This is a genomic window from Bacillus sp. FSL K6-6540 (assembly GCF_038007545.1).
In genome coordinates this window covers 1,150,344-1,265,686 of record NZ_JBBOXH010000002.1, presented here as the reverse complement: position 1 = coordinate 1,265,686, position 115,343 = coordinate 1,150,344, and the positions used below count along the sequence as shown (strand labels likewise).

At 46.3% G+C, this 115,343-nt stretch carries 89 protein-coding genes and 2 pseudogenes (1 of these 91 only partly in view); 32 read left to right on the top strand and 59 right to left on the bottom strand.

What is annotated here, in order from left to right; all coding sequences use genetic code 11:
• The 3 genes from tcyC to MHH82_RS38805 all read left to right on the top strand — a co-directional run bounded on the left by tcyC (window position 1) and on the right by MHH82_RS38805 (window position 2,491).
• Window positions 1-744 carry a cystine ABC transporter ATP-binding protein TcyC gene (gene tcyC / locus MHH82_RS38815; protein ID WP_003234543.1) on the top strand — a complete coding sequence of 248 codons (744 nt, stop codon included), beginning with the start codon at window positions 1-3 and terminating at the stop codon, window positions 742-744.
• A 320-nt stretch (window positions 745-1,064) separates the two neighbouring features.
• Window positions 1,065-1,712, top strand: coding sequence for a YczE/YyaS/YitT family protein (locus tag MHH82_RS38810; RefSeq protein WP_014475783.1), 648 nt, complete (start codon window positions 1,065-1,067; stop codon window positions 1,710-1,712).
• A 104-nt stretch (window positions 1,713-1,816) separates the two neighbouring features.
• Window positions 1,817-2,491 (top strand): 4'-phosphopantetheinyl transferase, encoded by a 675-nt coding sequence (locus MHH82_RS38805; RefSeq protein WP_032726545.1) that lies wholly within the window; start codon window positions 1,817-1,819, stop codon window positions 2,489-2,491.
• Here MHH82_RS38805 and MHH82_RS38800 read toward each other — a convergent pair.
• Complete coding sequence (locus MHH82_RS38800; RefSeq protein WP_161621343.1) at window positions 2,486-3,820, bottom strand: aminotransferase-like domain-containing protein; 1,335 nt, start codon at window positions 3,818-3,820, stop codon at window positions 2,486-2,488. The genes MHH82_RS38805 and MHH82_RS38800 overlap by 6 nt on opposite strands.
• Before the next feature lie 123 nt (window positions 3,821-3,943).
• Between MHH82_RS38800 and MHH82_RS38795 the strand changes: the two genes are divergently transcribed.
• On the top strand, window positions 3,944-4,900 hold the full coding sequence (locus MHH82_RS38795; RefSeq protein WP_340796607.1) for a DMT family transporter: 957 nt from the start codon (window positions 3,944-3,946) through the stop codon (window positions 4,898-4,900).
• 35 nt (window positions 4,901-4,935) lie between these two features.
• Window positions 4,936-5,493 carry a YcxB family protein gene (locus MHH82_RS38790; RefSeq protein WP_032726548.1) on the top strand — a complete coding sequence of 186 codons (558 nt, stop codon included), beginning with the start codon at window positions 4,936-4,938 and terminating at the stop codon, window positions 5,491-5,493.
• A gap of 14 nt (window positions 5,494-5,507) precedes the next feature.
• Here MHH82_RS38790 and MHH82_RS38785 read toward each other — a convergent pair whose 3' ends face one another.
• From MHH82_RS38785 to hxlR, 6 genes are all read right to left on the bottom strand, one after another.
• Window positions 5,508-6,734 carry an MFS transporter gene (locus tag MHH82_RS38785; RefSeq protein ID WP_021481772.1) on the bottom strand — a complete coding sequence of 409 codons (1,227 nt, stop codon included), beginning with the start codon at window positions 6,732-6,734 and terminating at the stop codon, window positions 5,508-5,510.
• 101 nt (window positions 6,735-6,835) lie between these two features.
• Window positions 6,836-7,564, bottom strand: a complete 729-nt coding sequence (gene srfAD, locus MHH82_RS38780) for a surfactin biosynthesis thioesterase SrfAD (protein ID WP_003234568.1) — start codon at window positions 7,562-7,564, stop codon at window positions 6,836-6,838.
• 28 nt (window positions 7,565-7,592) lie between these two features.
• Window positions 7,593-11,420, bottom strand: coding sequence for a surfactin non-ribosomal peptide synthetase SrfAC (srfAC, locus tag MHH82_RS38775; RefSeq protein ID WP_340796603.1), 3,828 nt, complete (start codon window positions 11,418-11,420; stop codon window positions 7,593-7,595).
• A gap of 36 nt (window positions 11,421-11,456) precedes the next feature.
• Window positions 11,457-22,208, bottom strand: coding sequence for a surfactin non-ribosomal peptide synthetase SrfAB (gene srfAB / locus MHH82_RS38770; protein WP_445662000.1), 10,752 nt, complete (start codon window positions 22,206-22,208; stop codon window positions 11,457-11,459).
• 12 nt (window positions 22,209-22,220) lie between these two features.
• Window positions 22,221-32,984 (bottom strand): surfactin non-ribosomal peptide synthetase SrfAA, encoded by a 10,764-nt coding sequence (srfAA, locus tag MHH82_RS38755; RefSeq protein WP_340970621.1) that lies wholly within the window; start codon window positions 32,982-32,984, stop codon window positions 22,221-22,223.
• 573 nt (window positions 32,985-33,557) lie between these two features.
• Window positions 33,558-33,920: a transcriptional activator HxlR gene (hxlR, locus tag MHH82_RS38750; protein WP_003246265.1), complete on the bottom strand. Its 363-nt coding sequence runs from the start codon at window positions 33,918-33,920 to the stop codon at window positions 33,558-33,560.
• 231 nt (window positions 33,921-34,151) lie between these two features.
• Between hxlR and hxlA the strand changes: the two genes are divergently transcribed.
• The 5 genes from hxlA to nin all read left to right on the top strand — a co-directional run bounded on the left by hxlA (window position 34,152) and on the right by nin (window position 38,220).
• Window positions 34,152-34,784 (top strand): 3-hexulose-6-phosphate synthase, encoded by a 633-nt coding sequence (gene hxlA / locus MHH82_RS38745; RefSeq protein WP_021481819.1) that lies wholly within the window; start codon window positions 34,152-34,154, stop codon window positions 34,782-34,784.
• Window positions 34,785-34,789: 5 nt separating this feature from the next.
• On the top strand, window positions 34,790-35,347 hold the full coding sequence (gene hxlB, locus MHH82_RS38740; protein WP_021481820.1) for a 6-phospho-3-hexuloisomerase: 558 nt from the start codon (window positions 34,790-34,792) through the stop codon (window positions 35,345-35,347).
• A gap of 109 nt (window positions 35,348-35,456) precedes the next feature.
• Entirely contained in the window at window positions 35,457-37,178 is a 1,722-nt protein-coding gene (gene tlpC / locus MHH82_RS38735) for a methyl-accepting chemotaxis protein TlpC (protein ID WP_021481821.1), read from the top strand.
• 167 nt (window positions 37,179-37,345) lie between these two features.
• Window positions 37,346-37,795 carry a DNA-entry nuclease gene (gene nucA / locus MHH82_RS38730; protein ID WP_014475770.1) on the top strand — a complete coding sequence of 150 codons (450 nt, stop codon included), beginning with the start codon at window positions 37,346-37,348 and terminating at the stop codon, window positions 37,793-37,795.
• 26 nt (window positions 37,796-37,821) lie between these two features.
• Window positions 37,822-38,220 (top strand): DNA-entry nuclease inhibitor, encoded by a 399-nt coding sequence (gene nin / locus MHH82_RS38725; protein ID WP_021481824.1) that lies wholly within the window; start codon window positions 37,822-37,824, stop codon window positions 38,218-38,220.
• A 36-nt stretch (window positions 38,221-38,256) separates the two neighbouring features.
• Here nin and bglC read toward each other — a convergent pair whose 3' ends face one another.
• The 7 genes from bglC to MHH82_RS38690 all read right to left on the bottom strand — a co-directional run bounded on the left by bglC (window position 38,257) and on the right by MHH82_RS38690 (window position 42,474).
• Entirely contained in the window at window positions 38,257-39,690 is a 1,434-nt protein-coding gene (gene bglC, locus MHH82_RS38720) for a 6-phospho-beta-glucosidase (protein WP_072175231.1), read from the bottom strand.
• Window positions 39,691-39,762: 72 nt separating this feature from the next.
• Window positions 39,763-40,491, bottom strand: coding sequence for an AAA family ATPase (locus tag MHH82_RS38715; protein ID WP_021481826.1), 729 nt, complete (start codon window positions 40,489-40,491; stop codon window positions 39,763-39,765).
• 18 nt (window positions 40,492-40,509) lie between these two features.
• On the bottom strand, window positions 40,510-40,851 hold the full coding sequence (locus MHH82_RS38710; RefSeq protein ID WP_032724911.1) for a DUF3147 family protein: 342 nt from the start codon (window positions 40,849-40,851) through the stop codon (window positions 40,510-40,512).
• A complete protein-coding gene (locus tag MHH82_RS38705) occupies window positions 40,839-41,261 on the bottom strand; it encodes a MarR family winged helix-turn-helix transcriptional regulator (protein WP_170939093.1) in 423 nt (140 codons plus the stop codon). Before MHH82_RS38705 ends, MHH82_RS38710 begins: the two co-directional genes overlap by 13 nt.
• A 127-nt stretch (window positions 41,262-41,388) precedes the next feature.
• Window positions 41,389-41,721 (bottom strand): YckD family protein, encoded by a 333-nt coding sequence (locus MHH82_RS38700; RefSeq protein ID WP_032724908.1) that lies wholly within the window; start codon window positions 41,719-41,721, stop codon window positions 41,389-41,391.
• An 80-nt stretch (window positions 41,722-41,801) separates the two neighbouring features.
• Complete coding sequence (locus tag MHH82_RS38695; RefSeq protein WP_049140212.1) at window positions 41,802-42,257, bottom strand: RDD family protein; 456 nt, start codon at window positions 42,255-42,257, stop codon at window positions 41,802-41,804.
• Between the two features lie 19 nt (window positions 42,258-42,276).
• Window positions 42,277-42,474 carry a hypothetical protein gene (locus MHH82_RS38690; RefSeq protein WP_139026565.1) on the bottom strand — a complete coding sequence of 66 codons (198 nt, stop codon included), beginning with the start codon at window positions 42,472-42,474 and terminating at the stop codon, window positions 42,277-42,279.
• 161 nt (window positions 42,475-42,635) lie between these two features.
• On the opposite strand from MHH82_RS38690, the gene MHH82_RS38685 reads away from it, so the two are divergent.
• Both MHH82_RS38685 and MHH82_RS38680 read left to right on the top strand, forming a co-directional pair.
• Window positions 42,636-43,499, top strand: a complete 864-nt coding sequence (locus tag MHH82_RS38685) for a transporter substrate-binding domain-containing protein (RefSeq protein ID WP_072173917.1) — start codon at window positions 42,636-42,638, stop codon at window positions 43,497-43,499.
• Window positions 43,500-43,508: 9 nt separating this feature from the next.
• Window positions 43,509-44,189: an amino acid ABC transporter permease gene (locus tag MHH82_RS38680; protein ID WP_003234624.1), complete on the top strand. Its 681-nt coding sequence runs from the start codon at window positions 43,509-43,511 to the stop codon at window positions 44,187-44,189.
• A gap of 48 nt (window positions 44,190-44,237) precedes the next feature.
• On the opposite strand, the gene zinU is transcribed toward MHH82_RS38680, so the two are convergent.
• The 5 genes and pseudogenes from zinU to MHH82_RS38655 form a co-directional block, all read right to left on the bottom strand.
• On the bottom strand, window positions 44,238-45,431 hold the full coding sequence (gene zinU, locus MHH82_RS38675) for a zinc metallochaperone ZinU (RefSeq protein ID WP_033883103.1): 1,194 nt from the start codon (window positions 45,429-45,431) through the stop codon (window positions 44,238-44,240).
• Between the two features lie 27 nt (window positions 45,432-45,458).
• Window positions 45,459-45,633: pseudogene (locus MHH82_RS38670) on the bottom strand (hypothetical protein).
• A 230-nt stretch (window positions 45,634-45,863) separates the two neighbouring features.
• Window positions 45,864-46,448, bottom strand: coding sequence for a L,D-transpeptidase (locus MHH82_RS38665; RefSeq protein WP_049140217.1), 585 nt, complete (start codon window positions 46,446-46,448; stop codon window positions 45,864-45,866).
• Window positions 46,445-47,359: a GTP cyclohydrolase FolE2 gene (folE2, locus tag MHH82_RS38660; protein WP_072175232.1), complete on the bottom strand. Its 915-nt coding sequence runs from the start codon at window positions 47,357-47,359 to the stop codon at window positions 46,445-46,447. The genes MHH82_RS38665 and folE2 overlap by 4 nt, the downstream gene beginning before the upstream one ends.
• A 116-nt stretch (window positions 47,360-47,475) precedes the next feature.
• Window positions 47,476-48,681: an MFS transporter gene (locus MHH82_RS38655; RefSeq protein ID WP_015252853.1), complete on the bottom strand. Its 1,206-nt coding sequence runs from the start codon at window positions 48,679-48,681 to the stop codon at window positions 47,476-47,478.
• Window positions 48,682-48,860: 179 nt separating this feature from the next.
• Here MHH82_RS38655 and nasB point away from each other — a divergent pair, with 179 nt between their 5' ends.
• From nasB to cobA, 5 genes are all read left to right on the top strand, one after another.
• Window positions 48,861-51,176: an assimilatory nitrate reductase electron transfer subunit NasB gene (gene nasB, locus MHH82_RS38650; RefSeq protein WP_049140220.1), complete on the top strand. Its 2,316-nt coding sequence runs from the start codon at window positions 48,861-48,863 to the stop codon at window positions 51,174-51,176.
• A 6-nt stretch (window positions 51,177-51,182) separates the two neighbouring features.
• The gene (nasC, locus tag MHH82_RS38645) at window positions 51,183-53,315 is read left to right on the top strand and encodes an assimilatory nitrate reductase catalytic subunit NasC (RefSeq protein ID WP_064672022.1); all 2,133 of its coding nucleotides are present in this window, start codon (window positions 51,183-51,185) and stop codon (window positions 53,313-53,315) included.
• 120 nt (window positions 53,316-53,435) lie between these two features.
• The gene (nasD, locus tag MHH82_RS38640) at window positions 53,436-55,853 is read left to right on the top strand and encodes an NADPH-nitrite reductase (RefSeq protein WP_049140227.1); all 2,418 of its coding nucleotides are present in this window, start codon (window positions 53,436-53,438) and stop codon (window positions 55,851-55,853) included.
• Window positions 55,854-55,884: 31 nt separating this feature from the next.
• On the top strand, window positions 55,885-56,205 hold the full coding sequence (nirD, locus tag MHH82_RS38635; protein WP_003246252.1) for a nitrite reductase small subunit NirD: 321 nt from the start codon (window positions 55,885-55,887) through the stop codon (window positions 56,203-56,205).
• A 60-nt stretch (window positions 56,206-56,265) separates the two neighbouring features.
• The gene (gene cobA, locus MHH82_RS38630; protein WP_072175233.1) at window positions 56,266-57,717 is read left to right on the top strand and encodes a uroporphyrinogen-III C-methyltransferase; all 1,452 of its coding nucleotides are present in this window, start codon (window positions 56,266-56,268) and stop codon (window positions 57,715-57,717) included.
• Between the two features lie 31 nt (window positions 57,718-57,748).
• Here cobA and ffoR read toward each other — a convergent pair whose 3' ends face one another.
• Entirely contained in the window at window positions 57,749-58,759 is a 1,011-nt protein-coding gene (ffoR, locus tag MHH82_RS38625; protein WP_015715217.1) for a ferredoxin--NADP(+) reductase, read from the bottom strand.
• A gap of 160 nt (window positions 58,760-58,919) precedes the next feature.
• On the opposite strand from ffoR, the gene MHH82_RS38620 reads away from it, so the two are divergent.
• The 3 genes from MHH82_RS38620 (at window position 58,920) to MHH82_RS38610 (ending at window position 61,620) form a co-directional block, all read left to right on the top strand.
• A complete protein-coding gene (locus MHH82_RS38620; protein ID WP_072175234.1) occupies window positions 58,920-59,774 on the top strand; it encodes an alpha/beta fold hydrolase in 855 nt (284 codons plus the stop codon).
• A 99-nt stretch (window positions 59,775-59,873) separates the two neighbouring features.
• On the top strand, window positions 59,874-60,758 hold the full coding sequence (locus MHH82_RS38615; RefSeq protein WP_072175269.1) for a permease: 885 nt from the start codon (window positions 59,874-59,876) through the stop codon (window positions 60,756-60,758).
• Between the two features lie 4 nt (window positions 60,759-60,762).
• Entirely contained in the window at window positions 60,763-61,620 is an 858-nt protein-coding gene (locus MHH82_RS38610; protein WP_041850672.1) for a TIGR03943 family putative permease subunit, read from the top strand.
• A 36-nt stretch (window positions 61,621-61,656) separates the two neighbouring features.
• Here MHH82_RS38610 and putR read toward each other — a convergent pair whose 3' ends face one another.
• The 7 genes from putR to MHH82_RS38575 all read right to left on the bottom strand — a co-directional run bounded on the left by putR (window position 61,657) and on the right by MHH82_RS38575 (window position 70,125).
• Entirely contained in the window at window positions 61,657-62,892 is a 1,236-nt protein-coding gene (gene putR, locus MHH82_RS38605; protein ID WP_003234651.1) for a proline utilization transcriptional regulator PutR, read from the bottom strand.
• Window positions 62,893-63,044: 152 nt separating this feature from the next.
• Window positions 63,045-64,499, bottom strand: a complete 1,455-nt coding sequence (gene putP, locus MHH82_RS38600) for a sodium/proline symporter PutP (RefSeq protein ID WP_072175235.1) — start codon at window positions 64,497-64,499, stop codon at window positions 63,045-63,047.
• 90 nt (window positions 64,500-64,589) lie between these two features.
• Window positions 64,590-66,137, bottom strand: coding sequence for an L-glutamate gamma-semialdehyde dehydrogenase (pruA, locus tag MHH82_RS38595; RefSeq protein ID WP_003234655.1), 1,548 nt, complete (start codon window positions 66,135-66,137; stop codon window positions 64,590-64,592).
• Window positions 66,138-66,153: 16 nt separating this feature from the next.
• Complete coding sequence (gene putB, locus MHH82_RS38590) at window positions 66,154-67,065, bottom strand: proline dehydrogenase PutB (RefSeq protein WP_003246421.1); 912 nt, start codon at window positions 67,063-67,065, stop codon at window positions 66,154-66,156.
• Between the two features lie 188 nt (window positions 67,066-67,253).
• Window positions 67,254-68,036, bottom strand: a complete 783-nt coding sequence (locus MHH82_RS38585; RefSeq protein ID WP_072175236.1) for a nucleotidyltransferase domain-containing protein — start codon at window positions 68,034-68,036, stop codon at window positions 67,254-67,256.
• A gap of 86 nt (window positions 68,037-68,122) precedes the next feature.
• Window positions 68,123-69,079: a cephalosporin C deacetylase gene (gene cah / locus MHH82_RS38580; protein WP_015715213.1), complete on the bottom strand. Its 957-nt coding sequence runs from the start codon at window positions 69,077-69,079 to the stop codon at window positions 68,123-68,125.
• 71 nt (window positions 69,080-69,150) lie between these two features.
• On the bottom strand, window positions 69,151-70,125 hold the full coding sequence (locus tag MHH82_RS38575) for a LysR family transcriptional regulator (protein WP_072175237.1): 975 nt from the start codon (window positions 70,123-70,125) through the stop codon (window positions 69,151-69,153).
• 117 nt (window positions 70,126-70,242) lie between these two features.
• Between MHH82_RS38575 and MHH82_RS38570 the strand changes: the two genes are divergently transcribed.
• Window positions 70,243-71,004 (top strand): class I SAM-dependent methyltransferase, encoded by a 762-nt coding sequence (locus tag MHH82_RS38570; protein ID WP_021481844.1) that lies wholly within the window; start codon window positions 70,243-70,245, stop codon window positions 71,002-71,004.
• A gap of 27 nt (window positions 71,005-71,031) precedes the next feature.
• Here MHH82_RS38570 and MHH82_RS38565 read toward each other — a convergent pair whose 3' ends face one another.
• Window positions 71,032-71,592: a shikimate kinase gene (locus MHH82_RS38565; protein WP_003246473.1), complete on the bottom strand. Its 561-nt coding sequence runs from the start codon at window positions 71,590-71,592 to the stop codon at window positions 71,032-71,034.
• Window positions 71,593-71,867: 275 nt separating this feature from the next.
• On the opposite strand from MHH82_RS38565, the gene tmrB reads away from it, so the two are divergent.
• Entirely contained in the window at window positions 71,868-72,461 is a 594-nt protein-coding gene (gene tmrB / locus MHH82_RS38560) for a tunicamycin resistance ATP-binding TmrB (protein ID WP_038828516.1), read from the top strand.
• 49 nt (window positions 72,462-72,510) lie between these two features.
• Here tmrB and nadE read toward each other — a convergent pair whose 3' ends face one another.
• Window positions 72,511-73,329: an ammonia-dependent NAD(+) synthetase gene (gene nadE / locus MHH82_RS38555; RefSeq protein ID WP_049140243.1), complete on the bottom strand. Its 819-nt coding sequence runs from the start codon at window positions 73,327-73,329 to the stop codon at window positions 72,511-72,513.
• Between the two features lie 129 nt (window positions 73,330-73,458).
• Window positions 73,459-74,055, bottom strand: a complete 597-nt coding sequence (locus MHH82_RS38550) for a DUF1989 domain-containing protein (protein ID WP_003246345.1) — start codon at window positions 74,053-74,055, stop codon at window positions 73,459-73,461.
• A 129-nt stretch (window positions 74,056-74,184) separates the two neighbouring features.
• Between MHH82_RS38550 and MHH82_RS38545 the strand changes: the two genes are divergently transcribed.
• Window positions 74,185-75,525, top strand: coding sequence for an amino acid permease (locus MHH82_RS38545; RefSeq protein WP_003246486.1), 1,341 nt, complete (start codon window positions 74,185-74,187; stop codon window positions 75,523-75,525).
• A 1-nt stretch (window position 75,526) separates the two neighbouring features.
• On the opposite strand, the gene MHH82_RS38540 is transcribed toward MHH82_RS38545, so the two are convergent.
• From MHH82_RS38540 to MHH82_RS38530, 3 genes are all read right to left on the bottom strand, one after another.
• Complete coding sequence (locus MHH82_RS38540) at window positions 75,527-76,288, bottom strand: YqcI/YcgG family protein (RefSeq protein ID WP_038828520.1); 762 nt, start codon at window positions 76,286-76,288, stop codon at window positions 75,527-75,529.
• A gap of 69 nt (window positions 76,289-76,357) precedes the next feature.
• Entirely contained in the window at window positions 76,358-76,987 is a 630-nt protein-coding gene (locus MHH82_RS38535; RefSeq protein ID WP_003246469.1) for a LysE family translocator, read from the bottom strand.
• A 71-nt stretch (window positions 76,988-77,058) separates the two neighbouring features.
• On the bottom strand, window positions 77,059-77,523 hold the full coding sequence (locus MHH82_RS38530) for a MarR family transcriptional regulator (RefSeq protein WP_003246360.1): 465 nt from the start codon (window positions 77,521-77,523) through the stop codon (window positions 77,059-77,061).
• Between the two features lie 112 nt (window positions 77,524-77,635).
• On the opposite strand from MHH82_RS38530, the gene bmr3 reads away from it, so the two are divergent.
• On the top strand, window positions 77,636-79,174 hold the full coding sequence (gene bmr3 / locus MHH82_RS38525; RefSeq protein ID WP_003234681.1) for a multidrug efflux MFS transporter Bmr3: 1,539 nt from the start codon (window positions 77,636-77,638) through the stop codon (window positions 79,172-79,174).
• Window positions 79,175-79,217: 43 nt separating this feature from the next.
• Here bmr3 and MHH82_RS38520 read toward each other — a convergent pair whose 3' ends face one another.
• From MHH82_RS38520 to MHH82_RS38500, 5 genes and pseudogenes are all read right to left on the bottom strand, one after another.
• Entirely contained in the window at window positions 79,218-80,843 is a 1,626-nt protein-coding gene (locus MHH82_RS38520; RefSeq protein ID WP_072175239.1) for an L-lactate permease, read from the bottom strand.
• 31 nt (window positions 80,844-80,874) lie between these two features.
• On the bottom strand, window positions 80,875-81,840 hold the full coding sequence (locus MHH82_RS38515; RefSeq protein ID WP_003234685.1) for an L-lactate dehydrogenase: 966 nt from the start codon (window positions 81,838-81,840) through the stop codon (window positions 80,875-80,877).
• A 176-nt stretch (window positions 81,841-82,016) separates the two neighbouring features.
• Window positions 82,017-83,996, bottom strand: a complete 1,980-nt coding sequence (gene amyE, locus MHH82_RS38510) for an alpha-amylase (protein ID WP_072175240.1) — start codon at window positions 83,994-83,996, stop codon at window positions 82,017-82,019.
• A 148-nt stretch (window positions 83,997-84,144) separates the two neighbouring features.
• A pseudogene (locus MHH82_RS38505) lies at window positions 84,145-84,745 on the bottom strand (DUF6773 family protein).
• Window positions 84,746-84,860: 115 nt separating this feature from the next.
• Window positions 84,861-86,294: a YfcC family protein gene (locus MHH82_RS38500; protein ID WP_064672031.1), complete on the bottom strand. Its 1,434-nt coding sequence runs from the start codon at window positions 86,292-86,294 to the stop codon at window positions 84,861-84,863.
• Between the two features lie 148 nt (window positions 86,295-86,442).
• Between MHH82_RS38500 and MHH82_RS38495 the strand changes: the two genes are divergently transcribed.
• The gene (locus MHH82_RS38495) at window positions 86,443-87,594 is read left to right on the top strand and encodes a M20 peptidase aminoacylase family protein (protein ID WP_064672032.1); all 1,152 of its coding nucleotides are present in this window, start codon (window positions 86,443-86,445) and stop codon (window positions 87,592-87,594) included.
• Window positions 87,595-87,632: 38 nt separating this feature from the next.
• Here MHH82_RS38495 and opuAC read toward each other — a convergent pair whose 3' ends face one another.
• The 3 genes from opuAC to opuAA are packed head-to-tail and all read right to left on the bottom strand — an operon-like array spanning window position 87,633 to window position 90,620.
• A complete protein-coding gene (gene opuAC, locus MHH82_RS38490) occupies window positions 87,633-88,514 on the bottom strand; it encodes a glycine/proline betaine ABC transporter substrate-binding protein OpuAC (protein ID WP_003246462.1) in 882 nt (293 codons plus the stop codon).
• Window positions 88,514-89,362, bottom strand: a complete 849-nt coding sequence (gene opuAB, locus MHH82_RS38485; RefSeq protein ID WP_003234703.1) for a glycine/proline betaine ABC transporter permease subunit OpuAB — start codon at window positions 89,360-89,362, stop codon at window positions 88,514-88,516. The genes opuAC and opuAB overlap by 1 nt, the downstream gene beginning before the upstream one ends.
• 1 nt (window position 89,363) lies before the next feature.
• Window positions 89,364-90,620, bottom strand: coding sequence for a glycine/proline betaine ABC transporter ATP-binding protein OpuAA (gene opuAA, locus MHH82_RS38480; protein ID WP_003246301.1), 1,257 nt, complete (start codon window positions 90,618-90,620; stop codon window positions 89,364-89,366).
• Between the two features lie 289 nt (window positions 90,621-90,909).
• On the opposite strand from opuAA, the gene MHH82_RS38475 reads away from it, so the two are divergent.
• Window positions 90,910-91,212, top strand: coding sequence for an ArsR/SmtB family transcription factor (locus MHH82_RS38475; protein WP_010886398.1), 303 nt, complete (start codon window positions 90,910-90,912; stop codon window positions 91,210-91,212).
• Window positions 91,213-91,280: 68 nt separating this feature from the next.
• On the top strand, window positions 91,281-92,453 hold the full coding sequence (locus tag MHH82_RS38470) for an MFS transporter (protein WP_072175241.1): 1,173 nt from the start codon (window positions 91,281-91,283) through the stop codon (window positions 92,451-92,453).
• 228 nt (window positions 92,454-92,681) lie between these two features.
• Here MHH82_RS38470 and niaP read toward each other — a convergent pair whose 3' ends face one another.
• The 7 genes from niaP to MHH82_RS38435 all read right to left on the bottom strand — a co-directional run bounded on the left by niaP (window position 92,682) and on the right by MHH82_RS38435 (window position 99,449).
• The gene (gene niaP, locus MHH82_RS38465; RefSeq protein ID WP_015252880.1) at window positions 92,682-93,884 is read right to left on the bottom strand and encodes a niacin permease NiaP; all 1,203 of its coding nucleotides are present in this window, start codon (window positions 93,882-93,884) and stop codon (window positions 92,682-92,684) included.
• 121 nt (window positions 93,885-94,005) lie between these two features.
• Complete coding sequence (locus MHH82_RS38460) at window positions 94,006-95,097, bottom strand: toxic anion resistance protein (RefSeq protein ID WP_003234715.1); 1,092 nt, start codon at window positions 95,095-95,097, stop codon at window positions 94,006-94,008.
• A 15-nt stretch (window positions 95,098-95,112) separates the two neighbouring features.
• On the bottom strand, window positions 95,113-96,726 hold the full coding sequence (locus MHH82_RS38455) for a YceG family protein (protein WP_072175242.1): 1,614 nt from the start codon (window positions 96,724-96,726) through the stop codon (window positions 95,113-95,115).
• Between the two features lie 83 nt (window positions 96,727-96,809).
• On the bottom strand, window positions 96,810-97,583 hold the full coding sequence (locus tag MHH82_RS38450; RefSeq protein WP_003246458.1) for a TerC family protein: 774 nt from the start codon (window positions 97,581-97,583) through the stop codon (window positions 96,810-96,812).
• A gap of 50 nt (window positions 97,584-97,633) precedes the next feature.
• Entirely contained in the window at window positions 97,634-98,212 is a 579-nt protein-coding gene (locus MHH82_RS38445) for a TerD family protein (protein WP_003241242.1), read from the bottom strand.
• A gap of 34 nt (window positions 98,213-98,246) precedes the next feature.
• Entirely contained in the window at window positions 98,247-98,828 is a 582-nt protein-coding gene (locus MHH82_RS38440; RefSeq protein ID WP_003234723.1) for a TerD family protein, read from the bottom strand.
• A gap of 21 nt (window positions 98,829-98,849) precedes the next feature.
• Window positions 98,850-99,449, bottom strand: a complete 600-nt coding sequence (locus MHH82_RS38435; RefSeq protein WP_072175243.1) for a TerD family protein — start codon at window positions 99,447-99,449, stop codon at window positions 98,850-98,852.
• 283 nt (window positions 99,450-99,732) lie between these two features.
• On the opposite strand from MHH82_RS38435, the gene MHH82_RS38430 reads away from it, so the two are divergent.
• Window positions 99,733-100,728 (top strand): LLM class flavin-dependent oxidoreductase, encoded by a 996-nt coding sequence (locus tag MHH82_RS38430; RefSeq protein ID WP_038828536.1) that lies wholly within the window; start codon window positions 99,733-99,735, stop codon window positions 100,726-100,728.
• A gap of 37 nt (window positions 100,729-100,765) precedes the next feature.
• Here the strand turns inward: MHH82_RS38430 and znuB are convergent, their stop codons facing one another.
• The 6 genes from znuB to rapJ form a co-directional block, all read right to left on the bottom strand.
• Entirely contained in the window at window positions 100,766-101,608 is an 843-nt protein-coding gene (znuB, locus tag MHH82_RS38425) for a zinc ABC transporter permease ZnuB (RefSeq protein WP_003246340.1), read from the bottom strand.
• Window positions 101,566-102,261, bottom strand: coding sequence for a zinc ABC transporter ATP-binding protein ZnuC (gene znuC / locus MHH82_RS38420; RefSeq protein WP_014475714.1), 696 nt, complete (start codon window positions 102,259-102,261; stop codon window positions 101,566-101,568). Before znuC ends, znuB begins: the two co-directional genes overlap by 43 nt.
• A gap of 54 nt (window positions 102,262-102,315) precedes the next feature.
• Complete coding sequence (locus MHH82_RS38415; RefSeq protein WP_003234733.1) at window positions 102,316-103,275, bottom strand: metal ABC transporter substrate-binding protein; 960 nt, start codon at window positions 103,273-103,275, stop codon at window positions 102,316-102,318.
• 187 nt (window positions 103,276-103,462) lie between these two features.
• Window positions 103,463-105,148 (bottom strand): glycoside hydrolase family 13 protein, encoded by a 1,686-nt coding sequence (locus MHH82_RS38410; protein ID WP_072175244.1) that lies wholly within the window; start codon window positions 105,146-105,148, stop codon window positions 103,463-103,465.
• Between the two features lie 24 nt (window positions 105,149-105,172).
• Window positions 105,173-105,949 carry an SDR family oxidoreductase gene (locus MHH82_RS38405; RefSeq protein WP_003234739.1) on the bottom strand — a complete coding sequence of 259 codons (777 nt, stop codon included), beginning with the start codon at window positions 105,947-105,949 and terminating at the stop codon, window positions 105,173-105,175.
• A 107-nt stretch (window positions 105,950-106,056) separates the two neighbouring features.
• Window positions 106,057-107,178 carry a response regulator aspartate phosphatase RapJ gene (rapJ, locus tag MHH82_RS38400; RefSeq protein ID WP_064672038.1) on the bottom strand — a complete coding sequence of 374 codons (1,122 nt, stop codon included), beginning with the start codon at window positions 107,176-107,178 and terminating at the stop codon, window positions 106,057-106,059.
• Window positions 107,179-107,300: 122 nt separating this feature from the next.
• On the opposite strand from rapJ, the gene cwlK reads away from it, so the two are divergent.
• Entirely contained in the window at window positions 107,301-107,804 is a 504-nt protein-coding gene (cwlK, locus tag MHH82_RS38395) for a peptidoglycan L-alanyl-D-glutamate endopeptidase CwlK (protein WP_064672039.1), read from the top strand.
• A 7-nt stretch (window positions 107,805-107,811) separates the two neighbouring features.
• On the opposite strand, the gene MHH82_RS38390 is transcribed toward cwlK, so the two are convergent.
• Together MHH82_RS38390 and MHH82_RS38385 are read right to left on the bottom strand one after the other, a co-directional pair.
• Window positions 107,812-109,173 (bottom strand): YcdB/YcdC domain-containing protein, encoded by a 1,362-nt coding sequence (locus tag MHH82_RS38390; protein ID WP_064672084.1) that lies wholly within the window; start codon window positions 109,171-109,173, stop codon window positions 107,812-107,814.
• Window positions 109,174-109,359: 186 nt separating this feature from the next.
• Entirely contained in the window at window positions 109,360-110,781 is a 1,422-nt protein-coding gene (locus tag MHH82_RS38385; protein ID WP_124048553.1) for a YcdB/YcdC domain-containing protein, read from the bottom strand.
• 173 nt (window positions 110,782-110,954) lie between these two features.
• Here MHH82_RS38385 and MHH82_RS38380 point away from each other — a divergent pair, with 173 nt between their 5' ends.
• The gene (locus tag MHH82_RS38380) at window positions 110,955-111,107 is read left to right on the top strand and encodes a hypothetical protein (RefSeq protein ID WP_021481864.1); all 153 of its coding nucleotides are present in this window, start codon (window positions 110,955-110,957) and stop codon (window positions 111,105-111,107) included.
• Window positions 111,108-112,172, top strand: coding sequence for a DUF4352 domain-containing protein (locus MHH82_RS38375; RefSeq protein ID WP_003234750.1), 1,065 nt, complete (start codon window positions 111,108-111,110; stop codon window positions 112,170-112,172).
• A gap of 39 nt (window positions 112,173-112,211) precedes the next feature.
• On the opposite strand, the gene MHH82_RS38370 is transcribed toward MHH82_RS38375, so the two are convergent.
• The 3 genes from MHH82_RS38370 to natA all read right to left on the bottom strand — a co-directional run bounded on the left by MHH82_RS38370 (window position 112,212) and on the right by natA (window position 115,181).
• A complete protein-coding gene (locus tag MHH82_RS38370; protein WP_120027751.1) occupies window positions 112,212-113,144 on the bottom strand; it encodes an aldo/keto reductase in 933 nt (310 codons plus the stop codon).
• A 135-nt stretch (window positions 113,145-113,279) separates the two neighbouring features.
• Complete coding sequence (natB, locus tag MHH82_RS38365; protein WP_072173729.1) at window positions 113,280-114,440, bottom strand: sodium ABC transporter permease NatB; 1,161 nt, start codon at window positions 114,438-114,440, stop codon at window positions 113,280-113,282.
• On the bottom strand, window positions 114,441-115,181 hold the full coding sequence (gene natA / locus MHH82_RS38360) for a sodium ABC transporter ATP-binding protein NatA (RefSeq protein WP_015252894.1): 741 nt from the start codon (window positions 115,179-115,181) through the stop codon (window positions 114,441-114,443).
• Window positions 115,182-115,324: 143 nt separating this feature from the next.
• Here natA and natR point away from each other — a divergent pair, with 143 nt between their 5' ends.
• A protein-coding gene (natR, locus tag MHH82_RS38355; RefSeq protein ID WP_003234759.1) for a two-component system response regulator NatR crosses the window boundary here: on the top strand, window positions 115,325-115,343 show its start. Its footprint extends 683 nt past the window's final position; the window shows 19 of its 702 coding nt (coding positions 1-19); its start codon is at window positions 115,325-115,327; the stop codon falls past the right edge of the window.

Below are 115,343 nucleotides of genomic sequence, written 5' to 3'. Positions count from 1 at the left end.
ATGCTTACCGTTAAAGGATTAAACAAATCATTCGGTGAAAATGAAATTTTAAAAAAGATAGATATGAAGATTGAAAAAGGAAAAGTCATCGCCATACTTGGGCCTTCAGGTTCAGGGAAAACGACGCTGCTTCGCTGCCTGAACGCTCTGGAGATCCCGAATCGCGGAGAGCTTGCATTTGATGATTTCTCCATCGATTTCTCTAAAAAGGTGAAACAGGCGGATATCCTAAAGCTTCGCCGAAAATCCGGAATGGTGTTTCAGGCGTATCACCTGTTCCCGCACCGCACAGCCCTCGAAAACGTGATGGAGGGCCCTATTCAGGTGCAAAAACGGAACAAAGAGGAAGTCAGAAAAGAAGCGATTCAGCTTCTTGATAAAGTCGGATTGAAGGACAAAATGGATTTATATCCGTTCCAGCTTTCCGGCGGCCAGCAGCAGCGCGTCGGCATCGCCCGCGCACTGGCGATTCAGCCTGAGCTCATGCTGTTTGACGAACCGACCTCAGCGCTTGATCCCGAGCTTGTCGGAGAGGTGCTGAAGGTTATCAAGGACTTGGCCAATGAAGGCTGGACCATGGTCGTCGTGACCCACGAAATCAAGTTCGCGCAGGAAGTTGCGGATGAAGTCATCTTCATCGACGGCGGCGTTATCGTGGAGCAAGGACCGCCGGAGCAAATTTTCTCTGCACCAAAAGAAGAACGGACACAGCGGTTCTTGAACCGGATTTTGAACCCGCTGTAATAAGAAAAACAGGGCGCCAGCGCCCTGTTTCAGATTATTGACAAAATCCTAAAACGATTTTCGTTTTAGGATTTTGTGATTTTCAGCGTGATTGAAAACCTTTGAAGTCTAGGAAGGGCGAGCATTGGAGCACAGCGAATGTTAAATTCGTGAGCACCGAAGCACAGGCCTGACAACGAATGCAAGGGTTTGCCAACACGCTGAAACAGGGCGCCTGCGGCGGCCCTGTTTTTTTGTTGAGCCCCTTTCGCCTATTCCGCCCTTCTGTCAGATGTGCTACAATGACAATCGACTGATTTTTACGAAAGAAGGGACCTCACGTGAAGCAAGAACTTGTTCTGCGCTGGACATTTTATTTTGCCGGTTTGATCATTTTGGCTTTTGGTGTATCCCTGACGATAGAAGGAAAAGCACTCGGCATTAGTCCGTGGGATGCATTTCATTACAGCCTGTTTCAGCACTTCGGGCTTACCGTCGGCCAGTGGTCCATCATTATTGGAGCGCTCATCGTCGGATTCACGTCATTGTTTACGAGAGCTTGGCCGAAAATTGGTGCCCTCCTGAATATGGTGCTCATTGGTGTATTTATAGATTTTTTCAATTTCATTCTGCCTGCCCCCTCGACCTACACAGGCTCGATCATCGTCTTCTCTCTAGGCGTGGTGCTGATCGGTTACGGCGTCGGTGTTTATGTATCAGCAGGCCTTGGCGCGGGGCCGCGTGATTCACTGATGATGCTGATTACAGAAAAAACCGGCTGGAATGTGCAATGGGTGCGGAACGGCATGGAAATAACCATTTTGTTTGCGGCATGGGGCATGGGCGGGCCGATCGGTTTTGGCACCATTTTGACCGCCATCCTCACCGGACTTATTTTGCGCTTTTCATTGCCCCAGTCAATCCAGTTGCTGAATTATGCTGTGGCAAGGCGGACCGCCGCTGTGAAAGCATCTCCGCCTGTACACTAAAACAAAGCCGCCTTGGCTTTGTTTTTTTATTTTCTCCTCTATATGAGTCTTGTGGAAGTATGATAGGATGGTTTTGACAATCTTTTGCAGACGGAGGATCTAGAATGAAGATTTACGGAATTTATATGGACCGCCCGCTTTCACAGGAAGAAAATGAACGGTTCATGTCTTTCATATCACCTGAAAAACGGGAGAAATGCCGGAGATTTTATCATAAAGAAGATGCTCACCGCACCCTGCTGGGAGATGTGCTCGTTCGCTCAGTCATAAGCAGGCAGTATCAGTTGGACAAATCCGATATCCGCTTTAGCACACAGGAATACGGGAAGCCGTGCATCCCTGATCTTCCCGACGCTCATTTCAACATTTCTCACTCCGGCCGCTGGGTCATTGGTGCGTTTGATTCACAGCCGATCGGCATAGATATCGAAAAAACGAAACCGATCAGCCTTGAGATCGCCAAGCGCTTCTTTTCAAAAACAGAGTACAGCGACCTTTTAGCAAAAGACAAGGACGAGCAGACAGACTATTTTTATCATCTATGGTCAATGAAAGAAAGCTTTATCAAACAGGAAGGCAAAGGCTTATCGCTTCCGCTTGATTCCTTTTCAGTGCGCCTGCACCAGGACGGACAAGTATCCATTGAGCTTCCGGACAGCCATTCCCCATGCTATATCAAAACGTATGAGGTCGATCCCGGCTACAAAATGGCTGTATGCGCCGCACACCCTGATTTCCCTGAGGATATCACAATGGTCTCGTACGAAGAGCTTTTATAAATGGCTCATCAACAGCTTGACACCGCGCTCAATATCTTCCGTTTTCACATTGGAAATATTGATTTTTAATAGATTTTCTTTCGGATAATCTGATAAATAATGACGGTCTATCGCCTCAAGGAGAACCCCTTGTTTTTTCAGTCTATGAATCACTCTTGAGGCGGGCAGATCCTGAGGAAGCACCAGATGGGTGTGCATACAGGGTGCCTGCCCGCTGGAGAACGTAAAGCGTCCGCTTCCCAGCTGCCTGTGAGTTCGAATGGCTTGATGTAGCCTCAGCGACCGCTCTTTATAAGAATCTCTGATTTTCTCCTTATGCCTGCCGTACATACCGCTTTTCAGGTAAATCTCCAATGCTGCTTGAGAAATCATTGAACAGTCGATGTCGTTCAGTTTTTTGTACGCATAGAACGTGTCAGTCAGCGCTTCGGGCAAAACAGCCGCCCCCACGCGGAGGCCGGGGAACATCATTTTCGAGAAGCTTTTCAAATAGATGACATGTGAGGACAGATCATATGCGTACAGCGGATCTGCCTTTTTATTTTCCTCCAGATCACCGAGGTAATCATCCTCAACGAGATAGACATCATACGCTTCTGCCAGTCTCACAAGCTCCTGTTTATCACGCTCTGACAATGAGCAGCCAAGCGGGTTATGGAAGCGCGGCATCGTATAAAAAAATTTAATCGATTCTGTTTGAAATAACCGCTCAACCTCGGCTATATCAAGCCCTTCTTCCGTTCGTTTCACTCCGATGGCGGGAATCCCGACCGTCTCAAGCTGTTCGACCATCAAATGGTAGCCCGGCTGTTCAATGGCGATCTTCTCTTTCCCATTTGGGAACGGCATGGCACAAAGCAAGGATAACGCCTGCTGGACACCTGATGTAATAAAAATATGCCGTTCATCCGCAAATACCTGTTGAGTGGCCAAGAGCTTTCGGAGTACGCGGATGAGTGATGGAAGCCCCTTTGGCGTCCCATAAATAAACAAATCGTTTTTGTATGTATCAATCGCTTTGTTGATACAGTGCTGAAAATCAAGATACGGAAACACATCTGGATCCGGCGCAGATGTGGCAAAGTCGATGGGGCCAGGTTGCCCGCTTTTTGATTTCCCTGTCTTTTTCACAATATAATAGCCGCTTTTCGGAACAGAATAGATAAGGTGGCGCTTTTCCAGCTCCTGCAGCGCGCGGATCACTGTGCTTTTGCTGACTTGGTAGCGGGCGGACAGCTGACGGATAGATGGAAGCCTGTCTCCTTCTTGATAGGCGGTGCTTTGCATCATCTCCTCTATCCTCGTTACTAGACTCATATATTTCTCCATGCCTTCTCCCCCTGTTTTGTACCGGTACAGTTCATTGTTTTTCTCATTGTACCGTTCTGACCGCGGCCATACAATAAAGGGAGCGACCGGCGCTGCAATTCAGGTAAAGGAGCCCTTCCCATTATGGTTAAACATCAGCAAGCCCCCGCTTATATAGCGGCTATTTTATATTCGTTCATTATCGGTTTATCCTTTCTATTCGTAAAAATCGCACTGCAAACAGCAGAGCCGTTTGATATTTTGGCGCATCGGTTCACCATTGCGTTTGCTGCGGCCACTGTACCGATCTTATTCGGCTGGGTAAAGCTATCAATCCGCGTAAAGGACGTCATTGCCATTTTGCCGCTCGCCCTGCTGTATCCCGCGTTATTTTTCAGCTTTCAGGCATTCGGCCTTGTGTACTCGTCCTCCTCTGAAGCGGGAATTATTCAGGCAGCCATTCCGATTTTCACGATGGTCTTTGCCGCTTATGTTTTAAAGGAACGCCCAACGTGGACGCAAAAGGGGTTCACGGTTTTATCCGTTGCCGGCGTCATGTTTATTTTTGTGATGAAAGGCGTTGACGTGGAATCAGCCAGCTTAAAAGGGTCTTTGCTGATCCTTTTGTCCGCTTTGTCTTCAGCGATGTACAATACTGCTGCCAGAAAAATGACGCAGCGGTTCAAGCTGACAGAGCTCACCTACATCATGTCAGCCATCGGCTTTGTCGTCTTCAACGCCATCGCCCTTGTGCGTCACGGAGCGGCGGGAACAGTCGGCACTTATTTTCTGCCGTTCCGGGAGCCCGGCTTCGTTCTCGCCATTGTGTATTTGGGCGTGCTGTCTTCACTTGTCACTTCGTTTCTGTCTAACTATACGCTGTCGCGAATTGAGGCGTTTAAAATGAGCGCTTTTAATCATGTATCTACCATTGTGACGATGATTGCAGGAGTTGTGATTCTCAACGAAAGCCTGGCCTGGTATCATCTTGCCGGGGCTGTTTGTATTATGATTGGCGTGGTGGGGAGCAATATCAATCTGGAGAAAAAAACAAAGCGCCCTGGTATGCCTGCAAAAAAATGGGAAATTATGTTAGACTGAAAGGAAAAACATGGTTAGAGGTGTAGGTTTACCGTATGATTCAATATGCTAGTGAAAGTATCAATCTTCCAGGAGAAATCGCTTTTAAGGATGTAAGAGAAATCTTTTTTTATCAAATCGCAAAAATATCATGCTTTTACTTTCTGTTGTTTTGCGCCATATTTGCTGCAGTTAACTTCATTAATGGATGGCCCCGTATCGTTTATGGCAGTGACGCGCTTAACTTGTTTATGAACAGTATGTTGATTATCGTGATGTCAGTTCTGTTTACACTGCTGCTCCTCCTTCTTCTATATGTGAAGTTTTCCAGAGCATACAAGAAGAACGAACGGATGAAATCTAAAAGAACATATACTCTGAACCAAGAAGGAATTCGTATATGTTCTAAAAAATATGACCTCATTTTCAATTGGGATGAAATCACAGCTGTTTTCGAATATAAAAATATCTTCAGGGTCAATACATCAAGTGGCCAATATATTGCGATCCCAAAACGTTTTTTTCATTCCAAAGAGGAAATGAACAGATTCAAGGAGATTATCCTTAAAAATACCGGAACAAAAAAACTCAAATTTAAAAAGGATCAGCATTGACAGTGCTGATCCTTTTATATTGAATGGTGGGTTTCTTTTGCCTTCTGTTTATCTAAAAACGGCACCAGCTCTATTACAGCCGATAAACCCACAAACACGATGCACACAGCGACAATCAGCAAATAACCATGAGTCATGTCAAAAAACAAACCGCCCGCATACACGCTGAGAGCTCCGGCAACCTGATGGATAAAGAAATTGATGCCTAACAGCGATCCGATCAATCCTGTTTGATAGCTTTCCGAAATTGACGCCGCGGTCAGCGGGATCACGCCTGTGTAACTGAGCCCGAATAACAGGATAAACCCGAAGTACCAAAGGTCACTGTGATGAATTCCGAGAATGGGAATGAGCAGGCAAATGAGGCTGAGCAGCCGAATGAAAAATAAGATGGATAGCATGACGCTTCTGCTGCCGAGGAGATCTGACAGCCAGCCCGCCAATAATCCGCCAATGATGATAAATGCCCCGAACGCGGCCATCATTCCGTTGACATGAGAGACATGCGCATCCTTCAGTATCGGGACGAGGTGAGCATCAATAATTCCCATTGTAAATCCGCAAGTAAACACGCCGAAGTACAGGATATGAATGAGGCGGGATTGCTTCATCACGTTCCAAAACCCCCGCCAATCATAAGATTTTTTCACAGACTCCGCTTGCGCATGCGGCGGGTGCTTCATCCCAAAGACGAGGAGCGGCAGCAGAACAGCCGCCATGACGATTCCCAAAATGGTATAGGTGCTCTGCCAGCCGGCATGATACGGAGCCGCAGCCCAAATGGGTGAGAGAAGCAGCAGGCCCGCAGAGTTGGCATTGGTCAAAATAGCAAGCGCCAGACCTTTGTGTGTGTCAAACCAACGGCTGATGAAATACTGGGTCGTCACGCCGACCGCGCAGGAATACCCGATTCCGCCAAGCACACCGTAAATGGCGGAAAACACATGAACATTCGGTGAATAAGGAAGCACCAAAAAGCTTGCGCTGATGCAGACAGCTCCAAGCGCCATAATTTTTCTGACACTGAAACGGTCGATAAAAAAACCGACAAAAAACTGGACGATGCCGGTTGTGATCATAAAAATGCTGACAGAAACCGAAATCAGCGACCTGTCGGCATGGAAGGCATCTGCCATTGGCAGCATAAAAAATTGAAAGGAATTTCTGAATGAGTTCATTCCGATGGCGAAAACAAACGTAAACAGCAATACAAACCATTTCATCCTGGGAGACGTGCGCATGTTTCGACCTGCCTTTGTTTGAGTATTTCGACTATTATACCATGCAAAAATTGGCATTCAACACAAAAAAAAGCGGAACAGCCGAAGCTGTCCGCTTTTGATCACGGTTGAATGATCGGATGCTGATTCAAGATCGCAAAAATCCGTTCTGCGACTTCTTCCGTTTGTGACAGCAGGAACATGTGCCCGCCGTCAAATTGATGGAATGTGATGTCTTTTGCCCACTTCTTCCACCCTTCCGCATCTCGTATGCACTTTTTATCATCAAGCCCGTTAAAGACATGAACAGGCGACTGGATCTGGGCCAGATCGTAAAGCTCAAATTGTTCAAGAGCCCGGTAATCTGATCGGAAAGAAGGCAGGAAAAAGGACATGACCTCCTTATTTTCAACAAGCTCTGCGGGCATTCCGCCTAATTGGATAATATGATCGAGAAACTGATCATCAGGCAGGTGGGACACTTTCTTCCGCTGAATATGAGGCGGCTGGATTGCAGAAATGATAACCGCCTGCGGAAAGATGCCTTCACGCTCAAGCTTTTGCGCCAGCCTGAAGGTGATCATTCCGCCCATACTGTGTCCGAACAGCACAAACGGCCGATCAGGGCGAAGGTTCAGTTCTTGCTTGTACAAATCCGTCAGCTCTTCGAGATCCTCAATAGCTGACGTTTGATTCGTGCCGTGTCCCGGCGGCTCGGCAGCGAGCATCTCGCACTCCCCCTGCAAAAAAGCATGGAGAGGGCGAAACGACGCCGAGTAGCCGCCGGCAAACGGAAAACAGATGAGCTGCGTTTTTTCCGACGCATCAAATGATTTGAAGAGTTGGCTCATTGGCTGTCTCCTCCTTTCATCACTTCATTTATGAAACCGTTACGGTTTGTGTATTAAGAAATTCGAGCAAAATCTCCGCATTCCTATCTAGCGTTTCGCCCTGCAGCATTTCTGCGTGTGTTCCGAAGCCTCTTTTCATACGGTAAGCACCTGTTGTAGCTTCTTCCCATGATGCAAGCCATTCCGGCATGTCAAAATCAGCGCCGGAAGTCAACAGATCAATATCTGCTTTCACCTGGCCTGTGCTGATCAGGTTGACGTAGTATGAGTAAAAGGCATGTGTTTTTTGCTTGAGGCCTTGTTTGACGGCTTCGCTGTTGAGCGCTTCATTGTCCCGATTGACATTCATCAACGCTTCGACATCACTTTCAACCGTGCGTCCGTCCAGATCACTGACACCTTGTTTTTTATAGGAATCGACCATGATGATCCGCTGAACAATACGGCCTTGTTCCTCAAGCTTTTTCGCAGCTTCAAACGCCAGGCTGCATCCCGCTGAATATCCAAACAATGTTAAAGGCCCTTCCGGCTGCAGCTTCTGGATCAAATCCGCATAGCGGTCAAGCCGGTCTTCCTCCTCAATAAAATCAAAGGCGCACAGCTTGTATGACGGCAAGCGGCTGGACAGATTTTGGTACATAAGGCCATAGCCCAAGACCGGCGGGAATGCGAAAATGATCTGCTCCTGATCCTGATTCATTATCGTTACATCCTGCAAGCCATCAGGACCCCCGTTTTTCAAATACGCTGAAATGCCGGCGATCGTCGGCGCTTCAAACAAAAGCTTTACTGGAAGATCAATCCCGAGCTCTTTCTTGATGCGGGACGCGGCGGTCATGGCCTTCAAGGAATGCCCTCCGAGCGCAAAGAAATCGTCATGAATGCCAATTTGCTTTCTGCCGAGAACCTCAGACCATATTTGTGCGATTGTTTCTTCCATCTCGTTCCGCGGTCCAATCCATTCTTCCGCCAGCTGATCCTGATCAGGTTTTGGGAGCAGCCGTTTATTGACTTTCCCGTTCGTCGTTAAAGGAAGCTCATCCAAGAAGGTAAAGGTTTGCGGCACCATGTAAGCAGGAAGCTGTTTTTTCAGGTGCGCCTTCACGTCCTCAGCTGAAAGCTGTGTCCGGTTCACGAGGTAGGCATTGATTGATGCATCGCCAGACTCATGGCGGTCCGCCACAACGACCGCATCTTTCACACCTGGGTATTCCTGCAGCTGCTTTTCGATTTCTTCAAGCTCAATCCGGTGTCCGCGTATTTTGACCTGGTCGTCAATACGGCCGGCGTATTCAATCGTTCCATCCGGCAGCCAGCGCGCTAAATCCCCTGTGCGGTAAAGCGTCTCTCCCGGCTTGAACGGGTTCTTGATAAACTTTTCCTTCGTGAGGTCAGCACGATTTACATACCCTTTTGACACGCCCATTCCGCTGATGCACAGTTCACCGATCGCCCCGAATGGCTGGAGCTGGCTTTGCTCATTCAGAATATAAACACTGGCATTGCTGATCGGCTTTCCAATCGGCAATGAGGAGATGGAATCCGGTATATCATGCACGACGTGAGCAGTCGCAAACACTGTTCCCTCAGTCGGCCCGTAGCAGTTAATCAGCTTGCCCGGCCCCATGACCCGCAGCGCTTTTCTGACATGAGGCACTGAGGCGCGCTCTCCGCCGAATAATATACAGCGTAGTCCCTTCATCCAATCCTCTCCCGCATCTGTGAGAAGATTAAATAGTGCGGTTGTCGCAAACATGACATTGACATTCTCTTGCAGGATCAGATCTGTGAGCCGTTCTGTATCAAGCAGCGTATGTTCATCTGCGATAATGAGCCGTGCCGCATTCAGCATAGAAGCATAGAAATCAAAGGTAAATGCGTCAAAGGCGTAATTCGAAACAGACAAGAACGTATCCTGATCAGAAAATGCCATGTAGTCTACATGCTTGACCAATCCTTGAATATTGGCATGAGTGGTGATATTGCCCTTTGGCTTTCCGGTTGTGCCGGAAGTGTACATGATATATGCCGGATCATTAGGATCAATCGCGGTTGCAGGATCGCTTGCCTGTTCTTCAAACCGTGTTTGATCATCAATGAAGAGCGTTGTGCCTGTATACGGCAGCTCAGCCGCTTGTTCTTTCATCTCCTGATGCGTCAGAAGACAGGCTGCCGCACTGTCAGCCAGCATATACGAGATTCGGTCCTCTGGCAGCTTCGGATCAACCGGCAGATAGGCTGCTCCCGCCTTTAATACACCGAGAATGCCGATCACCAATTCAAGTGAGCGCTTCGTGTACAGCGCTACAACAGAGCCTTTGCCCGCACCGTGTTTTTGCAGCCGGCGTGCAAGGCGGTTCGCTTCCTCATCTAATTCGCGATAAGACAGGGTCTGGCCGGAATACGTAAGCGCAGGTGCATCCGGATTGACGTTCACTGCTTCCTTGAACCAATCCGTCAGAGGCTTTGTTTCATGAGCTTGAGCCGGCGGGTTTAAGCCGGTTAGCAAAAATTCTCTCTCCCTGTCGTCAACGAGGTTGATCGTGCTGACAGGCTGATCCGGATTCTGGATGAGCTGCTGAATTGCTGTGAGAAGCTGAGATTTCAAGCGCAAGATAAACGCCTCATCAAACACATTCTCGTTATAAGCAAGCTTAATCAGCATCTCATCTCCAGGGGAAGCCATCAGGTTGAGATCATAATTCGACTTCTCAAAAACATGAACATCCACCATATCAAAGCCGTTTTCACTGCTTTCTTCATTTTTCGCATCCTGAAGCGGATAGTTCTCAAAAACAATGATGTGGTCAATCAGTTTCGGCTGATCGGCCTGGCTTTGGATGTCATAAAGCGGCACATATTGATGCGGCTCAGACTGCAGCGATTGCTCCTGCAGCTGCTTGAGCAAGCCGTTAAATGTGATACCCTCAGACAGCTTCACACGTCTCGGGACAACGTTGATAAACAGCCCGACCATATGTTCAACGCCTTTGATTTCCGCGGGACGCCCTGAAACAACTGTACCGAAGGCCAAATCGCCAGACTGCTGATAGCGGCTGATCAATACGCTCCAGACTGCCTGCAGCGCCGTACTTAAAGTGGTATGCTGCGATTTTGCAAGCTCGGTAAAGGCTTTTGTTTCCGCCTCCGGCAGTGAAAAGAGCAGCTCTTTCGGCTCATAGCCGTCCTTTTGTTTCTTTCTTTGCTCCGCAAACGTCGTTTGTCCTTCAAAGTCCTCTAAATACTCGCGCCAGTAACGCAGTGATGCTTGTTTATCCTGCTTTTCAAGCCACTTGATGTAGTCTTTATACGGTTTGACGGGCGGCAGGCTGTACGGCTTTTGTTCGCGCAGAGCATTGTATACCTTAAATAGATCCTGTACGACGATGCCGAAGCACCATCCGTCCAAAATAATGTGGTGGTAGCTCCACACCCATTCAAAGCTTTCTTCAGCTTTCTTGAAAATGGCTGCCCGCATCGGAATATCCCGCGTCAAATCAAAACCCCTGATCTTATCCTGTTCTTTGTACTCATTGATTTTGGCTGTTTGCTCGCTGCCCGTTAAGTGTGTCAGATCGATTTCTTCTATATGGAACTGCCGTTTTTTCAATACGACTTGGACAGGTCTTTTTACTTTTTCGTGAATGAACACGGTACGAAATACATCGTACCGGTCCATGATCACATTCATGCTTTCTTCAAGACATTTGATATTCAAGCTGCCTTTTACTTTCATCGTGATTTGTTCAAGGTAAAAGCTTTGGCCGGGATTCAGGATGGCATGAAAAAGCATCCCTTCCTGCATCGGCGATAGGTAATACATATCTTGAACCTGATCCTTGCTAAATTGACTCATATGTTTCGCTCCCGCCTTCTGTAATTCCCTTGCGTTTTATTTTAAATTCTCCTCAAGCATGTCAAAGATATCTCCCATCTCGTCCATTTCAAGGTCTTCGGCGCTAAAGTCGCTTGGTGTGAATTCCTTGTCTTCTTTTTCCGTGCAATGGCGGATTAACATCAGGAGGTTTTCTTTAAACCGTTCCATTCGCTCTTCAATCGTGACTCTTTCAAACTCCTTTTCATTGTAGGAGCAGGAAAGCACAAACCGGCCATTTCTGATCATGCCGCTGAAGCTTAAAGCGTACAGCGCCTCTGATTCTCCGCTTACTTGGCGCCCCATATCGAAAGCGGACGGTTCAAAGAAATCGGTTTTGACTTCACTGTCGAATTGGCCCAAATAGTTGAAGCTGATCTCCGGTGTGAAGCCCTTTGTTTCCGCTGTTTCTGTGAAATAACGAAGAATGCCGTAGCCAACACCTTTGTCCGGAATGCGGCGCAGGTTTTCTTTGACTGTTTTGATCACAGCCGAGGCATCTGCGTCAGATATGTCGAGCACAACAGGGTATTGTGCCGTAAACCAGCCGACCGTTCTGGAGATATTCACATTCGGGATAATGTCCTCCCGGCCGTGTCCCTCAAGGTTAATGCCAATTTTGGCCCCCTTTGTCCATTCTTTCATTGTCAAACCGAGCGCGCTGAGAAGAATATCGTTGATTTCAGTTCCATATGGCTGATGAACATCTGTTAAAAGATGTTTCGTGTCTTCTTCCGTTAATTCACATAGGACAGATGATGTATCCTTGACGATCCGCTGCTCTGTTTTACAATCCTTCGGTAAAGGAGAAACCTGTTCAGCGGCAATTTGCGACCAGTATTCAGCCTGCTGTAGAAGATGCGCTGATTGGCTGAATGCCGCCAGTTCTTCCGCCCAGTCCTTGAAGGAGTTTGTTTTTTGCGGGAAGACAAGGCTCTCTTCTTTCTCAGCCTGCATGTAGCCTGAAGCAAAGTCTTCAAGCAAAATCCGCCATGACACACCGTCGACCACGAGATGGTGTACAGCAATGAGCAGGTGATCCCCAGCTTCTGTGCGATATTGCTCCGCCTTTAGAAGCGGCCCGGTTCGCAGATCGAGACTGCTTTGCAGCCTGTCCGCTAGAATCTTGATCTGGCTTCTCAGCATCTCTTCATCAGAGCCGTACAGATCCACGATTTCGAAGCTGACCTTGCTCTCACCGATCGGTTGATACGCCTGAACGATGTCCCCGTTTTCCTCACGATAGACCATGCGGAGCGCGTCATGATGCTCGATCAGCGCCTGCAATGTTTTCTCCACCCGTTCAGGATCAAAGCCCTTCGCGGCGTGAAGCATCACCGATTGGTTCCAGTGGTGCTTGTTCGTGAAGTTCTTTTCAAAGAACCAGCGCTGGATCGGCGTCAGGATGACTTCGCCCTCCACCGGGCCTTGGTCTGCCTGTTTGCCTTCGGCACGCTCTACATATTGGGTAAGCGCCTCGATCGTCGGGTGCTGGAAGAGATCTTTCATTTCCAGCTTCCAGCCGTGCTGGTTCAAGCGGCTCGCCATTTGAATTCCTTTGATGGAATCTCCGCCAAGCGAGAAGAAATTGTCGGTGACACCGACTTCAGACATTCCAAGCACGTCCTGCCAGATGCCGGCAAGCAGCTCTTCCATGTCGGTCGTCGGCGCTTTGTATTCTCCGCTTCCCGCTTCGATGTCCGGCTCAGGCAAGGCTTTGCGGTCCACCTTGCCGTTTGCCGTAACCGGAAGCTCGTTCAGCGTCACCCAGAACGCCGGGATCATGTAATCCGGCAGGGTTTCCTTCAGTGCTGATTTCAGCGCTTCTATATCAGCTGTTTCCGGTGTGACATACGCCGCGATCGCTGTATTGCCGCCTTTATCTTTGACAGCTGTTACCGCCGCATCCTGCACCTCAGAAAGCTGGGCGAGCTGGACTTCAATTTCTGAGAGCTCGATCCGGTAGCCGCGGACCTTGACCTGCTGGTCGATCCGGCCGATGTATTCGATGCCGCCGCCCGTCCATTTCACCAAATCGCCGGTGCGGTACATGCGCTCACCCGGCACAAACGGATCAGCGACAAACCGCTTCGCGGTTTCGTCTTCTCGATTCAGATAGCCTCGTGCCAGTCCGCGCCCCGCCACGCAAAGCTCTCCGGCTACGCCTTCCGGCTGCACCTGATTGCCCTCGCCGAGAATGTATACTCTCGTATTGGCAATGGCCTTTCCGATGGAAAGTGAGCCTTCCTCCGGATGGATTTCTGTACTCGTGGCAACGACCGTATTCTCTGTCGGCCCGTAGTTATTGACGAGTGTGTACGGCTTTTTCACTGCGCGCTTCAGCTTGTCTCCTCCAGTGAGCAATACGCGAAGTGATGTGTTCTCAAGCTCCATGAACTGTTCCGCAAGCTGTGTCGGCAGGAACGTGATCGTTACGCCGTTCGTTTCGAAGTAATTGTTCAGGCGGACGATATCGAGGCGGATCGCTTCATCAATGACGTGAAGCTCAGCGCCGATCGTCCAAGTCGGGAACATCTCCCAAATGGAAGCGTCGAATCCAAAGCCCGCGTACTTCGCACTGCGGTCCTCCGCTGTCATGCTGAACGCGTCGTGGTGCCAGAAGCACAGGTTCACAAGCGCATGGTGCTCGACCATGACACCCTTCGGCTGTCCGGTCGTTCCAGACGTGTAAATCATGTACGCCAAGTTCTCCGCGGTTACAGCGGTTTCTGGATTTCCCTCGTCGTTTTCATCAAGCGGCAGGCTTAGAATCGTGCGGCTTCCATCGAGAAGAATGACATCTCCCGTAAAGCTGTCCGGCACTGAAATCCCTTCCTGTTTCAAGAGAAGCTTCGCGCCGCTGTCCTGTAAAATATACTCAATCCGCTGATCCGGGTAGTCAGGATCGATCGGCACAAACGCCGCTCCGGCTTTCAAGACGCCGAGCACCGCGGCGGACATTTCAAGCGACGGCTTCGTGAGAACGCCGACGCGGTCATCCGGGCTGATGCCGCAGTCCATCAGAATCCGCGCGAGACGGTTTGCCTTCGCATTCAGCTCGCCGTACGTCCAAGACTGGCCGTTGTATGTGACAGCCGGGCGGTCTTTGTGGCGCTGGACAGTCTCTTCGAATAGCTGATGAACCGTTTTGTCTGTCGGCACAGGCAGCGCTTTGCCCTTCCATGCCTCAAGAAGCGCTTGCTTTTCTGTCTCGGTGACGAGTGACAGGCTGGAAAGCGGCTGGTTCGGGTTATCCGCAACAGCCTTTAGTAGCCGCAGAACGTATTCGCTCCATTTTTCAGCTGTTTCTTTCGCGAACAGATCTGTCGCATATTCGAGCTGCAAGCCAATGCCATTTTCATCAGTAAATCCGCCCAGTGTCAGATCAAACTTAGAAGTTCCCTGATGAGCCTCATAAGGTGAAATGCTCAGATTTTGCAATGTAAGCTGTTCTTTATCAGGGTTTTCTGTCGTCACCATCACATTAAACAATGGGTTTCGGCTCATATCCCGAGGGAGATCAAGCTGATTAACCAGATCTTCAAACGGATACTCCTGATGCTCAAGCGCTGACAGGTTCGTCTGCTTTGCTTGCTCCAAAAGCTCCGCAAATGTTTGCTGTTCTTTCGCTTTCATTCTCAGGGCAAGTGTATTGACGAACATTCCCGGCATGTCCTGAACATCAGCATTCGTCCTGCCGGCAGTAACGGAGCCGATGACGATATCCCGCTGTCCGGAAATTTTGCTTAAAAAGACGTGGAAAACAGCATGGAGCACCATGTGCAAGGTCGTTCCGGTTTCCGCAAGCAGTTTTTCTACCGCCTTTGCCGTCTCACTTCCCGTACGGAAACGGATCGTATTTCCTTTAAAGCTTTGCACAGGCGGACGGGCGTAATCGAGCGGGAGATCAAGCTCTGGCAGCTCGCCTGAAAGAACTGACAGCCAGTACGCCTCATGCTCCTTCATCCGTTCTTTTTGCTCAGCTTCATGTTGCCAAACGGCGAAATCTTTATAATGAAGCGCCGGCTGCGGAAGCTGCTCTCCTTTGTAAAGCAGCGCCAATTCTTTTACAAAAATGCCTCTTGAGACGCCGTCTGCGATGATATGATGCATATCTAAAAGCAGCAAATGTTTTTTCGCTTCTATTCGAAGCAAAGCTGCGCGAATGAGCGGTGCGTCGTTTAAGTCGAATGGCCGGATAAATTCCTTAATCTTTTGGTCCGCTTCGTCTTCTTTGGCTTCAAACACATGAAGATCAACCTCCGCCTTCTCAATGATGCGCTGAACAGGCTCACCATTAGCTTCCATAAATGACGTCCGCAATGATTCGTGACGGTTCACAAGCTGATTGAGTGAATCGCGCAGGCACGAAATATCAAGCTCTCCTTCCATTAGAAGAACAGATGGCATGTTGTAGCTTATCGTCTGGCGGTCAAGCTGATTGAGCACGTACATCCGTTTCTGTGCGGATGACAATGGATATATAGCCTGCTTGTCAGCCGGTTTGAGGACTTGATGGCCGCCTGAAACGACAGACGCCTCCATATAAGCCGCCAGTTGGCGAACAGTCGGCTGCTCGAACAGTGCTTTAAGCGGTACGCTTTTCTCCAATTCCGCCTGAATGTTGGCAATCAGCATCATCCCTTTTAATGAATGGCCGCCTAAATCGAAAAAATTGTCGTCAATGCCGATGGCTTCTATGCCAAGCGTTTTCTGCCAAATGCGGCATAAGCTTTCTTCAAGCGCTGTCTCCGGTGCGGCCAAGGCTTTGCCTCCGGATTGTGCCGTGTTCGGCTTTGGCAAAGCGTTTCTGTCGGTTTTTCCGTTTGCCGTCAGCGGAATCGCGTCAACCTGCACAAAGAAAGCAGGAATCATATGAGACGGCAGTGTTAGGGAAAGCTGCTTCCGGAGCTCTGCTTTTTCAATAGCTTGATCCGACGTATAATACGCGCAAAGCTCTTGAAGACCGCCCTCGGAAACCGCTAGTACAACCGCTTCTTGAATTCCGCTGAGGCTGAGCATGACCGTTTCAATTTCTTTCGGCTCAATGCGGTAGCCTCGGATTTTCACCTGATCATCAGCCCGGCCGATAAATGCAAGCGTACCGTCAGAAAGTCTTCGTACGACATCTCCGGTTTTGTACATGAGGCTTCCCGGCGAATATGGATTTTCTACAAATCTCTCGGCTGTCAGCTGAGGCCTGTTGAGATACCCTCTCGCAAGCCCCTGTCCCGTGATATAGAGCTGTCCGCTCGCTCCCGGCGGCACAAGCTTCAATGCTTCATTTAAGACAAGCGCGCCGGCATTCGCAATCGGGCGTCCGATTGTCGGGCGTTTCGCAAATGCATCCGGTTCAGACAGATCAACCCGCCCGGCGATGGCGCCGATTGTTGCTTCTGTCGGGCCGTAGTGATTGATAAATTCGGTATGTCCATACATCTTACGGAAGGCGAGAACATCAGTCGGGATGATTTTTTCTCCTCCCAAGACGATCAAGCGCAAGGATTCAAAGTTCGCATCTTTTGCAAAACTGGCGGTGTTCACTATTGTATGGAAGAGAGACGGTGTCAGTTTGATATAAGTGATCCCATGCTCCTTGATATAGTGCGCTATCTCATCCGGCGCCGTATAGGTTTCCTTCTGGACGATATGGAGCTCGCCCCCGCCCAGAAGTACGGGGAACATGCTCGTATAGCCAAGGTCAAATGCGTAAGATGAAAGCAATACAGTCTTATCATTTTCCGTCAGGCTCGCCTCTTCACTAAACCAAGAGACATAGTTTGTCAGATTGCGATGCTCAATCTGCACGCCCTTCGGCTTTCCGGTCGTACCGGACGTATAAATGACGTATGCAAGATTGCGAGACCCTGAAATGGATGATGGGCGCTCCTTGCTTTCATTTCTCCATTTACCGTCATCAAGGCTGACGATTGTCCCTTCATATTGCCCAATAGCCGTCATGTTTCTTTCATTCACGACCGCAAATTTTGCTCCGCTGTCCTCTAATGAATAACGGATTCGTTCTTCAGGTGTATCAGGATCAATCGGAAGGAAAGCTGCCCCCGCCTTCATGACACCGAGAATGGATACCATGACTTCAGCTGACCGGTCCATAACAATCGCGACGATGTCTTCATTTCCTGCCCCTTGGGCACGAAGATGATGCGCCAGCTGGTTCGCCTGTTCATCAAGCTCGCGATAGGTCAGCAGATTTCCGCCAGCCTTCACCGCAGAATGGTCAGGTGTTTGCTGGGCCTGTTTTTCAAAAAGAGCGGCAAAGGTTGCTTCGGTAATTTGAGTCATATGTCTTTCTTCTAGCAAAGCAGCCGTTTCTGCAGATGAAAGCAGATCTACATCAGACAGCCGAACGTTTGGATTAGCCGCAGCCGCTTTGATGATATTGACAAAGTGGCGGCTCCAGCGGCGGATCGTCTCGTCCTTAAACAAGGCAGTCGCATAGTCAAAGCTTAGGCCGATATCCTCTTCACGCTCGACCGCTTCCAAGGAAAGATCAAATTTCGCAACATGATGAAGCATGGAATACGAGGAAATCTTCAAATCTCCTAATCTTAATGAAGGAATCTCCATATTCTGCATGTTGAACATCACGCTGAACAGTGGACTTCTGCTTGTATCCCTTGTAAGCGGAAGCTTTTCAATCAGCTCCTCAAGCGGATAGCTCTGGTGCTCGAATGCTTGAAGGCTGGCTGTTTTGACCTCTTCAAGGAATTGCGCGAAGGTTTTATCTCCCGCTGGTGCCGTTCTGAGTGCCACCGTGTTGACAAACATACCCGGCACACCTTGCAGATCAGGATGTGTTCTGCCAGCTGTCGGCGAGCCGACAATGATATCATCCTGTGACGCGTACTTGGAAAGGAGTACATTGAACGCCGCCAGCAAAAACATGTACATTGTCGTATCTGTTTCTGCCATGAGTGATTTGATTTGAGCCGTGATTTGCTTATCAAGCCCAAACATCACGCGCTCTCCCGCAAAGCTCCGTTCAGCAGGCCGCTCGAAATCCGCGGGAAGATCCAGTATTGGCAGTTCGCCTTTAAAGACATCGAGCCAGTATTCCTCATCTTTTTGATAATCAGTTTGTTCTTTGTGCCAAACTGCGTAATCTTTATAGTGAATTTGTGGCAGTTCCAGATCTGCGCCTTGATATATTTTGGCAAGATCACCGATTAGAATTCCTGTTGAACTTCCGTCAGTAATAATATGATGCATATCAATGAGCAGCAGGTGGCGTTTTTCTTCCAGCTGGACAAGCTTCGAACGGACGAGCGGCGCGCGGTTTAATTCAAACGGCTGAACAAATGCTTTGATCATCTCTTCCGCGTCTTCTTCCCGTCCCTTGGCAGCCTCCAGCTGGAACGATATGTTTTTATGAACGGTTTGCACAACCTCTCCGTCGATCATGTCAAACGATGTACGGAGGATTTCGTGCCGGTTGATTAATTGCTGAATCGCGTTTTCAAGCCGGTCTTTATCTACTTCTCCCTCCAGCAGAAGTACAGCGGGGACGTTGTAGCTTGTGTTTGCTTGTCCAAGCTGATTGAGAATATACATTCTCCGCTGGGCCGGGGATACAGGATAATGCTGCTGATAAGATGCTTGCCTGATCGATTCAAACGTCTGCTCCTCCTTGCTTTCGTTCTCTTCCAAATACAGTGCCAGTTCTTGAATAGTCGGCTTTTCAAAAAGCACTTTTATCGGAACTTCCTTATGAAAATGCTCTTGAATTTTCGCCGTCATCATCATCGCTTTCAAAGAATGGCCGCCGATCATAAAGAAGTTATCGGTAACGCCTGCTTTGACGCCGAGTATTCCTTCCCAGATCTCCGCTAATTTCTTTTCACTCTCTGTTTTTGGTGCTGCGTATTCCGGCTGCACGGCTTCTGATTGCGGTGCAGGCAGTTCCTTTTTGTTGATTTTCCCGTTTGGCGTAAGCGGCAGACTGTCCATTTGAATCAGGTGGGCAGGGACCATATAGTCAGGCAAAGACTGAGATAGTGTTTTTCTCAGCTCGCTCACAGTCACTTCATGGTCCGCCGTAAAGTACGCGCAAATTTCATTTTCATCCGCTTTGTTTTTGCGGATGATCACCGCAGCCTCTGTCACATGCTCAGCCATGTTCAGTTTTGTTTCAATTTCACCAAGCTCAATTCGGAAGCCGCGCACCTTCACTTGGTTGTCGATTCTGCCTAAAAATTCGATATTGCCGTCCGGCAGCCATCTTGCCAAGTCACCAGTGCGGTAAATTCTCTCACCCGGTCTGAACGGGTCTTCGAGAAATTGCTTCTCTGTCAGCTCAGGGAGATTGACATACCCACGCGCTACACCGATTCCGCCTACGCAAAGCTCACCAGGCGCGCCGATTGGCTGCAGGCATTGCTGCTCATCCATAATATAGGCAGTGGAATTTCCGATCGGCTTCCCGATTGGGATAGAGCCGCCATACTCGCGGTCGATCAGAAAACTGGTTGAAAACGTCGTGTTTTCTGTCGGGCCGTATCCGTTCCACAATGAAAGCGACGGCGATGCCTGTTTTACTTTGCTGACAATATGCGGGACAAGGGCATCTCCGCCGATGATTAAATGGCGCAGTGTGCCGAACATACCCGCATCCTTTGCAGCAAGCTGGTTGAATAAAGGTGATGTCAGCCACATCGTCGAGATTCTTTGCTCACGCAGAAATGCAGCAAATTGTTTCGCATCAAGCAGCGTCTCTTTTTTGACCGGATAAAGCGCTGCGCCATTCAGCAGTGCACCGAATACCTCAAACGTTCCGGCATCAAAGCTGACAGCTCCCGTTTGCGCCATGCGGTCCTCTTCAGTAACAGGAACGTACCCGGCATTTTTGACGAGGCGCAGAATGCTTTTATGTTCGATCATGACGCCTTTCGGTTTGCCCGTTGAACCGGATGTGTACATGATGTACGCCAAATCAGACGGGGCGGATGGCAGGCTGAGATTGTCAGCCGCTTCGCTCTCTTCAAAGCCTATGTCCAGTGTAAGAACCGGCACTTGCAGCTGATGTGCCTGCCCTGTATAAGAATTTCCGGTCAAAACCATTCGAACGGAGCTGTCCTCTGCCATGAAACGAAGACGATCCCCAGGAAGCGCTGGATCAAGCGGCACATATGCGGCGCCTGCTTTTAACACAGCCAGCATGCCGACAACGGTTTCTACTGAGCGGTCGTTCATAATCGCTGCTGTTTCCCCTTTTTGAAGCCCTTGTTCGACAAGCTTTTTCGCCAGGCGGTTAGCCGCTGCATTTAGCTCGCGGTACGTCAGCTCGGTTCCTTCATATACGACGGCAGTGCTCGCCGGCGTCCGTTTCGCTTGCTCTTCAAACACCTGATGAACAGCCATTCCTTCAGGGAGTTCGGCTTTCGTGCTGTTAAACACCTCGACAATTTGACGCTGCTCTTCGTCTCCCACAAGCCCGTACTCACGCACAAAAGCGGCCGGCTGATCGACAGCTGCTTCCATCATGCGGGTAAGGTGCTCCGCTGTCCGTTCGATAAAAGCGGAATCAAAGGCGGCTCCGTTATATTTAATTTTGACGGTCCACGTTTTGCCCGGATACACAATCAGGTTGAAATCGAAGCTCGTTTGTTCAAATGCGCTTTCTACCTTAATCGAAAACCCGAGGCGGTCTTCCATGCTGCCGTTTTCAAGCTCTTGATCAAGCGGATAATTTTCAAACGCGACCAGATGGTTTAAGAGATTGCCATCAAGGGCTGAGCGTTTTTGAATCTCATAGAGCGGCACGTAATCGTAACGCTCTGCCTCTACTGCATGCTGCTGAACAGCTGTGAAAATATCAGCGAATGCAGCATCTCGTTCAACTTTCACCCGCACCGGAATGGTGTTGATAAACAGCCCCGCCATCGTTTCAATTCCGTTGATTTCAGACGGCCTTCCTGAGACGACCGTTCCGAAGACAACATCATCCGTAAAGTTGTATTTGCTGAGAACAATGCCCCAAACGGCCTGAAATAGGTTAGGCCCTGTCACTTGATGGAGATTTGCGGTTTGCTGAATACGGGCAACCAATGTTTCGTCCCATGTAAAGGAATATTCTTTATTGACGTATTCGTCTTTTTTTACAGGCAGGCGGCCCGGGAGCACGCTTGGCTGTTCAAAACCCGCCAAGCGCTCGCTCCAGTAGCTCTCCGCTTCTTCATTGTCCTGTTTTCCAAGCCATTTGATGTAGTCGGAGTAAGGCTTGCCTTGACCGTTTGCAGGTGTCCTTCCTGCTCTGAGCGCTTCATAGTTTTGGAACAGGCTTTTCATGAGGACGCCCATGCTCCAGCCGTCCATCATAATATGATGATTGCTCCAGACAAGATACAGCTGATCTGCATCAAGGCGGAAAACCGCTACCTTGAACAATATGTCTTTTGCCAGGTTAAAGCCTTGGCGCTGAACGTCTTGTTTGTAACGCTCAATGTGCTCTTTCTGGCGGTTCTCGTCTGCATGACTGATATCCTCATAATGCACCTTTGTTTTGCGTTCCGCTAACACGACCTGACGCGGTTTTTGCAGCTGCTGATGCACAAATACCGTACGGAGAATATCGTATGACCGAATCAGTTCATTGACGCTTTTCTCAAAGATTTCAAGATCAAAAGCGCCGTGAATCCCAAGCTCTAATTGTGTGAAGTACGAGGAAGAATGCGGATCAAGCATCGCATGATACAGCATTCCCTCCTGCATTGGTGTCAGTGCGTACACCTTTTGAATCGATTTTTTGCTCATATGCCACCTCTATTAGAAAATTTCCATTAATTTATCCAGCTCATCCAGCGTCAAATCGTCGTCACCAAGATCACTCGGGGTCAGTTCCGTACCGTCTTGAGATAGGCAATGTTCAATGATTCTGAGAAGATGCGCTTTAAAGCTGTCACTGAATGTTTGTACTGTTTTTTCATGAAATTCAAGAGAATGATAGGCCAGTGACATCGTCAGTTTTCCGTTTTCGATATATCCGACAACATCCAGCGCATTCGGTTTTTCTGTTTCAGGGCTTAACGACTGTCCTGATGGCAGCTCTGATCTCGTAAACAAACCTGCATCCGACATTTCGTCAAACTGACCTAAATAGTTGAAGCTGACATCCGGCTGAATCGAGAACGCCACATCTTCTTTATGTTCCGGTGCCGTCAGATAGCGCAGAATGCCGTATCCGACTCCCTTATTCGGCACATGTCTGATATCTTCTTTCATTTGCTTCAGCTGGTAGCCCAGATCATCCGCATGCTTCATATCGAGCACCATTGGGTACATACTTGTAAACCAGCCGACTGTGCGGGAAATGGTCAGATCTTCTATGATTTCTTCACGTCCATGCCCCTCTAAATGAACACTTACTCGATCCTGACCCGTCCACTCCTTCATTGCCAATCCGAATGCCGTCAGCAAAATATCATTCATTTCTGTGTGATATGCCTCATGCACCTTTGTAGTGAGCTGTTCTGTCTCTTCAGCAGTCAGCGAGAATTCAATTGTCTTTGTATGTTTCATTCGCTGATCACCAGATTCGCGGTCTTTCGGAAGCTTTGCCGCGACAGCTTGTTCTTCAAGCTGTCTCCAATACTCTTTTTCTTTCAAAAAGGCTTTGGAGTTCGCGAAGTCTTGCAATCTCTCTGCATACTCTGCAAATGAATGTGTTTTCTGCGGGAGAACCGGTTCATTGCCTTGCTCAAGCTGTGTATATACTGCGGCGAAATCCTCCAGTAAAATCCGCCACGACACGCCGTCAACCACTAAGTGGTGAATGGCAAGAAGCAAGTGGTCTCCGTCTTCCGCTTGGAACAAGCCTGCTTTTAACAAGCCGCCTTCCTGCAAGTCGATGCTGCTTTGCAAACGCTCCGCTTCTCTCTCTATACGGTCTTCGTAATCTGCAGCTTGGCCCTCAATCTGGATGATCTCCAATTGAGCTGAAGCAGCTTCAAGACCTCTGTTGTATTGAATGACGTCTTCCTGTCCCTCACGGTAGACCATACGGAGCGCGTCATGATGCTCGATCAGCGCCTGCAATGTTTTCTCCACCCGTTCAGGATCAAAGCCCTTTTTGGCGTAAAGCATCACCGATTGGTTCCAGTGGTGCTTGTTCGTGAAGTTCTTTTCAAAGAACCAGCGCTGGATCGGCGTCAGGATGACTTCGCCCTCCACCGGGCCTTGGTCTGCCTGTTTGCCTTCGGCACGCTCTACATATTGGGTAAGCGCCTCGATCGTCGGGTGCTGGAAGAGATCTTTCATTTCCAGCTTCCAGCCGTGCTGGTTCAAGCGGCTCGCCATTTGAATTCCTTTGATGGAATCTCCGCCAAGCGAGAAGAAATTGTCGGTGACACCGACTTCAGACATTCCAAGCACGTCCTGCCAGATGCCGGCAAGCAGCTCTTCCATGTCGGTCGTCGGCGCTTTGTATTCTCCGCTTCCCGCTTCGATGTCCGGCTCAGGCAAGGCTTTGCGGTCCACCTTGCCGTTTGCCGTAACCGGAAGCTCGTTCAGCGTCACCCAGAACGCCGGGATCATGTAATCCGGCAGGGTTTCCTTCAGTGCTGATTTCAGCGCTTCTATATCAGCTGTTTCCGGTGTGACATACGCCGCGATCGCTGTATTGCCGCCTTTATCTTTGACAGCTGTTACCGCCGCATCCTGCACCTCAGAAAGCTGGGCGAGCTGGACTTCAATTTCTGAGAGCTCGATCCGGTAGCCGCGGACCTTGACCTGCTGGTCGATCCGGCCGATGTATTCGATGCCGCCGCCCGTCCATTTCACCAAATCGCCGGTGCGGTACATGCGCTCACCCGGCACAAACGGATCAGCGACAAACCGCTTCGCGGTTTCGTCTTCTCGATTCAGATAGCCTCGTGCCAGTCCGCGCCCCGCCACGCAAAGCTCTCCGGCTACGCCTTCCGGCTGCACCTGATTGCCCTCGCCGAGAATGTATACTCTCGTATTGGCAATGGCCTTTCCGATGGAAAGTGAGCCTTCCTCCGGATGGATTTCTGTACTCGTGGCAACGACCGTATTCTCTGTCGGCCCGTAGTTATTGACGAGTGTGTACGGCTTTTTCACTGCGCGCTTCAGCTTGTCTCCTCCAGTGAGCAATACGCGAAGTGATGTGTTCTCAAGCTCCATGAACTGTTCCGCAAGCTGTGTCGGCAGGAACGTGATCGTTACGCCGTTCGTTTCGAAGTAATTGTTCAGGCGGACGATATCGAGGCGGATCGCTTCATCAATGACGTGAAGCTCAGCGCCGATCGTCCAAGTCGGGAACATCTCCCAAATGGAAGCGTCGAATCCAAAGCCCGCGTACTTCGCACTGCGGTCCTCCGCTGTCATGCTGAACGCGTCGTGGTGCCAGAAGCACAGGTTCACAAGCGCATGGTGCTCGACCATGACACCCTTCGGCTGTCCGGTCGTTCCAGACGTGTAAATCATGTACGCCAAGTTCTCCGCGGTTACAGCGGTTTCTGGATTTCCCTCGTCGTTTTCATCAAGCGGCAGGCTTAGAATCGTGCGGCTTCCATCGAGAAGAATGACATCTCCCGTAAAGCTGTCCGGCACTGAAATCCCTTCCTGTTTCAAGAGAAGCTTCGCGCCGCTGTCCTGTAAAATATACTCAATCCGCTGATCCGGGTAGTCAGGATCGATCGGCACAAACGCCGCTCCGGCTTTCAAGACGCCGAGCACCGCGGCGGACATTTCAAGCGACGGCTTCGTGAGAACGCCGACGCGGTCATCCGGGCTGATGCCGCAGTCCATCAGAATCCGCGCGAGACGGTTTGCCTTCGCATTCAGCTCGCCGTACGTCCAAGACTGGCCGTTGTATGTGACAGCCGGGCGGTCTTTGTGGCGCTGGACAGTCTCTTCGAATAGCTGATGAACCGTTTTGTCTGTCGGCACAGGCAGCGCCTTGCCCTTCCATGCCTCAAGAAGCGCTTGCTTTTCTGTCTCGGTGACCAGTGACAGGCTGGAAAGCGGCTGGTTCGGGTTCCCAGTAACTGCATCTAAAAGCTCCATCCAATATTGCTTCCATCGTTCAATCGTTTCCTGCTTAAACAGAGCTGTATTGTATTCGAGTACGAATGTAAGCCCTCCGTCGGTTTCGTCAACCGTCAGCGTGAGGTCAAACTTGGCTGTTTTCCGTTCAAACGGATGCGGCTCAAGCTGAATCCCTTTCATTGTTAAATCCTTTATATTCGCATTTTGCATTGAAAAAACTGCATCGAATAACGGGTTTCTGCTTGTGTCACGCTGAACTTGAACATTTCCGATCAAATCCTCAAGCGGGTAATCCTGCGCATCAAATGCGCTGAGTGCCGTTTCTTTCACTTCGTTAAGATAGTCAGCAAAGGTCTTTTCACCCTTCGGATACGTGCGAAGCGCCAATGTATTGACGAACATTCCGATGACGCGGCTGACGTCCGCTTGAGATCGTCCGGCCACAGGTGAACCGACGATGATATCGTCTTGCCCGCTAAGTTTTGATAAAAATGCACTGTATGAAGCCAGAAGCACCATGTAAAGCGTGGAATCCGTTTCTTTTGCAAGCCTGCGCAGAGCATCAGCTTTGCCTGCTTCTAATGAAAATGCAATGCGGTCTCCCTCAAATGTTTGAACGGCAGGCCGACTGTAATCAGTCGGAAGCGTCAGCACCGGCAGCTCTCCGTCCAGCTCCTTCAGCCAATGCTCTTCTTGCTTCTTGTAAAGCTCAGACTGAATGAACTGCTGCTGCCACACGGCATAATCCTTATATTGAATACGGAGCGGCTCAAGGGTTTCTCCGTCGTACAGCTTTGAAAGCTCCTCAATCAGCACACCGACAGATGCACCATCAGAAATAATATGATGCATATCGAACAGCAGCACATGCTCAGTGTCTGAATGCTTGATAAGCCCTATTCTGAACAGTGGAAGTTGGTCGATTTTGAAAGGCTTAATAAACTCAGAAACGATCCGCTCTGTCTCTTCTTCCGGGGCTTCGAAATAGGCTATCTCGCACTCAGCCTCTTCCCAGATCCGCTGCACCGTTTCTCCATCTTTTATTTCAAACGTGGTTCTCAAGGCTTCATGACGCTGCATTAACTGCTGCATGACGCTGTTAAGCCTTTCAACATCAAGCTCACCTGTCAGGCGCAGAACCGCCGGCATGTTATAGCTCGTTTGCGCATCCTCAAGCTGCTGAAGCACGTACATCCGTTTTTGCGGTGAAGAAACAGGATACGTATCTTGTTTCTCTGCCGGGCTGATACTTGCGGCTGTCCCTTTTTCAGCAGAGGCAATCACCTGTGCCAAGCCCTCAACCGTCGGTGATTGGAAGAGATCCTTGAGTGACAGCTCAACGCCCAGTTCCTGATGAACCAAGGCAAGCATCTTCATGCCTGCTAATGAATGTCCGCCAATGTCAAAGAAGTGGTCATAAACGCCGACTTGTTCTGCCTGAAGTACCTGTGCCCAAATGTCTGCGACTTTTTGTTCCGTTCCATTGCGTGGCGCAACATATGAAACACCTCTTGAAACGTTGGCATCAGGAATCGGCAGCGCTCTCCGGTCAATTTTTCCGTTCCCTGTCAGCGGCAGCTCGTCCATTTGGATAAACACCGCAGGAACCATATATGCCGGCAAGTCCTTCGCAGCATGCTCTCTCATCTCTTGTGATGAGATGTCTCCCTCTCCGACATAGTAAGCACACAACAGTTTATCTCCCGCTCCTTGATCAACGGCAAGCACAACACTTTCCTGAACACGATCATGGGTTTGCAGCTGATGTTCGATTTCTCCAAGCTCGATGCGCTGTCCGCGAATCTTCACCTGATGGTCGATTCGCCCGATAAATTCGATGTCGCCATTCGGCAGCCATCTCGCAAGGTCTCCCGTTTTATACATGCGTTCGCCGGATGTAAACGGATGGGGAACAAATTTCTCCTCAGTCAGTTCTGGACGGTTGTAATAGCCTTTCACGAGTCCTTCGCCGCTGACGCAAAGCTCTCCGGCAATCCCGGCAGGCTGCACGTGTCCCGTACGGTCAAGAATGTATACTTCCGTATTGCTGACCGGTTTTCCAATCGGAACAGACAGCGTGTGCTCCTCCAATTCATCAACCGGATGATACGTCGCGAAAACCGTGCTTTCAGACGGTCCATACATGTGAAGGAGCTTGCCCTTTCCAACCGTTTGCAAAGCTTTTCTGACATGCTCAACCGAAGCCCGTTCCCCGCCAAACATAATCTTGCGAAGCGTTGACAAGCATGCCGGATTCAAGTCCACAAGCAAGTGGAACAAAGCGGTTGTAATCATGAGAATGCTGATGTTCTCCCGTTCAATGACGCGGGACAGGCGAGCCATGTCCAAAACGGTTTCCTTCGGTATCAGCACCAGCTTGGCTCCGTTTAACAAAGAGCCGAACATATCGAACATAAACGCGTCAAACACGTAATTGGAAAGACCGAGAATCGTATCCTGTTCTGTAATGCTGAGATAATTCGTTTCCTTTACCGTGCGGAGGATATTGGCATGTGTCACGATATTCCCCTTAGGTGTTCCAGTCGTTCCGGAAGTATACGTCAGGTTGGCCATTGCTGCAGAATCAAGAGGCAGTGCGAGATTTCGCGCATCGGCATGATAGCTTTCTTCCTCATCGGCTAGCACGATAACGCCCTTAAATTCCGCTTCTTCCGCCAAAGCCTTTAATTTCCTCTGAGTGAGAAGCACCTTTGCTCCGCTGTCACGGAAGAAATGCTGCATCCGCTGAATCGGATGTTCCGGATCGATCGGAACATAAGCCGAACCTGATTTTAATACTGCCAAGATCGACACAATCATATCCATTGACCGCTCGCATAAGACAGCCGCAGTTCTGCCTTCGCCAGCTCCAAGAGAAAGAATGCCGCGGGCTAAACGATTGGCCCGTTCATTCAGTTCACGATAAGTGAGTGATTCGCCTTCATATTGAAGCGCAGTGTGGTCTGGCGTATTCGCCGCTTGCTCCTCGAACAGCTGAACAATTGTTTTATCTTTAGGATAAGGTGTTCTGCCCGGGTTAAACTGCTGAATTTGCGAAGCGGCCTCCTCTTCAGAAAGAAGCTTATACTCAGAAATCGGCTTCTCTGGATCAGCCGCAGCATCTTCAAGCAAACGCGCAAAATGCGTAAGCAGCCTGTTTGCCGTGCTTTGTTTAAACAGCTTCGTGCTATAATCCAAATCAAGCTCAATGCCTTCATCGATTTCTCTCGCCTGCACCGTCAAATCAAATTTGGCAATCTTGAAATTGGTCTCATGAACAGACAAGGACAGATCGCCGACAGCCGGAATGCCCTCTGTCGCGTTTTGAAGGCTGAACATCGTGTCAAACAGCGGATGCCTGCTAACATCACGCGGGATGTTCAAATCTTCAACAAGCCACTCAAACGGATAGTCCTGATGAGAAAAGGCATTCAGCACCCGTTTGCGGACACGCGAGATCAATTGGGTAAACGTCTCATCCTGCTTCACCTCACTGCGAATCGCAAGCGTATTGACGAACATCCCGATAATGCCCTCTGTATCGGAGTGATTTCTGCCCGCTGACGGTGTCCCGACAATGATGTCATCCTGTCCCGTATACTTTGACAAAAGCGTATAGTAAGCGGACAGCATCACCATATATAAAGTGGCGCCGTTTTGTTCAGCCAAACGATTGAGGCGATCCTTTACCCCCGCATCCAGCTTGATTGACACCCGATCCCCTTCAAAGCTTTGAACAGGTGGTCTTGGGTAATCGGACAGAAGCTGAAGCACCGGGAGCTCGCCTGCAAAGACTTCCTTCCAATAAGCCTGGTCCTTCTTGTACCCTTCAGCAGCCTGTCTGCTTTGCCATACAGCGTAGTCCTTATACTGGAGGCGAAGCTCAGGAAGCTGTTCGCCTTTATAAATGCGTGCTAACTCCTCCAGCATAATGCCAATCGATACACCGTCAGAAATCAAGTGGTGCATGTCAAACAGCAGCATATGACGGTTCTCTTCAAGCCCCAGCAAACCGATTCTGAACAGCGGAGCTTTCGCCAAATCAAATGTCCGAACGAATGAAGTCATAATTGCCTCATCTGAGCGGCCGCCTCTTTCAATCATTTCGATGTTGAAATCAACGCTATCGTGAATGTTCTGTCTCGGCGTGCTGTTTTCAAGAACAAATGACGTTCTCAAAGACTCGTGGCGTCGGATTAACCCCTGAAATGCGCGCTCCAGCTTTTGAATATCTAAAGGCCCTTCCAGAATTGCTGCTGCCGGCATGTTGTAGCCGACTCCCGCATCCTCGAACTGGCTGACGATATATGTTCGCTGCTGTGCCAGGGAAAGCGGGTAATGCTCCTGTTTTTCAGCAGGTTCAATCACCGAAAATGCCCGGCTTTCTCTGTGATCAGCCTCCTCTGCAAGAGCCGCAATCGTCGGATGCTCAAACAAATATTGAAGCGGAATCTCGATGCCTGTTTCCTTATGAATCTTTGTTAAAAGGGTCATGGCCTTCAATGAATGCCCGCCAGTTTCAAAGAAATTGTCAAAGATCCCCGCCTTCTCAACGTTCAGCACGTCCTGCCAAATGGCTGCGATTGCTTTTTCAGTCTCATTTCGCGGCGCTGTATAGGCAGTGCCGCTGACAGCCTTCACCTCTAGTGCAAACAGCTTGCGGCGGTCGACTTTGCCGCTTGGCGTAAGCGGAATTTCTGTCACTTCTGTAAAGTAAGCCGGCACCATATAGTCAGGAAGCTGTCTTGCCGCATGCTCCCTCAAGCCGGCTGGCGTAAATTCGCTTCCAGGCTTCTGCACAACATATGCGCAAACCTCAAGATTTCCCTGTTCGTCAGGGCGTGCCAATACAACGGCTTTTGCAACGTCTGGCGCCTGCTGAATCACGGCCTCAATTTCCCCAAGCTCAATCCGGTATCCGCGGACTTTGACCTGGTCATCCTCTCTGCCTAAATATTCGATTGTTCCATCTGGAAGCCAGCGCACCACGTCTCCGGTCCGGTACATGCGATCGCCCGGCACGAATGGCTCTTGTAAAAACTTCTCTTCCGTTAATTCAGGCAAATGTAAATAGCCTCGGCCCACACCGTCTCCCGCGATATAAAGCTCGCCCGCCACGCCTTCAGGCTGCAGCCGGCCTTTTTGATCCAAAATATATAAGCGGTTATTCCCCAGCGCTTTCCCGATCGGCACATACGCTGATTGAACTGCACTCTCCGGGATAACCGGATGAACAGACGCGTCAACGCACGTTTCCGTCGGCCCGTACACATTGGTCAAACGCGGCGATGTGCCGGCTTCTTTAAACAGCTTCAGCAACTTGTCCGCAACAACAGATGACAGGCCTTCTCCTCCGATCAGCATGTGCTTCAGTTTTAGGCCTTCAAAATCGCCCGCTGCTACCAGCATTTGCAAATGAGCCGGTGTTCCATCCGTCGCCTCAATGCTGTTTCTCCGATAATATGCAGCAAGGGCGGCCCCGTTCGTCACTGTTTTCTTCGGTACGATATAAAGGGTTTGTCCCAAAAGAAGCGACGCGAAGATCTGCTTCACTGACGCATCGAAGTGGAACGGCGCAAGCAATGCCATCCGCAGGGTTTGGCTGCCGCTTTGATAAATCGTCTGCTGCAGAGATTCAACCAAATGATGAACCTGGCGATGCTCGATCATAACGCCTTTCGGGCGTCCGGTTGTTCCCGATGTGTAAATAATGTAGGCAAGGTTCCGAGCGTTCACATCTGCATTCAGGCTTTCTTCTGCACCTTCCTCAATCGCCTGATCTAAGTCAATCAGCTCAGCATCGGCTTCAGGCGCCGCAACCTCCGATTCAGTCAGGATGAAGTCCGCCCCGCAGTCCTCCAAAATATATTGAATGCGCTCAGCAGGAAAACCCGGATCAATCGGCACATAGGCTCCGCCGGCTTTTAAAATCCCCATGATAGCTGTAATCATCCGTTCAGAACGTTCAATCAAAACCGCGACAGGACTGTCCGGGCCAACCCCTTTTTGTTTCAGCACATTGGCGATGCGTGCAGATTGCTCATGTAACGTTCGATAGGACAATGTACGACCTTCAAATACAACCGCTGGATGATCTGAAAGCTGCTCAGCCTTTTCTTGGAACAGTTCCGGGATCGTCATGTCCTTACGGTAGCTCACAGATTCACCGCCGGCCCTCGCAAGCAGCTTCTCTTTCTCCGCATCAGAAATCATCGTTAATTCATCAATTGTATGTTCTGGATGCGTTAACGCGTTCTCCAGCATCGTAATCATGCGCTCACAAATCATGTTGATTTCTTCACGTGAAAATAAATCAGTGCGGTAATCAAAATCGATGGTGAGTTTCCCAATATCCCATCGATCCTTCACATGGATCGAGACATCATTTAATCCGCTGCCGCTGAAAATCGGCTCAGTCAAAAAGGCAAGGTCCTCTTCTTTTTGCCACTGCATCACCTGATATTCAAGAGAAACAGTAAACAGCTTGGTCAGAGAGCTCTTTGTTTCACGCAAATCGTTGATCAGGAGATTATACGGGTACTTTTGGTGGCGGAGTGTCTTCATGAGATCCTTCATCCGGTCTTTGACAAATTCTGAAAAAGCCTGCCCGCCGTCAATGTTTGTCCGAAGCGGAACCGTAGAAACAAACATGCCAAGCATCTGCTTCTCTTTCGCATTTGTCCGGTTGCCCATAAAGGTTCCCGTCACAACATCATTCTGGCCGCTGACCCTGTACAAATAGGCGGCGAGCAGCGATTGAAATACCGAAAGAACACTGACTTTATTCGCCTCACAAAACGACAGAATCTGCTGATGAAGCGCTTCAGGCACATCTTTAGAGAACCTCTCAGCATCTAAACTTCCCCCTGCGGATGCATTCCGTTTCAGGGAAACAAGTTCAGGCACCGATTCAAATTGCTTGTTCCAAAACGCCTTGTCCTTTTCAAACCGCTTCGATTGAGCATATTCCTGTTCAGATAAAACATGATCGATAAATGAATGCGAGATTCCTTCTTTTGTCTCTGAGCCGCTGGCTAATTCTAAATAAATGTGCATGATCGCATTCCCGAGAATATTCATGGAGATACCATCAGAAATCACGTGATGAACATTTGCGTAAAACCACACTTCATTTTCCTTTATGGTGAACAAGGAAAAACGGAACAAATCACAATCGTATAGCGGCAAAGGTTTCTTCGTTTCCTCCCGGCTCCATTGTGAAATAAACTCTATCGCATTCGGATCTTCAGTAGTGTCAGTATGTTTTATATCAACAGGCCGATACTCGCTAATATATTGAACAGGCTCCCCGTTTTCATCTAGCCGCAACCGAAGGCGCATGGCGTCATTTCTGCGAATAAACTCTTGAATTGCCTGCTCAACAAGCACATAATCAATCGCATCAGCTGAAACCAGCTTACCAATCCCCGCAAGATTTGAAATGCTCGTGTGAGGATAAAATTTTTCTGTGTACCAAATTCGTTTTTGTGCATCCGTTAAAGGGTAAAAAGTTATTTCCATATTGTCATACCTCCCCTAATCTTTATAAGCAGTGAACATGTGCAACGCATTTTCTCTTTCTTATCCATATCAGCTTTTAATTCTTATGAACTAACAGCCGAAATAGCCCAAAGTACTACACTTAAAAAGCTGAGCTTCCAAACAAAAAACAGATTGCCGCTATAAAAACGGGCAGCCGTCAGTCAGCATTGCGGCGTTTAACATAAGCGGATAAAGACCGCAAGATCCCCTATCCTAATAGGAAACAATTTTGGCTATTTATTCATTGTTTTCAATATTTTTTATCTTACTACCGTTCACTTTAAATGAAAAAAATGTTTTTATCACCGAAAAATGGGTGAAAAGTTTCATGCGGGATGCCGAAAGATTCCAGTTTATTTACAGGGATATTTTTGCGGGATGCCGCAATCATTTCCACTAAACATTATTTACAGAAAAATAAAAATTTTTAAACCGAACTGTTGCGTTCAATCTTTTTTTATTGCTGACTGCAATTTACAATCTTTACATGACTATGTGTACCGCGCAAAAACCGAAAAAAGGCAAAAAAAAGACACCCTTGCGAAGAGCGTCTTACAACGATTCTTTCATGACATTTTTGTCGATATCAATCAATTCCATATAGCCTTTACCCCACTCATACATGGCTTCAAGAATAGGCATGAGGCTTTCTCCGTGCGGGGTCAGAGAATATTCAACCTTCGGCGGGACAACCGGATACACTTCCCTGTGAACAATCATATCCTGCTCAAGCTCTCTCAGCTGATTCACGAGGATCTTCTGCGTAATATCAGGAATCAATGTTTTTAATTCATTGAACCGTTTTGTGCCTTCTTTTCCTAAATGCCACAAAATGAGCATTTTCCATTTACCGCCAATCACTGCAAGCGTTAATTCCTTCTCACAATTAAACCTTTTGTCGTCCATCCGGCTCAATAGAATCCCCCCTTAGTAACCTTTTTGTATGTTAGATACGTATCATCACTTACTTACTTTTTTGCAGACTCTTTTTTCATTATACTCACTCATAAAATCAAGCGAAAGAAATCTGATTGCCTCTCCTCACAGTATCCTCCAAGTAACTTGTTGACTTCAAAGTGCCTACTTCTCAACAAAAGAGGGAACCTATAGAATGAACAATAATTCGAAAAAGGGAGTGGATCAACAATGGAATTACAGCTTGCATTAGACCTCGTCAACATTCCAGAAGCCATTGAGCTTGTCAAAGAGGTAGAACAATACATCGACGTAGTTGAAATCGGAACACCGGTCGTCATTAATGAAGGCCTAAGAGCCGTTAAAGAAATAAAAGAAGCATTTCCTCAATTGAAGGTTCTTGCAGACCTGAAAATCATGGATGCCGGAGGCTACGAAATTATGAAAGCGTCGGAAGCAGGCGCTGACATCATCACCGTTTTAGGGGCTACAGACGACGCAACGATTAAAGGCGCAGTAGAAGAAGCCAAAAAACAAAAGAAGAAAATCTTAGTGGACATGATTAACGTGAAAGATATCGAGTCCCGTGCGCAAGAAATTGACGCACTCGGTGTTGACTACATCTGCGTCCACACTGGCTATGATCTTCAAGCAGAGGGCAAGAACTCTTTCGAAGAATTAACGACAATCAAAAACACCGTAAAAAACGCAAAAACCGCAATCGCGGGCGGCATCAAACTTGATACACTACCAGAAGTGATCCAGCAAAAGCCTGACCTTGTCATTGTCGGGGGCGGAATTACAAGCGCAGCTGATAAGGCGGAAACAGCTTCAAAAATGAAGCAGCTGATTGCCCAAGGATAACTCCGATGAAAACGACTGAATACGTAGCGGAAATTCTCAATGAGTTACACCGTTCAGCAGCTTATATTTCTAATGAAGAGGCTGACCAGCTTGCCGATCACATTCTTTCATCCCACCAAATTTTCACTGCGGGTGCGGGGCGGTCTGGCCTGATGGCAAAATCCTTCGCGATGAGATTGATGCACATGGGCTTCAACGCCCATATAGTAGGTGAGATTCTCACTCCGCCGCTCGCCGAAGGAGATCTAGTTATTATCGGCTCAGGATCAGGCGAGACAAAGAGCTTGATTCATACCGCAGCAAAAGCAAAAAGCTTACACGGAATTGTTGCAGCTTTAACCATCAATCCGGAATCAAGCATCGGAAAACAAGCGGACCTCATCATCAGAATGCCTGGTTCTCCTAAAGACCAGTCAAACGGAAGCTATAAAACCATTCAGCCAATGGGATCATTATTTGAACAAACTTTGCTGCTCTTCTATGATGCAGTGATTTTAAAACTCATGGAGAAAAAAGCACTCGATTCTGAAACTATGTTCACTCACCACGCAAACCTTGAATAGCATCACACAACCGGCCTGAAAATCAGGCCGGTTTTATTTTTTAAAAATAAAACTTTAAACCCAAAAACCCGATAAGTAATATGACCTATAAATCATAAAAGGAGGAATTATGTTGATAAAACGATTTAAGATGAAGCTAGGAACTAAAATTCTTTGCCTCGTTTTCGTGGTGATTCTTTTGTTTTCGGCATCAGTTGGCACTGTGATGCTTAAAGAAATTACAGAAAGCATGAAACAAATGGCAACTGAAAAAGCGAAAGGTGATCTCGCTTTAAGCAGCACATATATTGATGATGTCATGTCAGGCGACTGGCAGGTGAAAAACAATAAGCTCTATAAAGGGCAAACACAAATCAATGGAAATGAAGATATTGTTGATCTGCTTGGTGAAAAAACAGGTGATACCATTACCATTTTCCAAGGCGATACTCGTGTTGCAACCAATGTCATGAAGAATGGCGAAAGAGCTGTCGGCACCCAGGCTTCTTCTGAAGTTATTGCCGCTGTTTTAAAGAAAGGAAAGCGTTTTTACGGACAAGCAGATGTAGCAGGTTCTTCTTATCAGACTGCATACATGCCGTTAAAAGATCAAAATGGGAACATCATCGGCATGCTGTATACCGGAGCTAATCAAAGTATTTTAGCATCACTTACACAATCACTTTTCACTCAATTCGCTATCGTTCTTGTTATCGTCATTATAGTATCAGTCATCCTTGTTTTGGTTTTCACCAGAAAAATCAACAAGCGGCTGAACGCTTTAAAAAGCGCCTTTGAAAGTGCCGGAAACGGAGATATGACAATAGAGGTGTCAGACAAAACCGGTGACGAGCTTTCAGAACTAAGCGTCTATTATAATAAGATGAGAATGAAGCTGAACGATACCATACAAACCGTACAACAATCAGCCCTTCAGCTTGCGTCAGCCTCTCAGCAGCTCTCAGCCGGAGCAGAGGAAACAAATCAAGCTTCAGAAAAAATCACAGAAGCTGTACAGCAGATTGCAAATGGAGCCCAAGATCAGATCACCCGAATTGAAAACAGTGAAAGCTCATTAAAACAAGCTTCAGCAGACATCCGGGATATTTCTGCAAATACTGCCGCTATCGCTGACAAAGGGCAGCTCGCGCAATCAAAAGCAGACATTGGACAAAAGGAAATTGCAAATGTACAGGCGCAAATGGATGCGATTCACCAGTCAATTCAGAAAAGCGGAGAAATCATACACCAGTTAGACGGCCGCTCTAAACAAATTGAGCAAATTTTATCGGTCATCACCCAAATTGCCGATCAGACAAACCTGCTTGCGCTGAATGCAGCGATTGAAGCTGCCAGAGCCGGTGAACAAGGAAAAGGCTTTGCTGTTGTTGCTGATGAAGTACGGAAATTAGCAGAAGAGTCTCAACAATCTGCAGGGCAGATTTCAAAACTGATCATAGAAATACAAAAGGATATGAACCGGTCTGCAAGATCTGTTGAGCATGTGAAAACAGAAGCTGCAGAAGGAGTCACCATGATCCAGCGCACCAGAGATGCATTTAAGGAAATTGCAGCTGCAACAGGTGAAATCAGCGCCGAGATTAGTGATTTATCAGCATCTGTAACAAACATTTCAGCCAGTGCACATCAAATAAATGATTCCTTTGCAGCCAATACGGCCGACATTAAAGAATCTACTAAAAATACCCGGCAAGCGGCTGCATTAACAGAGGAGCAATTTGCTGCAATGGAGGAGATTACCGCAGCTTCTGAAACACTTTCTCAATTAGCTGAGGAGCTTACCGGTATCATAAGCCAATTTAAAATGATTAATCAAGCCGAAAACGGCTGATGACTTACTATCATTATTGTAAATTGGCAATCGTATTTTGCTGAAAACAAATATTTCGATCTGCTAAAATTACGATTTCTGCAATAAACTGAGCGTAAAACATAAAATTTAAACCTTTACACCAAATGCTTTCTGGATTACTCTTGTGTCAGTTTTAAAAGCGGGAGGTGAACATCACGACGGACATCATAAAAACAATACTTCTCGTCATCGTCATCATAGCAGCTGCAGCTGTCGGCCTGATAAAAGGAGACTTTTTCTCAGCTGATCAAAAAACGTCTCAAACGAAAGAATATGATGAAACAATCGCCTTCCCTTCTGACCGTTATCCCGAAACGGCCAAGCATATTAAGGATGCGATAAATGAGGGGCACTCAGAGGTGTGCACTATCGACAGAGACGGAGCTGAGGAACGCCGCGAGCAATCATTAAAGGACGTACCTTCCAAAAAGGGGTATGACAGAGATGAATGGCCAATGGCCATGTGCAAAGAAGGCGGTGAGGGAGCTTCTGTAGAATACATTTCTCCCGCTGACAACCGCGGAGCAGGCTCTTGGGTCGGGCATCAGCTTACCGATTACCCAGATGGCACAAAGGTTTTATTCACAATTCAGTAAACAGTACATAGAGGAGGAACAGCACATTGATCAAATCATGGAAGCCGCAAGAACTTTCGATTTCATATCATCAATTTACTGTATTTCAAAAGGATTCTACACCTCCTGTAATGGATTGGACTGACGAAGCGATTGAAAAAGGATATGCTGCGGCAGACGGAGCCATTTCCTTTGAGGCACAGCGAAATACAAAGGCCTTTATTCTTTTGCGCCTGAACAGTTCAGAAACAGTAAACTCCTACGAAAAAAAAGTGACTGTTCCTTTTCATGTCACAGAAAACGGAATTCATATTGAAAGCATCATGTCTAAAAGACTGTCCTTTGATCTGCCTAAAGGAGACTATCAATTGACATGCTGGACTGTGCCGGCTGAAATGTCAGATTTGCACGCCGACACTTATATTATTGATGCTGTTTCTGTGTAATGAAAAACCCCTGAGAGAATAACTCTCAGGGACTCTTTATAAACTTTCTCCGTTTGTCTTGATGACATCTTGATACCAATAAAAGCTTTTTTTCTTCAAGCGTTTTAAATCGGATGTGCTTTCTTCATCACGATTGACATATACAAATCCGTATCTTTTTTGGTAGCCGTTCAGCCAGCTTAACAGATCAGTAAACGACCAGCTGCAATAGCCGATTAAATCGACACCGTCACTGATGGCTTGTCTGCATTGCTCAAGATGCGAACGCAAATAATCAATTCGATAATCATCCTGTACAGTGCCGTCTTCAACTTTATCAAATTCACCCAAACCGTTCTCTGTTATAAACACTGGAAGCTGATAGCGGCTTGTAATTCGGCGAAGACCGATACGCAGCCCAATTGGGTCAATTGTCCAATCCCAGTTGCTCGTTGTCAGATGCGGATTTTTTTTCGTTTTGAACACTCCGGGTATCCCCGTCTCCTGATTGGTTCCTTTTTGGCCTGTCGTATTCATTTTCCCTTCTGACACACCATCAAGCGGATTTCGTTCATAGGTGATCGTCTGATAATAATTGACACCTACAAAATCAGGCTTCCCTTTGGCGAGCAGGTCCATATCTCCTGCTTCAATTGTCGGCGCCCATCCCTGTTTTTCCAAGTAGCGGAATGGAATTTGCGGGTAGGTTCCCCAGCAATACATGTCAAGCCACCAATTGTTCGTAAATTCTTCGGCGTTTTCAAATGCCAGTATATCCTCTGGATGGCTTGATAAAGGGTAAGCCGGAGAATAAGCAAAGCTAGGACCTATTTTGCCTTCAGGCACATATTCTCTAAATGATTCGATGGCTTTTGCATTAGCCAGAAACGCAATATGGTTTGCTTCGTAAAATCGTTTTCTGTCTTTCACTCCAGGCGGATGCATGGCTGTAATAAATCCGTGATTAAAATTGTAGTTCTGTTCGTTTAACGTAACCCAATATTTCACCCTGTCTCCAAAACGTTTATAAAGAGTAATACAGTAGTGATTAAAATCCTCTATGATGTTTCTGGATTCAAACCCGCCGTATTCGTCCATAAGCGCTTGAGGCAAATCCCAGTGATATAAAGTCAGAACCGGCTCGATGTGATGAGAAAGCAATTCATCAATCAGTCTATCGTAAAACGCTAGACCTGCTTCATTGATCTCTCCTTTTCCTTTTGGAAAAATCCGTGGCCAGCTGACGGAAAATCGATACGCTTTTAACCCCATCTCAGCCATCAGAGCGACATCTTCTTTAAATCGGTGATAATGGTCAACCGCAATGTCGCCATTGGTTCCTTTAAACGTTTTGCCCGGTATTTTCGTAAACACATCCCAAACAGAAGGGCCTTTGCCATCTTCATTCCAAGCGCCTTCAATCTGGTACGCTGCAGAAGCAGAGCCCCACAAAAAATGTTTCGGAAAAGATTCTGGATGCTGGTGGATCATAGTGTTTATCACTCCTGAATTATTTGATAAACCTATCATAGGCTATGAAACGCGTTTCAGATCAACTCGATGTTAGTCGCGGAACAGCTCAGCTAATATTTTTTCTCTTTGTCCAAGAAAATATCGTGTTAATTGAACATGCTCTGTATTCTCATATTCAATATGATGTATTCTTCCACCATCAAAGCTTAAAATATTAGCATTGGGATAGCCCAGTAGGATTGGGGAGTGAGTCGCAATGATCATCTGTACATTTCCGCCCTTCACCAAATCATGTATAACTCTCAAAAAAGCTAATTGTCTAGCTGGAGAAAGTGCTGCTTCTGGCTCATCTAAAAGGTAAATCGCTTTCTCTTTAAAACGATGACGGAATAGAGACATAAAGGACTCTCCATGTGATTGATTGTGTAGCGGCCTCCCTCCATAGGAACGGTATGGCTGAGGAGCATCTAGTTCCATCTCATCCAGATGAAGAGAAAGATGATAAAACGATTCAGCCCTTAAGAAGAAGCCATTTGTTACCTTTGGAAGCCAAGATAAACGTATATAATCTCCTAAATGGGAATCTGACTCCCGTAATTCATAGACATTATTTCGGCTTCCGCCCGCTGTATTGAATTCACACTTATCTGCTATCGCTTCAAGCAAAGTAGATTTTCCAGATCCATTTTCCCCCACAAAAAAAGTCACTTGGCTAGTAAATAAGATGTCATTTAATTGACTTATAGCCGGGATAGTAAAAGGAAATCTGTCAAAGTCCAAAATCTTATCTCGAAGAAGAGTAACCTTTTTTAAAAACATAGCATCTCCTTTCTATACTCAGTTAAATAATATATTGAGAAAGATCTTCTGCATCCATAAAAACATAGCCCATCCTAGTATTCCAACACATAATGCAAACCAAAACGGCACATGAATTTTCAGCAAAAAAGCCAAAATAGCTAGTAAACAAACTGTAGCTGGGATTCCTGTAAGCACACCAGATGCAAATTGACTTAATTGAGCTGTTTTTTCACCTTGTATTTGCATCCAAAAAAGGCTTAATAAACTGACCAAGGGCAAAGCAGCAATGATGCCGCCATAGGTCGGATGTCTTTTTGATATTTCAGTAACAAAACCGATAATCAACGCAGAGATGATTACTTTACTTAAAACTGCCATTGTTTAGCTTCCCTACTTAAAAGTTCAAATGCCTGTTCAAGTAATTTCTTTTCTGATGTGCTCATTCGTTCAATTATTTCTTTTAATTTCTCTTTATCTAGCTGTGTATGCTGTTCAAGAACAGATCTTCCTTCTTGTGTTAAGAAAACTAAAACTTTTCGTTCATCCTGTTGACTTCGCCGTTTAGCTATAAATCCCTTTTGAATCAAACGTTTAGTATGCTCTGACGCTGTATTGTGAGAGACAGACAAGTATTCAGCCAAAGCTCCTATTGTCGCCTCACCTTGCTTTTCAATATGCTGCATAATCCGTATTGCCTGGTGAGAAATATTATCTTTATGTTGATAATGTAATAAATAATAAATATCTGTCCACTGCTGATTAAGTTTAGAGATTAAATCCATTTCCATCATTATACACCCCATTTACATCTTATTATAAGATATAATCAACTAAAGCGATATATTTTTTTGGAAAATTCATTCAGTAACTTTTAACAATAAAAAAGCACCCAATTCCCATTGGATGCTTACCATTTTAATGTCTTTTTTCAAATTTATGCGGATGAGGATGGTGCTTTGGAACAAAGCCGTTTTGTTTCATCATTTCAAAGTGTTTGTCCAAGTGATTTTTGATGTGTTCTCCTCTTTCTTTAGGCAGGACACCATATTGTACATACTTTGAGATCACGTCTTTGCGCTTTTTAAGAATCTCTGCTTCCAGTTGTTCAATCTCTTTCTTTTGCTGATCTGTCAGTGTAACATTTGCGGGAGGCTGCTGCTGTTTTTCAACGGCCTCAGCTGTACCGGTCAGAGAAATGACAGCCGCTGCAATGAACATTGTGATGATGTTGATGGTTATTCGTTTCATCCAGTTTATTCCTCCAATCTATTTTTCATATGTTTTGCTGCCTTGTATTTTTTATGCATAAAACTAAAAAGAGCGAACCATTATTCGCTCTTTCTAATCTCTTCGTCAGCATTAAGTTCTTCTTCACCTGGCGTCGCATAAGTGACATACGTTCCCGCGATTAAATCATGCAGGGTCCGTTTGTCTTCTCGTACGGCAATCAGAATCAGGCTGGCGATCAAGCCGAGTCCGAAGGTTATAACGTAAACCAGGCCGGCTACCATAACCCGTAAAAACATTGTTAACAAGCTGACTTGTGATCCGTCTTTTTTTACGATTCTGATTCCGCAGATTCTTTTTCCGATAAGGTAGCCGCGCCAAAACACCGGCAGCAAAATAGAGTACAGCAGAACAACCAAACTGATGAACATGCTGTCATTCGGGTCTTTTCCTGTAATCAGCCAATAGATCAGCAAAAGAGGCACGGAGACTATAATGTAGTCTAACAATGCAGCTCCAAGTCTGATCCAAAATCCGGCTGGTTTGTAAATGTTCATTTGACTCCCCCATTATGGTTTAAATGTTTCCATTTTCTTTCTCATCGAATATATCATATGCCTTAGGGGCATCAGCAAGACTTAAATTTATTCTGAAGATCGATTTCATGCTTCTTGACCTTTTCTTACGGTATTGGCATAGAGGAATAACTGATCTTCTGCATCCATCACGTCCACATGTGTTTCCTTGGTACGTCTGGCATTCATCCTTGGACAACTCCTTTTTTCATCACCTCTTCCCTTCATAGACGCTTTTAAACACCCACCTATGCTTTTTGTATACACAATTCGAACTTTTTGAAAACGTCATCAACATATTGCAACCCCTTATGTTCAATGCTATCTTTTTAGTTGATTAACAGATTGGGGGAACTATAGTTGAAATCATTCATGCATTCCAAAGCCGTTATATTCAGTTTCACAATGGCTTTCTTTCTTATATTGGCAGCCTGTTCCGGCAAAAATGAAGCCGATTCCAAGGATACAGGCTGGGAGCAAATCAAGGACAAAGGGAAAATCGTAGTCGCTACATCAGGTACGCTTTATCCCACTTCTTATCATGATACCGACTCTGGCTCCGATAAGCTGACGGGCTACGAGGTTGAAGTCGTTCGTGAAGCGGCAAAACGCCTGGGACTGAAGGTTGAGTTCAAGGAGATGGGCATTGACGGGATGCTGACAGCGGTGAACAGCGGACAGGTTGACGCAGCCGCGAATGACATCGATGTGACGAAGGACCGCGAGAAGAAGTTCGCATTTTCTACTCCATATAAATATTCATACGGTACGGCAATTGTCCGAAAAGACGATTTATCAGGGATTAAAACGCTTAAGGATTTAAAAGGGAAGAAAGCGGCTGGCGCGGCTACAACCGTCTACATGGAGGTCGCGAGAAAATACGGCGCCAAAGAAGTGATTTATGATAATGCGACGAATGAGCAATATTTAAAAGATGTTGCCAACGGACGCACTGACGTCATTTTAAACGACTATTACCTGCAGACACTTGCGCTCGCGGCATTCCCGGATCTCAACATTACAATTCATCCTGACATCAAGTACATGCCGAACAAACAGGCCCTTGTCATGAAAAAAAGCAATGCGGCACTTCAGAAAAAGATGAACGAAACATTGAAAGAGATGAGCAAGGATGGCTCTTTGACTAAACTGTCGAAACAATTCTTCAATAAAGCAGATGTATCAAAAAAAATTGATGCCGACGTTCAGGACGTTGATTTGTAATCGGACGCCATGATCAATAGCATTCAATGGGAATATATTTTCAACACGAAGCTGGCTATTGAATCGTTCCCTTATGTCATAAAAGGCATTGGGTATACACTGCTCATCTCTTTTGTAAGCATGTTTGCGGGAACTGTGATCGGCCTGTTCATATCACTCGCCAGAATGTCAAAGCTTGCTTTGTTAAGATGGCCGGCGAAGCTCTATATCTCATTTATGCGGGGCGTTCCGATTTTGGTGATTTTGTTTATCCTTTATTTCGGGTTTCCTTATATCGGCATTGAATTTTCCGCTGTCACGGCTGCTTTAATCGGCTTTAGCCTAAACAGCGCCGCCTACATTGCGGAAATTAACCGTTCAGCCATTTCATCCGTCGAAAAAGGACAGTGGGAAGCCGCATCCTCGCTGGGTCTTTCCTATTGGCAGACGATGAGGGGCATCATTTTGCCGCAATCGATACGTATTGCGCTGCCTCCGCTTGCCAATGTATTGCTCGACTTAATCAAGGCGTCCTCTCTCGCTGCGATGATTACAGTGCCGGAATTGCTCCAGCATGCGAAAATCATCGGGGGCAGAGAGTTTGATTATATGACCATGTATATTCTGACCGCTCTCATTTATTGGGCCATCTGCTCCATTGCCGCGGTCTTTCAGAATATCCTTGAGAAAAAATACGCTCATTATGTTTAAACAAACGTTTCATTAAAAAAAGCCGCTCCCCAGGGGACGGCTTTTTTTCTATTGATTCAGCTTCCATTTAAACGGGTCCTCAAACAGCGACCAGTCGGAATCAAATTCATATTCAGTCAGCAGGCATTGATCAAGCTCTTTCGTAATCGTTTCTTCATCCAGGTCAGTTCCGATAAAAACTAGCTGTGTTAGGCGGTCGCCGAACTCCGGGTCCCACTCCTCCAGGATTTCCGGCTCCTGCTGCTTGACTTGCTCCTGCTCAAGCTTCGGCAACGCCGCCACCCAATAAGATACAGGCTCAATCGTAACCGACGGACCTGCTTGCGACATCAGCAAAGCAAGGTTGTTATGAGATGCGCACCAGACGATTCCTTTGGCACGTACCACGTTCTTTGGCATTTGATCCAGCCAACGGTAAAATCGTGTAGAATGAAACGGCAAACGTCTCTTATATACAAATGAAGAGATACCGTATTCTTCTGTTTCCGGGGTGTGTTCCGCATGGCCTGCCGTCAGCTCTTGAATCCAGCCGGCCGATCCGCTCGCTTCCTCGAAGTTAAATAACCCTGTATGCAAAATCTCTTGCGGTTTTACATTTCCTTTGACGGAACGAATGAACCTGGCTCTTGGCTGCAGTTTACGAAGAACGTTTTCAAGCTGTTCGAGCTCTTGCTCGCTGACCAAATCACATTTATTTAAGATCAGTACATCGCAAAACTCAATTTGATCGATCAAGAGGTCGGCGATTTCTCTTTCATCCTCTTCCCCCAATGCTTCTTTGCGGTCCAGAAGGCTTTCACCTGACTGATAATCATGCCAAAAACGGTTGGCATCAACCACTGTCACCATCGTATCCAGCTGACAAAATTTTGTAAGATCGATTCCCATCTCTTCATCGATATAAGAGAAAGTCTGGGCCACCGGGATCGGTTCGCTGATTCCTGTTGATTCGATGACGATATAATCAAACCGTCCGTCTTTTGCCAGCTTCTCAACTTCAATTAATAAGTCTTCGCGAAGCGTGCAGCAAATGCAGCCGTTTGACATTTCCACAAGCTTTTCATCTGTTCTGGAAAGGCCCCCTTCCTGCTTGACCAAGCCCGCGTCAATGTTCACCTCGCTCATATCGTTTACGATAACCGCTATTTTCAAGCCTTCGCGATTTTGCAGAATGCTGTTCAGCAATGTTGTTTTTCCCGCACCTAGATAACCGCTCAGTACGGTAACCGGAATTTTTTTCATAATAGTGCCTCCATTAAAATAGAATGATTACGATTTAAATTGAATACTTCGCCGTATGTACAATAGTGTAGAGCAGCTTTTCGCGCTCATTTCTCGCTGCCACCCGATTTCTAAATCAGTAAAGGCTCCAACCGCGTTTAATCCTTTTTCCCCACCGCAAATCCTTGCCGACAATCGGAAAACAGCAGCTTGCATAAAGCAATTGCTCTACTTGAAATGCTGAACCGATGGAGAGCGCAAATATCTCATCAGAATGCGGCTTGTGTATCGTCTCCAGTTTTCAAGAGACGCTTCATGGGGATCAATGACAGCAAGATCCTTAGCCTTTCCGCTTTTCACAGATACAGACAATGATAAGCCATTTATCTCAAAACGTAATTGTTACGATTTAAATTGTATGGTCTTTTTTCCTTTTTGTCAACGGTTTTCAATTCAGCTGATCACCACTTTTGTATGTTCAGGGATATTTTCATATATCCATTTCGCATCTGGAATGGTCAGCCTGATACAACCGTGAGATGCTTTTGTTCCTAGTTTTTCTGCTTCCGTTTTGATGACTTTTTGATCCTTTGTCATTGGCACACTATGAAATAGAAATTCACCGTGATTTTTCCATGATACCCAGTATTCTGCGCCTTCCCGGTATCCTTCGGAAAAAAACCATTCTCCCCGTTCAGGCTCTACATAAAAGGTGCCCTTTGGAGTAGCATCATCTTTTGTTTGATCAAGACCAGAAGAGATCATCATTGTATAGATGGTGTTGCTTCCTTCCTTGATGTAAGCCTTCTGCTCCTTCACATTCACATCAATCCAGACATGCTTCTGTTTAATATCCGGATATTCTCCGCCCGAAGGCTTCGTCCAATCAATGCTTGTTTTTGCTGTTTTTCGAACGTCCGTTATGTTTTCGACCGTTTTCTTTAAATTGATACTTGCGTGTTCTTCTGCATGATCGGAGCAGGCTGACAGCAGGCTGACTGGCATAAGAACTGCAACAATGAATAATGAGAGTTTCATATTTTATCCACTTCCTTCGAAAAACACAGCTTCGCATAGGCATCGTGGGGATGGATCGATTCTTCATTGCGGCATTCAATCTCAAAGGCTGACACCCATTCAAGCTCAAACAAATCTGCAGCAATCAGCCGAGCGAGATCCTCAACAAACCTCGGATTTTCATAGGCCGTTTCTGTCACGGCTTTTTCATCAGGCCGCTTCAATACCGGATGCAGTCTCGCAGAAGCATTTGATTCTGCGGCGTGAAGCAAATCAGCTTTAACATCACTTGGCAGCGATGCGGCCGGATGAATATCCGCCCAAACGCTGACCGTTCCCCTCTGATTATGGGCACTATATTCGCTGATTTCCTTGGAGCAAGGGCACAGAGTCGTTACTTTTGCTGAGATGCCGGCACGCTGTTTAAACGGCTGATCTTTGCGATAGGTGACAGACATGAATATATCAGCATGCATCAAACCCGCTTTCTCAAGCTTCGGGCTTTTCCGTTCGAAAAACCACGGAAACCTCACTTCAACTGTGGCAGATGATATGTCCATGTTTTCTGCAAGCTCTTTCGTAAATTGCTGAAGAGAGGAAAATGAGAGAACCCAGCCGTTTTGATGATAGACTTGCAGCAGCTCTGTTAACCGGCTCATATTAATCCCCTTCTGATTTCTCGGCAAATTACAAGTCATTGTAAAGTTCGCAGCCGTTGTTTGCTCGGCAGGCATCATGGCAGAAGTGATTGTCACTGGATGGGACACATTAGCGACACCTACATGCTGAATGTCAAAAAAATAATCCTTCCTGATATTTTGCAGGTCCTTCATTTTCTCTTTTTCCACTGGTTTCTCGCCTTTGATCGGACTGACCGATCCAAAGTATTGAAGACGCTCCGTTTTTTTCGGGAGCAGCGTATGTTGATTCATTCAGAAAACTCCTCTCGCTAACAAATCGTAATAATTACTATTTATTTTGATCGGTTCACTGTTGAAAATCAAGAGAAAATAAAAAAGACACGCACAAACGCGTGTCCGTCAAAATCCTAAACATCCGCCGGACTGCTTTCCGCGCTCCAGCTTTTCCGCCAGTAATAGCCTGCGGCAAGCACAAGTGCAAACGCCAGCAGCGCGATACAGGAAAACGTGATAAAACCGATAGCATATGTGCCTGTCATCTGTTTGAGAGATCCTAAGATGTTCGGCAGGAAAAACCCTCCGATTCCTCCGGCCGCACCGACGATTCCCGTCACCATGCCAATTTCTTTGCGAAAACGCTGCGGCACGAGCTGGAATACTGCGCCGTTACCCATTCCGAGCCCCATCATTCCGACAAACAATAGAACAATAACCATTGAGAGAGATGGCAGGCTGCTGACTCCGGCCATACACAGTGCCACGATGACAAACAGTACAGAAAGAACTTTCGTGCCGCCGACACGATCCGAAATCAAGCCCCCGACAGGCCGGAAAAAGCTCCCCGCCGCTACACATAATGTAACGAAGTCGCCCGCGTGAATTTTTGACAGCTGGTATTGATCAACAAAGAAAATAGATAAAAAGCTTGAGAGCCCGACAAATCCGCCAAATGTGACGCTGTACAGCAGGCAGAAAAACCATGTTTCCTTTTGCCCGAACACATGCAGATAGCTTTTGAGCGGCTGCGGAGCCGGCTGTGCAGGAGAATCCTTTGCCATGGATACAAAAAGAATAAAGACGATCAATAATGGAATTAGCGCAATTCCCATGACAATGTGCCAGCCGAACTGCTCTGCCAGACGAGGGCCAAACAGGGTTGCAAACAACGTGCCGCTGTTCCCCGCTCCGGCAATCCCCATCGCAAGTCCCTGCAAATGAGGCGGATACCAGCGGCTGGCCATAGGCAGCGCTACAGCAAAGCTTGCCCCCGCCACGCCAAGCAGAATCCCGATGGCATACAGCTCAGTCAGGGAACGGCCGCCGAATGTCCCCCAAAGCAGCGGAATCATCGTCACCAGCATCCCGATCACTGCCGTTTTTTTCGGTCCGATTCTGTCCGTTAAAATACCAAGAATGATACGAAACACTGATCCAGATAAAATCGGCACAGCTACGACAAGCCCTTTCTCAAAAGGAGACAGGCCAAAATCCTGAGAAATATAAACACCCAGCGCCCCTAGCATAACCCATATCATAAAACTGACATCAAAGTATAAAAAGGAACAGAGCAAAGTGAGTGGATGACCGCTAGTTTTCAGTTCCGACAGCTTCATAAGATTCCCCTTTCTAGACCCTCATTATTTTACATTTTCTGAATCAAGGATATAGGACCATTATTTTCTGGAAAAGACATGTGTAAGTTTTTGTGACACGTTTAATGCGTTAACAGTGCATTGTGACATAATTTTTAATAGGAGAAAACTTACGAGCTTCGCCAAAGGAGGTCTGATACATGAAGAAACAAAGATTGGTGTTAGCGGGAAACGGCATGGCCGGAATCCGCTGTATTGAAGAAGTATTAAAGCTGAATCATCACATGTTTGAGATTGTCATTTTCGGAACCGAGCCGCATCCCAATTACAATCGCATTCTCTTATCCTCTGTATTGCAGGGTGAAGCGTCACTCGATGATATTACACTGAACAGCAAGGATTGGTACGACAAGCACGGGATCACGCTTTACACAGGCGAAACGGTTATTCAGATTGATACAGATCAGCAGCAGGTCATAACGGATCGCAAGCGCATCCTGTCTTATGACAAATTCATTGTGGCAACAGGCTCCTCCCCTCATATTCTCCCTATCCCCGGGGCAGACAAAAAAGGTGTCTATGGATTTCGGACAATAGAAGACTGCCAAGCGCTGATGAAGATGGCTCAGCACTTTCAAAAGGCTGCGGTAATCGGAGCCGGCTTATTAGGACTGGAAGCTGCAGTCGGTTTACAGCATCTCGGTATGGATGTCAGCGTCATTCACCACTCCGCCGGCATCATGCAAAAACAGCTCGATCAAACAGCGGCGCGGCTGCTGCAAACAGAGCTGGAACAAAAAGGCCTAACCTTTCTTCTGGAGAAAGACACCGTCTCCATTTCCGGCGCCACCAAGGCAGACCGAATCCATTTTAAAGATGGCTCTTCATTAAAAGCAGACTTGATTGTGATGGCGGCCGGCGTCAGACCGAATATTGAATTAGCTGTATCCGCTGGAATCAAAGTGAACCGCGGGATCATCGTGAATGACTTCATGCAGACAAGCGAACCGAATATCTACGCCGTTGGTGAATGCGCCGAACATAACGGGACGGTGTACGGATTGGTGGCACCGCTTTATGAGCAGGGAAAAGCTCTCGCCAGTCATATTTGCGGCGTTCCATGTGAGGAATATCAAGGCTCAGCACCATCTGCGGCTTTAAAAATAGCTGGAATCGATGTGTGGTCAGCAGGAAAGATCCAAGAGGATGAACGCACGACGAGCATCAAAATCTACGACGAACAAGCAGGCGTTTATAAAAAAGCGCTTTTTGTAGATGACAAACTGGCCGGTGTTATTTTATTCGGAGACACTCGTGACAAGCAGCGGCTTCTCGACAGCCTGCTTAAACAACGAGACATCTCCATTGTCAAAAAGCAGATCATCGAACCGGAGACAAGCGGCCCTTTATTAGAATCCATGCCTTCCAGTGAAACGATTTGCCAATGCAACACAGTGACGAAAGGCGCGATTGAAGACGCGGTGCACACGAATAGCTTAACAACTGTTGAGGAAGTCAAGCACTGCACCAAAGCCACTGGGTCCTGCGGAGGATGCAAACCGCTCGTTGAAGACCTTTTGAGATACATGACCAACAGCGAATATACGAAGCCCGCCGGCACACCTTCGTTTTGCAGCTGTACTGATTTTACAGAAGACGACATCATCGCTGAGCTTCAGCGCAGGCCATTCACTAATCCGGCAGAAGTGATGGACCAGCTTGACTGGAGAACAAAAAAAGGATGCAGTACTTGTGTTCCTGCGATTCAATACTATCTGGAAATGCTGTACCCCGGGTTTGTCCAGCCTGAGCCAGCCACTGAAGAGACATGCATCCTGATTCCGCAAATGTACGGCGGGCGGACAAACGCGGAGCAGCTAAGAACCATCGCCAACATCATTGAGGCATACAGCATTCCCGACGTATCCATCACTCACGGCCAAAGGCTGAAGCTTTCCGGGATCAAGCCTGCGGATCTCCCGAACATAAAAAAAGACCTGAAGATGCCCGTTTACACTAATGAACACCGACACGCGCTGCAAAGCATCAAAGCATGTACATGCGGGCAAAATCGATCAATTCAGCAGCTGGCAGCCCAAATCGAAAGACAACTTGAGATGCTTCCCTTACCCGCTCCCATTTCTATCAGCTTATCATGTGAAACAGACTGCACCGATGCCGCCCTGCAAGATGTCGGCGCAATTCGGACACAAGCTGGCTGGGACATTCACATCGGCGGCGTCCGGGGAACTCATGCCCGTTCAGGAGCTTTGTTTTGCGTGACTGAGAACGAAGACAGCACTGCCGGCATGATCAAAGGACTGATCCAGTATTATCGGGAAACGGCTCATTACTTAGAAGGTGTTCATCAGTGGATAGACCGTCTCGGGATCGTTCATATCAGAGAAGTGCTATTCGAAGAAGACCTAAGGGCCCAGCTGCTGGAAAGCCTCCAAACAGATCTGTCACTGATTCAAAACCCGACTGTAGAGACGGGTGCATATAAGAAAGGATGAGGCATTTTGACTGAACGACTGCTTAGATATTTCCGTGATAAACAGCAAGACGTCCAATCAGAAAAAACATATGACACTCAATGCCCGTTTTGCAGCATGCAGTGCAAAATGCAGCTCGTGGAACAAACCATCGTCACGCGCAAAAAGTACACTGCGATCGGGATTGATAATCCTACAACACAGGGTCGGCTATGCATGAAGGGCATGAACGCCCACCAGCATGCCCTGAACTCCTCCCGCATCACCCGGCCGCTGCTGAAGAAAAACGGCGAGTTTATGCCTGTTTCCTGGGAAGAAGCACTGAATTACATTAAAGACCAAGTGACAATGATCCAAGTAGAACACGGCCATGACGCTATGGCGGTATACGGAAGCGCCTCGATTACAAATGAAGAGGCGTATTTGTTAGGGAAATTCGCACGGGTGGGCTTACAGACAAAATACATCGACTACAACGGGAGGCTTTGTATGTCCGCCGCAGCAACCGCAGCCAACCAAACATTCGGCGCGGACAGAGGCTTAACGAATCCCTTATCAGACATTCCCCACACCCGTGTGATCATTCTGGCCGGCACCAATATCGCGGAGTGCCAGCCTACGATTATGCCATATTTTGAAAAAGCGAAAGAAAACGGAGCTTACATCATTGCCATTGATCCGCGTGAAACAGCGACAACAAAAATCGCCGATCTTCATTTGAAAATCAAACCCGGCACAGACGCCGCTCTTGCCAACGGTCTCGTCAAAATCATCATCGACGAACAGCTTATAAACGAGGATTTCATTCAATCACGAACAAATGGATTCGAAGAGCTGAAGCAGTATACTGACTCGTTGGACCTGAATGACATCGCCGAACAGACGAGTGTCCCCCTGGTGGATATAAGAAAAGCGGCTGTAAAGTTTGCCAAGGAAACGTCCGGCATGCTGTTTACAGCCCGCGGGATTGAACAGCAAACCGATGGAACAGCGGCTGTGAAAGGCTTCTTAAACATGGTGCTGATCACAGGAAAAATCGGCAAGCCTTACTCAGGTTACGGGGCGATCACCGGACAAGGCAACGGGCAAGGTGCAAGAGAGCATGGCCAAAAAGCCGATCAGCTTCCGGGCTATCGATCTATTGAAAACGAACAACACCGGGCACATGTTGCGAAAGTGTGGGGAATCCATCAGGATGATCTGCCGCGAAAAGGTGTCTCAGCCTATGAAATGATGGAAAAAATCAACGACGGCGACATCAAAGGATTGTTCCTCATGTGCTCCAATCCTGCTGTCTCCAGCCCAAATGCGAATCTCGTGAAAAAGGCTTTAAGGAAACTGACATTCTTTGTTGCAATCGATTTGTTTATTTCTGAGACTGCGAAATACGCAGATGTGATTTTACCTGCCTCCTCTTACTTAGAAGATGAAGGCACCATGACAAATGTAGAAGGACGCGTGACATTAAGAGAAGCAAGCCGGCCATGCCCCGGCGAAGCAAAGCATGATTGGCAGATCATTTGTGATCTCGCATCCGCTCTCGGCAAGGGCCGCTACTTTTCTTATACGTCAGCGGAGGATATTTTTAATGAATTGAGAGAAGCGAGCCGAGGCGGGATTGCCGATTATTCAGGCATCTCATACGGCAGGCTCAGACGTGAAGGCGGCATTCATTGGCCGTGTCCGGAATCTGATCATCCCGGAACTGGGCGCTTGTTTACAGAATCATTTGCTCATCCGGATCAAAAAGCGGCATTAAGTGTGATTCCAAACGAACCACCTGTTCCAAAAGAGAAGCCGACAGCCGATTATCCGCTTTATTTAACGACAGGCAGAGTCATGTCTCACTACTTAACAGGCGTCCAAACAAGAAAAAGCGCCGCCCTTGCCGCGAGACATTTTGAATCGTTTATGGAAATCCATCCGCAAACAGCAGCGACCTACAATATCGAGGACCGTGTACTGGTAAAAATAGAATCGCCGCGGGGAAGCATCACCGTCCGCAGCAAATTATCAGAACAAATCAGAAAAGATACTGTTTTTGTTCCCATCCATTGGGCAGACGCTCAAAATGTGAATGATTTAATCGGGGAAGCCTTAGATCCAGCCTGTAAAATGCCCGGTTTTAAGGTATGCGCCGTCCGAATCAGACCTATTTAAATTTTTCATAAAATTTTTAGAACTTTTCGTATATTTTGTTACATTTTATAACATGTATCTTAAATATTCCTTTTTGCTGTGCTACGCTGGAAAAAACATTGATAAGGAGCGGATCATCTGATGGGAAAAAAACAGCTAGTTCTTGTTGGTAATGGAATGGCCGGGGTAAGGGCCATTGAAGAGATACTGAGTGTTGCTAAAGACGAGTTTCAGATCACAATTTTCGGTGCCGAACCGCATCCCAATTACAACCGAATCCTTTTGTCAAAAGTGCTTCAAGGCGATACAGATATTAAAGATATTACGTTAAACGATTGGGACTGGTACGAAGAAAACAACATTCAATTGTATACAAATGAAACAGTCATCAAAGTGGACACGGAAAACAAAACAGTCATCACAGATGCAGACAGAATCCAGCCTTACGATGAATTGATCCTGGCGACAGGCTCGGTCCCTTTTATCCTTCCGATTCCGGGCGCAGACAAAAAAGGCGTCACAGCTTTCCGGGACATAAAAGATACAGACACAATGCTCGCCGCGTCAAAACAATATAAAAAAGCTGCCGTCATCGGCGGAGGACTTCTTGGTTTGGAAGCAGCTCGCGGACTGCTGAATCTTGGCATGGATGTGTCCGTCATCCACCTTGCCCCATTCCTGATGGAGCGCCAGCTTGATGCAACGGCAGGACGCCTGCTGCAAAACGAGTTAGAAAAACAAGGTATGACCTTTTTACTTGAAAAGCAAACAGAAGAAATTGTCGGTGATGACCGTGTCGAAGGCCTTCGCTTCAAAGATGGCACAAGCATTGAAGCCGATTTAGTCGTCATGGCTGTCGGCATCCGTCCGAATACAACACTCGGCGCCGAGAGCGGCATTCCGGTTAACCGCGGCATCATCGTCAACGATTATATGCAGACTGAAATCCCGCACATTTACGCGGTCGGCGAATGTGCCGAGCACCGAGGTATCGCCTACGGGCTTGTGGCACCGCTCTATGAACAGGCTAAAGTGCTGGCGAAGCATATTTGCGGCATCGAAACAAAACCGTATGAGGGCTCCGTTCTCTCCACACAGTTAAAGGTATCAGGCGTCGAGGTTTTCTCTGCCGGTGACTTTAACGAATCAGAAGAGAAAAAAGCGATTAAAGTCTTCGATGAGCAGGACGGCATCTATAAAAAAATCGTCCTGAGAGGCAATCAAATAGTCGGTGCTGTTTTATTCGGCGACAGCAGCGAAGGCAACCGCCTGTTTTCTATGATTCAAAAAGAAGCCGATATCTCTGAAACCTCAAAAATATCAATCTTACAGCCTCTCGACCAACAAGCAGGCACAAGCATAACCGCAGCGATGAGCGACGATGAAATCATCTGCGGCTGTAACGGCGTGTCAAAAGGTGCGATTATTCAAGCCATACAGGAAAAGGGCTGCTCGTCAACGGACGAGATCAAAGCATGCACCGGCGCATCCCGCTCATGCGGAGGCTGTAAGCCACTCGTAGAAGAAATCCTCCAGCATACGCTCGGATCAGACTTTGATGCGTCAGCGCAAAAAGAATCCATTTGCGGCTGCACCACATTGTCGAGAGATGAAGTCGTAGAAGAAATCAAAGCCAAAGGGCTGTCACATACAAGAGAAGTCATGAATGTGCTCGGCTGGAAAACGCCAGAAGGCTGTTCCAAATGCCGGCCCGCTCTGAACTACTACTTAGGCATGATCAATCCAACCAAATACGAGGATGACCGGACATCCCGCTTTGTTAATGAACGAATGCACGCCAATATTCAAAAAGACGGAACATACTCAGTCGTTCCTCGGATGTACGGCGGCGTGACCAACTCCACAGATTTGCGCAAGATCGCCGATGTCGTTGACAAATATGAGATCCCGCTCGTGAAAATGACAGGCGGCCAGCGAATTGATCTTATCGGCGTGAAAAAAGAAGACCTTCCGAAGGTATGGGAAGATCTTGATATGCCGTCGGGCTACGCGTACGGAAAAACACTCCGCACAGTGAAAACTTGTGTAGGCGAGCAATTCTGCCGCTTCGGCACACAAGACTCCATGGCACTGGGCATTGCGCTTGAGAAAAAATTCGAAGGGCTGAACACGCCGCACAAAGTCAAAATGGCCGTGTCTGCCTGCCCGCGAAACTGTGCGGAATCCGGCATTAAGGACCTTGGCGTTGTCGGCATCGACGGAGGCTGGGAGCTTTATGTCGGTGGAAACGGCGGAACCCACTTGCGTGCCGGCGATTTGCTGATGAAGGTGAAAACAAATGAAGAAGTCTTAGAATACGCAGGCGCTTACCTGCAATATTACAGGGAAACCGCAAACTATCTGGAGCGTACGTCCGCATGGCTTGAGCGCGTCGGTTTATCCCATGTCCAATCCGTGTTAAACGATCCGGAAAAGCGGCAGGAGCTGAACGACCGAATGAATGAAACACTCTCTGTCCACAAGGATCCGTGGAAAGACTTTTTAGAGGATAAACAAACCTCGAAAGAATTATTTGAAAATGTCGTGACCACATCATAATGACAAAAACAATCATTGAGGAGGAATGGGCATGGTAAACAAAGACGTAACAAAAGTATGTATCGGAAAAATTGAAGAATTGCCTGAACAATTAGGCAAAACAGTGTATATTGAAGATAAGGAGCTCGCGGTTTTCAAGCTTTCAGACGGAAGCATCCGCGCCATCGAAAACCGCTGTCCGCATAAGGGCGGCGTCCTGGCAGAAGGCATCGTCAGCGGTCAATATGTTTTCTGCCCGATGCACGACTGGAAAATTTCCTTAGAAGACGGAATCGTCCAAGAACCTGACCACGGATGCGTCAAAACATATGAAACGCTGATCGAAGGAGAACATGTTTATCTCGTATATTGATCAAAAGACCGGATCACTTTTCTAGTGGTCCTTCATTTTTTACAGTGACGGAAGGATGACATGATCATGAAGAACGGAATCGTATATTTCGTGGGAGCCGGACCCGGCGACCCAGGCCTGCTCACCATCAAAGGAAAACAGGCGCTCGAGGAAGCAGATGTGATTTTATATGACCGGCTCGCCAACCCGAAGCTGCTCGAATTTGCATCACCGGACTGCCAGTTTATTTATTGCGGAAAACTGCCAAACCGCCATTTTATGAAACAAAAAGAAATTAACGCCCTGCTGGTTGAAAAAGCATTAAATGGGTTAACCGTCGTTCGCTTGAAGGGCGGAGATCCGAGCGTATTCGGCAGAGTCGGCGAGGAAGCAGATGCTCTTCATGAGCACGGCATTCGCTATGAAATGGTGCCGGGAATCACCTCTGGAATTGCAGCGCCGCTATATGCGGGCATCCCCGTCACGCATCGGGATTTCGCATCGTCTTTTGCCATGATTACAGCGCATGATAAATCATTAAAAGGCACGCCGAACCTTGACTGGGAAGGGCTGGCCCGAAGCGTTCAAACCCTTGTTTTTTACATGGGTGTCAAGAACTTGTCTTATATTTGCCAGCAGCTTATTTCATACGGGAAATCGCCTTCTGTCCCTGTCATTGTCATCCAATGGGGAACGTGGGGCCGCCAGCGGAGTGTGAAAGGAACACTTGAGAACATTCAGCAAAAAGTGCAGGAACACCAGATTACAAACCCTGCGATTATCGTCATCGGAGACATCGTCAACTTTCAAACACACAGCTGGTTTGAAAGCAAACCGCTCATCGGACGGCATTTGATGGTTGTGACTCATGGCGAAGATGAAGACCCGCTTGCAGACAAGCTGCGCGATTCCGGCGCCGATCTCATCGAGTGGCCGAAATGGCGGACCGAAAACATGCCTGTCAATGAAGACATTCTTCGAAAGATTGGCACCTTTGAAGACGTTTTTTTCACATCGCGCCGGGCAGTTTGTGAATTTTTCAGAGCACTGGCTTCTCAGAAAATCGACATCCGCCAGCTGACAGCCAAACTGAGTACAGCATCTGAACAAGCAAAGACGGAGCTTGAAAAACGGGGGTTTCTTGTCACCGCCATTCAGCCTGATTCAGAGAAATGTCTTGTTGTCGGGAGCCGCCATGCAGTGGAATTCATGCAAAAGCATGAATCCTGTTCGTTTTATATCACTCATGAAAACGTCATAGATGACCGGTTCACCCACATGATTCAGCGTACCATCAGTGAATCCCCTCTGCACATGGTCATTTGCCCGAACAAGCTGTCCGTTCAGCAATTGATCAATGGTGGCGAACAAATTGGCATTTCGCCGGAATTGTCAGCAAGCAGGCCTCCTATCGTCTGTATAGGCGATGACTCAGCTGCCGGGGCTTATGGATTCACAGCCGTACAAGAACAGGATGAATTGCTAGCTTTCATTCAGAATCAACAGACGCAAAAAAAGCTCCTTCACAGCTGATGGCTGGCAGCCCTTTCCCCCAAGGGCTGTTTTATTTATGTACCAATTTTTTGTGATGGGTTGAATACATCGCCATATTCTCGGCCTTAGGATCCAAATAAGCCTTAGCGCTGTTGACTGCTGTCGGGCCTTCGGTAAAACCGCCGGCAATTAATCTCAGCTTGCTTTCATAAAAAGCCGCGTCGCCCGCCACAAACACGCCCGGAAGATTCGTTCGCATATGTCTGTCAGCTTTCACCCTGCCTTCTTCAATCTCCAGTCCCCACTCCTTCATCGGCCCGAGATCAATTTTGAACCCATGATTAATGATCAGCTCATCAATTTCTATGTCTTCCCTCTGGCCAGTCTCCGTATGGCAAATCGTCACTTTTTGGATGCGCTCCTCATTGCCGCTCAGCTGCTCCAGACGATAAGGCGTAAGCACCCGCACCGATGATTGCTTCATTTTCGTCACGCTGCTTTCCATTCCGCCGAATTCCTCACGCCGATGAACGACAGTCACAGACGCCGCAATCGGTTCAAGCTCATTAGCCCAATCGACCGCAGTATCTCCGCCGCCTGATATCACCACGCGCTTATCTTTAAACGCATCGAGCTTCTCCACTCCGTAATGAAGATTTTTGCCCGCATATCGGGCCGCATCCTCGCTGTCAAACTCATTGACCTCAAGTGTACCCATGCCGCAAGCCAAAATCACAGTTCTTGTATAGTGCTTTTCGCCTTCAGAACCCGTCAGAACAATGGTGCCGTCATCCAGGCGTTCAAACCCGGTCACACGCTGATTCAATACGATATCAGGATCAAACGTTGCCGCCTGCTCCTTCAGCTGCTCGATCAGCTGCTTTCCCGCAATCCCCGGTATGCCGCCGATATCGCGAATGATTTTCTCAGGAAAGAATAAAGACACCTTCCCTCCGAGCTTCGGCAAAAATTCGATTACCTTTGTTTTCAGCTCCCGCATCCCGCAGTAAAAAGCAGTAAACAGCCCAATCGGCCCCCCGCCTATAATCGTAACGTCATATACCTCTTGATTCTCAGCCATCCGTCCTGCCTCCCGTTCACATCTATATCAAAGTTTTAATTGAGAATGAATATCAATACAAAGTATATCATATTTCACGAGCCTGTGTTTATTCATTTCTTCACCTTGTGATCAATTGCTGAAAACCCTATAATAGGCAAAAAACAAATGGGAGTAACAGATGAAAAGACGAGTCGAAACGATCACCTTCGAAGGACATACACTAGAATATTCAGTGGCTGGAAAGGGTGCCCCCATCCTTGTCATGCATGGCGGGCATTCAAATTGTTACGAGGAATTCGGATACACAGCGTTGATTGAGCAAGGGTATTCCATCATTACGCCTTCAAGGCCCGGCTATGGACGAACGTCAAAAGAAATTGGAAAAAGTCTTGCCAACGCCTGCCGTTTCTATGTGAAATTATTAGATCATTTACAAATCGACAGTGTCCATGTGATCGCCATCTCAGCAGGAGGGCCGAGCGGCATATGCTTTGCCTCACATTATCCGGAAAGAGTAAATACATTGACCCTGCAATCCGCGGTCACCAAAGAGTGGCTCACCCCAAAAGACACTGAATATAAATTGGGGAGAATTCTCTTCCGCCCGCCGGTGGAAAAGTGGATATGGAAGCTGATTTCTTCCTTGAATAACGCTTTCCCGCGTTTGATGTTTCGAGCTATGAGCCCCCAATTCAGCACGCTTCCGTTTCAGCGAATCAAGTTCTTGATGAATGAAAAAGACATAGAAGCATTTCGGAAAATGAACAGCCGGCAGCGCTCGGGTGAAGGATTTCTGATTGACTTGTCACAAACCGCCGCTGTCTCTTTAAAAGACCTGCAAGCCATCATATGTCCCGTGCTGATTATGCAAAGTGTTTATGATGGATTGGTTGACTTGTCACATGCACATCATGCAAAAGAGCACATTCGTGGCGCTGTTCTCTGTTTGCTTCACTCATGGGGACACCTGATTTGGCTCGGAAAAGAAGCTGCAGAAACAGACAGTATCCTACTCGGTTTTTTGGAATCCTAACCAAAGTGAAACGATCCTTTCCCCTCCTCCGTCAAACAAGCAGTGCCTTTTTTTCTGGTATCATAAGAAAGGCAGCTTAACATGAGCGGAGGTTTTATTGTGACAGCACAATCATCTTTTCTTCAGCTGAATTCTATTTTTATCAGCATTTTAATAGAAGCCATTCCGTTTATTCTGATTGGCGTCATACTTTCCGGAATCATTCAAATGTTTGTTTCTGAAGAAATGATTGCAAGAATCATGCCGAAAAACCGTTTTCTCGCCGTTTTATTCGGTGCGCTGGCCGGCGTTTTATTTCCCGCCTGCGAATGCGGCATCATCCCGATTACGAGGCGGCTTCTGTTAAAGGGAGTTCCTCTGCATGCGGGCGTTGCTTTCATGCTGACCGCGCCTATCATTAATCCTATCGTTTTATTTTCTACTTATATTGCGTTCGGGAATAGATGGAGCGTGGTCTTTTACAGAGGCGGACTGGCTCTCGCCGTTTCGCTGATCATCGGGGTCATTTTATCCTATCAATTTAAAGATAACCAGCTTTTAAAGCCTGATGAACCCGGGCACCACCATCATCATCACGGCACCTTGCTCCAAAAACTGGGCGGGACCTTGCGGCATGCCATTGATGAATTTTTCTCCGTGGGGAAATATTTAATCCTCGGCGCCTTTATCGCAGCCGCTATGCAGACGTATGTCAAAACATCCACTCTGCTTGCGATCGGGCAGAATGATGTATCCTCTTCCCTCGTGATGATGGGTCTGGCGTTTGTCCTGTCGCTTTGTTCAGAAGTTGATGCGTTCATCGCGTCTTCCTTCAGCAGCACATTTTCATTAGGATCGTTAATCGCCTTTCTCGTCTTTGGCGCAATGGTGGATATTAAGAATCTATTGATGATGCTTGCGGCCTTCAAAAAACGATTTGTTTTCCTGCTGATTACATACATTGTCGTGATTGTTTTAGCGGGATCACTACTGGTAAAGGGGTGATTGGATGTTTCGTTTATTGGTGCTGATGGGATTTACGTTTTTCTTTTATCATCTGCATGCCTCAGGAAATCTAACAAAATATATCAATATGAAATATGCCTATCTATCCTTTATTGCGATCTTCCTGCTGGCCATTTTGACAGCCGTTCAAGCGTACCTATTTATCAAGTCGCCTGAAAAAAGAAGGCATCATCATGATCATGATTGCGGGTGCGGCCATGATCACGAGCATGACCATGAACAAAACAAGCCATTTTACCAGCGTTATTTGATATATGTTGTTTTTCTTTTTCCTTTGGTGTCAGGCATCTTCTTCCCAATTGCAACGCTTGACTCATCCATAGTCAAAACAAAAGGGTTCTCGTTTAAGGCGATGGAGAGCGGAGATCACTACTCCCAAACACAGTATTTGCGGCCTGATGCCAGCCTTTATTACGCGCAAGACAGCTATGACAAACAAATGAAACAGCTGTTTAATAAGTATTCCAGCAAAAAAGAGATTTCTCTGACCGATGACGATTTCCTAAAAGGAATGGAAACCATCTATAACTATCCGGGTGAATTTCTCGGACGGACGATAGAATTCCATGGATTTGCTTACAAAGGAAACGCAATTAACAAAAATCAGTTGTTCGTATTAAGGTTTGGCATCATTCACTGTATCGCTGATTCCGGCGTGTACGGGATGCTTGTGGAATTTCCGAAGGACATGGACATTAAGGATGATGAATGGATTCACATTAAGGGCACTCTGGCCTCAGAGTATTACCAGCCATTCAAGTCAACTCTCCCTGTCGTCAAAGTAACTGACTGGAATCCCATTAAAAAACCTGATGATCCGTATGTTTACAGAGGATTTTAAGTGAAGACGAAACCAGTACAAGTACTGGTTTCTTTTTTATTTCTTTTTCATCAGCATCAAATCGAGATAGAGCTGGCACCGCGTTCTGAAATCGCTTAAATCGATCGACGTCATCTCAGTAATCTGTTTGATGCGGTAATTCAATGTATTTTGGTGAATAAAGAGCTGTTCTGCCGCTGGTTTTGTTTTGCAGTTGTTGAGGAGATAGATTTCCAAGGTTTTGAGCAGCTCAGTGCTGCTTTCTTCGTCTTTCGCTTTTAATAAAGCTAAATCTTTATTCTCGTATTCTAAAAATTCATTTTTCTGTTCGATGCTTTCTAAATAGCGGTAAATGCCGAGTTTGGCATATTCATATGGAATGTTTTCCTGATTGCCGGTGATTTCTGCGGCTTTGATGACTTCAAGTGCTTCTGTGTAGCTCTTGCCAAGTTTTAATAGGTGATTATATTCGTTTCCGATACCGATATAAATAGGGGTAGGTATTTTTTGAAAGTGAAAATGTGTTAACAGCTTGTTAATAAACTCAGAAGCTGCTGAGGAGACGGAGCTTTTTTGGGAAAAACTCGCTACGACGATGACAATATTTGATTCGATCGTTAAGACATGACTGACCTTATCCCGTAAATTCAGGTACGACCTGATATTTTCCTTTAAATCCTCTACCGCTTCCCCATCCCCATTTGCGGCGTGCAGGATAACAACTGAAAACATGGAAGGCAGCACGGTGTTGATCCTTTCAGCTTCCCGTCTGAGTTCCTTCTCAGAGGTAAATTGCTGATAGATCGCCCGTTTGATGAGATCCTCTGCTTTTTCTTCCTTTTCCTGTTTCAATTTATTCGTTTTATAAATGATTTTCCCGACATGGAAGGAGGTCTCGTACAAAAAGTCGAGCTCTTCATCCGTCAGATTTTGGTCCAGCTCCTGAATCCAGATGTAGCCCATGACTTCCCCTTTGTGCTTTGCACTCACGACCACCCTCTGGTTTAACCCAATGCTTTCAATTTTATTGACGCGAAAAGGCTCAGGCTCTGTTTTCAATTTTTCAATAATTCCGTCCTTCAGAAACCTCTCAAAAATCTGGACCGGACACTTTTTCGAAAAAATAGTCTGCTGGTTGGCAGAATCAAAATGGTTAATATAGTAAGAATTATAGGCTAACAAAAAGAAATCCGCGCTTTCCAGTATCACTGGCTTTTGCAGCTCATAGCTAATAAAATCAATCAGTTTATCAACATCTGAAAATGAAAAAACTCTCTCTAAAAGCTCTTCCATACCTTTTTCTCCTATACTTTTTTTACTTTAATCATATCCATACGGGGTCTTTTTGTATAGAAAAAAATACGTTTGTTTCCAAAAGAAAAAAATGGCCGCTTAAAAGGAGAAAAGAGGAAAAAGGGACAGCCCCTTCCTCCTCCTTTCGATCTTTATTGTGACATTGTATCTTGGTAGTCGTTGAACTGGTCTGTGACAGCTTGTGACGGAGCCTGCGTCAATATGCTGACAAAAAACACAGATAATAGACTCGCAGCAAAACCAGGTATCATTTCATACAGAAAGTCCGAAAGACCGGCATTCGCCCAAATGATTACAGTCGCTGCTCCCACAATCATGCCGGCGAGTGCCCCCCATTTGGTCATTCGTTTCCAAAACAGACTGAGCAGTACAACCGGCCCGAATGATGCACCGAAGCCCGCCCACGCGTAGCTGACCAATCCAAGGATAGTGTTATTTTTCTCCCAAGCCAGAACCAACGCGACAATTGAAACAGCCAGAACAGCCAGACGGCCTAAAAACACCAGCTCTTTATCTGAAGCTGAGCGTCTGAACATCGACTTATACAAATCTTCTACCAGAGAGCTTGATGTCACAAGCAGCTGAGAAGAAATGGTACTCATAATCGCAGCCAAAATCGCTGAAATCAGAAAACCCGTGATAATCGGATGAAACAAGATATTCCCTAATTGAATAAAAATCGTCTCTGGGTCCTTCAGTGTCATGCCGCGCTGATGGTAATAAGCGATTCCGCCCAAACCGGTCAGCACTGCGCCTACTGCAGACAAAATCATCCAGCCCATCCCGATTCTGCGCGCTCTTTTGATCTCTTTGACAGACGTGATCGCCATAAAACGCACAATAATATGCGGCTGGCCAAAGTATCCCAGCCCCCAGGCAAACAAAGAAATAATGCCAAGGACGCTCGTTCCTTTGAAAATATTAAACATATCAGGATCTACAGAGCGGATTTCAGCAACTGTATCACCTGCTCCTCCCGTGTGGAAAAACGTAACGATCGGCACAAGAATGAGTGCGGCAAACATAATGATCCCCTGAACAAAATCTGTCCAGCTGACTGCCAAAAAGCCGCCAAACAGGGTATATGCCACAACAACACCCGTCACAATCCACAGGCCGGTGTGATAATCCATCCCCAAGATGCTGTTGAATAAGACGCCGCCGGACACCATTCCGGACGATACATAAAACGTGAAAAAGACTAAAATGACAATTCCTGAAAACAGTCTGAGAAGCTTTGTTTGATCTCCGAAGCGATTTTCCAGGAATCCGGGAATTGTAATGGAATTCCCCGCTTTTTCAGTATAGGTTCTCAGCCGCGGTGCGACGTAAAGCCAGTTCGCCCACGCTCCAAGGCAAAGTCCGATGACGATCCAAGCGCCGCTCAGACCAGTAGAAAACATGGCGCCCGGAAGCCCCATTAGCAGCCAGCCGCTCATATCGGCAGCGCCGGCACTGAGAGCGGTTACTGCCGGACCCAAAGAGCGTCCTCCCAGCATATAATCCGTCAGATTCGACGTACGCTTGTAAGCAAAGTAGCCGATTAGCAGCATTCCCGCCATATAAATACAAATCGAAATAATCAGCTGTGTGTTTTCTATGGCACTTCCTCCTCTTTTTTATAGTATATGGATGAAATGGACACCCCCGCAGGGAGGATGCCCATTTAGTCCCGCTTAGAACATTTCACTGATTGTTTTTGCTTGCATATGCAGAGCCAAGTAATCCGGCCCGCCTGCTTTTGAATCCGTTCCCGACATTTTGAAGCCGCCAAACGGATGGTAGCCGACGATAGCACCTGTACAGTTGCGGTTGAAGTATAGGTTTCCGACATGGAATTCCTGTTTCGCACGCTCGATGTGCTTGCGGTTGTTTGTGATAACCGCGCCTGTCAAACCATATTCAGTATTGTTTGCCACTTCTAAAGCTTCATCAAAGTCTGACACTTTACAAAATGCAACGACAGGTCCGAAAATTTCTTCCTGCATGAGTCTTGCTTTCGGATCAAGGTCAGCGAAGATCGTCGGTTTGATGAAGTATCCTTTCGAATCATCACCAGTACCGCCGCTTACTAAACGCCCTTCCTGTTTTCCGATCTCAATATAGCTCATAATTTTATCATAAGAACCTTGGTCAATGACAGGTCCCATATAAACATCTGCACTGTCAGGTTTAGCTGTTACTTTTGATTCCGTAATTTCAATGACACGCTCTAATACTTGATCATACACTTTTTCATGAACTACTGCACGTGAACCTGCAGAGCATTTTTGTCCCGCAAAGCCGAATGCTGAAGTAAAGATCGATTGAGCCGCTAATTCAATGTCCGCATCCTCATCGACAACAACCGTATCTTTACCGCCCATTTCAGCGATGACACGCTTTAAGTGCTGCTGGCCTGGCTGAACCTTCGCCGCGCGTTCGAAAATTCTCGTACCAACTTCTCTTGATCCCGTAAATGTGATAAGGCTTGTTTTCGGATGGTCAACAAGATAGTCGCCTACTTCCGCTCCGCTTCCCGGAACAAAGTTGACTACGCCTTTTGGCAATCCGGACTCTTCAAGCACCTCAACAAATTTTGCTGCAATAACAGGTGTAGCACTCGCAGGTTTCAGAACCACTGTGTTTCCAGTAACGATCGGCGCCACTGTTGTGCCTGCCATGATCGCAAACAAGAAGTTCCAAGGCGGGATAACGACTGTCACTCCAGTCGGCGTATATACATATTGGTTTTTCTCGCCTTCACGGCTGTTGACCGGTTTTCCTTTTGCCAGTTCGATCATTTGTCGTGCATAATACTCCATGAAGTCAATCGCTTCAGCCGTATCGGCATCCGCCTCGTTCCAAGGCTTTCCTGCTTCTTTCACAAGCAAAGCTGAGAATTCATGTTTTCTTCTGCGGACTTTGGCAGCAGCGCGGAACAGGACAGCCGCTCTCTCTTCTGGAGACGTGTATCTCCACTCTTCAAATGCTTTTGCAGCCGCTTGAATCGCTTGCTCAGCGTGCTCTTGAGAAGCTTTTGACACTCGGCCGACGACTTCTTCTTTATCAGCCGGGTTGATTGAAACGATTTTCGCTTCCGTTTCCACTCTCTCGCCGTTAATGACAAGCGGATAGTCTTTTCCTAAATATTCGCTTACTGTCGCAAGCGCTTTTTTAAACGCTTCCACGTTGTTTTGATCTTGGAAATTTGTGAATGGCTCGTGTTTGTAAGGTGTTGTCATGATAATCTCTCCTTTTTTACTTCTTTGTCATTCCTTTGAAAGCAAATGCAATGTTTGACGGACGTTCTGCAAGGCGTCTCATAAAGTAGCCGTACCAATCCTCGCCGTATGGCAGGTAGACTCTCATGTTATAACCTTCTTTTACGAGGCTGAGCTGGGTTTGCGACCGCATGCCGTACAGCATCTGAAATTCAAACTTGTCATTGGCAATGCCATGTTCCTTGGCAAGCTGCTTTGTAAAGTCGATCATTTTGTCGTCATGTGTGGCAATCGCTGTATAGTGACCGTTTAAGAGCTGCTTTCGGATGATTTTTTTGTAATTTTCATCGACATCGCTTTTCTCCGGGAAAGCTACTTTTTCTGATTCTTTATAAGCTCCTTTTACAAGGCGAAGGAACGGGTTTAAAGAATCCAAATCGTCAATGTCTTTTTCCGTCCGGTACAGATAGGCTTGCAGCACTGTGCTCACATGCTCGTATTTCTTTCTGAAATCTTTGAAAATATCAAGCGTTTTCTGGCATCTGACTTCGTCCTCCATGTCAATGGTGACCATGATTTTATGTTTCTCGGCCGTCTGAAGGATTTTTGTCATATTTTCATACACCAAATCCATATCTATATCCAAACCTAAAGACGTCATTTTTAAAGAAACGTGTGAGTTCAGCTCCTGATCCGCGATGGTCGCAATGGTTTGAATGCACTCTTCCGTACGCTCCCGTGCGACCTCGGCGCTGTTCACAAACTCGCCTAAATGATCGACAGTAACTGACAGGCCTTGGCTGTTAAGCTGTCGAATGGTCGGGATTGAACTGTTAAAGTCATTCCCGCCGATAATTTTACCCGCTGCTACCCGGCTTCCCCAGTTCCTCGCCATTTTATTGAGAAAGCCGCTTTTGGATAAAAATAAGAAAAAATCTCTTGTGATCACTTCCAACCTCAACACCCCGCAATCTAAGAAGTATTTGTATGAGTTTATTGTAAATGGACAAAACCGACGTTCACAATATTCTCAAAATACAAAGATTCTGATTATTTTTGTGGGTTTGCCACAATCAGATAGTTAGAAAGTCGGGGGGATTCTGTCGAATAAAGGAGAAAAGGAAGCGACAAAAAACATCAGCTTCCTCCATCCTTCCACACTTCTTCAACCGTATTCAAAAGCAAACGGTTCAACTCAGGTGTTATATCTTTTTTCTCTGCCTTCAGTTCTTTTGCCGCTTCCATGATTCTTTCGATTTCCGTTTCAATGAATTGGTGAATAACATCGATTCTTGCTTCGAGGTCAAGCTCTTCCCCTCTTCTTTTCCGTTCAAGCAAGGTTTCCATTTCAGCCTTCAGCTCGGGTTCAGCAACAAGTTCATTCATCAAAACAGTAAAGTCCATTGGCGGAATGGTTCCGTGCTTTTCAATCCATTGACAAGCCAAAATAGGCCGAAGAACGTAGAAGTACTTTTTAATTTTGACCTCTTGTCCTTGTAGATAATCCTTGACGTTCCTTCTCGCCATATTGATATAGTGATACACGCTTGCTTCAGGCTTAAATGCCTCCGTGCGCAGTTTTCTTAACTGCTCTGCGGTCGTAAATGCTTCATAATACACAATGTCTGAGGACAGCCATTCAAGGAGCGGAGGGTTTGACTTTTTGAAAAGCCGAAGCGTTTTTCTCAGCTCCCAGCCGCTGATATCCAGCAAATCGTGAATCGGTTCCTCAATGACATCACGCTCCTGCTCAATTGAAAAATACCACTCCTTTTTCGGCACATAAATAAAGCGGACGTCGTAATCACTATCCTGCGAGGGAAATCCCCATGCGCGGCTTCCTGACTCGACGGCATACACGATTTTAACTCCGTATGACTGCTCGATCCGTTTTAATTCATCAATGATTCTTTGTTTCATATCTATTCGTCTCCAGTCTGTTCTCATTCCGGCAGTTTGCAGAAAAAAACCGCCTGATGATATGCGCGGCGGCTTTTCACATTTTATCAGCCTTTAAGATGCTGCTTAAAAAAAGCAAGTTTTTCCGTTTGAAAAGCAGGGATATACTCATGTCCGAAGTAGCGGTACACCTTCAGCTCTTTCTCTGTTTCCAAATGATTGTAGGCGGCAAACACGGTGGACGGCGGCGTGACCTTGTCAATCAGGCCGATTGACATCAGGACAGGCACCTTCACTCGGTCAGCGAGATTCATAATATCGAAATATGAAAGTGTCTTCATCGCCTGCACTTCTGTTTCCGGGCTGCCATTTCTTCTGAAGAAGGAATTGATTTCAAGGTACGGCTGTTCAAGCGCCACATCAATGGCCCGTTCGAAGTTGCTTAAATAAGGATAATCGGCAACCGCGGCTTTTGGAATGTCTGACAGCGCTGCTGCGGCAATGGTTAAACCTCCGCCTTGGCTTCCTCCTGTCACACCGATCCTTGTTTCATCAACCTCGTCGAAGCTGCTGATGACCTCAAGCGCGCGGACGGCGTCCAAATAAACACCGCGGTAATAGTATGTATCTTTATCAAGAATTCCTTTCGTCATCCAGCCCAAAGCGTGGCCGTGCGGTGAAATACTCGTATCCTCGCTGCTCTGCTGGCCGCGGACAAGCATGCCGAATGCGGCGTAGCCATGGAGTGCCCAGTTTACCATTTCATGAATCTCACCATCATAGCTTGCATTGTAGCCATGATATTTCACGATCGCCGGATGCGGGCCTTCCTTGTCAGGCACCGCGTACCATCCGGTAATGCGGGCGTTTCCGAAGCTTTTATATGTGAGACGGTACACTTTTACTCCGTCAGCAGGATAGTCAACCGGCTGTAAATCAGGTTCTGCTTGGACTTTTGCAAGTTCCTCCAAAGACAATTTCCAAAACTCAGAAAAATCTTTCGGTGCTGTTTTTTCAGGCTTATATGTTTGCAATTGGTCGAGCGGCAGATCGAATAGTTGCATTTCCGATTATTCCCCTTTGTTTTATAAGATATAGTTTGTATTCCTATACTACCACGTTTCGGCTTTGTTTTCTAAATATTTTCATCATTGTTTCCCAGACAGCCTTCATCAAACGTTTGTTTAAGACTTTCCCGGCTTAGTTCCATAAAGGCCCGGGCGGTCAGACTGACATAGCGGTTCTTTAAAAAGACGAAGACGAGGGTTCGTGATGGCGCGGATTGAATCGATAAATAGATCACACCCGGATCTTTATCCCTTCTGACCATATTCGGCGCCATTGTCACACCTAATCCGTTAGCCACAAGAGATTGGGCGGTTTCAATATGGCTTGTCTTAAAGGCGGCATTCGGCTTAAAGCCGCTTTCCGCACAGAGATCGAGAACTGTCCTGCGAAAGCCGAAGCCTTCTTTTAACAGAATAAATGGCACGTTCCTTACCATGTCAAGCGGCACACACGGCTGGTGTCCCTCATCTTCTTCCAGCGCTTTCTCAATCAGCGCGACCATTTCCGGCGGCATCCACCTTTGTTTTTCCTTCGGCACTGCGAGAACAATCGGTTCCGTGAGCAAGGGTGTAATGGAGAGCCGTTCATCCTCGATCGGCAAGGATAAAACAGAAAGGTCAACTTCTCCCTTTGCCGTCATCTCCTCTAATGAAACCGGATCTTTTTCAACAAGCTGAACCTCCACATGAGGATAGCGCGCCAAAAACTGCTTCAGCAGCGGAGGAAAGAGATATCTCCCTGTTACAGCAGGAATCCCGATGGATAATTTATGACCGATTCCCTGTGATCGCTCCTGCATTTCCCGAAGCAAATCATCTCTGGAACGAATGATGTCCTCGGCTTTTTCAATGAAACGCCTGCCGTGGGGTGTCAGTGTAACAGAGCCATGAGATCTGTGAAAAAGGGTAAGCCCCAGCTCAGCCTCAAGCTTTTTGATTTGCTGGCTGAGAGACGGCTGTGCGATATGAAGATGTTCCGCCGCCTTTGTAAAGCTTTGGCGCCGGGCAATTTCCGCTGCATATTCCATCACTTTAATATCCATTTCAGCCTCCATAGGTTGAACCTATCGTTTTCATCATTTTTATATCTTGGACGAATCATAACAGAAATTGCTAACATAATCCATATCATCATTTACGAAAAGAAGGAGCTGGTTCAAATGACAAATGAAACACCGTTTTCTAAAAACGCCGAGATGTATCGGGATGAAAAGGTATTTGCCGAGGGGGAAGATTTGGGGTTGATGATCAAAACAGCGGAATGCCGGGCAGAGCATCGGGTGCTGGATATCGGAGCGGGCGCCGGCCATACGGCCCTGGCATTTTCTCCTTATGTACAGGAGTGCATCGGTGTTGATGCGACGAAAGAGATGGTTGAGGTTGCGTCCTCCTTCGCGCAAGAAAAAGGAGCTGAAAACGTACGCTTTCAGCAAGGAACGGCAGAGTCACTCCCCTTCCCCGACGATTCATTTGACATCATCACCTGCCGATACGCAGCCCACCATTTTTCAGATGTCCGCAAAGCTGTCAGAGAGGTTGCACGCGTACTAAAACAGGACGGACGTTTTCTCTTAGTTGATCATTACGCGCCTGAAGATCCCGTTCTTGATGAGTTTGTCAATCATTTGAACCGGCTTCGAGACCCTTCCCATGTTCGTGAAAGCTCATTATCAGAATGGCAGGCGATGTTCAGCGCCAATCAACTGGCCTATCAAGACATCCAAAAGTGGAATTTGCCGATTCAATACGATAGCTGGATCAAACGAGGCGGAACCCCCGCTGACCGAGAAAAACAAATCATTACCCACTTGAATCACGCATCAGACGAAGCACGCGACACGTTCTGTATTACATTGAACCAAAACGGACAGCCCATCTCCTTTTGTTTAAAAGCGATTTTGATACAAGGGATAAAACGATAAAAAAAGCCGTGCGCTGCGCACGGCTTTTTACATCGGCTGATAAAGATCCCAGCCAATTTTTAATGTCTCAACAATGTAATCGGCAACCTCTTCCGGGGAAAGGTTGTCTGTTGCCACTTTTGAATTGTGCTTGTCATAAATGACTTTTCTTTCGTTAAACAGCTGTTCCATTTCATCCATTGAACGGTTATGCAGTACAGGGCGGCTTTCGATCAATAAATCCGCGCGCTGCTTCCAGTTCTCCCATGACAGGTCCAGATGAAGCACGAGACAGTTTTCCAGACAGCAATTCCTGATTTCTTCTTGTTTAAAAGATCCCCCGCCCAGAGATACGATTTTGAATCGTTTATGATGGCAGATGTCTAAAATATATTCCTTCTCCGTTTTCCGGAAAAAGTCTTCTCCCTTTTTCTCAAATATCTCAGGAATTGACATATTGAAATCCTTTTCGATCTGCTGGTCAATATCAATAAAATCTCTATATAATTTTTTAGCGACCAATTGGCCGATTGTTGTTTTTCCTACACCCATGAATCCGATCAGGACGATATTTCTTTCTCTTACTGGGATGGCTCGTTTAGCGTTCATCTTCGGCGAAATCCTCCTAAGGAATGAAATTTTATATTCATTATATGCTTATTTAGCGAATATTTATATAGATACCGGCTTTACCGGTCAAGCTTATAGCGCTTTGTTGTTTAGCCATTTTTGCCTGAATGACATTCATTGTACAACATTTCCCCAGGTATTTTAATACTTCGACGCAAAAAAGCATTAAAACCTTCCGCCTTTATTGTTTTTCCAGCTGACTCTTCGATGGAAGGGTCTTTTTCTGTATGATAAATAGGAAGGGAGAAATGGCGATGATCATTTGGATAAACGGGGCATTCGGTTCCGGAAAAACACAAACAGCCTTCGAACTGCACAGAAGGCTGAACCCATCTTACGTGTATGATCCCGAGAAATTGGGTTTTGCGCTGCGCTCCATGGTGCCGCAGGAGATCGCAAAGGACGATTTTCAAAGCTATCCTTTATGGCGGGCGTTCAATTACAGTTTGCTAGCTTCTCTGACAGATACATACCGCGGCATCATTATTGTGCCTATGACGATTGTACATCCTGAATACTTCAATGAGATCATCGGCAGGCTCAGACAGGAAGGCAGGATCGTTCACCACTTTACACTAATGGCTTCAAAGGAAACCTTGTTAAAAAGGCTGCGCACCAGAGCAGAAGGAAAAAACTCATGGGCCGCCAAACAAATTGACCGCTGCGTTGAAGGTTTATCATCACCCATTTTTGAGGACCACATTCAAACAGACAACCTGTCGATTCAGGATGTGGCAGAGAACATTGCCGCGAGAGCCGAACTCCCATTAGATCCTGATACGAGAGGCAGCCTCCGAAGGTTCACCGACAGATTAATGGTAAAGCTGAATCATATCCGCATCAAATAAAGCTCCTGTACACGACAAAAGCCCGCTCCGAGAGCGGGCTTTCTTCAACTTATTTCCACCAGTCATCAAACATAGACGCCGGAACCTGGCGTTTATGTTCAGTCATGCTGTAGCGTTTTTCCAGCGCTTCTGATACTTTCGCTGATACTTCTTTTCCTTCGAGATAATCGTCAATCTCGTCGTAGGAAATGCCAAGCTCTGTTTCATCCGACTGCTGCGGTTTTTCGTCGAGCAGATCGGCAGTCGGCTCTTTTAAGTATAAGCGTTCCGGTGCACCCAGCTCTTTCAGCAGGGTTCTTCCCTGGCGCTTCGTCAAGCCTGTCAGCGGCAGGAGGTCTGCTCCGCCGTCACCGTACTTCGTAAAGAAACCAGTCACTGCTTCAGCAGCATGGTCTGTTCCTAACACAAGAAGGCCTTCCTGGCCGCCGATCGCGTATTGCGCGATCATTCTTGTTCTTGCTTTTACGTTTCCTTTATTAAAGTCAGTCAGCTGATCGCCTGTTTCCTGCTGATACTGATCAGAAAAAGCGCTGACTGTTGATTTAATATCAAACTTCCATGATTTATCCGGCTTAATAAACTTCAAAGCAAGCTGGGCATCGTCTTCATCCTGCTGTGTGCCATGCGGAAGACGGACCGCGATAAATTGAGCGTCTCCGCCCTCCTCGCGAATGCTCTCCACCGCAATCTGAGCGAGTCTTCCCGCAAGTGTTGAATCCTGGCCGCCGCTGATTCCCAATACAAAGCCTTTAGCACCAGTTTTCTTTACATATTGTTTTAAAAAATTGACTCGGTCCTCAATTTCTTGCTTTGGATCAATTGAGGGCTTCACATGTAACTCACGCATAATCTTTTCCTGCATGCTCATCCCAATCATTCCTCCTGTACATTTTCCCTTGTTACTGATCATTTCCCCAAATCAATGAAAATGAATCATGACTGTTATGTATCCCTATTAAATATAGCACAGGTCTTCATTCACAGTGAACATGAGAGATCAGCTGACTTCAACCCGTATGGATGTCACACTGTCGCCATTGCATTTCCCTTTTTCAATCGGGCAGGAAGAAAACGCGACAATTAAATCCATCTCCGCCCTGAGCCTTACATAATCTCCGGCATTCGAAAGCGGCGTTTCCACAGACAGATTCCCTTTCTCATCAAGGACAGTATTCATAAAAATCGCAAATGGGTAATGCATGTGAGGCTTCGGTACGCCAAACTGCTCAAGCGCACGGTTCATATTGTCATAGCACGTATCCTGAAACTCATCCTTTTGCTTCCCATATAAGAGCCTGTTCATATCAGGACGGCAGGCGGGCAGCAGCAGATCATGCTTGCCGACCGTATCTTCAATCAGGGTTAACATCGGCTTATACAGGTTGGAGTAGAGATGGTCGTTGACCTTCACATGAATGGAGTGATTGGCGTCTATCGTCGCTCCCTGATCAAGGTGTTCATAAAAATCCTTGGCATGGTATGCGACAAAATCAGCCACCTGCTGCCCTTCTACATCAACCACCTTTAAAATCTGCCCCTTTTTCAGCTTCAGCCCTAGCCCTTTTTTCGGCTCCACAATATATTGCTGTGTCATTGGTTTGCTCCTTTTTTCATTAGTATGAGCGTCCGCTTCCTTCTCCATGTAAAAAGAGGCAAAAATCCGATGTATATAAGCTTCGGACAGATCACAATCTAACCTTAGATAAAAGGGGTTGAATAAATAATGAGCCAAACAAAAAAAGACCAGCCAAAAGGGAATCTGGCTTGGTGGCAGCTGTCACTGATCGGAGTCGGCTGCACGATTGGAACAGGCTTCTTTCTCGGTTCCAGCATCGCAATTGTAAAAAGCGGTTTTTCCGTTCTCCTTTCATTTCTGATCGCAGGGATCGGTACGTATTTTGTCTTTGAACAGCTCGCCAAGCTGTCGGCGAAGCAGCCGGAAAAGGGCTCGTTTTGTGCGTATGCCCGAAAAGCATTCGGCAAATGGGCAGGCTTCAGCAACGGCTGGGTGTACTGGACATCAGAAATGCTGATTACCGGAAGCCAGCTGACAGCCATTTCGCTCTTTACGAAGCATTGGTTTCCTCAAGTGCCGCTATGGGTGTTTGCCTCAATCTACGCAGTACTGGGGCTCCTTATTATTTTCACCGGCCTGTCCGTCTTTGAAAAAACAGAAAACGTGCTGGCAGTCATTAAAACAGCTGCTATTTTTATGTTTATTGTCATTGCCATCCTGGCTTTATGCGGTATCCTGTCCGGCGGAAATCATGGCATACATGTTCCAAATAAGACGAGTGAGTTTTTCCCATACGGCGCCATGGGGCTGTGGACAGGTTTAATCTACGCGTTTTACGCTTTTGGCGGAATTGAGGTCATGGGGCTGATGGCGGTTCACTTAAAAAAACCTGAGGAAGCGTCTAAATCAGGGAAACTGATGCTGGCGACGCTGGCGATTATTTATATCATTTCAATCGGGCTTGCTCTGCTTTTGGTTCCGTTACACACGTTTACTGAACAGGACAGTCCGTTCATTACGTCATTAAAAGGATATAACCTTGAGATCATCCTTGATATATTTAACGGGATTTTCATCATCGCAGGGTTCTCGACCCTTGTCGCTTCGCTATTTGCGGTTACGACATTGCTTTGTACAATGGCTGATGACGGCGACGCGCCGAAATGCTTTACTCTAAAGGAAGGCAAAAAAATATGCTGGCCGGCACTTGGGCTGACGTTTGCGGGGCTTGTCCTCTCCATTATTCTGTCGTTAGTGCTGCCTAAAAACATTTATGAGCATATGACAACAGCTGCGGGGCTTATGCTTTTATACACTTGGCTGTTTATCCTGTTCTCCAGCAAAAAGCTGACTGATCCCGAGGGCATGGGAAAAACGCAAATTTATTTAGCGATGGTTCTGATTGCTGCAGCTGTGTCCGGTACATTGTTTGAAAAATCAAGCCGGCCCGGTTTTTTCGTCAGCATAGGTTTTCTCGTGATTATCGCCATCGTTACCATGATCTATCAAAAAAAGCAGGGTCATAAAGATCGCCCTGCCAGTCCTTGATTTATTTCATTTTGTTGAACATGTTCTTTAAATAAGAAAACGGGCACTTCGATACCTGTTTTTCGTCATCACGGAGGAAATACTGCTTCCATTCACGATTATCTTTTCCTCCGTACCAGCCTAATTGCGGGTGAATCGGAGCCTGATCATAGGCCTCTAAACGAGATCGGATCAGCCTGCTCATGTTACGGCCAAATGCAGTAGATCCATTTAGGTCATCAAACACCCACCTTGGCTGAAACGTGATCATAAAAAAAGGAAAGCTCCGGCTTCTTCTTGCCTCGTGCCCCGGTGTAGCGCACAGAATGAAATACGGCTCGCCGTCAAAACAAAACTCCCATTTATAATGCTCAGGATCGGCCGGAATGTCTTCCGGCCATTCTTTTTCGTCTTGATGACTCAGTCTATTTAAAAAGCGCCAAAACAGCTCTTCATACGCTTCAATCGAATAATGCTCCGCCAAATCTTCCGGTGTATCAAACAACACAACGAGGGATGCGTATTTTCCCGTGTCCCGCGATATCTTGCCGTACTCCGCAAGCAACGGAGCCAGTTCCTCCGCTGTGCGGTTTTCCCGCGGATCTCCGGCAAAAGCAATCCGAAGCTGATCAGTCAGAAACGCCTGGCGTCCGGGAATGCACGGAAATGTATCCGCGTCGTCCCCCAGAGTTTCTGCCAGCAGCTCAAAAGCGATTCTTTGCCATTCAGGAAGCTCTTCCTGAATACGTTCCAGAAAACTTTTGGTGTAAATCCCATTCACCATTGATCCACCTCCAGTATCATCTGGATACTATATTAAAACTGGAAGCGGCAGGTGACTGTCCTTCATGAATCAGCCCAATAACTGTTTGATGCCCTGATAACCAAAGTAAAAGCCAAACACAAGGAGGGATACACCGGCGATTCCAGTCAATCCTCTCAATAGCTTTTCATGAAGCAGGTTTCTGAACGTACTGGCTGTGATAGCCATGCAGAAATCCCAGATTAAAATGCCGATCATGATGCCGGAGCTATAGATTAGAAGCTGATTCATATTGTAGGCCTCTGCTGTTTTCGCAAGAATGCTTCCGTAAATTCCAAGCCAAAAAAGGATGCTCAATGGGTTTGACAATGAAATGAGGAAACCCGATGCGAATGTTTTCCTGTATGACGGTTTCCCCCGCGAGCTTCGCACATCCATCGGTTCTCTGACGTTTTTCAGCGTTTCAATTCCGGTATAGGTCAGGACAAAAAAGCCGAACAGCCACAAAAACGTTTTTACAAATGGAGCGGTCAAGAACTGTGACAGCCCGAAATAGATAAAAAGCATGTACAGCCCATCCGCTGTCATGGCGCCTAAACCGAAAATCCATGCATGCCAAAAACCGTTTTTAATTCCTTTGTCTATTTGCGCCGCATTCACTGGCCCCACAGGCGCAGACAAGGACAGTCCCAGCACAATATAGCTCAAAAAAATGTTCACCGGCCCGTACTCCCTTCTTATGTATCTTGTACAATTTATTCGGGAAAGGGCCAAGCTATGCACAAATTCACTTACTGTTTCAGACGTTCAAGCTCTTCCTCCATAATATCGGCGGCTTTGCCTACAAAACTGAAAATGAGTTCCAGCTCCTCTTCCGTATATTCGCGGCACAAATCCATCGTTGACTCAGACAGAGGACGGAACAAATCCTTTATATGTTTTTTCGAAGCAGTCAAAGGGACGATTACGACTCTCCTGCGATCGTTCGGGTCCTTTTCACGAGCCACATACCCCGCTTTTTCCAGCCGGTCAACAAGCGCCGTGACGGAACCCGTGCTGAGGCCGGTTTTTTTTCCCAGCTCTCCGGCCGTCATCGGCCCTGCTTCATTTAAAATGTCAGCTGATTTCAAATCGGTAGGAAACAGACCGAGAGCTTGAGCGGCTGCCTGATGGAACAGAACCGTTCTTGTGCCCAGTTTTCGAAAAAGCTGAACAGCAGTCTTTTCCAACTCACTTCTGGAATTTCTTGTTGACAACTGACAGTCCTCCCTATAAAATCGAGTTTATCTTGATAATCGAGATATTCAACGATCAAACTATTATCATGATATCAGAACTTACATAGAAAAGTAAGAGGAGGTAGAACAAATGGACACAACAACAGCAAAACAGGCTTCCACCAAATTTGTGGTCCTCGGTCTCCTGCTGGGCATCTTGATGTCTGCAATGGACAATACGATTGTTGCCACCGCGATGGGCAATATCGTAGCCGATCTTGGAAGCTTCGATAAATTTGCCTGGGTGACGGCATCCTATATGGTGGCGGTTATGGCTGGCATGCCGATTTACGGCAAGCTTTCCGATATGTACGGCCGAAAACGTTTTTTCCTGTTTGGACTTATTTTTTTCTTAATCGGTTCGGCTTTATGCGGGATTGCCCAGACGATGAATCAGCTGATCATCTTCCGGGCCATTCAAGGGATCGGAGGCGGCGCGCTCCTGCCGATTGCCTTTACCATTATCTTTGATTTGTTTCCGCCGGAAAAACGCGGAAAAATGTCCGGCATGTTCGGTGCTGTATTTGGATTATCAAGTGTTCTTGGTCCGCTCTTAGGCGCGATCATTACAGATTCGATCAGCTGGCACTGGGTGTTTTACATCAATGTGCCGATCGGCGCATTGTCATTGTTTTTCATTATTCGCTACTACAAAGAATCTCTGGAGCACAGAAAGCAGAAAATAGACTGGGGCGGCGCGATTACCTTAGTCGTATCCATTGTATGCCTGATGTTCGCCCTTGAGCTTGGCGGCAAAACATACGATTGGAACTCCATTCAGATCATTGGGCTGTTTATTGTATTCGCCGTTTTCTTCATTGCCTTTTTTATTGTGGAGAGAAAAGCAGAAGAGCCGATTATTTCTTTCTGGATGTTTAAGAACCGCTTGTTTGCCACAGCGCAGATTCTCGCTTTTCTGTATGGCGGAACATTTATTATTTTAGCGGTATTTATTCCGATTTTCGTTCAGGCGGTCTACGGCAGCTCGGCGACAAGCGCGGGCTTCATTCTGACGCCGATGATGATTGGATCAGTCATCGGAAGCATGATCGGCGGAATCTTCCAAACGAAGGCAAGCTTCCGCAATTTGATGCTGATATCTGTTATAGCTTTCTTTATCGGCATGCTGCTTCTTTCCAATATGACGCCTGACACAGCACGGGTATGGCTGACAGTCTTTATGATGATTTCAGGCTTTGGTGTAGGCTTTAACTTCTCCCTGCTGCCGGCGGCATCGATGAATGATCTTGAACCCCGCTTTCGGGGAACGGCAAACTCTACAAATTCATTTTTGCGATCATTTGGCATGACCTTAGGCGTCACCATTTTCGGAACGGTGCAAACAAACGTATTCACGAACAAGCTGAGTGACGCCTTCAGCGGTATGAAAGGCTCAGCGGGATCAGGTGCTGCGCAAAATATTGGCGACCCGCAGGAGATATTCCAAGCGGGAACACGTTCCCAGATTCCTGATGCGATCCTGAATCGCATTATTGACGCGATGTCATCAAGTATTACGTATGTCTTTTTGCTCGCTTTGATTCCAATTGTCCTCGCGGCGGTTACCATTTTATTTATGGGGAAAGCCAGAGTGAAAACAACAGCCGAAATGACAAAGAAAGCAAATTAACATAAAAAAGCAGTACATGCTGGGCATGTACTGCTTTTTTCTATTACAATCCAAATCTTGCAAGAATAAACGTCCATATACAAATGATCAATAACAGAATCAGGCTGTACGCCACTGTCCTTTTAAACAGTTTAGATTCCTTGCCTGTTTGGCCTACCGCTGCGGCAGCGATGGCGATAGATTGAGGAGAAACAAGTTTCGCCATGACACCGCCCGCCGTATTTGCGGCTAACAGCAAGTCTGAACCCGCACCGATCTGCGCTCCGGTGACAACCTGCAAATGGCCGAACAAAGCGTTATTGCTGACAACCGAACCGGTGATGAACACGCCAATCCAGCCGAGAACAGGACTGACAAACGGGAACAGGTCTCCTGTTTTCGCCAATGCTAACCCAATTGAAGAGCTGAGCCCTGCGAAGTTGGCCAGATTGGCAAACCCCATCACGAAGCAGATCGTCATAATCGGCACCCACAGCTCTTTTCCTGTCTCCTTCAGGGAAGCAAAGGCATCCCGGGAGGAGAACTTTTTGCTGAACAGCCCTGTCACGATGACCGCCGCTAAAATCGCTGTACCAGTCGCTGACAGCAGATCAACTTTAAAGACTGCATCTAACGGCATGGCAGATGGCGCAATCGGCGGCATTTTCATAATTTGCTGATGCAGAAAAGGCATTTTGAACAGGAGCGTTGATTGATATAACAGCCCGCCTTCTTGGAAAAGTGCTTTGAAGGCAGGAAGGCTCCAGATGGTGATCGCCGCAGTTAAAATGTAGAAAGGAGACCACGCTTTCGCAATGTCAGCGGCACGGTATGCCTTTTTCTCACCAGCATCGCCGGCCCCTTCCTCGCGGTAAATCTCTTTCGGCTGCCATTTGCGGAGGAAGAGGGCAAGCCCGCCCATGCTGAATAAGGCCGCCAAAATGTTTGCTAATTCCGGCCCGAGCACCGCCATTGTCAGTGTCTGAACCGCTGTATACCCACCGCTCACAACCAGAAGAGCGGGCCATGTCTGTTTGATTCCTTTCATTCGGTCTAATAAGAATACAAGCAGGAATGGTATTAAAAATGAGATCATCGGCAGTGTCCACATTAATGTCCGTGACAGCTCAAGAGCAGACAAATCACCAATCTGCGCCCCTGTGATGACAGGAATCCCGATCGCCCCAAAGGCTCCGGAGGCGGCGTTTGCAATCAAGCAGAGCGCCGCCGCTTTTAACGGTTTAAAACCAAGTTCGACGAGCAGCGCCGCACTAATCGCAATCGGAACACCAAAACCGGCCGCGCCTTCTAAAAACGCGTTAAAACAAAAACCAATTAATAATAGCTGTAATCGTTGGTCAGGCGAAATGCCGGCAATGCTGGACCGAATAATGGTAAATTTCCCGGTTTTCACTGCGATTTTATACAGCCACACCGCCATCAGGACGATGTAGCCAATAGGCCACAGCCCGCTCCCGATTCCTAACAAAACAGAAGAAATCGCTTTTTCAACCGGCATATGAAATGCCAAAACGGAGACGAAGAAACTGACGGCTAGGGTAAGAAATGCCGCAAGAATGCCTTTCATTTTCAAAACAGTTAAAGCCAAAAGAAAAAAGAGAATCGGAGTGAGCGCCACAAGTGCGCTCACATACTCGTTTCCAAACGGATCATACAACTGCTCCCACATTGACAATCAGCCCTTTACTCTAAAGTTGCGGTTAGTTGACTTTTTGTTCTGCAAAATGAGGTTTTAAAATGTTTTTAAGGACGCCGGCGCTGTGAAGGAACTGTTCTTTTTCTTTCTCATTTAAGTTCAGCTCAGTGATACCTGCGATCCCTCCGCGGTTCACGACAGCCGGCACACCGATGTACACGTCATCTGCACCGTATTGCCCGTCCAAATATGTGCTGACAGTTAATATGCTGTTTTCATTATGAAGAATGGCTTTTGTAATGCGAGCAAGACTCATCGCAACCCCATAATAAGTCGCGCCTTTTTTCTCAATGATATGGTAAGCTGCGTTTTTCACATCATCTACAATTTGGTCCAGCTCCTCTTGTTTGTACGCATCGTTTTTCTCAACGAGTTCACTGACCGGCACACCGCCGACATTCGCGTGGCTCCAAACAGGAAGCTCTGTGTCGCCGTGCTCTCCGATAATATGCGCGTGCACGTTTTGAGGCGCTGCGCCAAAGTATTCGCTCAGCATGAAACGGAATCTCGCAGAATCAAGTGTTGTGCCGCTTCCAATCACCCGCTCTTTTGGCAGGCCGCTGAACTTCCATGTTGCGTAAGTCAGGATATCAACCGGATTTGTCGCGACTAAGAAAATGCCGTCAAATCCGCTCGCCATGACTTCACTAACGATGCCTTTGAAAATCTTCAAGTTCTTTTCTACTAATTCAAGGCGTGTCTCACCAGGTTTTTGGTTTGCTCCTGCGCAAATGCAGACAATATCAGCATCCTTGCAGTCTTCATATGTTCCGTAAGATGTTTTGACCGGTTGTGGCGCAAACGCCTTTCCGTGGTTTAAATCCATCACATCGCCCATTGCTTTTTCTTTATTTACATCAATGACCACAAGCTCATCTGTGATCCCTTGGTTAATTAACGCAAATGCATAACTGCTTCCAACAAAACCCGCTCCGATTAAAGCTACTTTATTTACATGTTTGTTCATCATTAATCATCCTTCCAGGGTATGTTTCTCTTTGATGTCTTTTTGTTTGTGAAGTATTTCACATTTATATTGTGCAACACTTCACAAACTTTTGCAAGGGAAAAGTTTTGTCTGATTTATGAACAAAAAAGAAACCATCATAGATGGTTTCTTTCGGTAAGTCCAGTCTAGCCTTGCCCTCAATGGGGAAGAGAACCGCTTAAGCCCGAGTCATTATATAAACCATTTTGCACGTAATCAAAGCCAGGCTGATTCTGGCCGGGCACTTGGGCGCTGCCATTATTAAAAATCACTTTGGCGTTGGTTGTATCCGTGTCCGCAGGCAGCGTCAGCGTGTAAATTCCGTCTGCATTTTTAGTCATTGGTTTTCCAGGCCAAGATCCGGTCAATTCAATTGCCTGGCCCCCATCATGTTTATAGATATAAGCATTTACCTGGCTCCAATGATTCGGATTTTGATAGCCGATGGTTTTGGCCGAAGCTGGATCTCTTTTAATAAAACTGTATTCCTCGGTCCTCGTTACACCATCACTGTTCGTTCCTTTTAACATGATGGTGTATGTTTTGCCAAATGGATCTCCTTTTCCGATTGTGAATTGATCTCCATCCTTAAACGCCGTCTCTGGTCCATTATTGATTTGATAAACGGCTTTTGTTGTATTCGCATCTGCACGCAGTGTAATCGTCAGTTGATCATTGAAAGAATGTGTTACACCTGTTTTGTAATTCTCAAGGAAAACATGAGGCGCTTTTGCAATATCATCAGGATAAAGCACAGCCACAGACCTGGCATTGATCGTGCCTGTCAGTTTACCATCATTCACTTGAAATGAACCTGCCCCAGCTTTATTGTCATACCTGCCATCAGGCAATTTTGTTGGCGTATTGATAGAAACAGAGGATGAACCTGCATTTGCCAGCACAACGCCATGTGAGCCGCGCTGATTCATAAATATCTGGTTGTTTCCATTCGGGTTCGAGAGCTCCTCAGGCTGTCCAGCCATCACATTGTGAAATCTATTAACCGCAGTGATAGCCTGATCTTCAAATAAAGCACTCCCGCGATCGCCTATTTGGCTTTTCCCCGGGAATCTCACACCATTTCCGCCTCCCTCAGGTCTGGAAAAGAAAAGAGGCGTACTGCCTGAACGAGAAGCTATCACCGCCCAGCCTAAACGGATATCATCATCGCTCATCCATGTCGACTCTTCATCATCATTGGCATACGTATCATGCGACTCTACCCATGTCACCAGCTTGTCCGCAGGCACATCAGATGCATAGTGGGAGATATTCGACACGCCCAGATTACGATTCTTTAAAGCGGACCTTATGGAATGCCCATAGTTAGACGCTGTCACATTCATATAATTCGCATATGAAGCATCTCTGGAGGCACTATCCTGCAGGATTTCTCCGTATTGGAACTCTGCAGATGTATTTGTGATATTCGGCCAAAATTGACTGCCGTAACTGCCATCATCCGGAAGCTCTATATGTTTGGCGGCATCAAATCGAAATCCATCTGCCCCGTCATTCAATGCTCTTTCTAAGAACCGTTTCAAATAGGACTGTACTTGTGTATTTTGTGTATTCCAGTCATACAGCCCGAGCAATGAATTCTGCGTGACATCCCATCGATCCGACCAGTTTTTAATTTGTGTGTTTCCATGTGTCCAGTTTGGAATACTCTTAATCTCATTGGAAATCGCGGCATAGTCACTGGTGGTATGATTGATGACAGCGTCAACAATGACCTTTATGCCATATTCTTCAGCGGCTGCACACATTTCTTTAAATTCTTGTTCAGTTCCTAAGTAACGGTTGCCAATTTGGTACGATGTCGGCTGATAGAGCCAGTACCAGTTCGACATGCTTTTATTTCCTTGGTTCCCTTCCTTGACTTGGTTAATCGGAGACGTCTGAATCGCTGTATATCCTGCATCATGAATATCCTTCATATTGTGTTTTAACGTATTGAACGACCAATTCCAAGCATGAAGAATGGTTCCGCTTTTGATCGACGGTGCTGTCAGCTCATTCGATTTGTTCGCCGTTTCAGCACTCGCAGCCGCCGGTCCTGCCAGAACTAAATGAAACAGCAATAAAAATCCAGCGAATAACGGCAGTAAAGAGGTTTTGAATCGTTTTGCAAACATTCTTGACACTCCTTATTTGATTTTTTGAAGACTTACTTCGGAGTCAAAAATCCCTCTTACTTCATTCTTCCGCTTCCTCCTTTCAAACTGATGTGAAGACTGGATAATTTTGTTAACGCTTACATTTTAAATTATCACAATCACTCTATCAAAACAACTTGGCAGAGTGAATACAAATCAATGTTCCTATAAAAAAGCTGCCCGAAACTGTGAACGCTTCCCTCGCTTTCCAAACAAAAAAAGAAACCATCTATTTTTCAAGATGATTTCTTTTTTACTTCTTCTTTTACAGCTCTTCTGTAAGCCAGCTTCACAATCACATACCGAAGCAGAAACAGAACGCCGCCGCAGACGATAAAAAGAAGAATCATTTTCAGCCAAGCGAAGAATGTATGGGGAATCCCCCTGTCGTACATCGTAAGCACCACTACCGCAAAGGCGACCGCAATTGATTCTATTCGCTGCTGCTTCACCCGTTTTTGCAGTTCTTCTTTGGTGTCTATTCTCGGCATGAGCATTCCGGATGCCGCAGCCCTGATGCAGTAATATAAGATAATGATGAACAAAAACACAAGGCTTGCAGCCCATTCTTTAAACGGAAATTCAAACATAATGCCACGGATGATCACATCAAGCAGCGCAAATGCTCCCGCTATCATCCCAATCTCCGACCAGATTTTTTGTTCTTTTTCTTTTACTCTCTTATTTTTCCCATTCACGCCTGAAAGTCTATTACGCAGATTATTCATGACCTTCCTCCCGCACTTTTACGAATGGCTTATGGCTTACATGTTACAATAACAGCCTGCGCTTCTGCAATGAATAACTCAAAAGCCCGCCGTACAAGCCGGCGGGCAGCAATCGTTAAAACGGCCCCCAATTGATCATGACGCCGATCACGATAAAGACAAGCCCGATCAAGAACCAAATCAGAGCAAGCGGCACCATAAACCGCAGCCACTTGACATACGGAATACCGCTGGCGGCAAGCACCGCCATGAGAACGCCGGATGTCGGGTTCACACAGTTGACGACCCCTTCTCCAAGCATAACCGCCTCAACCGCAACCTGTCTCGTGATTCCCATCAAATCAGCGAGCGGCGCCAGGATTGGAATAAATACAACGGCTTCGCCAGAACCTGAAGAGATGAGAAAATGAAGCAGCGCACTGGCGATATACATGCCGATTGCCCCGGCAATCGGGCTGAATCCGTCCAAAATTGAAGCCAAAGCATTGACGACAGTATCGAGAAGCTTTCCATTTTCAAGGATAACGGAAATGCTTCGTGCCATCCCGACAATCAGCGCCCCGTATACAAGACTTTGGCAGCCCGTAATGAAGGTTTTGGCAATATCGTTCGCCGCAAGTCCGCCTATTAAACCGGCAAGGACAGAAATAAAAATAAATGTCGCAGCCATTTGGGAATCTGACCAGCCAAGCTTCAAAGCGCCGTATAAAAATCCGACAAGTGAGAGTCCCGCCACAGCCAAAATCAGCTTATGGCGAACGGTAAACGGCACTGACTGATCTTCTTCTTTACCGGCTTCACCCATTCCTGCCGCAGGGAACCAATCTGTTCCTAACACACTGGCATCTTTTGATTTTTTTAATTTTCTCGTATACAAATAGATATAAATAATAGAAGACAGCAAAAAGCATATGTATATCACAACTCGCAGGCCGATTCCTGAGAAAAGAGGGAGCTCCGCGATTGATTGTGATAAACCGAGCGGTGACGGTGATAATATGGTGGAGTTAAATCCAGCGTAGCAGCCGATGTATATAACAGCGGCTCCCGCGACTGCGTCCCATTTTAAGGATCGTGCCACAATGAGGCCGATGGGGATAAAACCGATAACTGAATTCACGACAATCCCGGTTGTTCCGAGAATGGAGAACAATGCGCCGACAATACAAATAAATAATAATTGCTTTGTGCGGAACTTGCTGATGACATTGTAAATCAGTCCGTTGATGGCTCCCGTTTTTTCTAAAATGGCAATGGTGCCGCCTGTGAATAAAATCAGAAAGATGATTGGCGCTGATCCAACCATTCCATCCTGTAGAGAAGTAAAAAAGCTGATCAAGCTGACCGGAGACTGTTCAATTGAATGATAGCTTCCCGGCACCGCAGTCGTAATATCTCCCTTTGTTACGCGGTCAAATTCTCCCGCCGGCACAACATATGAAGCAACGGCGCAAATGAAAGCAATGATAAATAAGAGGACATAGGCGTCAGGCATTTTAAATGTCGTTCGTTTTTTCTTAGGCTGTGTTTCGGCTGCTGGCATACTCATGTTCGATCCATCCCCTCTGTTTGAATATATTCATTATTCTGAAAAGTTGCAATATGTGCTATATTATATACAGCCTATCTTCCTGTTTCAATATAAATAAAGTAAAGAAGGTAAAAATTCATTCTGATAGAAGGAGGAATTTCTAACCATGCAAAAGCTTTCAAAAGACATGAAACAAACCATTATGGACATCTTCGAACATCTGCACGCGAACCCTGAAGTCAGCTGGAAGGAATATGAGACAACTTCATTTTTGAAACAAAAGCTTGAGGATTTAGGGTGCCGGACGCGCACGTTTTCAGACTGCACCGGGGTTGTCGGTGAAATCGGCTCAGGCTCACCTGTTGTAGCGGTACGCGCTGATATTGACGCGCTGTGGCAGGAGGTTAACGGCACATTTCGCGCCAACCATTCCTGCGGACACGATTCACATATGACAATGGCATTGGGCACGTTAATGCTGCTCAAAAAACAACCTGAGCTTCCGAAGGGCACAATCCGTTTTATCTTTCAGCCGGCAGAAGAAAAAGGCGGCGGCGCCTTGAAAATGATAGAAGAAGGCGTGCTTGATGATATCGACTATTTGTATGGCGTTCACGTCCGTCCGATTCAGGAAACACAGAACGGCCGCTGCGCTCCGTCTATTCTGCACGGATCAAGCCAGCACATTGAGGGAACGATCATCGGGGAAGAGGCTCATGGCGCCCGTCCGCACCTCGGGAAAAACAGCATTGAAATTGCGGCATTTCTTGTACATAAGCTCGGACTCATTCATATTGACCCGCAAATCCCGCATACCGTCAAAATGACAAAACTTCAAGCCGGCGGTGAAAGCTCTAACATCATTCCAGGAAAAGCATCGTTCAGCCTTGATTTGCGCGCACAGACCAATGAAGCCATGGAGGCGTTAATCGCCGAAACAGAAAGAGCCTGTGAAGCGGCCGCCGCCGCATTCAGCGCCAAAATCGAGCTGCAAAAAGAACACAGCCTTCCTGCGGCAACACAAAACAAAGAAGCTGAAGCGATCATGGCAGAAGCCATTACAGATATCATCGGGGCTGAGCGGCTTGATGACCCGCTTGTCACCACCGGCGGAGAGGATTTCCATTTTTACGCCGTGAAGGTGCCGAATCTGAAAACAACGATGCTCGGACTAGGCTGCGGGCTCCAGCCGGGGCTCCATCATCCGCACATGACCTTTGACAGAAACGCGATGTTTACCGGCATTCATATTTTAGCGAACGCCGTGCTCAAAACATTTCAGAAGGCGGAATCACTTGCTGCCGCTAACGCTTCTTAACGCAAAAAAAGCAGCCTGTAGCCAGGCTGCTTTTTTCATTACTTCTTCAAATCTTCAATTGAGTTGACATTTTTCATATATTGAGGAACAACAAGCCCCATCTTCACACCAGTCATACTGGTGCCAATATCATCATATTTGCCTTTATATTTAGCGGCGTATGCTTTATGGGTATTCGGCAGCCATGCGGAAAGGGATGCATCCGCACTTCCCGTCGCAATTGCAGTCCACATCGGCCCAGCCTCTACCTGAGTAAGTGTTACCTCATAGCCCAAGTCTTCTAAGACTTTGCCTATGACGTTTGTACTTGCAATCTCACTGTCCCACGCCACATAGGCAAGGTTGATTTTGTCTCCCTTCACCTTTTGAACGCCTTTTGTCCATTCGGCAATCTGATCCTTGTGTTTATTGACGTACTCAGCAGCAACTTTGGCAGGTTTCTCGCCTTCTTCCACCTTGATCATGATTTCGCCCATTTCGTCCTGCGTCCATTTAAACTGGCTCAGAAGCTTTGCGGCATTCGGCTGCTCTTTGCTGAAGCCTTTGCGTGTGATCGTATGGATTTCCTCTGCGCTGCCATAAGATTGTTTCGGATCATCGAGATATTTCAGCTTATATCTGGAGAACATCCAGTGCGGTGTCCATCCTGTAATGATAATCGGTTTCTTACGGTCGTATGACTTTTTAAGCGTAGCGGTCATCGCAGCACTTGACGCTGAAATCAATGTCCAGTCATTCAGGTCATAATCCTTCATCGCTTTGTCAGTCAGGGACATAATCCCTGAACCGGGGTCAATCCCGATGATGGTCTTATTCACTTGTTCTGCTGCGGATGCATTTTCATCGTTTTCTGAACCGCAAGCCGCAAGTGAGAGCGCCAGCATGGCGGAAACGCCGATGCCGATGATTTTTTTAAGCATCAGGCATTCCCCCTGCTTTTCTTCTTCACTTTAATATTTTGAGTAATACGGTCCAGGGTAATGGCAACGATAACGATGGCGATACCGGCCTCTACTCCGACCCCGGTTTTCAGCTGTGTAACGGCACTGTATACTTCAGAACCAAGTCCCGGTGCACCGACCATTGCGGCGATAACAACCATTGATAACGCAAGCATGATGCTCTGGTTAATTCCGGCCAAAATCGTTTTTGTCGCAAGCGGAAGCTGAACTTTAAACAAACGCTGAGCTGTTGTAGAACCGAATGCCTCAGTCGCTTCAATCAAATCCGCCGGCACTTGTTTAATACCGAGAACAGTCATGCGGATTGTCGGCGGCATCGCGAAGATAACAGATGCAACAACACCCGGCACAACACCGATGTTAAAGAAGAAAATCGCCGGCAATAGATATACGAAAGCAGGCATTGTCTGCATTAAATCAAGAATTGGCGTTACAATACGGCGAACCGTTTCTTTCTGAGACGCCCAAATTCCGATCGGAACCCCGACCACAATCGAAATAATCACAGATGTCAACACAAGCGCCAATGTTTGCAGCATTGGGTCCCAATATCCTAAATAATCGATCAGGAGGAATCCAATCAACGTAAATAACGCAATTCCCCTTGTACTGATCCACCACGCAAGTGCGGCGAAAATAATCGTTAACAAAATAGATGGAATAAATCCAAGACCGGTGACAATTCCATTTACAAAAGCGGCCAATCCGTTAGCGATTCCGTCGAAGAATCCGCCAAACGTCATCGTAATCCAGTCAACAAAACGGTCAATAATATCTGCTAAAGGTATTCTAGGCAGTCTATCCATCTTATTTCACCTCCTGTGCAGAAGGATCTTGTGTTTGTTCGTTAGTGCCTTCAGCATTGATATACTCGTTATTGCCGGCAAGTGCGCCAATCAGCGCGCCTCTTACGACAATTCCTTTCATTCTTTGCTTCTCATCCACAACCGCAATTGGAATATTCGCATCGGACACAACGTCAAAAATCTCAGTCAGATACGTATTCTCTGGTACAGTCGTAAATTCTGTATTCAAGATGTCTTGAAGTGACAAATCAGACTCAGCCGCTTTTTTCGCATCAGACGCATAGATAACACCTAATAATTTCTTTTGTTTATCCACTGCATAAATTGAAGAAATTCCAAGGTTTTTCATCAGTGTCAATGCTACGCGAGGCCCTTTATCAATCCGCACTGTTTCAGCGCGTTTCATAATGTGGCCTGCTGTGAGGACTTTAGACAAATCAACATCTTCGACGAATTTCTCAACATATTCGTTAGATGGATTCATCAGGATTTCTTCAGGCGTGCCGATTTGAACGATGTTACCGTCCTTCATTAGGACAATTCTGTCGCCGATCCGCAACGCTTCGTCCAAGTCATGCGTAATAAAGATAATTGTTTTTCCGACATTATCGTGAAGATCAAGAAGCTCATCCTGCATATCTTTACGAATCAGTGGATCGAGCGCACTGAACGCTTCGTCCATCAGAAGGATGTCCGGATCATTTGTCAACGCGCGGGCAAGGCCGACACGCTGCTGCATCCCGCCGGAAAGCTGGTCTGGATATTGGTGTTCAAATCCTTCCAGTCCAACGAGCTTAAGAGACTCAAGCGCTTTTTGCTGCCGCTCTTGTTTGTCTACACCTTGAAGCTCCAGTCCGTATTCTGTGTTTTCAAGTATCGTTCTGTGCGGGAACAGAGCGAACTTTTGGAAGACCATGCTGATTTTCTTCCGGCGGACTTCCCGGAGCTGGTCTTTAGACATATTTGTTATCATGTCACCATCAATGTAAATATTTCCGGCAGTCGGTTCAATAAGCCGGTTTAACATCCGTACTAAAGTTGATTTACCGCTCCCTGATAGACCCATGATGACAAATATCTCACCATCATATACTTCAAAATCTGCCTGATTAACACCAACGGTTGATCCGGTTGCTTTCAGGATCTCTTTTTTTGTCTTTCCGTTGGCAAGCATTTGAACTGCCTTCTTTGTTTGTTTCCCAAAAATCTTAGAGACTTTCTCGACTTTTATCTTAATTGGTTTCTCATCTACACTCATATTTTCCCTCCATATTAAGCAATCTTTATTACCGTAACATTTATGTAACTTCCCACACAAACAGCATATTCTCTTTTATTCTGTACCATTTCTTTATAAACATCCATGTGACCACATGATCTTATTTATGCTTCTAAATGCTCTGTAATCCTCCTATATGATTGTATTTTACGGGTGATTTTTCTCCTATCTTTAGTTGAAAACGCTTTTATTGGAATTGAATTCCTCCTTCCTCTTATGACTTCCTGCTCCTTTACTGGAAAAATAAGTTGCTTTTCCAACACCCATTATGTATTATAGTTTCATGACTATGAAACAATCAGATGATCAAATCAGAGCGCAAATTTTTAAAGCACTGTCTGATGAATCAAGGCTTGCCATTATTCGTACGCTTTATGTCAGCGGAAAAGAACTCAGCTGCGGTGAAGTAGGTGAAAAGTGCAATATTGTCAAAACCACGGCATCTTATCATTTTAAAACGCTGCGTGAAGCGGGATTGACGGCAACCCGGAAAGATTCGCGGACAAAATACGTCAGTCTGCGTGAAGACACATTTCAAACATACCTGCCTGGCTTTTTGGAAACCCTCTAACAAAGGGTTTTCTCTATACATATCTGTTTCATAGTTTCAAAGTTATAAAACAATAGGAGTGATAAAATTTGAATCGCATTTGGCTTTTCTTCAGTGTCATGTTTGTCATTGGCACGGATACCTTTTTGCTTTCGCCGCTTCTCCCCCTTTTACAGAATCAGTTTCATGTCTCTACTGATTTGTCAGGCTGGATGGTCAGTGCTTATGCACTCGGTTATGCGCTCTTCGCTTTCATTGCAGGCCCAATCTCAGACCGGCTGAACAGGAAAACAGTCATGCTGTGGGGACTTGCAGGCTTTATCGTATCCACGTTTTTATGCGGCATCGCTCCCTCTTTTGCCGCCATGTGCCTGTTCCGTTTTGCCGCAGGCGTTAGCGCTGCGTTTGTGACGCCTCAAATTTGGGCGTCCATCCCAGTCATTGTCCGGCCTTCTCTGATCATAAAAGGCATGGGGATTGCGACAGCAGGTTTGGCCGCTTCACAAATGCTCGGACTTCCTATTGGAGGGTTTCTCGCTTCCTTTACATGGCATACGCCATTTTTCGTTTTGTCAGCTTGCTCGCTTATTCTACTATTGATCCTGGCGGCGGTCATGCCTGATATCCGGCCTTCTGAACCATTGGCGCGACCATCAATTATCAACCCCTATCGGGAGCTTTTTTCATTGCCGAAAACATCGGTCATTCTGCTTGCCTATTTTCTGTTTCAAACCGGAAACTTCGCTTCGTTCAGCTTTCTGGGTGCTTGGCTTTCCGCGGATTATCATTTAACCGTGTCACAAATTGGCGCAGCTATGCTTGTACTCGGACTGGGAAATATGCTCGGGAGCCTTATCGGCAGCCGGGTTTCAGAAAAGCTGGGCATGTTTAAAACACTGATCAGCGGGATGCTGCTAATGGGCGCTCTCTATTTCGCTCTTCCGTTCTTTCCAAACTTGTTTTTAGTAGAAGCCAGCTTTTTTCTCACGTTTTTTACAGCTGGCATCATCTTTCCGTTAATGATGGGTGTCTTTCAATCCATTGCAGTAAATGCGCGAGGAACCATCGCTTCCCTTTCCAATGCCGCTATGTATGCCGGAACCACTGTCGGTACAAGTATTGCAGGTTTTTTATATCAAAGCACACAGCATTTCGGAGCTGTCACAGGATTTACTGCCATTCTGTTCATACTTTCTATGACGCTCTACCAGACAATTAGTAAAACCGGGAAACGCCAATCCGCAGCCCGGGCGCAAATGTAAAAAAAAGCACCTCATTCAAGAGGTGCCTCAGATTGAAAACCCTTGAAGTCTAGGAAGGACGAGCATAGGAGCGGACATTCACAGGATGTGATGACGACGGCGTTTAGGCAGGACGCCTGAGAATTTAGCCGTTGATCCACTTCGCATTGAGCACCGAAGCGCAGTCCTGACAACGAATGCGAGGGTTTGTCGACACGCTGAAAGCACCTCTTTTAAGAGGTGCTTTTCCTATTCTAGCTCAGTTTGTTTCGTTTCTTTTCCCATAATCAAAATACAAGCAACCGCGAGTAAGATTGCAATGCAAAAGATTGAAAAGATGACCGAAAACGAAATATGACGGGCTGCCAGCGTTCCGACGAGCAAAGGCCCGAAGATGCCGCCGATTCTTCCAAACGCTGCTGTCGTTCCTGAACCTGTTGCTCGAATCGCAGTCGGGTATTGCTCCGGGGTATAAGCATACAGCACTCCCCATGCACCGAGATTGAAAAACGATAACAGCATTCCAGCCGTAAGCAGAAGACTTAAGGAATCCGCCGTTCCGAAGAAATAGGCGCTTCCTGCTGTACCAATCAAGTAAATGACGAGTATCCACTTCCGGCCCGCTTTTTCAATCAGCCATGCGGCAGAGAAATAGCCCGGTAGCTGAGCAAGCGTCATCAGCAGGACATATTCAAAGCTTTGAATCATGCTGAAGCCTTTCAGCAGCATGACACTCGGGAGCCATAGGAACATGCCGTAATAAGAAAACACCACACAGAACCAAACGATCGACAGCATCACCGTCGGCCGTATATACTGTCTTGCCCAGACGCTTTTTACATTCTCCCACACCGACCTCTTTTTGGCAGAAAGCGATTCATATTTCGGCGAATCAGGCAGACTCGTCCGCAGGTACAGCGCATAAAAAGCAGTCAGCGCAGTTAACAGAAGGGCAGCCTGCCAGCCAAAGCTTGGTATCACAAAGTAAGAAATCAAGGCCGCTGCGAGCCAGCCAACGGCCCAAAAGCTTTCCAAAAGCACAATCACTCTGCCCCGCTTTTCAGGCACAACCGCTTCCGAAACGAGTGTTGAAGCGACTGGAAGCTCGCCGCCAAGTCCCATACCAATCACGAAACGAAGGATTAGAAATGCCGATAAGCTCGTCACAAAAGCGGAAATGCCGCTTCCGATGGAAAAGCATAAAAGGGTGATGATGAACACTTTTTTGCGGCCGATTCGATCAGCAAGCAAACCAAACAAAAACGCACCCGCAGCCATGCCGATGGAATTGACGCTTCCGATCCATTTCATTTCTTCGGGCGACAGATTCCACTCTACATGGAGCGCGGCGATAATAAACGATAATATTCCGACATCCATTGCATCAAACAGCCACCCCAAACCGGCGACGCCCAGCAGTTTACGCTGGGATATAGGCTGTTGTTTTCCCATTGCCAACACCTCTGATATGCAAAATGATTACCGTTTAAGTTTACACCTGTCTTTACACATTGTCATTAACTAAATGATGTAATTGAAAAACCCCGCTTATGTTCCACAAGCGGGGTTTTTATTATTGCTGCAATGCTGCTTTTTTAATATTATCCTGAAGCTGTGCAATTCGTCTCGCGCCGTCTTCGCGGAGGCGTTTGTTTTCTTCCTCGATTTGTTTTGTTTCCTGCATGCCGCTGACAATCGTGTTCCAAGACGATTCGATCGTTTCAATATCTATGCTCGGTCTGCCGGCCATTCTGGCAATTTCAACACTTTGGCTCGAGATGTTTTCAGCATTTCGTTTCAGCATCTCGTTTGTCCGGCGGTCAAGCTCGCTCATGGAATCAGCCACAAGCTTTTGCCGCTTTACCGTAACAGCCTGAATAATGCCGTTTTTGAAAATCGGAATGGTAATGATAAACGCGGAGTTGATTTTCCCGATCAGCTTTGCATTTCCTCGCTGCAGGAGACGGATTTGAGGTGCGGTTTGAAGCGCCACCATCCGTGCCATGTCCAGATCATACACCCGTTCCTCAAGCGCCTGAATGCCGTTGCGCAACGTATCGAGCTGCATTTGCGCCAGCTGGTTCCCGCTTGCCGCTTTTTCCTCATATGAAGGAAGGATCGACTGCATCTCTTCCAGTTTCATCTGCCCGGCAACGACATATTTTTCAAGCTCCATATAGTATTTGATATTGTTTTCATACATTTCATCGAGCGTGTAGTTCGTCTTCGTCATCTCATCTTTGTATTTTGAAATCTCAACGTGGATTTTTTCAATCTCTCCGCCAAGCGTCTGATACTTTTTAAAGATTTTTTCAATCATGCTGCCGCCGCGTTTGAAAATTTTCGCCATTAATCCCTTTGGCTCATCAAAATCATTTTTGTCGAAGCGGTCCATGATTTTCCCAAGCTGAGTCAGCATTGTGCCGGAGTCTGTCACGCTTGTTGTTTTCATCATCCCCAAGATGCGGTCAGAGAACTTGGATATTTCAACGGCCGGCTCCTTGCCGTACTCAAGCAGCTCCATTTGGTTTTTGACGTCAATTTGTTGAGCAAGCCGCTTCACTTCTGGTTCCTGACGGAGCTGAAGACGGATATCGTCAGCTTTTTGCTGGGAAATCTCTTCATTTTTATCGAGAACAAGCGGATTTTGATTTTCTGTTGTCATGCTTTTCTTCTCTCCTTATTTTTGGGTAATGGTTCTGAAGAGCCTTTTCACAAGCGAAGGCTCTTTGTAGTCCTGCTGAAACACCATGTCATCCAGCCAGTGGATATCATACTGATCCTCTTCAATAAACTGCTCAATATCCTGGTGTCCGGGCGGATTATAAATGATGATATCGATTCCGATTTCATTCAGGAACAGCAGGGCAGCAGCATCCGAACGCGTGAGTCCGCCGCTCATTTCTGTATGATATAAAACGAGTTTCGGAACGGTTTGCGCATAGTCGAACATTTGAATCAATTTCAGCAGATTAGCAGGCAGGTTTGTTGTTTGTTTAAACAAATAGATTTGAACATCCTTGACTTGTTCCTGATGCAAAGCTTTAAGCCGCGGGTGCCTGCACATTCTCGAAATCGTTTTGGCAATGGCAGTCTGAACGCCCGCCGGCAGCTGTTTGTACTGCCACACATTGCTTGCCATCAGCTTGTCCGGATCAATGTCCCCTTCTTGATCAAGTGCGTGGCTGTAGTGAAATTGATAGTTCGACTTTATTTCTTCTGTAAATGGAAAGCTTCTGACCATTTCTGTTTCCTGATAATCCGCTAGAGTATGAAGCCTGTTCCAATATTCCTTATTGTCTTTCGACACGCCCATAATTTTGGCGAATACATTCGGAATCTCAATGGAATGTTTATCAGCTTTGAAATTCGGCCGAATAAAGGCGCGTTCTTTCGTGATTAAAAACAATTCATCATAGGTCGTTTTCAGCGTAACGGACACCGGTGTGTGATCTCTGAACTGCCACGGCTTATACAGCATGGATTCCTCGTGATTCAGCACATGTTCAATTTCCTTTGTTGAGCGGTAAGCCACTGTTGATTTCCGGTCTGGTTTTTCTTTCGGAAACGGCTGAAGCTCCGAAACATCCGGGAGCTTTTCCGTAAAACCGAGCTCCTGCTTCGGGTCGACAAGCGCCAGCTGATCCGTTCCCGCCGGATGGAACAGTAGTACATCACAGCCGACTAGCATCAGATAATATAAGAAATAGAGCTGGCTTTTCGTCGCATCTCCATACCAAACAATCTTCGGCATCTCCCGCTCTATATCGGTTTTTTCCAGCCAAGGATTCAGATGGTTTAAGGAAAACTTCGAGACATCAAGCAGCACTCTGCGAAAATCAGGATGATTCAGCCCCTTTTCATGACTGTCCGCAAAGGTATGTAAAAGCGTCATCAGCGCTTTTCTTAAATGGCGGTGCATTAAAGGATTTGAGTGCTTCGCAATCAGCTTTTCCCCGTCCAGAAAGGCTACAAAGCGGCTGACTGACAGCCCTTTTTCTTTCTGATTGATGGAATGAATATGCTGAAGCTTTTGAAATGTTTCCGGTTCGATTGTTTTATCGAGCGTTTCACTCAAAATCGTTATGCGGTCGTTTACAGACAGCTCATATAGCTCGTTATAGTAGTCCGTCTCATCAATAGGCGTGCCCAATATCTGACCGGCAAGACGAGGAAAAGAAAGGCCTTGTGCAGTTTCATAGTGATCCCGCTCCGGCAATGGCTGAAACAGCAGGCTTTTCCAATCGCCATCAGCCGGAAGTGCTTTATGAATGGTTAGTTCTTCTTGTCTCATCATATCCTCCTTTCCGGTTTGTCATTGAACGATATTTCGGTAACAAAAAAGGAAGGACATTGAACCTCCCTCCTTGTTTTGTTTTATTCTTCTTTTGAAGCGGCTGTTTGTTCGCGCACCTGCTTTTGTTTATTGATGTAGTGAATGATCAATGTTACCGCAAATGCAGCGATAATGATAATGAAGAATACAGAGTGCGGCATTTCGTAATGGAAAGCGCTCCCCGCCATTTTCAGCGCGATAATGCCGATTAACACGAATGCTGTGTTTTCCAGCTCAGGAATTTTATCAATCAGCACAAGGAACACTTTTGCCACTGTACGCATCATTAAAATACCAAGCATACCGCCGATCAGAAGCACCCATACTTTTTCAGATACTGCAAACGCGGCTAGGATGCTGTCCACAGAGAAGGCAAGATCCATTAATTCTACTGAAATGACAGTCGCCCAGAAGATCCCGAACGTGCGGACCATCCAAGAGTTTTTCTTCATGCCGTCCGCTTCCTCTTCTTTTTCGCCTATCCAGAAGTGCTTAATGACGAGCCAAGCCAGGTAAAGCGCGCCAAGCACCTTGATCCACCAGAATTTAATGAGAAGCATACCGAGCCCGATGAAAATAAACCTGAAAATATAAGCTCCAAACAAACCATACGTTAACGCTTTTTTCCGCTGTTTTTCCGGCAGGTGTTTAACCATGACCGCAAGAACAAGCGCGTTATCGGCCGATAAAAGGCCTTCCAGAACAACAAGGGAACCGATCAAACCCCAGGAAACAGGATCAGTCAGAACTTCCCCCCACATTTTCCAATCGAAAAATGAAGCATACGTAGACAAAATATGATGTAAAAAGTCCAAGTTTTTTCCTCCTATAATTTGAAACGGTGACTTCTCTATTTGTCACTCGCTTACACTTGCAAACCGTAATTCCGGCACAATGCAGCCAGCCCGCCGGAAAATCCGCTGCCGATCGCATTGAATTTCCACTCGCCGCCGTGTCTGTAAAGCTCACAAACGACAACAGCTGTTTCAATGGAGAAGTCTTCTCCCAAATCGAAGCGAAGAAGCTCATTCTGCGTTTCTTCATCCACAACGCGGACAAATGCATTGGAAACTTGTCCAAAGTTTTGGCTGCGTGCTTCAGCGTCGTGAATGGTCACTGTGATGCCGATTTTCTCAATGTGAGCAGGGATTTTTGAGAAATCAACGATAATCTGCTCATCATCTCCGTCGCCCTCACCCGTGCGGTTGTCACCCGTATGGATGACACCGCCGCTCGGATGTTCAAGGTTATTATAGAAGACGAAATCGAGATCATTTACGCAGTTATCATGCGCATCAACTAAAAAGGCCGAAGCATCCAGGTCAAAATCGTGTCCGCCGGAATACTTGTTTGTATCCCAGCCTAAGCCGATCACCGCTTTTGTCAGTCCCGGATTTGTTTTCGTTAAATCAATGCGCTGTCCTTTTGATAATTGAATGGCCATACTGCCTCTCTCCTTTCTGCTCTTCGTATTTGTCTTAACCGACTTGCAAACCGTAGTCTGTTGCAATGCGGGCAAGGCCGCCTTGGTAGCCTGAGCCGATTGCTGAGAATTTCCACTCGCCGTTATGTCTGTAAAGCTCCCCTGCAATGATTGCCGTTTCAATAGAGAAATCTTCTGCAAGATCGTAACGGATGAGCTCTTCATTTGTTTCTTCATTTACGATGCGGACAAACGCGTTTGATACTTGTCCAAAGTTTTGGCTGCGCGCTTCTGCATCGTGAATGGTAATAACAAATGAGATTTTATCAATGTTTGCCGGTACAGCGCTGAGATTTACTTTTACATTCTCATCGTCGCCTTCGCCAGCACCAGTCAGGTTGTCGCCTGAATGAACGACTGAACCATTGCCGCCTTCAAGCTGGTTGTAGAAAATAAAGTCGTTTGGTGACGCGCATTTGCCTGCGGCGTCTAACAGAAACACACTTGAGTCAAGATCAAAGTCGTGTCCGCCGTCATACTTGTTCGTATCCCAGCCTAAACCGACAACAACCTTTGAAAGACCCGGATTTGTTTTTGTTAAATCTACTTTTTGTCCTTTTGCCAATGAAATTGTCATGTTTCATCCACTCCTTTTCTTTTATACGTATCGGCTGATAATATCTTCTAATCTCGTATCGTTTGTGCCTTCACCGATCGCCGCAAACTTCCACTCACTGCCGCTGCGGTAGATTTCTGCTGTAATCAGGCTTGTTCTGCCGGCGTAATTGTCTCTCAAATTGTACTTGAGCATTTCCTCGTGATTAGATTGATCAACTACGCGGATAAACGCATTTTGAATCATGCCGAAATCTTGTTTTCTTCTGACACAATCGTAAATGTTCACTACAAATACAAGCTTATCGATGTTTCCAGGCACTTTATCTAAATCTATCATAATTTGCTCGTCATCGCCCGCACCGTCACCCGTCAGGTTGTCGCCTGTATGCTGTACACCGCTGCAGCGGCTTTTCAGGTTGCCGAAATAAATCAGGTTTTTCTTATCGGTAAATTTTCCGTTTTCCAGCATCAGCACTGAAGCGTCACAGTCGATATTCGGACCGCCTCCGCCAAGCAGTTTGCTGAAGAATCCTCCGCCTGAGGACACTGGGTCCCAGCCGAGACCGACCATCAATTTTGACAGACCGGCTTTTCCTTTTGTTAAATCAATTCGTTGACCTTTTTCTAAAGAAATTGCCACACGATTCACTCCTACTCATCGAAATGTGAAGATAGTCACATTTATTTTTACGCTCACAAGGAAAATAAGCCGTAAATTACTAATATATACGTTTGTTATTATATCAAAGTTTCGTAAAAGTTAAGAATAATTGACGAAAAACCTCGAAAAAAAACTTCCATATTTGATATATGATTTGCAAATGCTATAAAGTGCGCTTCTTAAACAAACCATTTGACGCGGGCAAGTCATTTTGCCTATTCTGGTGTCACCATCTAAAAACAGACAGAAAGGAAGCGGCCTTTTGATTCATTTAAGCATACTTGATCAGGCACCTGTTTCTAAAGGAGAGAGCCCTGTGACAACTCTTCAGCATTCGGTTGAGCTTGCTCGATTTAGCGAAGAGTGGGGCTATAAGCGTTATTGGTTTGCCGAGCATCACAGCACGAAAGGACTGGCAAGCACAGCGCCTGAAATCATGATCGCCCGCATCGCAGCACAGACAAACACCATTCGTGTCGGATCAGGCGGCGTGCTTCTGCCCCAATACAGCCCATTTAAAGTGGCTGAAACCTTTCGCCAGCTTGAGGCCCTGTATCCAAACCGGATTGACCTCGGCGTCGGTCGTTCCCCCGGCGGCACGACAAAAACCAGGCTTGCATTAACGGACGGGGTGAAAAAAAGCTTAACCGAATTTAACAGACAGCTGCAGGATGTCTCTTATTTTCTAACAGATTCCCTTCCTCCCGACCATCCGTATGCCGGAATCAAAGCGGCACCCCTTATTGGTACGGCACCCGAGCTATGGGTGCTCGGTCTTGGTGAAAACAGCGCAAGACGCGCGGCGCACCAGGGGATTGGATATGTATTTGGGCATTTCATTAATCCCGAGCGAGGAGAAAATGCATTCCGCATCTACCGGGAAAGCTTTCGGCCCTCAGCCCATTTTTCGAATCCATCCGCACTGTTTACGATTTTTGTCATTTGCGCAAAAACAGATGAAGAGGCAGAAGAACTCGCATTAAGCCAGGATTTGTGGCTTCTTCGCGTCGGAAAAGGCTTGGACAGCCGCGTGCCAAGCATCGAGGAAGCGAAAGCTCATCCCTATACAGCGTCCGATAAAAAACTCATAGAAGAAAACAGAAAGCGGATGGTGATCGGTTCTCCAACCACTGTCAAACAACAGCTGTTAGACCTCACAGGCCGCTACGAAACAAATGAAATCATGGTTCTGTGCAATGTGTTTGATTTTGAGGCGAAAAAAGAATCTTATGAGCGCCTTGCCGGATTGTTTCTATAAAAAAAGCAGTTTTCCCTAGGGAAAACTGCTTTTCATGTTATCGGCTTCTTTTTTTGCGCTGAGCTTCTTTTTTGATAAACGTCCAAACTCCCTGAACTGCAAATCCGATTAATAGCAAAACGATCAATAGCAGGGTAATAGACGGACCTGGCGGCGTCCCGAGCTGATAGGATGATGTCAGTCCCGTAAATACGCTGAATAATGAAATGAGTATGGCTGTAATGAAAACCATGTTAAAGCCTTTTGCAATTCTGATGGCGAATGCTGCCGGCAATACGAGCAGGGCCGATACAAGAAGAACCCCGATGATCGGAATAATGACTGAAATCGCAAGGCCTGTGACAATACTGAATGACAACGAGAGAACGTTTGTATTGATTCCCGATGTTTTGGCTGTTGCTTCATCAAACGTCAGCAGGTAGAGCGGCCTTCTCAGTACGATAAAATAAAGCAGGATCAGCAGTGTGATAATACTGATAATATAGACCTGCTGCTGGTTTACTGTCACAAGCGATCCAAATAGGTATTGATCGATGCTCATATTGGCTGTGCCTTTGGAAAGGCTGATTAAAAACATCGCGAAGGACAAACCAGCTGCCATTAAGATGGCAATGGACACTTCTGAATAAGTCCGATACGCCCGCCGCATGTATTCAATTCCGATCGCGCCGATGGTCACGACGACTATGCTTGCTGCGGTTATATTGGTGCTGAGAAAAAAGCCGATGGCAACACCTGACAATGAGATATGTGAAAGTGTGTCAGCCATTAAGGCCTGTCTTCTGAGAACGAGATACACTCCTAGTATCGGAGCCATGACGGCGATCATGCCGCCTGCTAGAAAAGCTCGTCGCATGAATTCCAAGTCAAACATTTCCATCCGCCTTTTTCTCCTCTCTCTAATCGAATCACTTTATCTAAAAATTGCTGTACTTCGTTTTGTTCGTGAGTAACCATCACAACTGTGCGGTTGTGATTTTTCACAAGGTGATGCATAAATTCGTAAAATCCTTTTCTGCTGTCGTAATCAACAGCTGTCGTCGGTTCGTCCAGCATCAGCAGATCCGGGTTGCTGGCGAGCATTCTGGCGATACAGATTTTCTGTTTCTGTCCGCCTGATAAATCACCGATTTTACGATGGCGGAGCTCCCACATTTCCACCATTTTCAGTGCTTTTTCTACTTCAAGATGATCTTCTTCATTTAAACGTTTAAACCATTTCCCTTTTGTGTAGCGGCCTGACTGAACAAGCTCCAGCACCGTGCTCGGAAAGCCGGCATTAAATGAAGAAATTTGCTGCGGGACGTACCCTATGGTCAGGCGTTTCCCTTCTGTATTCCTTTTACTGATCGTCACTGTGCCTTCCCACGGTTTCAGCATGCCGAGCATTACCTTTATGAGCGTCGATTTAGAGGCGCCGTTTGGTCCAGTGATGCCGACGAACTCACCGCTTTCAATATCAAGTGATACTTTATCTAAAACAGGCGTATGGGAATAGCCGAAAACGATATCTTTCAATGAGACGAGATTCATGTTAATCTTCCTTTCTCACAAAGAAATAGTGTGCACCCTCCGGCGCACACTATCTTATGATTTAACCAATAGTGAATCTTTCAGGGCATCGAGGTTTTGTTTCATAATGTCGATATACCCTAAACCTTTATCCTGTTCTTCTTTGCTCAAGCCTTCCAGTGTATTCAGCACTTCTGTCTTCGCGCCGATTTCACTGGCGAGCGTATCTGCGACCTTTGAGGATGCAATTTCTTCAAAGTAAATGACTTTTACATTATGTTCTTTGGCATATGTTTTCAGCTTTGCCAAGCTGGCTGCACTCGGTTCTTGGTCAGGTGACAGCCCTGCAATCGGAACCTGCTTCAAGCCGTATTCTTTTGCCAGATAGCCAAAAGCTGTATGCTGCGTGATAAATTCTTTTTTCTCCGCTTTTTTTGCGGTTGTACGATATAGTTTATCAAGATCCTGCAGTTTTGCAATATATTCTTTACTATTTTTCTCATAGTATTCTTTGTTATCCGGGTCCTGCTTCACGATTTGCGCCGTAATATTTTTAACTTCCTTCTGTGCCAGAACAGGGCTGAGCCATACGTGAGGATCCATTGCATGACTGTGCTCATGCTCCCCATGATCATGCTCTTCGTGTTCTTCTTCAGAGCCTTCCATTAAATCAATACCTTTGCTTGCATTAACGAAAACGGCATGGCCTTGGCCCATGCTTTTTTCAGCTGACGGAACCCATGTCTCCATGTATTCACTATTATAAACGAACAAATCAGCATCCTGAATGTTAGCAATGTCTTTCGGCGTCGGTTCCCAATCATGCGGTTCAACGGAAGATGGGATTAACAGATCCACATCGCCTTTGTCTTTTACAATTTGTTTTGTGAATTCATACATCGGATAGAACGTTGTGACAACGTGCAGTTTATCACCCTTTGAATCCGCCGACCCTTTTGTTGATGAGTTGCCGCATGCTGCAACCAATAAAAAGCACGCTGCAATCACAAACAAACCGCTCCATTTTTTAAACATATCGTATATCCCCTCTTTTTCAGTAACTTTAAATCAAAATGATAACGATTTTGTAATCCTATATCATAATAAACCGAAGTCATTACGTTTTGCAAGAATAAATTTCATTTTCATTTATTCTTCCCGCCTGCAGAGCGAATATATGTACTAAAAAAACCCGGCTAAGAATGCCGGGCTACTTCAATCATTAGTTTGTTTTGTCCAGAAGATAGACCCTGCTCTCATAAGGCCGGAACACCATTTCGTCAGCAAGATCATCGTTGTTATAATTGCTGAGAAGCAGTGAGGCCTGAGCTTTGCCGCAGTTCTTAGGCCACTGAAAAACAGCCTGCTCTTTTGAAAAATTATTGACCGACAAAAGCTGCTGTTTACTGTTTTCTCTCATGTATACAAACAACTGCGGATCGTCCGGAAGCAAAAGATCAAAGCTCCCTTTCATGAGGTCAGCGTACTGCTTTCTCAGGCTGATCAGCTTTTTGTAAAAGTTTAAGACAGAATCAGGATCTCCCTGCGCTTCCTCCACATTGATTGCGGTGAAGTTCGGATTGACCTTCAGCCAAGGCGTGCCGTCAGTAAATCCGGCATTTTTGCCGCTGTTCCACTGCATCGGGGTCCGGGCGTGATCCCGGCTTTTGGCTAAGATCGATCTCATCACATCATTTGGATCATAGCCTTTTTCAAACACCCGTTTATGATACATATTGATCGTTTGGATATCTTTGTAGTCTTCAATCCGGGTGAACGGCGCGTTTGTCATCCCGATTTCTTCTCCCTGATAAATATACGGCGTGCCCTTCATAAAATAAAGTACGGCTGCCAGCATTTTCGCTGATGCTTTGCGGTATTCCCCATCGTCTCCGAATCTGGACACAATCCGGGGCTGGTCGTGGTTGCACCAAAACAATGTATTCCAGCCTTGATGTTCAAGCTTCTTTTGCCATTTTGTCAAAACCGATTTTAAATCAGAAAGCTCAAGGGGCTTCAAATCCCAATGTTCTTTTCCGGGCTGCTGATCAAGCTCCATATGCTGAAAGTGAAAAATCATATTCAGCTCATGCTTATCTGTTCCCGTATATTTCAGGCCTTCTTCCGGTGTGACACTGCCGACCTCTCCGACAGACATGACATCATATTGAGAAAACACTTCATCTGTCATTTCTTTTAAATAGTCATGGATTCGTTCGCCATTTGGCTGAAAGGGCTTCGGCTCTGCCTGCTGATTGATATAGTCCTCATACGAAGGAAGATATTCTTTCTTAGAAATGAGATGGAGCTGATCAATTCGCAAACCGTCGACCCCTTTATCGAGCCAAAATTTCATCATGTCATACACCGCCTGGCGAACTTCGGGATTTTCCCAGTTTAAATCAGCTTGTTTGACGGCATTCATATGGAGATAGTATTCTCCGGTGTGCTCCTCGTATTGCCAGACCGGGCAGCCATAGTCTGAGAGCCAGTCTGTCGGCGGGCCGTTCTTTGTGCCGGGACGCCAATAATAATAGCTGCGGTATTTGCTGTTTTTGTCCAGCTCCGCTTCTTTAAACCACGGATGCTCGACCGAGGTGTGATTTAACACAAAGTCCATCACCAGCTTTAATCCCCGCTGATGCACCTGGTCCAGCAGCTGGTGAAAATCGTCCATTGTTCCGTAAGAATCCATAATCGCCTTATGGTTTGTCACATCATACCCGTAATCAACATTCGGAGAAGGATAGATCGGGCAAATCCAAATCACATCTGCCCCGAGCTCCTTTATGTAGTCAAGACGGGAAATAATCCCCCGCAAATCCCCAATTCCGTCTCCATTGCTGTCCTGAAAGCTTCTCGGGTAAATTTGGTACACCACTGCATCCTTCCACCAGTCCGTTTTCATCCCGCAATCCCCCTGTTTTGTGTTCTATTCAAGCTGAGACGGATAAAGTGTCATTCCGCCGTCGACGAAAAGTGTTGCGCCGGTCACATAGCTTGCTTCCTCAGATACGAGCCAAGCTGCTGCTGCCGCCACTTCTTCAGGCTTTCCGAAGGCTTTCATCGGGATTTTTTTCAATTGTTTTTGCCTGCTCTCTTCCTTTTTCGTATCAACATTTGATTCTGTGGCAATGGTGCCGGGCGCTATCGCATTGACGCGGATTCCCTTATCCGCATAATTGAGCGCCAGCGTTTCCGTCATCATCTTGATGCCGCCTTTGGATGTGGAATACTGAACGTTGACAGGGCGCGGAATCTGCTGATGAACACTTGAGATATTCAGCACATTGCCCTTGATATTGTTTTTCATCATGTGGTTAAGTGCTGCTTTCGCTCCCAGAAAGGTTCCGGTAACATTGACATCAATCACTCTCTGCCAATCTTCAAGACTCATCTCATGCGGCATCGCCTCAACGCCGTTAAAACCAGAGTTGTTTACCATCACATCGAGCGTGCCGAAATGCTCTAAAGCTGTGTCCAAGAGCGCCTGAATCCCCTCTTCTTTTGACACGTCCGCCTCAACTGCGACGGCTTTCCCTCCGTTCTGCTTAATGATTTCCAGGGTTTCATCGGCTCCAGACGGGTCGCTGTGGTAGTTTACAACAACATTCATTTTCTCCTGTCCGAACCGTTCCGCAATGGCTTTCCCGATTCCTTTTGAAGACCCTGTCACAATCGCTGTTTTTCCGGTTAAATCTTTGTACATACTTGATATCCTCCTCTGATTTCTCACTATGCAGTGGAAAATACCCTGTTTTTCCGAGTTGAAAACAGCACAAAAAAAGCAGAGAACCTGTAGTTCTCTGCCATTTCCTATTGAAAACGCTGCTCGGCAAGCTTCTTTTTAATATTCATCAGCCTGCGGTAAAAGAAAGCGGCGGACTCGTAATGTTCCAGCTGATTGAAACGTTCCGCTGTATCATGCAGCAGATCTTCGGCGTCTGCAAGAAGCTGCCTGGATTCCAGCAGGTCAAAGCATTCTGTAAGCACGTTCAGGTCACCGTTTCCAAGATACAGCTCATGAATGAGGCGGAATTTCGTCAAGTACATGTCATCCTCCCATTCAGACGCGCTCTTTATCCCGCGGTCATACGCCTCTACTGCTTTGTCGTATTTTCCCTCTTTACAGTAGATATGGGTCAGTGAAAATACAGCTTGAACAGCTTGCTGAAAGTTGTGCTCCTCAAAAATGGCGGCGGCTGTTTTGAAATAGCCCTCCGCTTCTTTGTAATCACCCAGACTGTACTTACAGTGTCCGACATTATAATAGGCAGCGGCGATCATGTACGCTTCTTCAAGCTGCCTGGCATGATCTAAAGCGCTGCACAAGTGGGTCAGTGCTTTTTCATGATGATACACATCGGTCAAATTTCCGGCGATGATAAATTCACACTGAACCCGGCGGCGACCGTACAGTTCATATTTCGTATAGATATCAAGCGCCTGGCTCGCATAATTCATGGAAAAATACGTTTGTTTGATGTGATAATACACTTCTGCGACTTTAAAAAGAAACTCAGCTTTTTCGATCTCATCCTCGACATACTCGAGCTTTTCCTCGGCATGTTTATAATGGTCAATCGCTAATATGAAATTTTTCTGCTTGAATTCGTACATTCCTCTGAAATAATAAAAGTAATATTCCAATAAGCCCGTGAGTTTTTGCTGATTGCTTTCAATTTCGTTCAGCATATCAGAGAATGGAGGCTTGGTGTCGCTGTCTTTCACCGGCATCAGCTTATCAAGCATGATTCGATGCCGGAATTCCATCAAAGAAAAATATAAAAGCAAGTCCTGGTTCTCTTCCATATCTTCTAAATCGTATTCAATCTCCTGCTTTAACGCTTCTGCTTGATCTGCTTCAAATGCGCGAATGAGCTTGTACCATTCATTCAGCTTTACTGCTACTTCTTCTGATGGAATCTTTGCTCTCATCGGTCTGCCTCCTTCCTCCTGCTACTATTTATGTTATATTTTATCATAGCTGTTCGCTTTTAGAGAGAGTCAATCACTTAAAAGCGTTAACATTCAGCACATCTTGAGAAAGTGAGACCGATATGAAGTTACCCGCAAAAATCTTTGTTATCTTATGTATTCTATTTCTTCTAGATCTTTGTTTTAGTTATATTCGGCATGAATGGCATTCTCAAAACGCCTTGCAGGACATGCCTGTCCCCTCGGATCTTCATCCGATTGTGAAGCAGAATGCCGATGCACTCAAAGCCGCTGCAGCGAATAAAGGCATTACCGTCGTCATTACTGAAAGATTCAGGTCCTTTAAGGAACAAGATGAATTATATAAACAGGGACGTACAAAAAAAGGGAATATTGTCACCTATGCAAGAGGAGGGGAATCGTATCATAACTATGGTTTAGCGATTGATTTCGCCCTTCAAAAAAGGGATGGAAGCATCATATGGGATATGGAATATGACGGCAATCAAAACGAAAAATCAGATTGGCTGGAGGTTGTCGAGATCGCTAAGACACTCGGTTTCGAATGGGGCGGGGATTGGAAACGATTCAAGGACTACCCCCACTTGGAGATGATTCCTAACTAGACACCCCTCACAACCTTTTCTTTTTCCTTATGTGCGCATCAATATAGGAAGGGTAAACCGGCTTATAGACAAGTTTGTAGTGCTGGTCACTGCCTGCAGTAAAGTCAGGCTGCCATTCCAGCTTCACATCAAAAGCGGCTAAAAATGCTTCTCTCGCTTCTTCAGCGGAAACATCCGGCCTGTGATTTATCGCTTCCAATTGTTCAGGTTCAATATCAGGCGCCATAAAAGCGTCAATCAACCCAGTTTCCGGATTGACAATGATGCGGGCAGCGCCGAACCGCAGCGGCACTCCTTTATACCAGACAGAAAAATGGTTGCGGACTCTCCCTCTTTCATCAATTCGGACGGGATTCACCCTGAAAAACTCAGCCGCTCTCGGATAGAGGGCATACAAAAATTGAAGCGCTATCTCTTGGCATTCTTCCGTGGAGCATTGGCGGTTGTTCTGCCGCTCCATAAAAGAAAGCGCTGCTTTTAATTTTCCGGTTCTTTTATCCGTCTTCATTTTGATTGTGTTTTTATTTCTCGTTTCAAAATAGCTTCCTATGCTTAAATCCTTACGCTCCGGCGCAGCGCCCCTGCGCCACGTGCTTCCAATTTGTTCCCCAAAGTCTCTTTCACTGACTTTCTGCATATCAGAGGTAAAACCCAGCAAGGCAAATATATCAACTTCTTCCTTGTTCTGAAGCGGCGGCAGTGGCGCCGTGTTTTCTATTCTTTCATCTGCGATATGCTGGTCGGGCACAATTTCGTCTACATCTGCGGGATAGCTGTATCCCGGGAGAATCGGTTCATAAACAAGCCTTGGTTCCTGTTCGCCATCAATGACATCGTACATCAGCTCAAAAGACATTGTGTTTAAGTAATGGGACACAACCTTCTCTTTTGCTACAAATTCCGTCGGAACTTCAGCTTTATGCCCTTTTCCGTAATATAGAAAGTGGACAATCTGACCGCTGCGTGTCATATCAATTAAAAAACCTGAATTGGGAATCGGAAGCCCCAGCTCCATTTTGGTATAGACAAACCGGATGTGCTCCCCCCGTTCTTCCTTGCCTTGAAAATGAAAATTCATAAATGTGCCGGAATGATGGGCAGCGGCAAACTGAAGAGCCGTCAGCTTCAGCTCGGCATCTGGAAGTTGTTTGTCTGTCTCGGAGCGGACAGTTGTTGAAAAGGTGAGCAAAGCGCCGTCATTTCTAAGTTCAACTGTAATGTGCTTTTCCGGATCTTTAGGGTCCTTCCAGATAAAATATGCCTGCCCGTTCTTCTTTTGCTTTTGGTCGTAATCTTCTATCTCAAGCTCATAATGCGTCGGTACATTTCCGATCTCCTGCGCCTTCTTTTTCAGCTGTTTATTAACCAATGAAGTCATCCCTTTCAAAGAGTCTACGACAAAGAGAATCCTGTTTATTATATAAAAAGACCTTTCTTCTTTTAAAGTGAAGAAAGGTCCTTTTCTATTATTGTCATTGTTTTTCGAGATTCTTTCTGTTACTTTCATCACATACTCTCTTCTATATCTGAGGCAATTGCGTGACTTTTGGCTGTTTCACCATATGCTGAAGACAGGCTCTCCTGTATGTGCATCGATAAAACGCGGATACACCGGCTTATAGACGAGCCGGTAGCTGTGTTCTTCATCATCCCCGTACTCTCTTTCCCAGCCAAGCTCAACTTTAAAATGCTGCCAAAAGATAGACTTGGCTTGTTCAACTGAAATAGCCGGCACAGGATCAATGGTTGCCAGCTTATTTGGGTCAATATCCGGTCCCATATAAACGGTGATATACCCTGTCTGGCGGCTGACACAAATTCTGATCTGCCCAAATCGGATCGGAACCCCGTGACAATGCGCTTCAAATGTAAAACCAGCGACTGCGTTTTCTTCTTCATCCTTTTCATCGTATCTGATCCTAAAATATTGATCGGCATTCGGAAATAAAGCAAACAGAAAGCGAAGCGCGATTTTTTCGCACTCTGCCAAAGTTACTGTCAGCGGCCCTTTTTCCTCCATAAATGACATGACGCCTTCGAGTTTTCCGGTTTCTTTGTTATAGATGGTTTTCAGCACTTGATGAGTCCGTCCCTTAAACCAGCTGTCCATGCTTTTATCCGCCGGCTGATACACAGGGTCATCCGGATTCCGCCAAACGATTCCGATTCTCCCATCTCCCAAATCCGCTTCCCGCTCTTTGACAAACCCATTTTCAATACCAATCATGCTGTCAGGATCGGCCTTTTCGCGGATGCCCTCGAATAAAGGGAGAGGAAAGCTCTCCGGCTCCCTGTAATCATCGTCATCATCAACCCCTCCTTGTTCTTCTTGAACCAAATCCGCAGGTACGGTAATCGCCCTACATTCAGGCTCATACACCAAATGCGGCTGATCATCTCCGTTTTTGTAAACAGAACGATGGAGAACCTCAAACAAAAGGTCGAACTCCACGTCCTTCTTGATAAAGGCAAGTGCCTCTTCAACATCCGCGACCCTCTTTGGCTTGATGATGCTGCCCGCTTCGCCGTAATAGCGGAAGTAAACGATCTCACCTGATAAGGAAACATCAGCCATAAATCCGCTCATGGGGAGAGGAAGCCCAGCCTCCATTTGAACATATGAAAATCTCACTTTATCGCCGTATGCACGGTCATTTTCTTCACGAACAAAGGCAGAGAGTGCCCCCGGATGATGAGTCTCGACAAATTGGCGTATGATATCCTCTAGTTTCTCCTCAGACAGCCTTTCTCCGCTTTCAGGCTCAATATCACGGGAAAGGGATTCCAGCTCCCCGTCCGGTCCAAGTTCCACGATAATGCCGATATTCTCATCCTGAGGATCTGTCCAACAAAAACAGACTCTTTTGTCATCACCGCCATAATCTTCAATTTCCAGTTTTAAGTGTGTCGGCACCCGGCCGATTTCCAGTGCTTTTTGTTTCAGTCCCTCTTTCTTCACAAAGGCAGCCCCTTTCATCCTTCTTAAGTTCCCTCCAACTAATCAAAAAGTAATAGTCTAAAATACACAGTTTTCTGAGTTTACCAGTTTTACCAGAACATTTTTCACCAAAAATAGGATGATGAACCTATTCAATATAAAAGCTAATAATCTTAAAATTAATTCCGTTGTAACTTTTTATAGGTCCATTCATGACAAAGGAGGGCGGAGTTTCCAGAAAATCCGGTGAAAACCGTGAGAAAAGAACTGATTTTTTTGGTTATATGATGCTAATCCATTCAAAAAGATCCATTTCTCAAAGACAAAAGACTCCCTTTCCTAAACCATTTGAGGAGGAAAAATGAATGTTTCAGAAAAAAACGTACGCTGTTTTCCTAATTCTTCTGCTGATGATGTTTACAGCTGCTTGTTCCGGCAGCAAAACAAGCGCGGAGAAGAAAGAATCAGAAACAGAAAAAAGCTCAGATATAGCTCAAGTCAAAATCAAGGATGTCTCTTATACGCTTCCGTCTAAATATGATAAGTCCACTTCAGATGACCAGCTTGTGTTAAAAGTCAATGTCGCGGTGAAAAACACAGGAAAAGACCCGTTGAATGTAGACAGTATGGATTTCACATTGTATCAAGGTGATACCAAAATGTCTGACACAGACCCTGAAGACTATAGCGAAAAGCTTCAAGGCAGCACGATTAACGCTGACAAATCCGTTGAAGGAAATCTTTTCTTCGTTGTAGATAAAGGCAAGCAATACGAGCTCAACTATACGCCGGAATCTTACGGTGATAAAAAGCCAAAATCAGTTACTTTTAAAATTGACGGAAAAGACAAAAAAATCCTGGCGACGGCAGATAAGCTCCAAGATTCTGCAAAAGCGTTATCAGCTTATGTTGATGTCCTTCTTTTCGGCAAAGATAACGCCGATTTCGAAAAAATCACCGGCGCTAACAAAAATGAAATTGTAAATGATTTCAATGAATCAGCCAAAGACGGTTATCTCTCAGCTTCCGGCCTTTCCAGCACATATGCGGACAGCAAAGCGCTTGATAATATCGTGAACGGCATTAAAGAGGGATTAAGCAAAAACTCTTCCATTCAAGCAAAAACGACTTCAATCTCTAAAGACGAAGCAATTGTTGAAGCCACAGTTAAACCTGTAGATGCATCTTCTCTTTCAGACCGTATCGAAGACAAAGTGAAAGACTACTACAGTAAAAACTCTAGTGCCAGCTATGAAGAGGCAGTGAAATACGCGCTTCAAGTCTACCCTGAGGAATTTAAAAAGCTTGGACCTGCTTCATCTGAAAAAACAGTTGAAGTAAAAATGAAGAAAAATGACATCGACCAATGGCAGCTTGATATGGATGATTACAGAGCAGCAGAATTAGTCGAAGCATTCATCAAAGAATAAAACACCAAAAGGAAATAGCCTCGGAGGCTATTTCCTTTTTTATTTGAAAATGTCGCTGATGAAATTCACTTCATCTTCGGTCAGTTCAATGTTCAAGGTTTTCAGGTTATCCTGTAATTGCTCAGGTCGTTTAGCTCCTGGAATAATGGCATCAATCGCCGGTCTCGTTAACAGCCACGCCAAGGCGACATGTGCCGTATCCGCTTGTTTTTCCTCTGCTACTGCTTTCAGCTTATCTACTTTTTTGAGATTTTGGATAAACGTTTCACCCTGAAATTGAGGTTTATCCTTTCTGAAATCATCAAAGACTGTGTCTTGCGTGAATTTTCCTGTCAGCAGTCCGGACGCAAGCGGAAAGTAAGGAATAAAGGAGATGCCTTGTTTTTCACAGTATGGAAGAAGCTCTTTCTCGGCATCACGCTGTATGAGAGAATATTCGGCCTGGAAGACCTCCAAATAGCCGTCAGCATTAAAATCCTGCAATTGCTGATAATCGAGGTTCGAAGCGCCGATCGCTTTGATTTTCCCCTCATCCTTCAGCTCTTTCAAAGTGCCCGCCACTTCAGCGAGAGGTGTTTTTCCATCCGGAAAGTGAACATAATACAAATCAATGTAATCTGTTTTCAGCCGCTTCAGGCTCTTCTCGACCTCGCTGCGAAGAAACTCCCGGCTATTGTCTAGTTCAATGCTGCCGTCCACTTCTTTATGAGCTCCTTTGGTGGCGATGATGAGCTCATTCCGCACGCCGCGTTCCTGTACGACTTCGCCGATTAATTCTTCAGACCGCCCCAATCCATATATAAAGGCGGTATCGATAAAGTTGACGCCGCCATCCAATGCCGTGCGCACTAAATCCTTCCCTGTTTCATCATTTAGATTTGGAAATAGATTATGCCCGCCGACCGCATTCGCGCCGAATCCGATCCGCTTCACCTCCAGCTTCGTTTTGCCGAGTGTACGTGTTTGATCCATTGTTCCTTCTCCTTTGAAACCAATTTTGATGAAAAATAGTGCAGGGTCACTTTTTGTATTAGATATCCTTTTTCTATTTTCCTTCTTTTTTCAGGATATACAAAAAGGAGAAAGTGTATTTCTCCTTTTGCAAGTTTATTTTGGAAGAACCCATTTGTCTTTCAGGAAGCAGGCTCTGGCTAGTAAAAAGAAGATGGCGATGAGCACGGCGATGGTTCCTGACGTAGACAAAATGGCAGCCGGGTCAACCATCCCGAATAAAAGCTGTTTAAATAACGCATGCAGGTTCAGAAACGGGATGAGAAAGTATGATAAGTCAAATTGGTTCGGTGCCTTGCTGAAGATGAAAAACATCGGGAACACAGGCAGAAAGACGACGAGAGACATATAGCTTTGCGCTTCTTTTACCGAGCTGGACATGATGCTGATGAAAAGTTCCATCGCAGATATCAGCAATGCAGAGAGCACAATGATTAAGGCTGAAGCGCCGATTACACTCCACATATGATCTCCCAGCTGGAAGGCCGTTTTTAAATTTTCGGTAAATAACACGGTGGACAAAATCAAAAACACCAAAGCCAATACACCTGAAGCCACGGCAAAAGTGGAAACCGCAAGCCACTTGCCGACCAGCACTTTGTTTCTGCTGACTGGCGTTAATAGCAGCGCCTCGATTGACTTCCGGTCCTTTTCACCGGCCATGATATCAAGAGCGATCGGCATTGCGCCGGAAACAATGGAAGTCAGAATCAGCATGGGCAGAATGGCGGAAAGCATAATAGCGGAAGTCCCTTTCTCCTCATCCGCTTCCTTTTGCTGAATCGTAAACGGCTGGATCACCGATTGATCAATATGCTTATTTGTTAAACGTTGCTGCACAATTTCATTTTTGTACTGATCTAAGGCAGACTGCACAAGCTGCATGGCATTTGACGACCCTTGATCGATTGAATTACCGTAAACATCAATCTTAAAAGGTGTCATGCTGTTGACATATGAGTCGAACTCTTTCGGGACGTTCAGATAGGCATCTGCTTTTCCTTCATCAACTGCCTCTTCAGGCTTTGCAAATGTTTTTACGCTGATTTCGTCAATCTCATTAAGCTTGCTTTCCAGTGCGGGCGGAAGCGAATGGCCGACAGCCAGCGTGTACTGCTCCCCTTTGTCGGACAGCATGCTTTCATAAAAGAAGACAAGTCCAAGCATCATAATCATCGGCACTAAGATTGTGAGTAAAATCGTTTTTCTGTCGCGCAAAGCGTCGATCATTTCTTTTTTATAAATATGGCTCAGCATTTAAGAAATCCCCCTGACAAGCTTAGACATAAAGATGTAATTCAAATCCTCACTGCGCTCGCTCTCGTATAGTGATTCAAGCGCCCCTCGGTAAATCACCTCTCCGCTGTGAATCATGATGACACTGTCACAGAGCGCCTGCACTTCCTCCATAATGTGGCTGGAGAAAAGAATCGTTTTTTGTTCTCTTTTCAGCTGCTGTATAAATTCGCGGAAGATGTTGCTTGACGTAATATCAAGCCCAGTTGTCGGCTCATCAAATAAAATGATGTCCGGATCGTGAATCAGCGCTCTGGCAATGGCGACTTTCTGCCTCATGCCTTTCGAAAACCCGCCCACTCTCCGGTTCATATAATCGCGCATGCCGAACCGTTTCGATAAATCTTCTATTCTTGCTTTGATCTCGTGGCGGTTCAGCCCATACAGCCTGCCGAAGTATTGGAGATTTTCTTTAGCGGTCATCCTGTCGTAAAGCCCGGTTTCTCCTCCGAATAAGACACCGATTCTTTTTTTGACCTCAGCCGGCTGCTTGACCGTGTCAAAGCCGTCTACTGTGATTACACCCTGTGATGGTTCAAGCAAGGAAGCAATCATTCTCAGCATCGTGGTTTTGCCGGCACCGTTTTCTCCGAGAATGCCGACGACTTCTCCTTTTTCAATTGTTAAGCTTACATCTCGCACCGCTTTGACTACTTTTTTCTTATCCTGAAACCTGCGGCTGCAATCGGTCAGTGTAATCATGTCACAATCTCCCTTATCTTTATTTCTAGTAATGACTATATACGAAAAGCTGGATTAGTTGGATAAAGTTGTCGCGAAGAGTTCTTTTTATGTCGTGAAATGGGATAGAATAAAGATGATTCTATGTAACTAGGGGAATGATAATGGTAAAAGTCGGACTTG

Excerpts from the sequence above, each read along its gene's own strand:
- tcyC (WP_003234543.1), top strand. The coding sequence starts at position 1 with ATGCTTACCGTTAAAGGATTAAACAAATCATTCGGTGAAAATGAAATT.
- MHH82_RS38805 (WP_032726545.1), top strand. The coding sequence starts at position 1,817 with ATGAAGATTTACGGAATTTATATGGACCGCCCGCTTTCACAGGAAGAA.
- MHH82_RS38800 (WP_161621343.1), bottom strand. The coding sequence starts at position 3,820 with ATGGAGAAATATATGAGTCTAGTAACGAGGATAGAGGAGATGATGCAA.
- MHH82_RS38795 (WP_340796607.1), top strand. The coding sequence starts at position 3,944 with ATGGTTAAACATCAGCAAGCCCCCGCTTATATAGCGGCTATTTTATAT.
- MHH82_RS38790 (WP_032726548.1), top strand. The coding sequence starts at position 4,936 with ATGATTCAATATGCTAGTGAAAGTATCAATCTTCCAGGAGAAATCGCT.
- MHH82_RS38785 (WP_021481772.1), bottom strand. The coding sequence starts at position 6,734 with ATGCGCACGTCTCCCAGGATGAAATGGTTTGTATTGCTGTTTACGTTT.
- srfAD (WP_003234568.1), bottom strand. The coding sequence starts at position 7,564 with ATGAGCCAACTCTTCAAATCATTTGATGCGTCGGAAAAAACGCAGCTC.
- srfAC (WP_340796603.1), bottom strand. The coding sequence starts at position 11,420 with ATGAGTCAATTTAGCAAGGATCAGGTTCAAGATATGTATTACCTATCG.
- srfAB (WP_445662000.1), bottom strand. The coding sequence starts at position 22,208 with ATGAGCAAAAAATCGATTCAAAAGGTGTACGCACTGACACCAATGCAG.
- srfAA (WP_340970621.1), bottom strand. The coding sequence starts at position 32,984 with ATGGAAATAACTTTTTACCCTTTAACGGATGCACAAAAACGAATTTGG.
- hxlA (WP_021481819.1), top strand. The coding sequence starts at position 34,152 with ATGGAATTACAGCTTGCATTAGACCTCGTCAACATTCCAGAAGCCATT.
- hxlB (WP_021481820.1), top strand. The coding sequence starts at position 34,790 with ATGAAAACGACTGAATACGTAGCGGAAATTCTCAATGAGTTACACCGT.
- tlpC (WP_021481821.1), top strand. The coding sequence starts at position 35,457 with ATGTTGATAAAACGATTTAAGATGAAGCTAGGAACTAAAATTCTTTGC.
- bglC (WP_072175231.1), bottom strand. The coding sequence starts at position 39,690 with ATGATCCACCAGCATCCAGAATCTTTTCCGAAACATTTTTTGTGGGGC.
- MHH82_RS38715 (WP_021481826.1), bottom strand. The coding sequence starts at position 40,491 with ATGTTTTTAAAAAAGGTTACTCTTCTTCGAGATAAGATTTTGGACTTT.
- MHH82_RS38710 (WP_032724911.1), bottom strand. The coding sequence starts at position 40,851 with ATGGCAGTTTTAAGTAAAGTAATCATCTCTGCGTTGATTATCGGTTTT.
- MHH82_RS38705 (WP_170939093.1), bottom strand. The coding sequence starts at position 41,261 with ATGGAAATGGATTTAATCTCTAAACTTAATCAGCAGTGGACAGATATT.
- MHH82_RS38700 (WP_032724908.1), bottom strand. The coding sequence starts at position 41,721 with ATGAAACGAATAACCATCAACATCATCACAATGTTCATTGCAGCGGCT.
- MHH82_RS38695 (WP_049140212.1), bottom strand. The coding sequence starts at position 42,257 with ATGAACATTTACAAACCAGCCGGATTTTGGATCAGACTTGGAGCTGCA.
- MHH82_RS38680 (WP_003234624.1), top strand. The coding sequence starts at position 43,509 with ATGATCAATAGCATTCAATGGGAATATATTTTCAACACGAAGCTGGCT.
- zinU (WP_033883103.1), bottom strand. The coding sequence starts at position 45,431 with ATGAAAAAAATTCCGGTTACCGTACTGAGCGGTTATCTAGGTGCGGGA.
- MHH82_RS38665 (WP_049140217.1), bottom strand. The coding sequence starts at position 46,448 with ATGAAACTCTCATTATTCATTGTTGCAGTTCTTATGCCAGTCAGCCTG.
- folE2 (WP_072175232.1), bottom strand. The coding sequence starts at position 47,359 with ATGAATCAACATACGCTGCTCCCGAAAAAAACGGAGCGTCTTCAATAC.
- MHH82_RS38655 (WP_015252853.1), bottom strand. The coding sequence starts at position 48,681 with ATGAAGCTGTCGGAACTGAAAACTAGCGGTCATCCACTCACTTTGCTC.
- nasB (WP_049140220.1), top strand. The coding sequence starts at position 48,861 with ATGAAGAAACAAAGATTGGTGTTAGCGGGAAACGGCATGGCCGGAATC.
- nasD (WP_049140227.1), top strand. The coding sequence starts at position 53,436 with ATGGGAAAAAAACAGCTAGTTCTTGTTGGTAATGGAATGGCCGGGGTA.
- nirD (WP_003246252.1), top strand. The coding sequence starts at position 55,885 with ATGGTAAACAAAGACGTAACAAAAGTATGTATCGGAAAAATTGAAGAA.
- cobA (WP_072175233.1), top strand. The coding sequence starts at position 56,266 with ATGATCATGAAGAACGGAATCGTATATTTCGTGGGAGCCGGACCCGGC.
- ffoR (WP_015715217.1), bottom strand. The coding sequence starts at position 58,759 with ATGGCTGAGAATCAAGAGGTATATGACGTTACGATTATAGGCGGGGGG.
- MHH82_RS38620 (WP_072175234.1), top strand. The coding sequence starts at position 58,920 with ATGAAAAGACGAGTCGAAACGATCACCTTCGAAGGACATACACTAGAA.
- MHH82_RS38610 (WP_041850672.1), top strand. The coding sequence starts at position 60,763 with ATGTTTCGTTTATTGGTGCTGATGGGATTTACGTTTTTCTTTTATCAT.
- putR (WP_003234651.1), bottom strand. The coding sequence starts at position 62,892 with ATGGAAGAGCTTTTAGAGAGAGTTTTTTCATTTTCAGATGTTGATAAA.
- pruA (WP_003234655.1), bottom strand. The coding sequence starts at position 66,137 with ATGACAACACCTTACAAACACGAGCCATTCACAAATTTCCAAGATCAA.
- MHH82_RS38585 (WP_072175236.1), bottom strand. The coding sequence starts at position 68,036 with ATGAAACAAAGAATCATTGATGAATTAAAACGGATCGAGCAGTCATAC.
- cah (WP_015715213.1), bottom strand. The coding sequence starts at position 69,079 with ATGCAACTATTCGATCTGCCGCTCGACCAATTGCAAACATATAAGCCT.
- MHH82_RS38575 (WP_072175237.1), bottom strand. The coding sequence starts at position 70,125 with ATGGATATTAAAGTGATGGAATATGCAGCGGAAATTGCCCGGCGCCAA.
- MHH82_RS38570 (WP_021481844.1), top strand. The coding sequence starts at position 70,243 with ATGACAAATGAAACACCGTTTTCTAAAAACGCCGAGATGTATCGGGAT.
- MHH82_RS38565 (WP_003246473.1), bottom strand. The coding sequence starts at position 71,592 with ATGAACGCTAAACGAGCCATCCCAGTAAGAGAAAGAAATATCGTCCTG.
- tmrB (WP_038828516.1), top strand. The coding sequence starts at position 71,868 with ATGATCATTTGGATAAACGGGGCATTCGGTTCCGGAAAAACACAAACA.
- nadE (WP_049140243.1), bottom strand. The coding sequence starts at position 73,329 with ATGAGCATGCAGGAAAAGATTATGCGTGAGTTACATGTGAAGCCCTCA.
- MHH82_RS38550 (WP_003246345.1), bottom strand. The coding sequence starts at position 74,055 with ATGACACAGCAATATATTGTGGAGCCGAAAAAAGGGCTAGGGCTGAAG.
- MHH82_RS38545 (WP_003246486.1), top strand. The coding sequence starts at position 74,185 with ATGAGCCAAACAAAAAAAGACCAGCCAAAAGGGAATCTGGCTTGGTGG.
- MHH82_RS38540 (WP_038828520.1), bottom strand. The coding sequence starts at position 76,288 with ATGGTGAATGGGATTTACACCAAAAGTTTTCTGGAACGTATTCAGGAA.
- bmr3 (WP_003234681.1), top strand. The coding sequence starts at position 77,636 with ATGGACACAACAACAGCAAAACAGGCTTCCACCAAATTTGTGGTCCTC.
- MHH82_RS38520 (WP_072175239.1), bottom strand. The coding sequence starts at position 80,843 with ATGTGGGAGCAGTTGTATGATCCGTTTGGAAACGAGTATGTGAGCGCA.
- MHH82_RS38515 (WP_003234685.1), bottom strand. The coding sequence starts at position 81,840 with ATGATGAACAAACATGTAAATAAAGTAGCTTTAATCGGAGCGGGTTTT.
- amyE (WP_072175240.1), bottom strand. The coding sequence starts at position 83,996 with ATGTTTGCAAAACGATTCAAAACCTCTTTACTGCCGTTATTCGCTGGA.
- MHH82_RS38500 (WP_064672031.1), bottom strand. The coding sequence starts at position 86,294 with ATGAGTATGCCAGCAGCCGAAACACAGCCTAAGAAAAAACGAACGACA.
- MHH82_RS38495 (WP_064672032.1), top strand. The coding sequence starts at position 86,443 with ATGCAAAAGCTTTCAAAAGACATGAAACAAACCATTATGGACATCTTC.
- opuAC (WP_003246462.1), bottom strand. The coding sequence starts at position 88,514 with ATGCTTAAAAAAATCATCGGCATCGGCGTTTCCGCCATGCTGGCGCTC.
- opuAB (WP_003234703.1), bottom strand. The coding sequence starts at position 89,362 with ATGGATAGACTGCCTAGAATACCTTTAGCAGATATTATTGACCGTTTT.
- opuAA (WP_003246301.1), bottom strand. The coding sequence starts at position 90,620 with ATGAGTGTAGATGAGAAACCAATTAAGATAAAAGTCGAGAAAGTCTCT.
- MHH82_RS38475 (WP_010886398.1), top strand. The coding sequence starts at position 90,910 with ATGTATTATAGTTTCATGACTATGAAACAATCAGATGATCAAATCAGA.
- niaP (WP_015252880.1), bottom strand. The coding sequence starts at position 93,884 with ATGGGAAAACAACAGCCTATATCCCAGCGTAAACTGCTGGGCGTCGCC.
- MHH82_RS38460 (WP_003234715.1), bottom strand. The coding sequence starts at position 95,097 with ATGACAACAGAAAATCAAAATCCGCTTGTTCTCGATAAAAATGAAGAG.
- MHH82_RS38455 (WP_072175242.1), bottom strand. The coding sequence starts at position 96,726 with ATGAGACAAGAAGAACTAACCATTCATAAAGCACTTCCGGCTGATGGC.
- MHH82_RS38445 (WP_003241242.1), bottom strand. The coding sequence starts at position 98,212 with ATGGCCATTCAATTATCAAAAGGACAGCGCATTGATTTAACGAAAACA.
- MHH82_RS38440 (WP_003234723.1), bottom strand. The coding sequence starts at position 98,828 with ATGACAATTTCATTGGCAAAAGGACAAAAAGTAGATTTAACAAAAACA.
- znuB (WP_003246340.1), bottom strand. The coding sequence starts at position 101,608 with ATGGAAATGTTTGACTTGGAATTCATGCGACGAGCTTTTCTAGCAGGC.
- znuC (WP_014475714.1), bottom strand. The coding sequence starts at position 102,261 with ATGAATCTCGTCTCATTGAAAGATATCGTTTTCGGCTATTCCCATACG.
- MHH82_RS38415 (WP_003234733.1), bottom strand. The coding sequence starts at position 103,275 with ATGTTTAAAAAATGGAGCGGTTTGTTTGTGATTGCAGCGTGCTTTTTA.
- MHH82_RS38410 (WP_072175244.1), bottom strand. The coding sequence starts at position 105,148 with ATGAAAACGGACTGGTGGAAGGATGCAGTGGTGTACCAAATTTACCCG.
- MHH82_RS38405 (WP_003234739.1), bottom strand. The coding sequence starts at position 105,949 with ATGTACAAAGATTTAACCGGAAAAACAGCGATTGTGACAGGGTCTTCA.
- rapJ (WP_064672038.1), bottom strand. The coding sequence starts at position 107,178 with ATGAGAGCAAAGATTCCATCAGAAGAAGTAGCAGTAAAGCTGAATGAA.
- cwlK (WP_064672039.1), top strand. The coding sequence starts at position 107,301 with ATGAAGTTACCCGCAAAAATCTTTGTTATCTTATGTATTCTATTTCTT.
- MHH82_RS38385 (WP_124048553.1), bottom strand. The coding sequence starts at position 110,781 with ATGAAAGGGGCTGCCTTTGTGAAGAAAGAGGGACTGAAACAAAAAGCA.
- MHH82_RS38380 (WP_021481864.1), top strand. The coding sequence starts at position 110,955 with ATGACAAAGGAGGGCGGAGTTTCCAGAAAATCCGGTGAAAACCGTGAG.
- MHH82_RS38375 (WP_003234750.1), top strand. The coding sequence starts at position 111,108 with ATGTTTCAGAAAAAAACGTACGCTGTTTTCCTAATTCTTCTGCTGATG.
- MHH82_RS38370 (WP_120027751.1), bottom strand. The coding sequence starts at position 113,144 with ATGGATCAAACACGTACACTCGGCAAAACGAAGCTGGAGGTGAAGCGG.
- natB (WP_072173729.1), bottom strand. The coding sequence starts at position 114,440 with ATGCTGAGCCATATTTATAAAAAAGAAATGATCGACGCTTTGCGCGAC.
- natA (WP_015252894.1), bottom strand. The coding sequence starts at position 115,181 with ATGATTACACTGACCGATTGCAGCCGCAGGTTTCAGGATAAGAAAAAA.